Here is a 97,100-nt window from a genome sequence, read left to right on the forward strand (position 1 = left end):
CTGGGCGTCCTCAATACCTTGCATCCAACCAGTCTTAACGACCAGCCCGGCAAGTCCAGCAGGCGCGCCTTAAACCACCCAAATTGTTCAGCAGCGTCCTAGGTCGCCGGGACTAAGAACATCAACACCGTGAACCAAACCGCCATTCAGTCCAGGAACCGGGCCGCCAGATGGCTGACAGAGGTATTCCAACCACCGGTGGTAGTGACGCTTCAGCTGCTGGTCAGCCCTGTAGTCGAGGCCGGATTCCCAGGCACCATCGGCTATGGAGCCTTGGCTGCGCTGTTTGTGTGCGTACTGCCGCTCGTTGTGCTCCTGGGGCTCGTAAGGCTGGGCAAGGTCACGGACCACCATGTCAGCAACCGCAAACAGCGGGCACCCGTACTGCTCATGGCACTGGCGTCCGTGGCCGCCGGCCTGGTGGTGCTGCAGGCCGCCGGTGCGCCGCGAAGCGTGATGGTCATGGTGGTGGCCATCGTCGGCGGCATCGTTGTGCTGGCCGCCGTGAGCCCCTTCTGGAAGATCAGCGGCCACGCGGCGGCGGTGTCGTCGGCGGCAGTTATTTCCGTTCTGATGCTTGGTCCGGCCTGGCTGCCGTTACTCCTGCTTGTTCCCGCCGTCGGCTGGTCCCGGGTGGTGCTCCGCGCGCACACCCTGGCACAGGTGGTGGCCGGGTCGCTGTTCGGCGGTCTGGTGATGGCCGGCCTGTGGTGGCTTTTGCGCGGGTGGCTCCTCTAGCGGAAGCCTGGCGTCAGTAGCCGTAGGCGGAGTAGGCCGTCATCATCTCGACCATCTCGAGATTACCCGCCATGGCGTCAGCCAAGGCAGGCAATGTGGCGAACATCAGGCCGCCCAGAACCAGGGCAATGCCTGAGAGGGCAGCGAAGAATTTCCAGTCGCCGCGCAGCACGCTCTCCAGGGTCTCCGGCAGGAGCAGCCCCGGCGCGATGAGGTTGGGGGCGCTGTCCACGGAGCCGTCATCCAGCAGCGCAATGACGCGGCCGTTGCCGCGGTCCACCCGCATGGAGCAGATGTGGTTGCCGTGGCGGCCCAGGAGAATGTCGTGGCCTACAAGTTGGCGGCGCTGAAGAGTAAGCAAGGGCCCCGTTGGCAGTTAGTCGGCGTCGTAGGTGTTGGCGATATAGACGTCGCAGGTGGCGTTGTGAGCCACGCTGTTGGCCACGCTTCCCAGGACCCGGCCAATGCCGCGCATCCGCCGGTTGCCCACCACGATCATCTTGGCGCCCAGGCGCTCGGCTTCCTTGATGAGCGCTTCGGCAGGCTTGCCGCGGGCTGCCGAGTAGGTCACCTTGATGGAACCGGCCAGGGCCTCGGCCACTGTCTTGGCAACATGCTCGGCACCGTCGGCGTCGGAAACGATCCACTGGTCGCTGCCAGAGCCGAAGACCTCAGTGCGGTCGCTGTCGAAGGCTGAGACGACGTGCAGCGAGGCGCCCACGGCGGCGGCGAGATCCCGGGCCGATTCGGCGGCCTTCTTGGCGGTGCCGCTGCCGTCAACGCCAACAACAATAATTCCGCTCATGCTTTGGACTCCTCTTTCAGTTTCACTCTTGGCCACACTCAGTCCGGCCAACGTTACAGCGCTCCCAGGGCTTCGCGCAGTACCGGGGCCAAGCGGCGGACACCTTCCTTGATGGCGTCGGGCGGCACCGCGCTGAACGCCAGCCGCAGCTTATTGGACGGCGAATCGGACGGTGTGAAGGCAGCCCCGGGGATAAAGACCACGCCGGCGTCGATCGCCTTCTGCAGCAGGGGATAGGTATCCACGCCTGCCGGCAGCGTGACCCAGACGAAGAAGCCGCCTTCCGGGCTGGTCCAGCTGGTGCCGGCTGGCATGTGTTCGTCCAGGGCGGCCAGCATCGCCGTGCATCGTTCGGCGTAGAGTCCGCGGTAGGTCTCGATCTGGCCCTTCCAGTCATAGTCGCTGAGGTAGGCGGACACCAGCATCTGGTTCAGCGTCGGAGGGCACAGCGTGACAGATTCGGATGCCAGGTAGTAGCGCCGCTGGAGGTGCTCCGGGACCAATGCCCAGCCGATGCGGAGACCAGGGGCGAAGATCTTGGAGAACGATCCCATGTAGATGACATCGGCGGGGTTGGCCGCGCGGAGCGGTGCCAGATGTGTCCCGTTGTACCGGAGGAGCCCATACGGGTTGTCTTCCAGCACGAGAATATTCGCGTTCCGGCATATATCAACAACCCGCTGGCGGCGTTCCCCGGCCAGGGTGATTCCTGAGGGGTTGTTGAAGTTGGGGATGGTGTAGAGGAACTTAATGTTCTTTCCGGCTGTCTGGAGGGCGGCGATCCGGGCCTCCAACAGCTCAGGCACCAGGCCGTCGTCGTCCATTTCCACGGTGGCCACCTCCACCTGGTACGCCTCAAACGTATTGAGGGCACCCACGTAGGTGGGGTTCTCGACCAGCACCACGTCGCCCGGGTTGCAGAAGACCTTGGTGGCCACATCCTGGGCCGACTGGGAGCCTGCGGTGATCACCACATTCTCCGGGACCGCGTCCAGGATTCCTTCTGCCGCCATCACCTCGCAGATCTGGGTGCGCAGTTCTTCCGTGCCCTGCCCGCCGCCGTACTGTAGGGCCGTGAGCCCTTCGTTGGCGATGATGCTTGCCGCCGTGGCGGCCAGCCGCTCAAGCGGAAGGGATTGCAGGTACGGACTGCCCCCGGCAAGGGACACCAGTCCGGGGCGCATCGAAATGTCGAAAACGTCCCGCACTGCTGACTGCTTAATGTTGGCTGCGCGCTCCGAAAACAGCGCCTCATGGGGATGGGTGGCGCGGTGGGCGGACGTGGCCGCGCGCTCGATGGCATCAATGGCTTCGGCCGGTAACTGCACTGCGCCGGCATCAAGTGTTTCGTGGCTCACATCTTCAGGATACAGCCGGCAGTTGCCGATAAGGCAACATCTGTTGATCAGCTGCGCTACTGGAGGCGTAGTGCCTCGGCGAGCCTCACGCCGTTGACGTAGACCTCGGCGCGGATGGCGCCCACCGAGGCGACGGCGGTCTGCGTGAGTTGGGCCTCGATGCGCGGGATGTCGCACACCCCCGCCGGACGGATCGAGCCGGACAGGTAGACCGTTACGGCCGTGCCGTCGAAGGTGCCGGACAGGAACGTGAGGGTTGAGCCGGACAGGGAGTTGTACAGGCCGGGGGCGGGTTCTGCGGTGTTGTCCAGCAGGGCGCGCATGGCATTGGCCAACGGTTCCGTGGAGCCAGCCACGGTGCGGCGGACGCCGGCCAGGCTGTCGTTGCAGCCAAAGCGCACACCTCCCGCCCCGCCGTCGTCGAGCAGCACGTAGTAGGCGGTCACCGTCTGGGATCCGCCGGACTGGCCAGGGGCCGGCTGGGCCGGGGGCGGGGCCGAGGACTCGGGGGCCGGCGAGGGGCTTGCTCCCAAGGCAGTAGTTGTACCGGGTGCCGCGGCGGCTCCGGGCGCGGCAGTTCCGGACGCCGGAGCGCTGCCCGGGCCCTGTTCCAGTGTGCGGGGCGCCCCGCCGGACGCGTGGCCCGAGGGCTCGGAGGGCGAAGCGGCGGACGAGCCGGTGGTTTCGGCGGGTACGGCGGTGACCGGCGGGGGTGCCTGCGGCTGGGGAATCGGAACCAAGGGCGGCTGGACGCGGTCCGAGTGTTCAATGGTGGTTGCGCCGGGCGCGACGGTGCTCCCGGCAGACGGGTTGGAGGTGGGGGCGCAGCATCCCAGCCACAGCGGAAGCGTAAGTGCTGCCGCCGTCGCCATCAGCTTTCCGGCGCTCCGCCTGCCTGCCATGTCCGCACCGCGTTCCATCCCCGAATGCATTCCGTGCATTAAACGTTACGGCGGTCCCTCAGCCCTGAAAATGCCCGCGAGGTACCGGTTGGAACAAGACTTGGTCACACGTGCGGGCGTGAGCGCCACTCCGCTCACGGTGCGATAACAAATGCCCCGGCCACCTTGCGGTGCCCGGGGCATTTGGGTGCTTGGCGCTGCTGCGTGCGGCTGCCTTACGCTGCCGGCTGGGCGGCGGCGAGTGCGTCGAAGACGCCCTTGATCTGCTCCACTACCTCGGCATCGTCCTTCGGGTGCAGCTCGGCAAAGCGGACCATGGAGCCCGGGACGGCGAGCTTGACGTCCTCGAGCACCTGGGCGCCGGCAATGCCCACCGCCTTGCGGGCTTCGTCCTGTGCCCACACGCCACCGAACTGGCCAAATGCGGTACCGACGACGGCGGTGGGCTTGCCGGAGAGGGCGCCGGCACCGAAGGGGCGGGACAGCCAGTCGATGGCGTTCTTCAGCGATGCTGGCACGGTGCCGTTGTGCTCCGGGGTCACCAGGAGAATAGTGTCGGCGTCGTTGGCTGCTGCGCGGAGGGCGGCGGCAGCAGCGGGAACCTGGCCCTCGACGTCGATGTCCTCGTTGTAGAACGGGATGTTGCCCAGGCTTTCGTGGATGACCACGTCAACCTGGTCGGGGGCGTTCAGCTGGATGGCTTCGGCGAGCTTCTGGTTGGTGGATTCGGCGCGGAGGCTGCCAACAAGGGTGAGGACGGTGCTCTTCGACATACGGACTCCTGTAGTGGGGCCGCGGCTGGGCCGCTGGCCGGTGGAAGGTGGAGGCTTGGTGCCTTCATGGTCTAAACGGACCGTAGTCCGATTATTATTCCCGGGTCTAGGATATGGACTGTGAGCTTTATCCCGCTGCTGCCCGGTTCGCTCTCCGGCCCGCCCGCTGAGCGCAGTGATGCTGCCCGGAACCGTGAGCGGCTGTTGGGCGCGGCGCGGGAGCTGATTGCCGAATGTGGCCCGGACGCCCTGACCATGGACAGGCTGGCCGAGCGGGCCGGCGTGGGCAAGGGCACCGTCTTCCGCCGATTCGGCAGCCGCGCCGGGCTGATGATGACGCTGCTGAGCGATTCCGAGGCCGCCTTCCAGGCCCGCTTTATGTTCGGCCCGCCGCCCTTGGGGCCGGGCGCGCCGGGCCTGGAGCGGCTGATCGCCTTCGGTGCTGAGCGGATCGCGTATGTGATGGAGCATGGGGACCTGGCGAGGGCGGCCGAGGCTTCGGCCCGCAGCCGGTACGAGGTCCCGGCAGTTAAGCTGTGGCAGCGCCACATCGAGCTCCTCCTCCGGGAGGCTGGCATGGATGCGGATCCGCTGCTGATGGCCATGTCCCTGGCCGCAACACTGGATCCGGACCGGCTCCTGCACGCCGTCCGCGTCCACGGCCTGGCGCCCGAGCGGCTGACGGACTCCTGGCGGGAACTTGTTACGCGGGTGGTCCGCGGGCGGTAGAGTACGCCTGGATCCAGTGGCTCGTCCAGTCACATCAATTCCACTGAATTATTCATAACAATCTGATACGGAGCGCGCGGATTCCGCTCAGGTGCCCGCATTTCGGACGCTACTCTGTGGTAGTTTCCTCTGGAATGTGACCCGCAACATAGTCCACCCGGACTTGCTCTGCGCTGGTCGCGGGAGGCCGGCCACACGCTGGTGGGGACCCGGTGGCGGCGAGACCCGTTGCTGGCCGGGAAATCGGAAGGATCTGGAACGTGGATGTAGTGAAGGCAGGAACTCCGTTGCCGGCCCAGGGGCATCCCTTGGAGTGTTCGTCCGCGGTCCTGGTGGCAAAGATCCTGAAGTAGCTGCCACATGATCAGGTACCTCGCCAAGCGCGGCATCACCTACGTCTTTATGATTTTCCTGACCACGTCAGCCGGCTATTTCCTGGCGGTCAGCTCCCTCAAGCCAGCCCTCCTCGAGCAGGAGCGGATTCCCCGGCCCACACCCGAGCAGGTCGCCAACTCCATGCGCCTGAAAGGCCTGGACCCGGACCTCAGCCCGTGGGAGCGCTACGTTGAGTGGCTCACCGGGATCATGACCCGCTGGGACTGGGGCCGCAGCCCCAACGGCGCCTTTATCAACGCTGAATTCGGGGACCGCGTCTGGATCTCCACCCGGCTCTTCCTCGCATCCATCGTCCTGACGCTGGTCATCGGCGTCGCCCTCGGGGTCTACTCGGCGGCCCGGCAGTACAAGTTCCAGGACCGGGTGATCACCTCCTACAGCTACCTCGCGTACATCGTGCCTGCGCCCATTGCCTACTTCCTGGTGCAGCTCGGTGCCATCAACATCAACGAAACCGTCGGGGAGCGCATCTTCTTCGTGACGGGCATCTCCACGCCGGGCATGCAGCCTGGGTGGGCGCAGTTTGTGGACATGGTGGCCCACTATGCGGTTCCGACGATCGCCATCACGCTGGTCGGCTGGGGTTCGTACCAGATCGCGCAGCGCCAGTACCTGCTGGACAACGTCAATGCGGACTTCGTCCGGACGGCACGCGCCAAGGGGCTGACGCGGAACCAGGCCATCACCCGGCACGCCCTCCGGGTTTCCTTCATCCCGGTGGCCCAAAGCATCGCCTTCACTATCCCGGCCATCTTCGCCGGTGGCTTCTTCGCCGAGAAGATCTTCGCCTGGCCAGGAGTGGGGTCCTGGAGCATTGACGCCATCTCGCTGCAGGATGTGAATGCGGCCACGGCCACCCTCGCCTACGGCTCGGTCATCTTCGCCCTGGGCGCCATCCTCGCCGACTTCGCCACCACGCTTGTTGACCCGAGAGTGAGGGTGCAGTAGCCATGACCAACCTCAATGCCGTTGATCCGGCAGCAGTGGCGCAGGATGCGCATCTCGAAAATGCCGATGTGGTGATCGCCAAATCCACCATCATTTTCCGCCGCTTTATGCGGAACAAAACTGCCGTCGCCGGGCTGGCGGTTTTCCTGGGCCTGACCATCTTCTCCTTTGTCGGCGGGTTCTTCAGTCCTTGGGACAAGGAGACCATCGACCCCTTCAATATCGGCATGCCGCCTTCCGGCGACCACTTCCTGGGCACGTCGCAGGCCGGCATCGACCTCTACGCCATGACTGTCGAAGGCACCAGGATCTCCATCATGATCGGCCTGATTGTGGGCCTCGTATCCGTCCTGGTTGCCGCGGTCTATGGCTGCACCATGGCCTATTTCGGCGGCAAAGTGGACAAGGTGATGCTCTTCGTTCTGGAGGCCCTCATCATGATGCCCGCCCTGCTGGTGGTGGCAGTGGCCACCAGCGGCGGAGGGGACGGCCTGAAGAAGAACCTCCCCAGCTGGCTCCTGCTGATCATCGTGCTCCTGGTATTCAGCTGGATGGGGACCGCGCGGCTTATCCGCTCGATGTCCATGTCGCTGATGCAGCGGGACTTCGTCAAGGCGGCCCAGTACATGGGCGTGCCGCCCCGGCGCATCGTGTGGCGGCACCTGGTCCCCAACATCGGGTCGCTGCTGGTCCTGGACATCACCCGCGGCGTCACCGGGGCCATTCTCGCCGAAGTGGCGTTCTCCTTCATCGGCATCGGCATCAAGGTGCCGGATGTGAGCCTCGGCGTGCTGATTGGCGGCGCCACGTCCCAGGTCCAGACCTTCCCGTGGATGTTCTGGGTCCCGCTCACCGTGATGTTCCTGCTCACGGGATCCCTGGCCATGATGAACGATGGCCTGCGTGACGCCTTCGACCCGAGCTCCAGTTCGGTTGGCCGGGCCAAAAAGAACAGCACAGAGAAGATGAGCAAATGAGCACCTTCCTTGAGCCGGCGGACCCGGCCCCCACAGCGGCCGAGCGGCTCCACATCGCCGGTCTCCACTCGCCGTCGGACGCTGTCCTGTCCGTCCGGGACCTGAACGTCAGCTTCAACTCCGAAAACGGGGCTGTGCATGCCGTCCGGGGCGTCAACTTCGACCTCATGCCCGGCAAAACGCTGGGAATCGTGGGGGAGTCCGGGTCCGGCAAATCGGTAACATCGCTGGCCATCATGGGCCTGCTGCCCGCCACGGCCGAGATCTCCGGCTCGGTCAGGCTCAAGGGCAGGGAACTGCTGGGCCTCAGCGACAAGGCCATGTGCGCGTACCGCGGCAACGACATAGCCATGGTGTTCCAGGACCCGCTGTCCTCCCTCACGCCGGTGTACACCGTGGGGACCCAGATCACCGAGGCCCTCACCATCCACAACCCCGGCATGAGCAAGGCGGCGAAGGAAACCCGCGCCGTCGAACTCCTGGCAATGGTGGGCATTCCCAGCCCCAGGAACAGGCTCAGGGCTTTTCCGCACGAGTTCTCCGGCGGCATGCGCCAGCGCGTGATGATCGCCATCGCCATCGCCAACAACCCGCGCGTGCTGATCGCGGATGAGCCGACGACGGCCCTGGACGTCACCATCCAGGCCCAGGTGCTTGAGGTGCTGCATACGGCGCAGGAGGAAACGGGCGCCGCCGTCGTGATGATCACGCACGATCTGGGCGTGGTGGCGGGCATCGCCGACGACATCATGGTGATGTACGCCGGTAAGCCGGTGGAAACCGGCAGCGTGGATGACATCTACTACGATCCCCGGATGCCCTACACGATGGGCCTGCTCGGGGCGGTGCCACGCGTGGACGTCGCGGAGAAATCGTCGCTGGTCCCCATCGACGGCATCCCGCCGAACCTCCTGCACACCCCCACCGGCTGCTCCTTCGCACCGCGGTGCCCGCTGGTGACCGACGCCTGCCTGGACGGCGAGCCCGCTTTGAGCCCGGTTCCGGGAACTGGTTACCACCAGGCGGCCTGCATCAAATCCGCTTCCCTCGGCGGGGACGTGGATGTCCACGAGATCTTTTCCGCCCCGCCGGTCCCGGTCTCGCGCTTTGACCTCATCCCCCGCGGGGACCGCTCAACCGTGCTGGAACTCAAGGATGTCCGCAAACACTTTCCGCTGACCAAGGGTGCTCTGCTCAAGCGGCGCATCGGCACCGTGAAGGCCGTGGACGGCCTGAGCTTCGACATCCGCGAAGGCGAGTGCTTCTCCATCGTGGGCGAGTCCGGTTCGGGCAAAACCACCACCCTGCTGGAAATCATGGAGTTCCACAAGGACCAGGACGGCGAGGTGATCATCGGCGGCATCAGCAACAAGCAGGCCGCCGACGCCAAGACCAAAAGCGCCATGCGCCGGGAAATGCAGATGGTTTTCCAGGATCCCACCGGCGCCCTGGACCCCCGCTTCACCGTCTACGAGGTCCTGGCCGAGCCGCTCCAGAACGCCGGCATGGATAAGCGGGCCATCAAGAAACGCATCATGGAACTGATGAATCTGGTGGGCCTGCAGCCGGACCACGTCAACCGGTTCCCCAACCAGTTCTCCGGCGGCCAGCGGCAGCGCGTGGGCATCGCCCGGGCACTGGCCGTGAATCCCAAGCTGGTGGTCCTGGACGAGCCCGTGTCCGCGCTGGATGTCTCGGTCCAGGCCGGCGTCATCAACCTCCTGGACAAGCTCCGCGCGGAGCTGGGGCTCAGCTACCTCATGGTGGCCCACGATCTGTCCGTGGTCCGCCACATCTCCAACCGGGTGGCCGTGATGTACCTGGGGAAGATCGTGGAGATCGGGGAGGTGGACCGGGTTTTCGACAACCCCCGCCACCCGTACACGCGCGCCCTGCTGTCCGCGATCCCTGTCCCGGACCCGCAGTTCGAACGCACTCGGGAGCGGATCATCCTACAAGGGGACCTGCCGTCTCCGTTGGATGCCCCGAAAGGCTGCAACTTCGCCACCCGCTGCCCCGTCTTCGCGGCGCTTCCCGCTGCGAAACAGGAGCATTGCCTGACCCTGGAGCCCCCGCTCGAGGCCGTGCAGCCTTCCGCTGCCGTGGAGATTCTGGAGGCCGGCCCGGTGCCCACACCGGATCAGCAGTTCGCCTGCTTCTTCCCGGATGGTGAACTGGACGAGCACATGCTGGTGGTCCACGAAACGGCGGAACCCCATGCACCCTGATTTTTTCGACCCATCACAAGCACCACCCGCACCTATGAAGGGAAAACCATGAGGAATCTGACCAAGATCGGCGGCGCAGCGGCCATTGCCGCAGCCCTGACGCTGACGGCCTGCGGCGGTGGCGGAACACCCACCGGACCGGAAACCGCCAAGGGGCAGGGAACGGGCAGTGACCTGGCCAAGCTCATCAGCATCAACGAGAAGCCGGCCGCTGATCTTGAGCCCGGCGGCAAGGTCACCCTGCCGCTGGGCAGCATCGGGCCGGATTTCAACGGGTTCTCCAACAACGGCAACAGCTCCGACAACTCCGCGATGATGGCCCCGATCAACCCGGTGGCCGTGAACAGTGGCGGCATCGGCGGTTGCTGGAAGGTCGACTTCGTCGGCAAGGCAACGCCGAACAAGGACTTCTGCGAGTCGGTGGAGAGCAAGGTTGTGGACGGCAAGCAGACCGTCACCATCAAGGTCAACGACAAGGCCACGTACAACGACGGCACGCCGATCGACATCAAGGCCTTCCAGAACACCTGGAACATCCTGAAGAGCCCAGATGCCGGCTACGACATTGTGAGCTCGGGGGCCTATGAATTCGTTGAGTCCGTCGAGGCTGGCAGCAGCGACAAAGAAATCATCGTCAAGACCACCCAGCCGGTTTACCCCGTGGATTCGCTCTTCTTCGGCCTGATCCACCCGGCCGTGAACACGCCTGCGATCTTCAACGAAGGCTTCGTGGGCGAAATGCATCCGGAATGGATGGCTGGCCCCTTCAAGGTGGACCAGTACGACGCCGCAGCCAAGACCGTCACCATGGTTCCCAACGACAAGTGGTGGGGCACTAAGCCGGTTCTGGAAAGCGTGGTCTTCCGCCAGCTGGAAACCAGCGCACAGATCGCGGCTTTCAAGAATGGCGAGATCGATGCCATGTCCGCCAACACCATCGCCCTGTACAAGCAGCTTGAGGGCACCAAGGACTCCGAGGTCCGCCGTGGCCAGCGCCTCTTCGCCGGTGGCATGAACATCAACGCCCAGAAGATCACCGACGTCGCCGTCCGCGAGGCCATCTTCGCCGCTGTTGACCGCGAAGCCCTCCGCAAGGTCCGCTTCAATGGCCTGAACTGGGAAGAGCCCAGCTCCGGTTCCATGATGGTTCTGCCGTTCTCGGACTACTACCAGGACAACTACCCTGTGAAGGAAACCGGCGCGGACGTTGCCAAGAAGGTCCTGACCGACGCCGGCTACGCGCCCAACGCCGCCGGAATCATGGAGAAGGACGGCAAGCCCGCCGCCTTCAAGATCAGCAACTTCGGTGACGACCCCACCACCCTCGCCTTCACCCAGACCCTGCAGAAGCAGCTCCAGGCCGGCGGCATGGATGTTGGTATTGACCAGCGTGCCTCCGCCGACTTCGGCAAGGTCATCGGCGGCCGCGACTTCGACATGAGCGTCTCCGGCTACACCGTTGGCCCGGATGCCACCGACGCCGTCAAGCAGTACTACGACTCCAAGGTCAACGAAAACGGCCTGGGCGACGCCGAGCTGGACAAGAAGATCGCCGATCTCGCGTCCATCGAGGACAACGCCGAGCGCAACAAGGCAGCCATGGAAGTTGAAAAGGAGCACATGGCCAAGTACTTCTCCATGGGTGTTGTGATGAACGGCCCGCAGATCTCCTTCGTCCGCACCGGCCTGGCCAACTACGGCCCGTCCCTGTTCCAGAGCCTCTCCCAGGTTCCGGACTGGTCCACCCTGGGCTGGATCAAGAAGTAACATTTCCTGACTGAATCAGCGCTATACGGCGAAGGCCGGCACAGCCCGCGAACCGGGAAGTGCCGGCCTTCGTCGTTCCCGCCCCCCGGACGCTCTCTCACCTTTCGCAGGTTTTTCCGGATCGCTCTCTCACAAGTGCTGGCGGGGTAGCCTAGCCCTTATGACCGGGACTGAAGCTGAACGCACTATCCGCACCGCCGTCGTCGGCTATGGACTCTCAGGGAGCGTTTTCCACGCGCCGCTCATCGCGGCGGATCCCCGCTACTCGCTGGACGTCGTCGCCACGTCCGACGCCGGCCGGCAGGCTGCCGCGACGCAGCGGTGTCCCGGCGCCAAAACAGTGCCCGACGGCGATGCGGTCCTTGCGCTCGCCGGTGACCTTGACCTTGTGGTGCTGGGGACCCCGCCGGCCACTCACTTCCCGCTGGCGAAGGCCGCCCTGGAGGCCGGGCTCGACGTCGTCGTCGACAAGCCGTTCGCCGTCAGCAGTGCCGAGGGGCAGGAGCTGATCGCCCTCGCGCAGCGGCTGGGCCGGGTGCTCACGGTCTTCCAGAACCGGCGCTGGGACGGCGATTTCCTCACGGTCCGGAAATTGCTGGCCGGCGAAGCCTTGGGTGCCGTGACCCGCTTTGAGTCCAGCTTCGAGCGCTGGTCCCCGGACATCTCCAAGGCGTGGAAAGCCAGCGCCACGGCGGCGGACGGCGGCGGCGTGCTGTTCGACCTGGGCGCCCACCTTATCGACCAGGCGCTTTTGCTGTTCGGTCCAGCCGCCGTGGCCCACGCGGAACTGCAGGCGCGGCGTCCGCACGAGAAGGTGGACGATGACGTTTTCCTGGTGCTCAACCACGAGTCGGGGGTGACCAGCCACCTGAGCATGAACATGCTTTGCGCCCAGCAGGGCCCGCGCTTCCGCATTCTCGGATCCACTGGCGCGTTCACCAAGCACGGGATCGACCCGCAGGAACCGTACATCGTTGCCGGCGGCAGCCCGCTGGACACTGAATACGGCGTTGAGGCACCGGAATGGGCAGGAGCCCTGGGCCGCGACGGCCACCTCGATCCGCTGCCCACGGAACGAGGTGCCTACCCCGAGTTCTACCGGCTCCTGGCAGCCAAGATCGACGACGGCGGCACCTCCTCCAACCTGCCCCTCCCGGTAGACCCGGCAGACGCCGTCGAGGTGCTGAAGATTATCGAATCAGCCCGGGCTTACGGAACCGCCGGCTGTTGAAATTGCGTGAGGTGAGTCACTAAGGTCTCTGTTGCGGGTGATACCGAATTGTTGGGCAGGTGTAGCCCGGAAGGATCCGAGGCAAACAGCCGTCAGGGTCGTGATCGATTGACTCTTGCCAGCGGCACCTGCGATCGTGTGGTGCCCGCCGGCAGAATTGGAGCAACACCATGCAAAGGTTCACCAAGCTTGTGGCGCCAATCGGGGCACTAGCCCTCGCCATTGGCCTTTCGACCGCCGCGGCTCCTGCGGCGTTGTCGGCCAATGGGCAGTCTGTCCAAACCGTAATGCAGGCAAATGCCCAAGCCGGAAGCCAAACCTACATCGTCCTGTACAAAGCCAACGGCGTTTCCCGCGCTTCGCTTGCGGCAGTGCAGGGCGCCGGCGGCACGGTGGTGCAGGCTTATCCGCAGATCGGTGTGGCCATTGTAAAGTCGGACCGCGGCGGCTTTGATGCGGCCCTGCGCGCAGCAGATTCTTCCATTCAGGGGGCCGCTTCCACAGCAGGCTTCGCCGTGGCTGTCGAAGACGACAACTCCGGTGCGGCTGTGGCGGCCATAGCACCCGGCGCCCCGGCACCCGGCGATGACAACCTGGCCGCACTCCAGTGGGATATGGACCAGATCCAGGCCCCGGCCGCCCGGGCGATCAACGGCGGCAGCGCCTCGGTGGTGGTGGGCGACATCGACACCGGACTGGACCACACGCACCCCGACCTTGCCCCGAACGTTGATTTCTCCAGGAGCGTTTCCTGCGTTGGCGGCGTCCCCAACACGGACCCGGCGGCGTGGATGGACAACAACGGCCACGGCACCCACACGGCGGGAACCATCGCAGCCGCGAACAACGGCATCGGCATGGTGGGCGTTGCGCCGAACGTGAAGATTGCCGGGATCAAGGCCGGCGACGACGACGGATTCTTCTACCCCGAAGCCGTGGTCTGCGCCTTCATGTGGGCAGGATCGAACGGTATCCAGGTCACCAACAACAGCTACTTTGCCGATCCCTGGCTCTTCAACTGCAAGAATGACCCCACCCAGCGGGCCATCTGGGAAGCCGAGCGCCGGGCCATCAAGTTTGCCTAGCAAAACGGCACCACAGTTGTGGCCTCGGCAGGCAATCAGTCAGACGACCTGGCTCATCCCACCCAGGATGTCACCAGCCCGGATAACACCACCGCGGTCACGCGCGACATCACCAACGCCTGCGCCGTGGTTCCGGTGGAAGTTCCGGGCGTGATCGGCGTGAGCGCCAACGGCAACAAGCTGATCAAGTCGTTCTACTCCAGCTACGGTGTGGGCGCCGTCAGCGTGATGGCGCCTGGTGGAGACTCGATCCTGCAGCAGACGGCGGCCGCCACTAACGGCCGCGTGCTGTCCGCGTGGCCTTCCGCTGCCGCCGCATCCTGCCCCAAAGTGTTGACTGTGACGGACGGAGCCGCCCGCTACTGCTACCTGCAAGGCACATCGATGGCCGGACCTCACGTTGCCGGTGTCGCGGCGCTGGTGGTCAGCACCGGAGTCAGCAAACCGGGCACCGTGGCATCGCGGATCAACACCACCGCCGACAAGATGGACTGCCCCGCTGACATGAGTGTGTACGCCCCGTTCCCTGCAACGGACAACGGCGCACCCCAGGTGTGCCAGGGGGGTGCCGGCTACAACGGCTTCAACGGCCACGGCCAGGTGAACGCTCTCCGCGCGGTCGGCGGCTGACCCTGTCGAAGTCCGCCGGAATGGCAGTCATCCAACGCGTGCTGCTCCTTCGTCGCTTTGACGCACGCTTACTGGATGGCTGCCATTCCGACGATAAGTGCGCAGCGATTCCCGCGGTCGTTCTCGCACCATGGGGAGAGTTACGCGGAAACCAGCTCGTGCCAGTCCGCCACGAGGGGCAGGTTGTGCGCCTCGGAGACGGAGTGGTGTGCCACGTGGCCGGCGGCGATGTTGAGGCCGGCGGCGAGGGCCGGGTCGCGGTCGAAGGCGGCCTTGACGCCCAGGTTGGCCAGGGCCACGGCGTAGCGCAGGGTGACGTTGGTCAGCGCGTAGGTGGAAGTGTTCGGGACGGCGCCCGGCATGTTGGCAACGCAGTAGAAGATCGTGTTGTGGACCTTGTACGTCGGTTCCTGGTGTGTGGTGGGGTGCGTGTCCTCGAAGCAGCCACCCTGGTCCACCGCGATGTCCACGAGCACGGAGCCGGGCTTCATGCGGGACACGAGTTCGTTGCTGACCAGCTTGGGGGCCTTGGCGCCGGGGATCAGGACGGAGCCGATGACGAGGTCGGCGTCGACGACGGACTTCTCGATCTCGTAGGAGTTGGAGGCAACTGTCTTGAGTCGGCCCTGGTACTGGGCGTCGAGCTCGCGGAGGCGGTTGATGTTGATGTCCAGGATGGTGACGTCGGCGCCCAGGCCCAGGGCCATCGCGGCGGCATTGGTGCCGGCAACACCGGCACCCAGGACAACCACCTTGGCCGGGCGGACGCCCGGTACGCCGCCGAGCAACACGCCCTTGCCGCCGGCGGGTGCCATCAGGGAGGTGGCGCCGACTTGCACGGACAGTCGGCCGGCAACCTCGGACATGGGGGCCAGCAGCGGCAGCGTCCGGCCTTCCTGCACGGTCTCGTACGCGATGGCGGTGACGCCGGAGTTGATGAGCGCCTGCGTGAGTTCCGGCTCTGCGGCGAGGTGGAGGTACGTAAAGAGGATCATGCCCTTGCGGAAGCGGTGGTACTCGGCCTTGATGGGTTCCTTGACCTTCATGACCATGTCGGCCCGGCCCCAGACGTCGTCGGCCTCGGCAACGATTTCGGCGCCGGCGATCGCGTATTCCTCGTCCGTGATCCCTGAGCCCAAGCCTGCGCCGCGCTCCACCAGGACCGTGTGGCCGTGGGTGCGGAACTCGTGAACGCCAGCAGCGGTGATGGCGACGCGGAATTCGTTGTTCTTGATCTCTTTGGGGACACCGATGATCATTTGTGGCTCCATACTCTCAGGCCGCGTAGGCCCGAAATTGCGGGGAAGGTTGTGATTCCAGAATAAATCCGGCTGTGACCCAGCTGACAGGAAAGCGGGGTCCGGGGCACGCATACTCAGCGTCATTCCGGGAATTTTTGCTCTCGTGGGTCGACAAATGTTCAGCGTGAGGGCGTCAGGTGTCGCCTGCTGTTCGTTCGCCCGGATGCCTGCCGGAGCAGTAGGGTTACCCCATGCAGCAGGACGTGGAACAACTCGTGGAGCAGGTGGCGCAGAAGCTTGGCCGGGGACTGTCGCTGGAGGACCTGGACGGCCTGCTGCTGGCTTACAGCTCCAACCAGTCCCACGCGGACCGGGTCCGGGTGAACTTTTTGTTGAGCAAGCGGGTCCCGGCCGATGTCAGCGCCTGGCAGCTTTCCCATGGCATCGCCACGGCGGTCCGCCCGGTAGCGATTCCCGCCAACCAGGACCTGGGGATGCTGGGCCGGGTGTGTGTTCCGTTGATGGTGCGCGGTTTCCGCGTCGGCTACCTCTGGGTGCAGCAGGACTCGGCAGAGGAAAGTCCGACGGCGATCCTCTCCCAGTTGCCGGACGTGACCCCGGAGATCGAGCTGCTTTCCGGCCTGCTGCTGGACTCCAACACCGCCGAGTCCGAATTCCGGCGGGGCCGCGAACGCGAGTTCCTGGCCGCCTGTTCCGGCGAGGCCAACGCGGTGGCCGCCGTGGCGGGCCGGAAGGAAATCCAGGGCAAGGGGCCGTGGCAGATGGTCACCGTGCTCGACGCCGATGGCTGGGCCGGCGGCCCGGATCCCATTGCTTCCACGCTGATCCACCGCTCAGCCGCCCTGCAGGCCACGGTGGGGGTGGACGTGGCGCTGTTCAGCGCCGGCACGGAAACCCATTCGGTGGTGCTGTTCCGTGAGTCGGTGGGCCGGGCAAACCATGCCCAGGTGCTGGTCCACTACCAGCTGGAGCTGGCCAAACGTTCGGGCCGGCCCGTGCACCGCATCATCCTGGGCATCAGTGAGGGTTTTGCCAAGCCGCGCGAGCTTGCCGAGGCATACCGGCAGTCCAAGCAGGCGGCTCAGGCGGCGGCTGTGGACCCCCAGCTGGGCGAACTGGTGGACTGCCGCGCCACCGGTGTTTACCAGCTGCTGGCGTCGGCGGGCGGGGGAGCCGGCGCCTGGGCTGACTCCGGGTCCGTATATGTGCGGATGCTGGAGGACCACGACCGCAACGATGAGCTGCTCCCCGTACTGGAGCTCATCTACGATAACGACGGATCGGTCCAGGACGTGGCCACCAAACTCCACCTGCACCGCAGCAGCATCTACAACCGGCTGGGCCGCATCCGGCAGCTCCTGGGCGTGGACCCGCTGAAGGGGATGCCCCGGCTCGAACTTCATGCGGCACTGAAAATGCGGCGCTGGGCGGCCCGCCCGCGGATCTAGCTCGCGTGCCGGGATCCAACACCCGGGACTCAACACCCGGGACCCGCCCACCCTGCGCCAGCTTACGACGGGGCTAGGCCTGCTCTGGCTGCTCTGCCTGCTCTGGCCCGTCAAGCTTCTTCTGCCGGTCCAGCCAGGCCATGATGGCGGCCAGCCTGATCCGGCGGTGCGTGCCGCGGTATTCCACGGGGATCTCGCCGCGATCGGTCATGTTGCGCAGGTACGTGTGGGAAATCCCGGCGAGTTCGGCCGCCTGGGAGGTGGTGAGCACTTCCTCCACGCTGCTGACGGTCACCGCTTCGCCGCGGCCCAGCCGAGCGAGCAGGTCCACGACGGCGTCCCTCGCCTGGGGCGTCAGCCGGTGGACCGTGCCGTCCACGAACACCGTGATGTCGTTGCTGTCCCGGAGAGAACGTGCGAGGTTCAGGGCGTCGTCGGCGGGCAGGCCAGCCGTGACGCGTGGAGCTATCAGTGCCATGCCAGAAGCCTAACCCTGTACCTCCGGGCGGCGGCGGTAAGCTCGCGGGATGAAGCTCAGTGATGGCGAGGACATTGAATCCGGCGGGCTAGCGGGCAGGCTGTACCGCTCCGTGGCGCCAGCAGGCGATGTGCAGCGACCGACGTATGTCCTGCTCCACGGCATCGGCGTTTCCCACCGCTACTTCGCTCGGCTGCACCGGGAGCTGGCCCTCGCAGCCGACGTCTACTCCTTTGACCTCCCAGGGTTTGGCGACGCGCCCAAGCCCCGGCGCCAGGTGCCGGTGGGTGAGTATGTGGCTTTCGTGCGGGCAGCGCTTGCCGCCGCCGGCGTGACGTCCTGCGTGGTGATCGGGCATTCCATGGGAACCCAGCATGCCGTTGAACTCGCCCTGCAGGAGCCGGAGCTCGTGGACGCCGTGGTGCTGATGGGTCCCGTGGTGGACCCCCGCCGCAGGTCGGTTGCGCGGCAGGCGCTGGCGTTGACCCGCGACGCCATGTTCAGCGAGAGCCCGTCGGCGAATGCCATCGTCTTCGCGGACTATTTCCGGGCCGGCCCACGCTGGTACCTCACCGAGCTGCCGGTGATGATGCAGTATCCCCTTGAGGCCAGGATCCGCGGAATCAGCCAGCCGCTGCTGGTGTTGCGGGGCAGCAGGGACCCGGTGGCCGGGCCCGACTGGTGCCGTCGGCTGGCTTCCCAGGCCCCCCAGGGCAGCATGACGGAAATCTCCGGCCATGGCCACGTTTTCCAGCACACCGCCCCGGGACCAGCGGCCGCCGCGATCACCAGCTGGGCCCCTATTCGGCGTCGAGGTCCGTTTCCAGGAGCTTGACCAGCGAATCCAGTGCCGCGTCGGCGCCGTCACCTTCAGCCCGGAGCACCACAACATCGCCTTTGGCGGCGCCCAGGGTCATCAGCGACAGGATGCTCGAAGCGTCCAGCGCGTCGTCCTCCGGGTCGCCCTGCATGGCAATGGTGACCTCAACTCCCACGTCTCCGGCGGCTTCCGCAAACAGCGCGGCGGGGCGCGCGTGCAGGCCGGAGCGGCTGGCGATGGTGGCGATGCGTTCGGGCATTGTTCCTCCTGGTGGGTGCTTCTTTGTAGCTAGCGGCGGGCGGTTGGTACGAACCGGCCGGTCAGAGGCCGAGTTCTTCGAGGACTGGCAGTCTTTCCCGTACCCAGGCCTTGGCTTCGGTGGCGCTGGGCGCGGACAGCGCCAGCTTGGCCAGCTGCTGCGCCTCGGCCAGCGTAACGGTCTTCAGCACCGCGGCCACGGCGGCCAAGGACCGCGCGGTCATGGACAGCGTGGTGACGCCCAGCCCAGTAAGTACGACGGCGAGGGCCGGGTCAGCGGCCGCCTCACCGCAGACGCCCACGGGCTTGTTGTGGCCTTCCGCGCGGGAGCCTTCCACGGTCAATCCCACGAGGCGCAGCACGGCAGGCTGCCACGGGGTGTTGAGGTTGGCCAGCGGGCCCAGCTGGCGGTCGGCCGCCATGGCGTACTGCGTGAGGTCGTTGGTGCCCAGGCTCGCGAAACCCACCTCGCGCAGGATGGATTCGGCGGTCAGTGCTGCTGACGGCACCTCCACCATGACGCCCGGGTTGGTGATCCCGGCGGCGGTGCACATCGAGGCAAAATGGGCGGCTTCCTCCGCGGTGGAAATCATCGGGGCCATGACCCAGACGTCAGCCTCCGAGTCCTTCTCCGCGAGGGCGATCGCCTGCAGCTGGCGCTCCAGCACGCCCGGTGTGGTGAAGTCGGTACGGTAGCCGCGGACGCCGAGGGCCGGGTTGGGCTCGGTGGCGTCGGTGAGGAACGGCAGCGGCTTGTCGGCACCGGCATCGAGCGTGCGCAGGACCACTTTTTTGCCCGGAAAGGCGTCAAACACGCTCTTGTACGCGGCTGCCTGCTCTTCCACGGAGGGTTCGGTGTCGCGCTCCAGGAAGCAGAATTCCGTGCGGAACAGCCCGACGCCCTGCGCGTTGAGGCCGGCGGCGGCCACGGCATCCTTGCCGCCGCCCACGTTGGCGAGGAGCGGCACCAGGTGGCCATCCGCCGTCGCGCCGTTCCCTTCAAACACGGCCAGGAGGGATGCGTTGGTTGCCCAGGCCTCGGCGGCGGCGCGCTGGGCGTCATCCGGGTCCACGGTGATGGAGCCTGCGGCGCCGTCGACGAACACTTCGGTGCCGTCGGCCAGTTCGTCCACGCCTGCGGCCGCGACGACGGCGGGGAGGCCAAGGGAGCGGGCAATGATAGCGGTGTGGGACTGCGGTCCGCCGCCAGCTGTGACCAGGGCCAGCACCTTTTCAGGGTCCAGCGTGGCCGTGTCGGCCGGTGCCAGGTCCTCTGCCACGAGGATGAACGGCGTGCTGGCGGAGGGGATGCCCGGGGCGGGTACGCCCCGGAGTTCGGCCACGATCCGGGCGCGGACGTCAAGGACGTCAGTGGCGCGTTCGGCCATGTAGCCGCCCAGGTTGTGCAGCATTTCGGAGACCGAGGCGCCGGCTTCCCAGATGGCTCGCTGCGCCGAGGTGCCGCGGGCGATCAGCTTGGCGGCGTTCTTCAGGAGCATGGTGTCCTTGGCCATCAGCGCCGTGGCCTCCAGCACCGCCTTGCCGTCGCCGCTGGCCGTTTCCGCGCGGGCTTTCAGCTCGTCATGGACGGCGGTCGCTGCTGCCTTAAGCCCCGCCGTGGCTTCTTCGGCGGACGTACCGCCGGCCAGCTGCTCGCCTGCAGGGGGTTCGCTGATCGGTTTGGGCATCTGCCGGACGGTTCCGATGATGCGGCCGGGGCTGACGCCAACTCCTGGGAAGGTCTGCACTGAAGGTCCTCATTCTCTGCCGGTAGCCAGGCCCGCCTAGGTTTATCCCGGCGCCATGCCGGGGCCGCCGCGACCACTATGTGCGAGGGCGGAAACGTGCCTGAAAAAATTGTATGTGATTCAGTTCATATAGCAATGCTATAGGTGATAGGGTAGCGGCTATGAGTTTGGATGGCCAGCTTCCCCCCAAAATGCGTCTGTTGCGTGCAGCGGCCGAATTGCTGGCAAAGTCCGCTGGAGCATCCGTCTCCACCCGTCAGATCACGCAGCTGGCAGGGGTCACGGCGCCCACGCTGTACCACCACTTCGGTGACAAGGAAGGTCTCTTCGACGCCGTCGTCGCCGCAGGTTTTGAAGAGTATGTTGCGGGCGAGAGGGACTTCGCCCCGTCCGGAAATCCGCTGGAAGACATCCGGCGGATGTGGGATAACCACGTCCAGTTCGGGCTCAAGCAGCCGGAACTCTACCTGGTGATGTTCGGCAATATCCGCCCGGAAAGCCGCCCCGCCATCGTTGCCGATGCCGAGGCGCTCATGGAGGAGATGCTGAACAAGGCAGCGGCGGCGGGCCAGCTGAACGTCCAGCCGCGCGAAGCAGCCAGGTCCATCCTGGCAGCCAACGTGGGTGTGACCCTGATGCTGATTGCGGAACCCGCCGCCGAACGGAACCTTGAACTGTCCACCATGACCCGGGACGCCATGATTTTTGCGGTGTCTGCGGCACAGGCCGAAGGGGCCGCGCCGGAAGACTCCGGCAAGTCCTCGGTAGTGGTGGCAGCGATTGCCCTGAATGCCGCACTTCAGGCTTCGCACTCAGACCAGCTTTCAAGCTCGGAACTCAAACTGTTCCTCGAATGGCTTCACCGAATCTCCACCAGCACGTCGTCGTAAGTATCGGACCCATCCTGCGCTGCAGCAGGAATGACGGTTAGGAAAGCACATGGCAACAGAGACAGTTGCGAAACCCCGCACCAGCCTGCGGGTTCACGTCCAGAAGTTCGGGACGTTCCTGTCCGGCATGATCATGCCCAACATCGGCGCGTTCATTGCGTGGGGCCTCATCACGGCCCTCTTCATTGAGAAGGGCTGGCTCCCGGTCCCTGCCCTCGGCGGCTTCGGCACCAGCGCCGAGGGAGTGCCCAATGTGGGCCTCGTTGGCCCCATGATCACCTACCTGCTGCCGCTGCTGATCGCCTACACCGGCGGCCGGATGGTCTACGACGTCCGAGGCGGCGTGGTGGGAGCCATCGGCACCATGGGCGTCATTGTTGGCGCCGGCATCCCGATGTTCATCGGCGCCATGATCATGGGCCCGCTCGGCGGCTGGACCATGAAGAAGATCGACCTCCTGTGGGAGGGCAAGATCCGCCCCGGCTTCGAGATGCTGGTCAACAACTTCTCTGCCGGTATCTGGGGCGCGCTGCTGGCGATGCTGGGCTTCTACGGCATCTCGCCGCTGGTCCAGGCCTTCAGCACGGCCGCCGGCAACGTCGTGCAGTTCCTGGTCAACAACGGCCTGCTGCCGCTCACCAGCATTTTCATCGAGCCCGCCAAGGTGCTGTTCCTGAACAACGCCATCAACCATGGCGTGCTGACCCCGCTGGGCATCCAGCAGTCGCTGGAGCAGGGCAAGTCCATCCTGTTCCTGCTCGAGGCCAACCCCGGCCCCGGCATGGGCATCCTGCTGGCGTACATGTTCTTCGGGAAGGGCTTGGCCAAGGGTTCGGCCTCCGGCGCAGCGATCATCCACTTCTTCGGCGGCATCCACGAAATCTACTTCCCGTACGTCCTGATGCGCCCGCTGCTGATCCTGGCCGCGATCGCCGGCGGCATGACCGGTATCGCCACCCTGGCCATCACCGGCTCCGGCCTCGTTGCGCCGGCGGCGCCTGGTTCGATCATCGCCGTGCTCGCCCAGACCTCCCGTGACAGCTACGTCGGGGTGATCCTCGCGGTGGTGCTCGCCATGACGGTCTCCTTCCTGGTGGCCTCGGTGATCCTGAAGACCACCAAGCACAGCGACGAGGTGGTCCTCAGCGACGCCACGTCCAAGATGGAAGCGATGAAGGGCAAAAAGAGCTCCGTCTCCTCGGTGCTGACCGGCGCCGGTGCTGGGGTGGGCACGGCTGTCCTGGCCGGCCCCATCAAGAACATCGTGTTCGCGTGCGACGCCGGTATGGGCTCCAGTGCCATGGGCGCCTCGGTGCTGCGGAACAAGATCAAGGCTGCCGGGTTCCCGGACGTCAAGGTCACCAATGCGGCGATCGCCAACCTCAGTGACACCTACGACGTGGTGATCACGCACCAGGACCTGACCGAACGCGCCAAGCCCGTCACGTCCAGCGCCGCGCACTTCTCGGTGGATAACTTCATGAACAGCCCGCGGTACGACGAGATTGTGGAGCTGGTCAAGGAGCACAACACCGAAGGCGCAACGCCCGACGCCGGTGCTGCCGCCGGCCACGGCGCCCACGTCGCCGGTGCCCCGGTGGACGCGGCACCCGACAGCGGTGCAGCACCGGCCGCCGTCGTGCCTTCCGACATCCTCGTGGCCGACAGCGTCATCCTTAACGGCACAGCCACCACCCGTGACGCGGCCATCGACGAAGCGGGCCAGCTGCTCCTGGCCCGGGGCGCCGTGGACGAGGGCTACCTTGCGGCCATGCACGAGCGCGAGGAATCCGTGTCCACCTACATGGGCAGCTTCCTGGCCATCCCGCACGGCACCAACGCCGCCAAGGACCACATCCTGAAGTCCGCGGTGTCCGTGATCCGCTACCCGGACGGCATCGACTGGAACGGCAAGCAGGTCAAGTTCGTGGTGGGCGTGGCCGGCATCAACAACGAACACCTCCACATCCTGTCCTCCATCGCGAAGGTCTTCACCAACAAGGCCCAGGTGGCCCAGCTGGAAGCGGCCACGTCCGTTGAGGAAGTCCTGGAGCTGTTCGGAAAGGTGAACGCATAGTGAAGGCCGTACATTTCGGAGCCGGGAATATCGGCCGCGGCTTTGTGGGGCTGCTGCTGCACCAGGCCGGTTATGAGGTGGTGTTCGCGGATGTCGCGGACGCACTCATCGACCAGCTCGCGGCAGCAGTCAGCTACAACGTCCACGAGGTGGGGGAGAACCCCACCGTCCGGACGGTGGACAACTTCCGCGCGCTGAACTCCGGCACGCAGGAAGCGGCGCTGGTGCGGGAAATCGCGACGGCGGACATTGTCACCACCGCCGTGGGGCCGCACATCCTGAAGTTTGTGGCGCCCGCCATCACGAAGGGCATCGCGGCGCGGGCTGCCGGGCTGGCGCCGCTGCAGGTCATGGCCTGTGAGAACGCCATCAACGCCACGGACATCCTGCGGGCCGAAGTCGCCGCCCTCTGGGACGACGCCGCCGGCTCCCTGGACGACGCGGCGGTATTCGCGAACACCGCGGTGGACCGGATCGTGCCCAACCAGGCGCCGGGGCAGGGCCTGGACGTGACCGTTGAGACGTTCTACGAATGGGTCATCGACCGGACAGCGTTTGGCGATGCTGCGCCTGTCATCCCGGGCGCAACGTTTGTGGACGAGCTCTCGCCCTACATCGAGCGGAAGCTCTTCACCGTGAATACGGGGCACGCCTCCGCTGCGTACTTCGGCTTTGAGGCCGGGCTGGCAAAGATCTCCGAGGCCATGGCCGACCAGGACGTTGCGGAAGATGTGCGGGCCGTCCTGGAGGAAACCAAGCAACTCCTTGTGGCCAAGCACGGCTTCAACAACGACGAGCAGGAAGTCTACGTCCAGAAGATCCTGGTCCGTTTCTCCAACCCGCACCTGCCGGACACCGTGAACCGGGTGGGGCGTGCCCCCATGCGCAAGCTCAGCCGGCACGAACGGTTCATCGGCCCCGCGGCTGAACTCGCAGAACGCGGGATCGTGCCCGAGGCGCTTCTGGCTGCCATCGCCGCGGCCCTGCGATTCACCGACCCCGCCGACGCCGAGGCCACCGAACTCGCGCAAATCCTGGCTTCCTCATCGCCTGCCGACGCCACAGCCAGGATCACGGGGCTGGCACCGGAGCACCCCCTGTTCGCGGCGGTGTCCACGCTCGTGGAGGAACGCCAGGCGGAAGGGGTGAAGGCCCCGGCCTGACCCTCTCTCACTTCCTGCGGGTTTTTCCGGAACCCTCTCGCAGATCCTGCGGGTTTTTGGCCAACGCTCTCTCACCTGGATGAGAGAGCGTTGGCGTTTAAGGCACCGAAAGTGAGAGAGGGTCTCGGGGGGAGAGGTTCGCGAGCCTTGTGGAATGCTGGGGAGATGACCACGAACCCCGGCGCCCTGACCGCCTTGCTGACCGCCGACGTCGACGGCGGGACCTTCCGCCTCCGGCACGCCGTGTCCGCGGACCTGCCCGCCATCGTGGCACTGCTGGCCGACGATTCCCTCGGCGCCAGCCGAGAACTGGGCCACGACATGGCGCCTTACGAGCGGGCCTTCGAAGCGATCGACGCCGACGCGTGCCATTTGCTGGTGGTGGGCGAGCACGTGCCGGCTGGGGCAGCTGACGGCCGCGTCGTGGCCACCTTCCAGTTGAGCTTCCTGCCCGGCATCTCGCGGCAGGGCTCGTGGCGCTCGCAGCTTGAGGCGGTCCGCGTGGCGGGCAGCCTTCGGGGCCAGGGCCTGGGAAACCTGATGGTGGGGTGGGCGATCGAGGAATCCAGGCGCCGCGGCTGCACGCTGCTGCAGCTGACCACGCACAAGTCGCGGACGGCCGCCCACCGGTTCTACCAGCGGCTCGGCTTTGACGCCAGCCATGAGGGCATGAAGCTTACTCTCTGACCCGGCGTCAGGCCTTCTTGGAACCCTTGGGCACAAACAGCGTTTCGGCCTGCTCCAGGGACATGCCGTTGGTTTCCGGCACCTTGAACATCACAAAGAAGAACGACGCCGCGAACAGCGCGTACATGGCGTAGGTCAGCGGCAGGGAAGCGGCGGCCATCACCGGGAAGCTGAGCGTGATGGCAAAGTTGGCCACCCATTGCGCGGCGGCGGCCAGGCCCAGGGCGCGGGCACGGATCCGGGACGGGAAGATCTCACCAAGGAGGACCCAGACCAGCGGGCCCCAGGAGGCGCCGAAGCTGACCACAAAGATGTTGGCTGCCATGAGGGCCACCGGACCCCAGGCACCCGGCAGGGAGATCTCGGAGCCTGAACCGACCGCGGCCGAGAACGCCAAGGCCATGGTGCCCAGTGAGACCGCCATGCCGATGGACCCGGCCAGGAGAATGGGGCGGCGGCCGATCCGGTCCACCAGGGCGATGGCCACGAGTGTCACCAGGATGTTGGTGATGGAGGTTGCCACCGAGATGGTGAGCGAGTCCTTCTCCTGGAAACCGACGGCCTTCCACAGCGTGGTGGAGTAGTAGAAGATCACGTTGATGCCAACGAACTGCTGCAGGACGGAAAGGACGATGCCCACCCAGACCACTGCCTGCAGGCCGAAGGTCTTGCCGCGGAGCGAGCCTTTCTGGCCGGACAGCTTGTCCTCTTCGATGGCGTCCTGGATCTCGCGGATGTGCCGGTCCGTGTCCTCGGACGGGGCGATGGAGTCGAACACCTTGCGGGCTTCGTCTTCTTTGCCCTGGAACACCAGGAACCGCGGGGATTCCGGGAGGGTGTAGGCGATCCAGCCGTAGACCACGGCAGGAACCGCCGCGGCGAGGAACATCCAGCGCCAGGCTTCCAGGCCCAGCCAGAAGGCCTGGTCCGCGCCGCCGGCGGTGGTGGCGAAGAGCGCGTCGGACAGGAGTGCGGCGAAGATACCGGTGGTGATGGCCAGCTGCTGCAGCGACGCCAGCCGGCCACGGACCTGCCGCGGGGAAATCTCGGAAATATACGCGGGTGCGATCACCGAGGCCAGGCCGATGCCCAGGCCGCCCACCAGGCGCCAGAAGATCAGGTCCCAGACGCCGAACGCGAAGCCGGTTCCGATGGCGCTGACCAGGAACAGCAGCGCGCCGAGCTTCATAGCGGGGATGCGGCCGTACCGGTCGGCGACTTTGCCGGCGAGGAAGGCGCCTGCCGCGCAGCCCAGCAGGGCGATGGCCACGGCAAAGCCGGTGACGGCCTCGGAGAGCGCGAACTCGTCCTTGATGGCGTCCACTGCACCGTTCACCACGGAGGAGTCGAAGCCGAACAGGAATCCACCCACCGCGCCTGCGAGTGCCAGCCAGATCACCCGCTACGGGATCTTGGCGGTGGTCTGCTCCTTGGCGGTGGGCATGCTGCTCCCTGAGATTTGGGGGTGGGGTGGACGCGGTGCGGACGTCGTCGGCTGCGGGACCGGCTTATGGCCGGCGCACACGCGCTAAACAGTGTGGCACGTCACCGCCCGCCGTTCCACTTGCGACTTGTACCCTCCGAAACAGAAAGCCGACGACGGCGGGGTGTGCCGCCGTCGTCGTCTTCCACCTCCGTAAGGGGTCCGGTGCGCCCGCGCGTCACGCAGGGCACGCTTTTGGGCCGGTCGGCACGGAAAAGCCCGGGATTCCGCGGAACGACATCGGCAGCAGCCCAAAAGACTGCCTGCCGTGACAGGACTCCGCTCACCGCGCGGAACCCGGGGGAGCTAGTGGGCCGCCACCGCAGCTGTGTCTCCCCGCGGGGCGACCTTCGGATCCGTCAGCTTCTTGTTCGGCAGGGCGAAGCTGATCAGGAACGCGATCCCGGTGAGCACGGCGGCGGTGAGCATCACGGTGTCGATCGCGTAGGCGAAGCCCTCCGTGATGGGGCGGGTCAGCACGCTGTTGGCCGTATGGAGCCAGCTGGTGTCATTGAGCGATTCGTTCGATGCCCCGTTCTGGAAGAACTCGTACAGCTTGGCGTTGGCGGGGTCCGCGGCCACGGCCGGGTCGCGCAGCACGGCCTGGTAGTCGGCACTGGACATGGCTGACTTCATCGTGTCGGCGATCCGGCTCGCGGCCAGGCTGAACAGCATGGAGATGAACACGGCCGTGCCCACCGCGCCGCCCATGGACCGGAAGAACGCCGCGGAGGAGGTGCCTACACCCATGTCCTTCGGGGGCACGGAGACCTGCATGGCCAGCGTAAGCGGCTGCATGCAGAAACCGAGGCCCATGCCGAAGAACACGGCGATCACGCCGGGAACCCAGAGGCCCGTTTCCACGCCCAGGGACAGTCCCATAACCAGCGCGGCGACGGTGAGAATGCCAGTACCCACAATGGGGAAGATCCGGTACGTGCCCGACGCCGAAATGGTGCGGCCCGCGGTGATGGAACCGGTCAGGATGCCGAGGGTGAAGGTGATCATCATCAGGCCGGCTTCGGTGGGCGTGAGCCCCTTGACCAGCTGCAGGTACATGGGCAGCATGGCGATGGCGCCGAACATGCCGATGCCGATGATGAAGTTCAGCAGCGAGGACAGGCCAAAAGTGGCGTTCCGGAAGAGCCGAAGCGGGATCAGGGCGTAGTCCCCGGCGCGTTTTTCGGCCAGCAGGAACCAGAGGATGCCAACCGCGCCCAGGCCGTAGCAAAGGAAGGAGTTCAGCGACGCAAAGCCCCAGCTGCGGCCCTGTTCCGCCACCAGGAGCAGCGGGACGATGGCGAGAGTGATGGCGGCTGCGCCGAAGTAGTCGATCTTCTGCTTCACGTGCTTGGCCGGCAGGTGCAGGAACATAAACACCACGGCCAGGGCCGCCAGACCGATGGGCAGGTTGATGAAGAACACCCAGCGCCAGCCGTCAAAGCCCAGGATGTTGGCCGACCCTGCGAACGCGCCGCCCACCACGGGGCCGAGCACGGAGGAGATGCCGAACACCGACATAAAGTAGCCCTGGTACTTGGCCCGGTCCTTGAGGGACACGATGTCACCGATGATGGTCAGCGCGAGGGCCAGCAGGCCGCCGGCGCCCAGGCCCTGGACGCCGCGGGCGATGGCCAGCTCGGTCATGGAGTGCACTGAGCCGGCGTAGAGCGAGCCGACCAGGAAGATGACGATGGCGATCAGGTACAGCGGACGGCGGCCGAAAATATCGCTCAGCTTGCCGTACAGCGGCGTGCTGACCGTGGACGTGATGAGGTAGGCGGTGGTGGCCCACGCCTGGAGGGACAGCCCGTCCAGGTCGTTGGCGATGGTGTAGATGGAGGTGGACACGATGGTCTGGTCCAGGGATGCCAGGAACATCCCCAGCATGAGCCCCACCATCACGGTGACGATCTGACGCTGTGTCAGGGTTTCGCCGGCGGCACGCACAGCGGTTGTTTTGGACATGGCTTCTCCAGGAAAGAAAAAGGGATGACGCTCGATAGTTGCTTTCAGTAACTATGTTAGTTCGCGTTTCATTCCCGCTGCCGGAGATTTCTTCCGGAACCGCCGCTCCCGCCCGGGCCCCCGCCCGAACTGGAGGACCCAAATCAGCGCTCCACGAGGATGCCGTCCGGATCGCACCAGACGGTGACGCCGGGACGGAAGGTCACGCCGTCGAGCACTACATCCACGTCAACCTCACCGGCGCCGGCCTTGGCGCTCTTGCGCGGGTTGCTGCCCAGCGCCTTGACGCCCAGATCCAGTTGGGCGATCGCCTCGCGGTCGCGGATGGCGCCGTTAATTACGACGCCGGCCCAGCCGTTCGCCACGGCGCTCTCGGCGATCATGTCCCCCATCAGGGCCGTGCCCAGCGAACCGCCGCCGTCCACCACCAGCACGGCGCCATTGCCGGGGGTGGCCAGGGTGGACTTGACCAGGGCGTTGTCCTGGAAGCAGCGGATGGTCCGCACCGGGCCGCTGAAGTGTGAACGGCCGCCGAGGGACTGGAACTGGAGTGAAACGGACGCCAGGTCCTCGCCGCGCTCATCGTACAGATCGGCGGTGTTGACGGGGCTGTTGGTGTTGCCAGCAGATGCGGTCATTGGATCTCCAGGTGTTCAGTGTCGTGGGGGCTGCGCGCTGTCCATCGCCACACCAGGCAAGCGCCGTAAGGCAAGCGGGGCGATGCAGCCCACGATAGTCTGATTTTCAGAATCACCAACCGTTCCAGGGGGAAGCAGCATGAGCCTGTCCAACACACCCGCAGCACCGGATCCCAGCGCAGCGTCGGTTCCCGGGGCGGGATCGGAAAGCCCGACGGCGGCGCTCGCCGAGCCGACGCAGAAGGTCACCGCGCGCTGGGTGACCGGGCTGGTGCTGGTCAACGTCGGCATCAACGCCGCCTTCTTCGGCCCCATCAATGTGTTCATCGGCCAGCAGGCCATCAGCATTGACGCCCTCAACAAGGAAGCCATCCTGTCCCTGGTGACGGGCTGTGGCGCCGCCGTCTCGCTGGTGGCCAACCCGCTGTTTGGGGCCCTGTCCGACCGGACCGTCTCAGGCTTCGGCCGGCGTGCCCCGTGGGTCCTGGCCGGCGCCGTCCTGGCTACGGCTGCGTTGCTGGCGATGTCCGGAGCCACGGCGGTGGCCCTGATGGTCCTCTTCTGGTGCCTGGTCCAGCTCGGTGCCAACGCTGCCTACGCGGCCATCACCGCGGCCGTCCCGGACCGCGTGCCGGTCCTGCAGCGCGGCGGAGTAGGCGGGCTGGCAGCCATGGGCCAGACCCTGGGAATCCTGCTCGGCGCAGTTTTCGGCGCGGTGGTCTCGGGAAACTTCATGGTGGGGTACACGATGTGTGCGGCCGCCCTGCTGTTCTCCGTGCTGCCGTATCTCTTCCACCGGAATGATCCCCCGCTCCCGCGGGAGGCCCGGCCGCCGTTCACCTGGACCGGATTCCTGCGCGGTTTCTGGATCAGCCCGGCCCGCCACCCTGACTTTGGCTGGGCCTGGCTCACCCGCTTCCTGGTCAACGTGGGCAACCAGCTCACCATCGTTTACCTGCTCTTTTTCCTGCGGGACGTCATCAAGCATGAGGACCCGGCGCTGGGCGTCCTGATCCTCACGGGAATTTATGCGGTGATGGTCATGATCACCGCGGTGCTCGCCGGACCGTGGAGTGACCGGGTGGGCAAACGCAAGCCGTTTGTGATCGGCTCGTCCGCCACGATCGCCATCGCCGGACTGATCATGGCGTTCTTCCCGGTGTGGCCGGGGGCCTTGGCGGGGGCGGCGGTGCTCGGCATCGGATTCGGCGCCTACCTGGCGGTGGACTTCGCGCTGCTCACGCAAGTGCTCCCGAAGGCTGCCGACCGGGGCAAGGACATGGGGGTCATCAACGTGGCCAACTCGCTGCCGCAGGTGTTCGCCCCGCTGATCGCCTTCCTATCCCTGCAGTTCCTGGGAGGGTACGTCACGTTGTTCACCACGGCCGCCGTCATCGGCCTGCTGGGCGCTGTGTTCGTGGTCAAGATCAAGGGCGTGGACTGATTCCGGCTTTTGCCTGTGCCGCGTATAGTTGAGGCGGACTGCAGGCACACGGGATGGGGACTCTCCCTGCCGCTGCACCATAAGAACACAACCCCGGAATCCTGATGCCCGAGACCCTTTCAGCCCATCCGTCCATGGCCGCCCGGCCCTCCACGCCGCGTCAGCGGCTCCGCTACACGCGCGTCCTTGAGTCTGCCGCAGGGTTTGCCCGCAAAGGGCTGGAGTCCGTGGACCTCGCGGAAATTTCGGAAAAGTCCGGCGTGCCGTTGGGCACCGTCTACCGCTATTTCCCCACGGCCAACCACATGATGCTGTCCCTCTACCGCCAGCAGCTGGACGAGCTTCAGGGCAGGGCCCGCACGTCGGCGGCCAGCTTCGGTGGCCGCGCCCTCACCGGCGTGGTGATGGAGATCTTCCATATGCGGGTGATGCAGCCCGCCGTCGAGCAGTGCCTGAGCCGCTGCGTGTACCTCAAGGACAAGGACACCACGGCACTCCTGCATGAAATCGATGCCCTGAGCGAATCGGCTGTAGCCACCGCCTCCGACGACGCCGTAGCGGCCCGCGTGCTCCTGCTGACCGTCACTGGTCTGGTCCAGTCCGTCCGCAACCGCCGGCTTTCGCTCTTTGAGGCCGAAGAGGACCTCAAAAAGGCCTGCACCTTGCTTGCTCCGGTGGCTGCCGGGGCCCGTGAGGCCCACCGATCGGCGTAACTGGTCTAGACCAGTAAGCCAATAAATACGTCTTTATGCCGTGATGTGGCTCACAAATCGGCCTGATTAAACGATTTGGCACGGTCTCGGAGCGTCGAATGCACTTTCTGGCGCGTGGGCGCTGTTTATTATGGCAGGACCGGAGTGGCTGGCAACCCGCATCTGCAAGGGCTTCACCCCGGGCCCGCCACCTCTGGGCCCAAGAAGCAACGAATTCCACCTTGAGCCTCCCTGTGCTTGAGCCTTTCTGCGCCGTGCGCCCACGGCTAGCCCCAGGAGACAACGACGTGTCCATTGACGTAATCGCACCGACCGACAATTCAGCAGCCACTGCCCTGACCGAAGCCGAGATCTTCGACGCCCACCAGGGCGGGAAGCTCTCGGTGACAAGCACGGTCCCGCTGTCCAACAAGCGCGACCTGTCCATCGCCTACACCCCCGGTGTGGCCGAGGTCAGCCGCGCCATCCACAACAACCCGGAACTCGCCAAGACCCTCACCTGGGCGCAGCGCCTGGTGGTTGTGGTCAGCGACGGTACCGCAGTGCTGGGTCTGGGCAACATCGGCGCCGCCGCCTCACTGCCCGTGATGGAGGGCAAGTCCGCCCTGTTCAAGACCTTCGGCGAGCTGGATTCCATTCCCCTGGTCCTGAACACCACGGACGTTGACGAGATCGTGGAAACCCTGGTCCGCCTCCGCCCCAGCTTCGGCGCCGTCAACCTTGAGGACATCTCGGCCCCCCGTTGCTTCGAGCTGGAAGAGAAGCTGATCGAGGCGCTGGACTGCCCGGTCATGCATGATGACCAGCACGGCACCGCCGTGGTGGCCCTCGCCGCCCTGACGAACGCCGCCAAGGTCACCGGCCGCGAACTCGCAGAACTCCGCGTGGTGGTTTCCGGCGCCGGAGCTGCAGGCATCGCCGTCGCCGAAATCCTGCTCGCCGCCGGCATCACGGATGTTGTCCTGCTCGACTCCAAGGGTGTCATCAACCGCGAGCGGGCCGACATTGCCGCCGACCCGCAGAGCAAGAAGTCCCAGATGGCGCAGCGCAGCAACCCCCGCAGCGTCACGGGCGGCCCAGGCGAAGCGCTGCTTGGTGCTGACGTGTTCATCGGGGTTTCCTCCTCGAAGCTGGACGAGGCACACCTGAAGCTGATGAACGCCGACTCCATCGTGTTTGCCCTTTCCAACCCGGACCCCGAAGTCCTGCCCGAGGTGGCCGCCAAGTACGCCGCCGTGGTGGCCACCGGCCGCAGCGACTTCCCCAACCAGATCAACAACGTCCTGGCCTTCCCCGGAATCTTCCGCGGCGCGCTGGACGCCGGCGCCCGCCGGATCACGCCCGCCATGAAACTCGCCGCGGCCCGCGCCATTGCCGAACTCGCGGAAGCTGACCTTTCGGTGGACTACATCGTGCCCAGCCCGCTGGACCCGCGCGTTGCCCCGGCAGTGACGGCTGCAGTCGCCGCCGCCGTGGAAGCCGAGTAAACCTCCGCAGCCACACGCTGACACAACGCCCGACGGCGGTGCCTCCCCGCGCAGGGGACGCGCCGCCGTCGGGCGTTAAGCTGCCGGGCTCACCGCTGCGCCGCCCTAAACTGGGGCTCATGAACTCCGAAACCGTGGTGAGCATCCTGTGCGGCCTGGCGATCCTGGTGGGGGTGGCGGGCACCATCATCCCCATCCTGCCCGGCAGCTTCCTGATCGGGCTCAGCCTGCTGGCGTGGGCCATCTGGGGCGGTGCCGGGGCCACGGGCTGGGTGGTCTTCGCGGTGGGAATGGTGTTTGTGCTGGCCGGTATGGCTGCCAGCGCCGTGCTGACCGGACGGAAGCTCAGGGAGCACAGCATTCCCAACCGCAGTGTGGTGATCGGCCTGGCAGCGGGTGTGGCCGGCATGTTCGTCATCCCGGTGGTAGGGCTTTTTGTGGGTTTCGCCGTGGGACTGCTGCTCAGCGAGTTCCTCCGCACCCGGAACTTCGGCACCGCAACCACCACCAGCTGGGCCGCCCTGAAGGCCACCGGGCTGGGCATGCTGGCCGAGTTCGGGCTCGCGTGCCTGGCGGCCAGCACCTGGGTGATCGGGCTCTGGGTCGCGGCGGCCACGTAGGGCGTGCAAGCAGGTCCGCCACGTAGCATGGAGAGATGACCGCGGGGGATACCAGAGGACCGATCTACCGGGACACCCGTGACCTGACGCCGTTCGGGAACGCCCGCCTGCAGACCCCCGTCCGGGAACTCGCCGGCAGTGTGGGCGGGCTGATCCATGGTGTGCTGGGTGGCCGGGATGCCGCGCTGATTGCCGTGGACGGCGAGATCCCCAGGCTCAAGCGGATGCCGGGCAAGGCGCCCAAAGCAGTCCACGATGCCATCTTCACCAGCAGGGAACCGGAGCGGCTCATCGCCGTGGGGCGCGCATATCCGGGCTGGGCGGGGCTCTGCTCCGTCATGGCCGGGCTCCTGGCCTACCAGCACGGCGGCTACCTGCGCGCGTCCGAACTCCTCCAGCGCGGCCTGTCCATCAGGAACGACGACGACGCCAACCAGTATGCGGCCACCTATCTCACGCGCGTGGTCACCCGGGTGGAGGTTGCCGAGCGCATCGAAGTCCCGGTGCTGTTCAGCCAGGAATCGGTCTTCCTGGCCCTGTCGCACTCCCTGCGGGAGACGGGCCAGCTGGAAGCCGCGCTGCAGACGGTGGCCGGGCTGCCGCCGTCGTTGCCTTCAGCCTTGGCCCGCTGCGCACTGGCGTTCGCGCTGGGACGCGACAAGGAAGTGGTGATCTGGACCGAGGGGCTGCTGAACTCCGACGACCTCTCGGCGGCCCTGCTGCTGCTCCGCGGGCGCGCGCTCCGGCGGCTCGGCGCCCACGCAAAGGCGCACGAGGCCCTGAAGGAGGTGCTCCGCCGTCGGAAAACGGACGTGGTGCTCCGCAACGACGCCCTCACCGACCGTGCCCTGCTGGTGCTCGACAACGGCCGCAAATCCCTCAACCCGCGGGACTGGCTCCGCGGCCGGCCGGCGGAGCTGGAAACGTTCGAAGTCATCCGCAAGGACATCGACGAGCGCCGGCTGTGGGAGCAGGAGTGGGAAAACCTGGACGGGAAATAGGCTCCGGGTGATGGCGGCCTTAGGGACTTGCCTGGTGGCGTTGCCTTGTGGACTTGCCTTGTGGACCAGTCCGCCCCGGAGTACAACGGAGGAATGAGCGACGCAGTGCGGTCCTGGATGGAAAAGTACATCGCGGCGTGGACCTCCAACGACCCGGAGGACATCAGGGCGCTGTTCACCGAGGAAGCCGTCTACGCCACCCGGCCGCATGATGCCGACGCCTGGCGGGGCCGCGAGCAGATCGTGGACCGCTGGCTGGAGGCGGCGGACGGCCCCGGGAACTGGACCTTTGAGTGGACGCTGTTGGGGGCGGACAGCGGGCTGGGGACCGACGGCGGGCTGGCCTTTGTGCAGGGTTTCACGGACTACCTCGGCGATAATCCCAGCTACGACAACCTGTGGGTCATCCGCCTCGAACCGGACGGTCGGGCGTCGGAGTTCACGGAATGGTTTATGGAGCGCAAAGCCTAGGCTTGCTGCGTGAGCCTTGCAACCAGCGGAACCAGCTGCTCGGAGAGGAGCGCCACGCCGAGGGCAACCATGATGATGCCGCTGGCCAGGGTGACTGTCCGTGCGGCGCCGGGCCGTGACTGCAGGAGTTTGCGGGCCAGCAGCGCCACGCAGGTGTAGACGGCCCCGGCCAGCAGGACAAACGTCAGGCCCAGCAGGCCGGACTGGACGGGGACCGGGAGGGAAGCCTCCGGGCTGACGAACTGCGGCACCAGCGCCACATAGAACAGCAGCCCCTTGGGGTTGATGCCGCTGGTTCCCATGCCCTGAAGGAATGTGCGGAGCTGGTTGGCGGGCTTCCCGACGGCGTCTGCCGCACTGAAGGAGGCCCCGCGCCAGGAGCGGAGGGTGCTGATGCCCAGCCACAGCAGGTAGCCCGCGCCGGCCACGGTCAGCCAGCCCAGGACGCCGGGCAGGCCGGACAGCAGGGCCGCGAGGCCTGCCACCATCAGCAGTGTGTGCAGCAGGTAGCCGCCGCAGAGTCCGGCCACGGCCGGGACGAAGCTGCGCTGCCGCAGACCGGCCGTGATGGAGTACGCCCAGTCCACGCCGGGGGTGCAGGCGAGGGCGACAGCCACCAGCACAAAGGCGAAAAACAACTGGGGATTCATGGCGGGCTCCTGTCCGATGGGTATAGGACAAACCTTATGAAGTTTCGGGCCATAAGTGCTTACCCTTTTCGCCCAGGTTGAGTCCGAATTGGTAAGATATTTGCGTGATTGACCACATTGACAGAAACATTTTGCGCCACCTCAAAGAAGATGGCCGGATGACCGCCACGGCGCTGGCCGCGAAGGTCGGGCTCACGGTGGCGCCATGCCACCGGAGGCTCCGGGATCTGGAGGCATCGGGCGTGATCCGCGGCTACAAGGCGGACATCGATCCGGCCGCCGTCGGGCTGGGTTTCGAGGCCATTGTCTTTGTGACTTTGCGCCAGGTGGACCGCTCCACCATGGAGATCTTCGAGAACCGGGTGGCGGACAATCCCAACATCGTGGAGGCACAGCGGCTGTTCGGCTCCCCGGACTACCTGTTGAAGGTCATCGCCGAGGACCTGCCCGGCTACCAGCGCTTCTACGACGCCGAACTCACGTCACTGCCCGGGGTTGAGCGGCTGACGTCCACGCTGGTGATGAAGAACATCAAGTCCAATGCGGGCCCGCCGCTGTAGCGCTTGCGCCCTTGAGATGCGTCCGTCCTGCGTTGCCTCAGTCCGTGGGGCGGACGTGGACGATGATCACCTGGGTGTCCTTGCCGCCGTCGTACCGGAGGTCGTAGTTCACGTCCAGGCCTGTGGAGGTGCCGGAGGTGATGGAGAAATCGGTCTTTCGTTCCGGGTCCAGCTGGGCACCGGCGATCCAGCGTTCGGCGGAGTCGGCGTCGATCCCGTACCGCGCCACACCGTCCCGGATGAGCTCAAAATACTCGTCAGGAGAGCCAGCGGTGAGGAAGTAGGTGACCTCGCTGAAGTCCGGCCGCTTGTTCGTGGTGTTCAATCGGATGCGGTCCGTTTCCCCACTGATCTCGCCGCTCGGAGCAACGATGGTGAGCTTGATCTTTCCCGAGTCCCTGGTGTTGATGTTGGCCGTGCCGGCCCACTGCAGGTCCGGGTTGGAGAGGTACGCCTGGCCGTAGAAGTCGTAGACCTTCTTGATGGTCTCCCAGTTGTGTTCGGTGCCTTTGGAGGTGTCCCAGCTGGCGGGGTCGATGCCTATGTCCAGCATTGCCTGGTTGTTCCAGTAGTCGCTGAGGAAATCCGCGTCTTCCTCGGAGCTTTTGTCGATCAGCCCAGAATCGGCGGCAGCATCCATGGCGGCCTTTGCAGCCTCGGGGTTTTCAAGCGCCCAGTGCCTGAATTCCTCGCTGCCGAGGTACTCCTGGCGTTCTTCGGGGGTCATGCCGTTCGGCCGGTCCGTCAGGTCCTGTGCAACGCCGTTCCCGGAACCGCTGCCACTACTCCCGGAGCCACCGCCTGAGCCGGCCCCGTCGCTGGCCTTCTCCTGCTCGTCGGCGTTGGCGAGCACCGACTTGGAGGCCGACTCCAGCCCGGCCGTTGCGGACTTCAGCAGCTTCGAGTGCGATGGGGAGAGCTCCCCGTGCGGGGTCGAGTGCGGGCCCGGAGAGACGGAGCTCAGTCCTGCAACAGTCCGGTGGTCCGGTACGGGATGACTTCCCGCAGGAACATGCTGGTGGACGTCCGGACAATGCCGGGGCAGAGCCGGATCTCCTCGGACACGCGGTAGAGGTCGTCCGGGCTGGTGGCCACCACGCGGATCAGCAGGTCGGTGTCGCCGGCAGGGGCATGGCATTCGAGGACCTCGGGGATTTCTCGCAGGGCCGCGATGGCTTCGTTGAGGTGGCTCTGGTCCAGTTCGGCGCTGACGGCCGCGGCCACACCCCTGCCCAGGGCGGAGGGGAGCACCCGGCTGCTGTTGGGACGGAGAGCGCCCGACGCCGTCATCCGCTCCAGGCGCGACTGGACGGTCCCGCGCGCCAGGCCCAGCCGCTGGGCCAGCACCATGATGGGGGCGCGCGGGTCCTCGTCCAGGGCATTGATGATGCGCTTGTCCGTGGCGTCCAATTGCTGCAATCTGATCAGTTCCTGTCGGAGCTTGTGGTCCCTATTGGTCAGACTGACCAACGAAATGCTTGCTAGTTGTGCCAACTGTATGGCGTCTGCTCAAATTGTGGCAACAAGGGCTGAGGCTACCGCCGAATCCCGCAGGCTACAGGAACCCGGCACACCACCCGGCAACTGGACACCGCCTCCCGCAAGGAGGACGCCGCTGATTGACACTTGTTCACACCACGGTCATTCTGCACACACGGCAAGAGCCCCTGAGCCACCGACGTCGGATCCCCGAAGTCATCGGTAGCTGAGGGGCTCTTGTGCTGCCCCGGACTAGGGTTGGTCCATGACCCCTGCCGGCCGCTTTGCCCCCAGCCCTTCCGGTGAACTGCATGTAGGAAACCTCCGCACCGCGATGCTTGCCTGGCTGTTCGCCCGGTCCTCCGGCCGCGACTTCCTGCTGCGCGTCGAGGACCTTGACCGGGCGCGGGCCGGCGCGGAGGCGGAGCAGCTCCGCGATCTGGAGGCCGTGGGCCTGACGTGGGACGGCGCCGTCGTGCGCCAGACGGACCGCGGCGCCGTCTACGCCGAAGCTATCGGGCGGCTGGCTGCCGCAGGCCTTACCTACGAATGCTTCTGCACGCGCCGCGAAATCCAGGAGGCGCCGTCCGCGCCGCACGCGCCGCAGGGCGCCTATCCGGGCACGTGCCGGGACCTCGATCCTGCCGAGCTGGAGTTCAAACGCTCCACCCGGCCAGCTGCCATTCGGCTCCGCGCCGAGGTAGCGGAGTACACAGTGCGGGATGTGCTGCACGGTGATTTCATCGGCGTGGTGGACGATTTTGTCCTCCGCCGCAACGACGGCGTGACCGCCTACAACCTGGCCGTCGTGGTGGACGACGCCGCGCAGGGCATCGACCAGGTTGTGCGGGGCGATGACCTGCTGCCGTCCACGCCCAGGCAGGCATATCTTGCGTGGCTGTTGAATATTCCTGTCCCGGAATATACGCATGTGCCGATGGTGGTGAATTCCGACGGCGCCCGGCTGGCCAAGCGCGACGGCGCCGTGACGCTGGCCGATCTCGCCCGTACCGGCGTTTCCGCCGCTGACGTGCGGAACCTCATCCTGCAGTCCCTGGGGCTGCCGGCCGGGACGCTGGAAAACGCACTCCCGGAGTTCCGCCCGGCGGACCTCCCGCGGGAACCGTGGGTCTGGACCGGCCCCTAGGCAGCGCGCGAACGGAGGCTTGCGGCCCCGCCGACGTGAGGCCACTTGCTGCCCTACGCGTAGGCTGGAGCTATGTCGGCACCCGAATTCACTGAAGCACAAATCCCTCAACCGCGATTCACTGTCGAGACCGCGAAGGTCCTGGCCGAGGTGGCCCACAATCGGCAGAAGGACAAGCTCAAGCGGCCCTACCGTGACCATGTGATTGCGGTAGGTGATGCCCTGGCAGATTTCGACGACGATATCCGGATTGCCGGTTACCTTCATGACATTGCCGAGGACACTCCCATCACGCGGCAGGCACTGCTGGATATGGGCGTTTCCGAGCGGGCAGCGGACATCATTGAACGCGTCACCAACAGGCTGCACGACAATCCCGATGACTATCAGGCCGGGATGCATTTCATTGCCGAGGACCACGACGCGGCCCTCGTAAAGATCGCGGACAATGCCCACAATTCCCTGCCCGAACGCGTCAGGGCTCTGGCCGCGAAGTGGCCGGAGAAAGCGCCGGTCACCAAGTACCGGGATGCCCGTCCGGTGCTGTATGCCGCCGTCGACGTCGAGGAAGTCCGCAAGATCCTTGCACGGGTTAATCCCTGGCTGCTGAAGGAGTTGGACGACAGGCTCGACGACGAAGACGACACGGACTACGAGAACCTCTCCTACGAAGACGCTCCCGTCGCTGAGCCTGTCCAGGCCCCGGAAGCGGCGGACAGCCGGCCGGACGGAGCCTCTTAGGCTCCTGCTTTCATCTGCTCCAGGGCGGCGTTCATTCGTTCGGTTCCACGCTTCTCATCAATGACAATCGACACGCCCAGCGCCAGCACAACCACCAGCAGGCAGATCGGCACCGAAACCCCGGCGGTGGCAAGTCCCACGCTGCCCGCCAGCGCGGCCACGACGCCGGCCGCCACGGCAATGACGGTCCGGTCCACGCAGATCATGACGCTGAAGAGCCAGGTCAGGGAGACTTTGAACAGCGCCACGGGGACCGCGATGCTGGCCACGGCCACGGCGGCGCTGATGTGGGCCTCATGGTCGACATAGTAGGCCGCCACGTGCAACCCGGCGCCAGTTGCGGCGATGGCAGCGAAGATGGGCATGTGCGCGTAGCCGAAGAAGAATGACCGGTGGCGCTGGAGATGTAGGGCCGGGCCGGCGGGCAGGATGAAGTAGATCCACCACATGCTGAACGCGAGGGCCGTTCCGCCGAATCCCACCATCGCCGGGTCGACGCTCCAGCCATGGTGGGCCACAATGGCGCGTAGGGTTTCGATCGCCCCGATCAGTCATTCGCCAAGGGCGATGATGGCGAGTAGCCCGTAGCGCTCGGCTATGTGGTGCGCGTGCCACGGGGTCCGCATGCTGCGCTCCGCGGCGTAGGGTGTGGCCATTTCCAGGATGAACAGGGGCGCAGCCACGAGGAACGTGGTCAGGATGTCCGCCTCAATGATGAGCACCGCGATCCAGCCGAGCTGCACCACGCCAAGATACGTGGCGTACCGCTGGCAGGTCCGCCGGCGTGCCGGATCTTGCCGTGCCGCGCGCAGCCACTGGAAGACCAAGGCCAGGCGCATGATCACGTAGCCGCCCACCATCACGGCGTTGTCCACATGATCGCCCTCCACGAGCGAGTGGAACATCGTCTCAATGCCCATGGCCAGGATCAGCACCCCGAGAAGCTGGACCATGGTGACCAGCCGGAATACCCAGTCGTCGGTGTCGTAGGCGCTGGCGAACCACGTGAAATTGATCCATGCCCAGATCACGGCGAACATCGCGAAGGAGAATCCGAGCAGCCCGGCGCCGAAGTGGGCCTCCGCAATCTGGTGGCGAACCGGCTGCCGGCCACCCCGAAGGCGATGACAAAGGTCAGGTCGAAAAAGAGTTCCAGCGGGGTGGCGGCCCGGTGCTTCTCATGCGGATCCCGGCCGCCCATGCGGGCCATGGCATGCCGGAGGGGGTTTGCGGACACCGGTCAAAGATTACCGCCAGGGCCGTGGCCGGCTCCATACCGGAGAGGGTTCCGGTTCCTGGAGGGCTGACCCCAGCTGGGCCCACGCAGGCGAGCGATCTGCAGGGAGCAGACCTTCGGGCGGGGTGTCGTCAGATAGTGGAGAGTCAGGTTCTTGGTGGCCCAGCACTTCAAGGATCTCAGGTGGCCAGGTCGGTGGTTCCCAGTCGGGGTGTTCGCTCGCGTAGTGCCGTCCGGTGGGTGATGTCCAGCCGGGTGGTTCGTTCTTTGTGGCGGCGGTGGGTTTCCAGGCTGTGGTGTGTCTGAGTCTGTGGTGTTGTGGCAGGGTTGGCCGAGATTTGGGATGCCGGTGGTGCCGCCGTGGGCCCAGGCGAGGAGGTGGTCCGCTTCGGTGTCGAGGGAGTGGTTGCTGCAGCCTGGGAAGGGGCATTTTCCGTCGCGTAGTCGTAGCCATTGGCGTTGGGCTTTGGTGAGCCGGTAGCTGGTCCGGCCGATCTCGAGCGGTGCTCCGTCGCGGGGATCGATCAGGACGCGGTGGAAGGATTCGGCACCGTCGGCGATCAGGTGGCGGGCCATGGATGGCGGGGTCGGCCCGTATCCGTCGAGCATGGCCGATTCATCGGTGAGGCCGAGCAGCGCCATGACCGGGACCGTGATCAGCACCTGCGCCCGCGGTGAGGGAATACCGCCACCCACGCCGACGGATTCCCGGCCAGAGCTGAGATCGGTTCCGCCGGTGATGCCGCTTGATCCGCCGCTGATGCAGTCCGCGTTTACGCCGAGGAGCCAGGTGGCAACGGTGTCGGCGCGGAGCTGAGTGAGGGTCCGGTCCTCATGGGGGCCTTGGAGGGCGCGGGCGGCGGTGGTGGTACGGTCCCAGATCCCCGCGGACTGATCCGCGGGCAGGTAGGCGGAGAGCCAGGCCATACCGTCCCGGTCCGGGGCATACTCCACCCGTCGGTCCGCGGCACACCTGGTATGGCGCTTTTCGATGCTGACCGGGTGGTGCCGCTCCCGCCAGGTCCGGGCTTTGTGCCGGAACCGGCCGGGGATGAGCTCACCGGCGCGGCCACGTGCCGGATTCACGACGAAGGGGTCCAGGAAATGTGCCTCCAACGCCTGCGCCCCGGTGAGGTCAAGGTTGGTGGTTTCGTCGACCATGATCCGGGCGTGCTGCCACGAAATCGTCCCGGCCTGCAATGCCGCGAACGTCAGCGGCAAGGCCGTGGTCAGTACGTGGGATTCGGCGAGCAGGGCACCGGCACTGCGTTCACTCACCGTCAGGGCGCAAGCGACCTCAGCGACGACAGCCATCTCCTGACCTGTGTGGTCCTGCGGCGACTCGGCCGGACCCGCCAGGGCCTCGGCAGCGGCGCCGTAACCGGCAGCCAGCCAGGCCTTCAGGGCGGCACTTTTCGCGTCCAACCGCGAGATCTCGGCCAGCCCGTCCAGGAAACCACCCACCACCCGGCGCAACGGATCAGCCTCCCAGGGACCGGAGGCTTCGGCAGCTTCACTGATCACAACAGCCAGCCCTGCGAAAGACGTCGAAAGGGCCTCCGCCGTCGCCACAGCTGCTCTGCTACCCATACTCAAAGCATCCCAGCAGGGTCTGACAAAGACCGCGCGGGTGAGTCCCTATGTGGAAAACTCCGCTGACATCATGTCCAACTGGCCACTCAAAAAAACACCCAAAATCACAAAGTAAATGGCATTGGGTCTAGACCCGCCCCAGTGCGTCGATGTCCTCGAGGAACTGCTCGTGGACCTTCTGGCTCACGGTGGTCCGGGTATCGCCGATCGCGTCGAGGTAGTCCTCGGTGCAAGGCCCCTTCCGGACCGCCTCGCGGACTGAAACGCTGCCCGCGGAAGCCGCGCCGCCGTCGTCGTACACTGCCTTTTCCAGCGCGCGCTGGGAGGCGCTGCGGGCGGCGTACTCAATGTCCGCTGGGGAGAAGCCCTCGGTCCGTTCCACCAGGAGCTCCACATCCACATCGTCCACCACGGCGGCCGGGATGAAGCGCTGCCACATGGCTTCGCGGGCCTGGCGGTCCGGGAGGCCGATGGGGATGACGTAGTCGAACCGGCCGTGGCGCAGGAAGGCGGTGTCCAGCGCGCGGATGAAGTTCGTGGCGCAAACCAGCAGGCGGCCGGGCTGTTCGCGGAACGCCGGGATGATCTTCAGGAGCTCGTTGGTGACGCCCTGCAGGGGCGACGGCGGTTCACCCGAGCGCTGGGAGGCGATCTCTTCCACCTCGTCGATGAACACCACGCAGTGCTCCAGCTCCGCGATCTCGAGGAATGTTTCGCGCAGGGCGCCGGCGAGGCCCTTGGGATCTGAGGCCAGACGGGACGGGAAAACCTCCACGAACGGCCACTCGAGCCGGGACGCGATGGCCTTCGCAAACGTGGTCTTGCCGGTGCCGGGAGGACCGAACAGCACCACGGCACGCGGCGGCACCACACCGTATTCATCGGCGAGGTCGGCCTCCGCGAGGGGCAGGACCAGCCGGCGCTCCAGGAGTTCCTTTTCCTTGCGCATGCCGGCCACGTTCTCCCACAAGTCCCGGGCTAGGATCCGGCCGCCCAACTGGCCCAACGCGCCGAGCTCCTGACGCTGGACGGGGATGGTCCGCTCGAAATAACGCAGGTTCTTCTTGAGCGCGAAGCCGCGGCTGAGGAACGCCTCCACCCGGGTCTCCGCTTCCGGCATCAGCGCGGAGAGCTTGTTGAGCCCATGCGGGGCCATGCGGTTTTCGACGGCGGCGAGCAGTGACGTGCCGATCCCGCGCCCGCGATATTCAGGGAGAGTGGCCAGGAAGACGATCCAGCCCTGGTCATGCGCGGCGCGTCCGACGGCGGCGCCCACCACCTGATCGCCCTGCACCGCCACCACCGCGTGGTCTTTCTCGCAGGATGCCAGCACCTCGGAGAGGGCATAGACGGGCTCCACATCAGTGGCCTTGAGCGACTCCCAGAGGTGCAGGATCCCGTCCAGGTCTGCTGAATGGAAATCCCTGATGCGCCAGTTGGTCATGCCGTGTCTCCCGGGTGGTTCGTCATTGAACGGGTCATTGAGCTTCGTCGTCGAACTGCAAAAGGCGCTGTGAGGCGCTCTGCTGAGCATAGGCGATCAGCCCTCGGCGAAGGGTTGCGGGAGCGTTGCATTACAAAAAGTACGACGGCGGCACCTGGGTTCCGTGTCCACAGAACCCAGGTGCCGCCGTCGTACTCTGCTGCCTGATCAGACCTTGATCGGAACGGGGTGGACCTCGTCGGCGGGGTGGCCCGCGCGCTCGTGGATACGCCGTACAGCTTCCTCTGAGGGGGCCTCGGACAGGCAGTAAACCAAACCTGACTCGGGATCTGCCCAGGCAGATTTGAAGTCAACGCTCTCGTCGCTTTGAATGGCGAGATCGGCGTCGTGGGCTGCTTGCAAAGCTTCCTGGGTGATTCCGACCATGTTGCGATGAACGTCCATGAATTCCGGCATGATACTGATGCTCCTTAACTGGGTTCGACGTTGAAACAGCAGGATGCGGCCGACGTTAGACCTGCGCCTGTCAGGCGTCAAGAGGACTGCGGAAGTGACGACGGCGGCGGCACCCGGGTTCCGTGGAAACAGAACCCAGGTGCCGCCGTCGGACGTCACGGCCAGCTGGCCGGCAGGGCGTTACTTCTTGAAGGTCTCCGCGGGCGGGTTGGCGATGACGGGGGCGGTGCCGGTGAAGCCTTCGCGGGTTTCGGCGATCTCACGGATTCGTTGGCGGCAGGCGTACCAGCCGACGACCATGAGTGCGGAGGCGATGGCGGTGACGAGCATGGTGAGGGGTGAGTCGATGAAGACCATCACCAGGACGCTGACGAGGAAGAGCAGTGAGAGGTAGCCGGTGTACGGGGCGCCGAACATCCGGAAGGAGGGGCGTTTGAGCCAGCCTTTGTTCGCCCAGCGTTGGAGCTGGATCTGGCAGAGCACAATGGTTGCCCAGGTCATGACGATGCCCACGGACGCGACGTTCAGCACGATTTCGAAGGCCTGTGCGGGGACGAGGTAGTTCAGCGGGACGCCGAGGAGGGACACGCCGGCGGTGATGGCGATGCCGCCGTAGGGGACGCCGGCTTTGTTCATGCGGCCCGCGAATTTCGGGGCGGAGCCGTTCACGGACATGGACCGGAGTATGCGGCCGGTGGAGTATAGGCCGGCGTTGAGGGAGGAGAGCGCGGCGGTGAGGACCACCAGGTTCATGATGACGTCCACGCCCTGGATGCCGATGGAGCCGAAGAATGTCACGAACGGGCTGACGCCCTTTTCGTAGGAGGTGTAGGGCAGCAGGAGGGCGAGCAGGATGACGGAGCCGACGTAGAAGACCGCGATCCGGAAGACTACGGAGTTGATGGCCTTGGGCATGATCTTTTCCGGGTTTTCGGTTTCGCCGGCGGCGGTGCCGACGAGTTCAATGGAGGCGTAGGCGAACAGGACGCCTTGCATCAGGATGATCATGGGGAGCAGGCCGTTGGGGAAGATACCGCCGTTGTCCGAGAGGAGGCTGAGGCCCACCTGCTGGCCGTCCACGGGGGTGCCGAAGATGACGAAGTAGGTGCCCACCACGAGGAAGACCACCAGTGCGGCGACCTTGATCAGGGCGAACCAGAATTCCATCTCGCCGAACACCTTTACGGAGACGAGGTTCAGGCAGAGCACCACCAGCAGGGCGATGAGGGCCCAGGCCCACTGCGGTACTTCGGCCATCCAGGGGATGTAGTTGCCGAAGAAGTTCATGTAGAGTGCGGCGGCGGTGATGTCCACGATGGTGGTGGTGGCCCAGTTGATCCAGTAGAACCAGCCGGAGACGAACGCGGCTTTCTCGCCGAAGAATTCGCGGGCGTAGGAGACGAACGAGCCTGATGAGGGGCGGTGCAGGACCAGTTCGCCGAGGGCCCGCAGGATGAGGAACGCGAAGAAACCGCAGACGGCGTAGGCGATGACCAGCGAGGGGCCGGCGGCGTTGAGGCGGCCGCCGGCGCCGAGGAACAGGCCGGTGCCGATCGCGCCGCCGATGGCGATCATCTGGATCTGCCGCGGTTTGAGGTTCTTGTGGTAACCCTTGTCCTCCGCGTGCAGGGCCGATTCAGAGGCGTGCGCCTGGGGCGGCACCGTGTGGTCCGTGACGACCTGCTTTTGGGCAGTGTCCTGTTGGGGAGTTGTCATGCGGTGTCCTTTGGGGGTGGTTGGGCGGGCGGGTAGGGACTATTTGCTGAGATTCGCCAGGCGCTCAGGACTGAGGAGTTCCTGGAGCTGGGCGGCGGTTAGCAGGCCATGCTCGAGCACGAGTTCGGCCACACCCTTGCCGGTGGCGAGAGCCTCCTGGGCGATGGCGGTGGCGGTGGTGTAGCCGAGGTGGGGGTTGAGGGCTGTGACCAGGCCGATTGACTGTTCCACGGTGATGCGGAGGTGTTCGGTGTTGGCGGTGATGTCCCGGACGCAGCGTGCCGTGAGGGTGCGGCAGGCGGCTTCCAGGTGGGAGATGCTCTTGTGGAGGCTGTGGACGATGATGGGTTCGAAGGCGTTGAGTTGGAGCTGCCCGGCTTCGGCGGCCATGGTGATGGTGACGTCGTTGCCGATGACCTCGTAGGCCACCTGGCTGACCACTTCGGGGATTACCGGGTTGATCTTGCCGGGCATGATGGAGGAGCCGGACTGGACGGCCGGCAAATTGATCTCGCCGAAGCCGGCGCGCGGGCCGGAGGAGAGCAGGCGGAGGTCGTTGCAGATCTTGGAGAGTTTCACGGCCACGCGCTTGAGCACGCCGGAGAGGTGCACGAAGGCGCCCACGTCCTGGGTGGCTTCGATGAGGTCGACGGCGGTGACCAGGGGGAGGCCGGTGACCTCGGCCAGGTGCCGGCAGGCTGCCTCGGCATAGCCGGCGGGGGCGTTCAGGCCAGTGCCGATGGCGGTGGCGCCGAGGTTGATTTCGTGGATGAGCAGCTCCGCCTCGGCCAGGCGCAGCCGGTCCTCGCCGATGGTGATGGCGTAGGTGCCGAACTCCTGGCCCAGCGTCATGGGGACGGCGTCCTGCAGCTGGGTGCGGCCCATCTTCACCACGGTGCGGAATTCCAGTGCTTTGGCGGCGAAGGCCTCTTCGAGTTCGGCCAGTGCGTCCAGCAGTTCCCGGCCGGCGAAGATGGTGCCCAGTTTCACGGCGGTGGGGTAGACGTCGTTGGTGGACTGGCTGAGGTTGACGTGGTCGTTGGGGTGCAGGCGGGCGTATTCGCCTTTGGGGTGGCCGAGGATTTCGAGGGCGCGGTTGGCGATGACCTCGTTCGCGTTCATGTTCGACGACGTCCCGGCGCCGCCCTGGATCACGTCCACCACAAACTGGTCGCTGAGCTGGCCGTTCATCACGTCGGTGCACGCCTGCTCGATCGCCTGGCCGCGTTCGGCGTCCAGCAGTCCCAGTTCGCGGTTGGTGCGGGCGGCGGCAAGCTTCACGGCGGCCAGTCCCCGGACCAGGTGCATGTTGGAGGACAGCGGCTGCCCGGTGATGGGGAAGTTTTCCACGGCGCGGAGCGTGTGGACACCCCAGTAGGCTGCGGCGGGGAGGTCACGGTCGCCCAGCAGGTCATGCTCGGAGCGGGTTGCGGCCGAGGTGCCGGCCGCGTTGGTGCCGGCGGCTGACGTGGTGGCCTTGTTGGCAGTGGTCATGGGGGTCCTCACAGGGCTTCGTTGACGGGCGTGGACAGGAAATCGGTGGCCTGCAGCAGGCCGACCCGATGGCCGCCTCCCAGGACGGGCGCGGTGCCGATCCCTGCGAGCGGCGCGGTGTCCACGCCGAGCGCCTCCAGCATGCGGACGGTGACGGGCATCCTGGCGCGGTCGCCGCCGTCGGAGATCTTTACCGCGATGGCGCGGCCGTCCGGCAGGCCCACCAGCTGCACGCCTTCAAAGCCGTCCTTCGCCACTATGCCGGGGGACAGGCGCATCAGTTCGGTGACGTCCCGGCGCTCACCGGCCACCATGTCGGGGTGCTGCTGCATGGCCAGGCCGACGGCGGCTTCCGCGGTCAGTGGCGCGTGCCCGCCGCCGTCGGAGGTGCTGTTGGCGGTGTTGCCGGCGGCGCTGTTGCTGGCGGCGGCGATGCGCCCGAACGCGCGGGCCATGCCCCGGAGGGTCAGGGCGAAGAGCGGGGTGCCGCAGCCGTCCGTGCTGAGGGCCAGCGGCGCCTCGCCGGTCAGCTCGGCGACGGTGCTGGCGATCAGCTGCTGCAGCGGATGGGACGGGTCCAGGTAGCCCTTGACCGGCCAGCCGTTGATGACGCAGGTGGCGGCCATGGCGGCGTGCTTGCCGGAGCAGTTCTGCGTGAGCCGGGTGGCGTGCCCGCCGGAACGCAGCCATTCCTCGCGCTCGGTGGCGCCGTACGGGAGGTCGGTGCTGTTCTCCAGGTCGCTGGGGGCCAGGCCGTGGAGTTCAAGGATGCGCAGGGCCCCGTCGCGGTGCCTGGCGGCGCCGGAGTGGCTGGCCGCGGTCAGCGCCAGGAGGCCGGCCGGGAGGTCCAGGCCGGCACGGACCAGGGCCACGGCCTGCAGCGGCTTGAGCGAGGAGCGCGGGTAGAAGGGGGCCAGCGGATCGCCGGCCGCTGCCAGGGTGGAGCCGTCCGGCGCGGTGGCGATGACCGAGCCGTAGTGGATGCTCTCCACCAGGCGGTCGCGGGTGGCCACGGCCAGGGCGGCGTGCTGCGGGAGACCGCTGGATAACTGGCCGTCCATTGCGTCGAAGGGAGCCGGCAGGGCAGCGGGAATGGCAGGGGCTGGCATGGGGTCCTTGGGTGGCGGTTACTGGTTGAGGATGGAATCGAGCGCGACGCCCACGGCGTGCAGGTGCGCGGCCATGGCGGCGCTGGCTTCGTCCGCGGAGCCGGCCTCGATGGCGGCGAGGATCCGCTGGTGTTCCACGTCCGAGGCGTGCTGGCGGTCCGCTACCATGTTGAGCGTTTCGGACTGGTGCGCCAGGGCGCCCCGGATGTCCCCGACCACGCTGGCGAACACCCTGTTGCGGCTGGCGCGGGCGATGGCGGCGTGGAAGCTGGAGTCCAGGGAAACCCAGGATTCGGGGTCTGTTTCCGCGGTCATGGCGTCCACGATGTGCCGGAGCGTTTCCAGCTGTTCGTCGGTGCGGCGCTGGGCGGCGAGTCCGGCGGCGGGTACCTCGATGTGCGGCCGGGCTTCGGTGAGGTCCCGGGCGGAGTATTGGCCCAGCGTTAGGTCATTGGCCACCTTGTCGGCCACCACGAAGGTGCCCTTGCCGGTTTTGGTGACGGTGAGGCCCAGGGCGGTGCAGGAACGGAGGGCCTCGCGGATGACGGAGCGGCTGACCCCGTACTGCTGGGCGAGGGTGGCTTCGGAGCTGAGCTTGCCGCCCACGGCCGCCCTGCCGGACTCGATGTCGGCGCGGATGGCGTTGAACACCGCTTCGGCAGCGCTGAGCCGGGCCAAGGGCTGGGCTCGGAGGGACTGCTCGCCGGGGGATTCCGCAGGCTGTCCTGCTATCCGGCTGTCTGACAGGTTCATGCTTAAAATATGGCACGGGTCACACGGGCTGTCAATCGGGCACGGGACGGGGTTTCACGGCGCAGGCTGACTCCAGGATCAGGGGCCGCGGGAGCGACGTCGCTGTCCAGCCTCTAGGGCGCATCCGGGGCTGGCGGATAAGCTGTGTGTGGGGAGGCCCGTCCGGCCGACCGGGTGCGCGGCGGCGAAGGCCGTCGACGTTTGTTGGGGGCTGAAATGGAACAGGCAGTCAAGGGAAACGATCATGCGGATTTCTACCAGGAGCTGGTCTAGGCGGCGCCGGATGCACTGCTAAGGGTCGGTGCGGACGGTTCTATTGTCTTCGTCAATAACCAGACGGAACAGCTCTTTGGTTACCGGCGGGACGAGTTGCTGGACAGGCATTACGGGATGCTCCTGCCCCAGCAGTTCGAAGGCCAGTTTGCCGGCACCAGTGATGATTTCGCCTCCGGGCAGCGGATACTCCGGATGGGGACCGGCCTGGGCCTGTTCGGCGTGCACCGCGACGGGACCGAGTTCCCCATCGAAATCAGCGCCGCCGCTCTCGGGGACGGTCCGGGCGCGGACATCGTCGCCTCCGTCCGGGACGTGAGCGAACGCCGCCGCACCGACAGCGAGCTGCGGGATGCCCTTTCGCTGCTCGGCGCCACCCTGGAATCCACCGCCGACGGCATCCTGGTGGTGACTGCCGACGGGAGGATTGCCGGTTCCAATGAACGGTTCGCCGCGTTGTGGGGCATCCCGGCGGATCTGCTGGATTCCCATGACGACGGCAAACTGATCGGTTTCGTCCTGGACCAGCTCTCCGATCCGGGCAGCTTCATGCGCAAGGTCCAAGAGCTGTATGCCGATCCGGGAGCGGAGAGCCTGGATGTGCTGGAATTCCGTGATGGCCGGACGTTTGAGCGCTACTCCCGGCCCCAACGGGTGGGGGATGACATTGTCGGCCGGGTCTGGAGCTTCCGTGATATCACGGCCCGCCGGCGTGCACAGGACCGGGCCCGTGACGCCATCGCAGAGCTGGAGGGTCTCGGCGCGATCGTTAGTTCCTCTGTCGACGCGATCATCGGCATCACCCCGGAGGGTGTGATCACCAGCTGGAATCAGGGCGCCGAACGGCTGTACGGGTATGGTGCGGACGAGGTGGCAGGCCGGGACGTCCAGTTCCTGATTCCGGATCATCTCCGCCTGAGCGAGGAGGCGTTGCACGCTGATGTCCGGGAGCGCGGTGTAGCGCGGAGTTTCGAGGCGGAGCGCGTGCGCAAAGACGGGACGACGGTCCCCGTTTCCGTGACTATTTCACCCATCCGGGCCGAAGGCGGGGGCGTGCGCGGGATGGCGCAGATTGTCCGCGACGTCACCGGACAACGGCTCGCAGCGGCAGAGCTCCTGGCTGCGCGGGAGGCGGCGCTTGAATCGAGCCGGTTGAAGTCCGAATTCCTGGCGACGATGAGCCATGAGATCCGGACACCGATGAACGGCGTCATCGGCCTGACCGCTTTGTTGCTGGAGACCCCGCTGGATGAGACGCAGCGCCGGTATGCCGAAGGGGTGAGGGGCGCGGGCGAGGTGCTGCTGGCCCTGATCAACGACATCTTGGATCTGTCCAAGCTGGAGGCCGGGAAGGTCGATCTGGACATCGCAGCCTTTGATCCGCGGCTTCTGGTGGAGGAGGTGGCGGGCCTGGTGAGCGAGTCCGCCCGCGCCAAAGGACTGGAACTCATCGCCTACTGCCGCCCGGAGGTGCCGGCGCGGCTGTCCGGAGACGTCGGACGCATCCGGCAGGTCCTGCTCAATCTTGCCTCCAACGCCGTAAGGTTCACGCCGACCGGGGAAGTGTCCGTTCGCGTGCAGCCCGTTGACCTTCATCCCCGTGGGCCTGCGGTGCGGTTTGAAGTCCGTGACACCGGGATCGGAGTTGAGCCAGAAGATCATCTGCGCCTGTTCGAGTCCTTTTCCCAGGCCGATTCCTCCACCACGCGCCGGTACGGCGGGAGCGGTTTGGGGCTGGCGATCTCGCGGCGGCTGACCGAAATGATGGGCGGGGAAATCGGGCTGACCAGCGCTCCAGGTGAGGGCAGCACCTTCTGGATTGTGCTCCCGTTGCAGCCCGCGGTGGACGCCGGGGGCATCGACGAGGCGGCGGTCCGCTTCCCGGATCTGCTGACCGGAGTCAGGGTCCTGGTTGTGGATGACAACGCGACCAACAGGCTGGTGCTGGAGTCCCAGCTCAGGACGTGGAACATGGACCCGGACACCGTCGGCGATGCGCGCGCTGCCCTGGACCGGTGCCGGGATGCGGCCTTCGCCGGACGGCCCTTCGACGTCGTCGTACTGGATATGTGCATGCCGGAGATGGACGGGCTGGAGCTGGCGCGGGCCATCAGCGCCGACGGAGTTCTGGCTCCTACCTCCCTGATTATGCTGACGTCAACGCCGCAGATGGATCCGGCTGAGCTGGCAGCTGCGGGTGTCCGTGAATGGTTGATGAAACCGGTGCGCAGTTCTGAACTCTACGACCGTCTTCTGCGGCTGAGGGGAGGAACGCAGGTGGCCGAACGGCTTTCGGCCCGTGGTGTGCCGGAGAAGCAGAGCATCCCTTCCCGGGGACGCGTACTGGTAGTGGAGGACAACGAGGTGAACCAGCTCGTTGCCCGGGAGATGGTGAAAAGACTGGGCTACCTGGTTGACGTTGTGCCCGACGGGGCGGAAGCCGTCTCGGCCATTGCAGCCGTCTCCTACACGGCCGTGCTCATGGACTGCCACATGCCGGTGATGGACGGTTTTGAGGCCACCAGGACCATCCGCAAGGGCGAGGTGACGGGGCATCTGCCCATCATTGCTATGACTGCAGGCGCCCTGGACGAAGACCGTGAGCGGTGCCTCGCTGCCGGCATGGACGACTACCTCACCAAACCCGTCGACCCCGCCGCCCTGGAGGCGACCCTCGACCGCTGGGTTCCGCCGGCCCCGCGGCTGGCGGGGGAAGCGCCAGCGGTGGATCCGACGGCGCTAAACCAGGCACTTCCGCCGACACCGTAAAGTCCACGTCGTCGGTCAGGGGAAGGTTCCCTCGTGATTATAGGCACGGTACGTTCGTTCCGATTTTTCTCTATGCTGGAGCGAGTTGCCGGTCTAGAATCAGAACACAGCTAGAACGGCACGATCGTACCTATTGGAGATGCCCATGGCGAATGCATTCGGGGACCGGCTCGCAGGTGAAGTCCGGACGCGCCGGGCAGCTTTAGGCCTCACGCAGCAGGATCTCGCCTACATGGCCGGAGTCTCCGAGCGCTTTGTCCGCTTCGTCGAGCAGGGCAAGCCCAGCATCCAGCTGGACTCACTCACCGCCGTGCTGGAAACCCTGGGACTCGAACTCCGGCTAGCCGCCCGGGCCAGCCGCGCCGCCCGCGCCCTTGCCGGCCACGGCAAGGCTCAAGAAACAAACCCATGAAGCACCGCGTCGCCGACATCTACAAGGCCGGGGTGCTGGCTGCCCGGCTCGAACGGCACGACGGCGGCACCCGGTTCAGCTATCTGCCGGCGTACCTCGCGTCCGGGGGACCCGCCGTCGCCAGTTCCCTGCCGCTCACCGCCGAACCGGTGCTGTCCTCGGCGGGCGCAGCGCCGCCCTATTTCACCGGGCTGCTGCCGGAGGGCCGCCGGCTCAACGCCCTGCGGCGGTCCCTCAAGACCAGCGCGGACGATGACCTGTCGCTGCTCATCGCGGCCGGCGGCAACTCGGTGGGCGATGTGCAGATCGTGGGGCACGGAGAACCGCTGGACCTGGACGAGCACGCGGTGCAGCTGGACCCCAAGCTGCCGGTGGACTTCGACCACCTCCTGGGTGATCCGGACCTGATCGACCCCGTTGCGCTGGCGGGCGTGCAGGACAAACTCTCTGCCGGGATGATCTCACTGCCCGTGGCCAGCGCGGGCAAACGCTTCATCCTCAAACTCAACGCGCCCGAGTTCCCGCATGTGGTGGAAAACGAGCTGGTGATGTTCCGGTACGCGGCCAAGTTGCGGATTCCGCTGAGCCGGGTCCAGCTGATCCGGGACATCGCGGGCCGGCCGGGTCTATTGGTGGAACGCTTCGACCGGGTGCCCATCCCCGGCGGCGGGCCGGACGACGTCCGGCGGCTGGCGGTGGAGGACGGGGCCCAGGTCCTGAAGCTCTACCCGGCGGACAAGTACAACGTGCCTTATGGCCAGGTCTGCCATGCTCTGGCCGACTACTGCTCGGCGCCGCTCCCGGCCCTCCGGAACCTGGCGGTCCAGGGGGCGTTTGCCTGGCTGAGCGGCAACGGCGACCTGCACGCCAAGAACGTTTCCATGGTCCAGCAGCCGCATGGCGAGTGGACCATCGCCCCTGTCTACGACATTCCCTCCACCGTGGTCTACGGGGACAAGACCCTTGCGCTGACGCTGAACGGGAAGCGGAGCGGGATCTCGCGCCGGCACTTTCTTGGCTGGGCCAAGGACCTGGGACTGAGTGACCGCACGGCAGCCCAGGTGATGGAGCTCGCCCTGAAGGTGTCAGGTCCGCTGATCGCCGACCTGGAGGCAGGTACCGCGTTCGCCGGGCTCGGAGGTCCGGAGAAGAACGACGACGGCGGCTCGCCGTTCCCGGGCATGGTCACCAGGGCGTGGGTGAAGGAGCTGAAACACCGGCGGAGGCTGCTGGAAGGCTGAGGCACCCGCGGTGACTGCCGCCGTCGTGCGTTGGTTAGAGGTGCTGGATGCCTGCCCGCTGCATGGCGTCCTTGTAGACGTCCACGCTTTTGGCGAGGAGATCCTCCTGTTTTGCTTCGGAAACAGCAAAGGCCCGCCCGCCGAGCGCGCTGGCCTTGTAGATCTTGATGCCGCTGTTCTTCAGGGAAGAATGGTAGGTCTTCTCGAAGAGGGTGAGGAACGTGGAAGCGTCCGTGCCGTGGGCGATGACTGCGGAGACACGGCGGTTGATCTTCAGGAACTGCCGAAAGGGCCGCAGGCCGTCAGTCTTCTCCTGGACGTTCAGCGCCGACGGAAGCTCCGGATCCCGCACCCACGGGTACGCGTTCCACGGCATCACATAGCGCGGATCAAGCTCGGCAAGTTCGTAAATCTGGGTGGCGCGGCGGGCGGCTTCGTCGTCGTTGAAATGGGAGACGAAGCCGGATTCGGTGCCCTTGCCCGGACTGACGTGGAGGCTGACGATCCGGCATTCGTCCTCGTCGTGCACGGGGTCGATGTAGGGGACGACGGACCCTGGCTTCTTTTCCATCAGTTCATCGCAGAGCTGCGTTACCGCCGCGATGTTTGGTTCCTGTAGCAGGGCCTTTTTTTCGTCCCAGTCAATCGTCACGATCTCTCCCTCAGCAGCACGGCGTCCAGAAACAGGCGTCTTAACCCACTCTACGCTTTTGGGCGTATGGGTGCGCAGTGCAAGTTTGCTCCGGACCGGCGCCTGGCCGGGTAACGTCATGATGATGAACAGGAAAACGCTCAAGTCCGACGGCTTTGCCGGCTTCCGGAGCTTCGACAGCCTTGAGATCATCAGGGTTCCGCATGGCACCGGGGTGTTCGCCGTTCTTCGGCCGAATGAGTTCGAGCCGCACTTCCTGAAGATCAGCACCGCCGGGACCTTCAAGAAAAAGAATCCCACTCTGCCGGCGGACGCCATATGGGCGGAATGGGTGGACGGCGCCGACATTCTCTACCTTGGCAAAGCCGGGCCGGGAAGCAAGGGCAACCGCGGCCTTCGGAATCAGATCAAGGAGTTCCTGGATTTTGGGCGGGGCAGGCCGCCGGGGCATTGGGACGGCCGCCTCATCTGGCAGCTGATCCACACGGATGAACTCATCATGGCGTGGAAAGAGGTGCCCGCCGAAGAAGTAAACCAAGCCGAGGCCGCGTATCACGCAGCCTTTATTGCGGAGCATGGCCGGCTGCCGTTCGCGAATCTCGTGCAGGCCAAGGTGCGGAACTAAGCCAGGCCGCCGTCGTACGTGAAGCGGCCGGCCACCAGCGTTGCCGCAACCGGCATGGCGGCGAATTCCGGGTCCGGCGAGGCCAGCGGATCGGCGTCGAGCACCACCAGGTCCGCCGGGTCCCCGGCCCGGAGCCGGCTCCGGCCCCTAGCTGAAGCGGCAAGTGCCTGCCGTCGGCTGATGCATTCCTGGGGATGCCACGGCCCGCGGGTGTCCTGCCGGGACCGGGTGCTGGCCGCGGACATCGCAGCCCAAGGATCCAGCGGCGCAACCGGCGCGTCCGAACCCAGCGCCAACGTGGCTCCGGCGTTGAGCAGCGACCTCAGCGGAAACGCCCGCTGCGTGCGGCCGCCCCAGTTGGCCTCCGCGGCGTCGCGGTCATCCAGTGCATGCACCGGCTGCACGCTTGCCGTAACCCCCAGACGCCCAAAGCGGGCCAAATCCTCCGTCCGGACAAACTGCGCGTGTTCAATCCGGCCGCCGATCCCTGCTCGCTCGAAGGCATCCAGCGCCACCTGGTTGGCGCCATCCCCGATCGCATGGACCGCCGGGACAAAGCCGTACTCCCGCGCCCGGCTAAGCAGGGACAACAAGTCATCAACGTTGACAGTCAGCAGCCCGTAGCCGCCGTCGGGGTAGGGATCCACACAAAACGCCGTCCGGGTGTTCAGCGAACCGTCAACGAGCACCTTCAGCGGGCCGGTGCGCAGGAGCCCCTTGCCGCCGTCGAGCTCCAGGCCCGTGCGCATGCCGTCGTGGCGGGCCCGCTCCAGGTCCTCCGGGTAGACACCGGCGTCCACCCTCAGGCTGTTGAATCCACCGGCAAAGCGGCGCAGCCAGACGTCACGGTTCCAGGTCATTTCAAAATCAACGACGCCCACAATGCCCCGGGCGGATGCTGCTTCTGCGGCATCGCGGACCCAGCCGTCCACCACTGAGTCCGGAAGCTGGCCCAGCTCACGGGTCAGCGCAAAAGCAGGTTCCTCCCGCAGCAGGCCGCCGGCGTCAACCTCCACCCCAAACCGCCGGGCGGCAGCGCTGTTCAGCCAGACAGAATGCAGGTCGTGGCTGATCAGGGCGGTGGCCTGGCTGCCGGTGGCGGCGTCGAGCATTTCCAGGGTGGGGACGTCCGCCCACAGGGCGTCGCGGAAGCCCACCCCCACCGTGGTGACCGAAGGATCGGCGTCGCGAACAGAAAGTCCGACGTCGGCCGCCGCCTCTCGCGCGGATGCGGCGGCGGACAGGTCCAGCCTGCTTGAATGCAGCGCCCACTGGGTCATGTGGACGTGCTCGTCCCAGAGCCCCGGAATGACGTAGCGCCCGTCCAGGCTGACCACGCGGGCGTCGCCCGGGATCCCGGTGCCGGCACTGATCCGGGTCACCACGCCGTCAACGATGTAAAGGTCCGAGACTGTGTCCTCGCCGGGCTGTCGGACGGAGGTCAGGACGATGTTGTTCACAGTTTCAATTCTGATAGCTCAGTCGCGGAGCAGGACTCTGACCCGACGGGAACATTGATGAAGGGTTTCGCAGCAGTCTCCACGTACCGACGCTGCCGGCCTCGAGGGCCTAGGTTGCGGGGCCCTTGAGCCGTTCCATCTCGCGGCGGTCCTTCTTGGTGGGACGTCCCGCGCCACGGTCGCGCTGCGGGAGGCCCAGTGCCGGCGCCACCGGCCTTGGCGGCGTGTGGTCGGTGAAGCAGTGCGAAGCCACCTCTGCGCCGACGCGTTTGGCGATCAGGCGGCGGACTTCGAGGGTGCGTTCGAAGCCGGACATCCGCACGGTGACGGTGTCGCCCGTGACCAGAGTGGCCGAGGCTTTGGCCGGGCTTCCGTTCAGCCGCACGTGCCCGGCCCGGCACGACGCGGTGGCGGCAGAGCGTGTCTTGTAGGCGCGGATCGCCCACAGCCACGCATCAATGCGGACGCTGGCGGGGGAGGACGGAAGGATGGTCATGGCTGGCACCGAGTATACGGCGTCGGTCTCCTACGGTCCCTCCCGGAAAATACACAGCCGCGAGCGGCAGGCTGCCCGGGCTGTTCTAAGTCCGCTGCCCTACGCCACAAGGTTCGCGGCAGCGGTGTCCATGTGCTCGCGGATTGTGTTCCGGGCCAGCGAGGCGTCTCCTGTCTCGATGGCGGTGACGATGTCGTAGTGCCGGTCCACGCTCATGTTCTTCACACCCTTGTCCCGGCCCGCGAACATGATGGACATGCGGATGGACCCTTCCAGCGACTCCCAGGAATGCAGCAGGGTTTCGTTGCCGGTCAGGCGGCACAGGGTCCGATGGAATTCCAGATCCGATTCGATGCGTTCCTGCAGGCTGGCCTTCTCTGCGGCGGCCATGGCTTCGATGGCGGCCCGCAGCGAGGTGATGACGTGCTCCCGGTCCGGGAGTTCGCACAGGGTGCGGGCCGCCAGGGATTCAAGTGCTGCCCGGACGGAGTAGATGTCGCGGATTTCCTTCTCATCCAGGTGCCGGACGGAAAGCCGGCCCCGGGGCCCGGGGGAGAGGAGGCCTTCCTGTTCGAGTTGGCGCAGCGCTTCCCGCAACGTGCCGCGGCTGATCTGGAGCATTTCCGACAGCTCGGTTTCCACCAGATGCCGCCCCGGTTCCAGCTCGCCGCTGGTGATGGCGGCGCGCAGTGCCGAGAGGGCCTGCTCGCGAAGGCTCTTCTTTTGCAGTCCCAGCAGCGTTGCTCCGGCCATCATGGTACTTCCTCAATGTCAGTGGTCAACTGTTTACAGTCGATGTGTTAACTGTCGATGGTACGCCAGAAGCGCGGCGCCAGCTGGTGCGGCCCCGCGCTTCCGGCGAAACGCTTCTACTTCAGCTCGGCGAGCACTTTTGCCACGATCTTCTGGACCGTGAGTCCGTAGCGGTCGTGGAGCGTCGGGAGCGCGCCGGCGTCGAGGAACTGGTCCGGCAGCGCCAACGGCACCACGCGTTTGCCAAGTCCGGCGGTGACGATGGCGGACGCAACCGTTTCGAAGAGGCCTCCGATCACGCTGTGGTTTTCCAGCGTCACGGCGAGGCGGTCGGTGTTGATTTCGGCCAGGACGGTGGCGGCGTCGAACGGTTTGATGGTGGGTGTGTGGACGACGGCGACGTCCACGTTGTGTGCCGCGAGGGCTTTCGCTGCCTGCAGGGCGCGCATGGTCATCAGCCCGGAGGAGATGAAGACAACGTCGTTGCCGCCGCGCAAAACCTTGGCTTTGCCGAGCTCGAAGGTGTAGTCGTATTCGTCCAGGACCGTGGGCACGTTGCCGCGGAGCAGGCGCAGGTAGGTGGGTCCGTCGCTGGCGGCGAGTTGGGGGACGGCCTGTTCGATGTCGATCGAGTCGCAGGGGTCCACGATGGTTAGGTTGGGCATGCCGCGGAAGATGGCCATGTCCTCGGTGGCCTGATGGCTGGGTCCGTAGCCGGTGGTAAGGCCCGGGAGCCCGCCGACGATGTTGACATTCAGGTTGGGTTCGGCGCTGTCGAGGCAGAGGAAGTCGTAGGCGCGGCGTGCGGCGAACACGGAGTAGGTGGAGGCGAACGGGATGAGCCCGGTTTCGGCCATGCCTGCGGCGGCGCCGAAGAGGAGCTGTTCGGCCATGCCCATCTGGAAGAACCGTTCGGGGTACGCCTGGGCGAAGATGTGCATGTCGGTGTATTTGCCGAGGTCCGCCGTGAGGCCGACAATCTTGTCGTTCTCCTGCGCGGCTTTGACGAGCGCATGCCCGAACGGTGCGGAGGCAGTTTTCTGGCCGGGGTCGGCGAAGGACGCGATCATTGCCGACGTCTTCAATTTCGGTGCGGGTCCCGTGGAAACAGCTGCGGCGCTCATAGGGCGTCCTTTCCTTCGTAGCCGGCGGTCAGCTGTTCGCGGCACGTCTTCCATTCGTGTTCTTCGATGCGCATGAAGTGCGCCTTTTCGCGCTCCTCCAGCAGCGGGACGCCGCGGCCCACCTTCGTGTCGCAAAGGATCACGGAGGGACGTCCGACGGCGGCGGCCTGGGCGGCTGCGTTGTCGAACGCTGCGAGCAGCGCGGCGATGTTGTTGCCGTCGATGCGCTGGGTGTACCAGCCGAATGCTTCCCACTTCTCGGTGACGGGTTCGGTGCGGAGGACGTTGTCGGTTTTGCCGTCGGCCTGGAGGGCGTTGATGTCCACCATGGCGGTGAGGTTGCCGAGCTGGTGGTGGTGGGCGCCCATGGCCGCTTCCCAGGTGGAGCCTTCGTCGAGTTCGCCGTCGGAGAGGAAGTTATAGATCCTGGCCGAAGAGCCTTGGTAGCGCAGGCCCAGGGCCATGCCGACGGCGATGGGGAGGCCGTGGCCCAGGGATCCGCCGGAGATTTCCATGCCGGGGGTGTAGGTGGACATCCCGGACATCGGCAGGCGGGAATCGTCCGAGCCGTACGTTTCGAGTTCGGTCACGGGGATGGTGCCGGCTTCGGCGAGGGCCGCGTAGTGTCCGATTGCATAGTGCCCGGTGGAGAGCAGGAACCGGTCCCGGGCCTCCCATTCGGGGTCCTCGGCGCGGAAACGGAGCTGGTCGGAGTACACGGTGGCCAGCATGTCTGCCGCGCCGAGGGCCTGGCCCACGTAGCCTTGGCCCTGCACCTCGCCCATGTTCAAAGCGTGATGCCGGATCCGGTACGCCGCGGCGCCGACGCGCTCGAGGCGTTCCGCAGCCGTTTCCTGGATCATGCGTTCCTTCTGGGGGAGTTCGTGTGAGTGCAGTTCGTGAGTCACGGTCATCAGACGCTCACCGACTGGGGCGTGCTTTTGGTGGCCTCATCCGCGAGCTGCCGCTCGCGCTTGCCCCAGGTCTCCCGGGTGACCAAGGCGGCCCACAGGCCGATGGCCGCGTAGAAGCTGAAGAGGAGGGCGGGGCCCATCCAGCCCAGGGAAACGAACAGGAGTGTGGTGACGAAGGGGGTGAATCCAGAGACCATGGCGGAGATCTGGTAGGCCAGTGAGGCGCCGGAGGCGCGGGTCTTGGCCTGGAAGAGCTCGGGGAACCAGGCGCCCTGGGCGCCGGCGAGGGAGTTCTGGCAAACGGCGTAGGAGATGGCGACGGTGGCGATGATGGCGATGAACATTCCGGTGTTGACCAGGAGGAACATCGGGACGCCGAACAACAGTGCGAAGGCTGTGGACCAGATGTAGAGTGGCCGGCGGCCGATCCTGTCCGTAAGCCGTGCCCAGGCCATGGTGGCGAAGATGCCGATGAAGGAAGCGATGCAGAGGGCGACGAGAGTTTCGGTCTTGTCAGCGAGCTGCTGGGTGTGGAGGTAGGAAATCATGTAGGTGATGGAGACGGCGTAGCCGGCGGTCTCGGCGATGCGGAGGCCAATGCCCTTGACGATGCTGCGCCAGTCAGTCTTGATGACCTCGATGATCGGGGACTTCACGATCGCGCCACTGTCCTTGACCTCGTCAAAGACCGGAGATTCGGGGACCTTGGCGCGGATGATCAGGCCCACCACAACCAGGACGATGCTGGCCAGGAATGGAACACGCCAGGCGAGTTCGCCGCCGAGGTTCACGCTGACCAGGAACACGAGGTTGGCGAGCAGGAGGCCAACGGGGAAGCCAGCCTGCACGATGCCGGTGTACTTGCCCTTGGACTTCCAGGGCGCGTGCTCGTAGCTCATCAGGATGGCGCCGCCCCATTCGGCACCGAAAGCAAGGCCCTGGACGATGCGGACGAAGACCAGCAGCGCGGGAGCGAGTAAGCCCACCTGGCCGTAGGTGGGCAGGAGGCCGATGATGAACGTGGCCACACCCATCAGGATCAGGGAGGCCACCAGAACCGGCTTGCGGCCCACCTTGTCGCCGAGGTGCCCGCCGATGATGCCGCCGATGGGGCGGGCGGCGAAGCCGACGCCGAGGGTGGCGAAGGCTGCCAGCGTGCCCGTCACCGGATCGCCGGTGGGGAAGAACGCCGTGCCGAAGTACAGTGCAGCCGCGGTGCCGAAGCCGATGAAGTCATACGTCTCGATAACGGCGCCAACGCCGGACCCGATTGCGACGCGCTTTGCGTCCTTTGTGCCATGCACGTGGCCGCGCATTTTGAGAGCCTCATTGCTCATTGCTGAATCCCTTTCGAAGAGCGAGGAACGCTTCCGCACCGTCGCTGTCGACTGTTAACAAATGATATGCCAGTGTGACCCACATCATGCATCAATGTCAACAGTCAATGTTTGAGGTTGACTGTCAACAATGAAATCATCTACAGTGATTCACATCACCACCCACTCGTTCAGAGGATCAACGACGATGTTCAATTCCCGACTCGGCTGCTCTTCCATCAGCTTCAGGCACCAAGACCTGCCGGCCGCTCTGCGGACCATCAGCGGCCTGGGCTTCGACGAAATCGATCTCGGCGCCCTCCCGGGAGTATGCGACCACGTGCCGTACGACCTGGATGCAGCTGCCGTTACTGCGGTGACGGCGGAAGTTGCAGCCTCCGGCCTGCGCGTCCGTTCCGTCAACGGAGATATCGGCGATCTCAACGCAGTGCTCGACGACGGCCAGCAGGTTTCCCGCGAACGGCACCTCGAGGCGCTGCTCACGCTCGCCGCCAACACCGGGGCGAAGGCGCTGGTCCTTCCGTGCGGGGCGCTGAGCCACGAACCGGTTCGGAGCGTCGACGAGGACCTGGACCAAATTGCCGCCCACCTGGTCCATGCCGGACAGCGGGCGGCGGAGTTCGGTGTCGAGCTCTGGACCGAATCCCTGCACTTCCTGAGGTTCTGCTGGAACCTGGAACGCGCGGAACTGCTGGCCGGGCGGCTGGCGGATACCGGCGTCGGAATTGTTATGGACTTCAGCCATATTGTCGCCGCCGGCGAAGATCCGCTGGAGTACCTCTCCCGCCACGAGGGCCGGATCTCCCACGTCCACCTCCGCGATGCCGTGCCCGGCAACATCAACCTCAGCATCGGCAACGGCCAGGCAGACTTCGCCGCCGGGCTCAGCGGCCTCGCGGCGAGTGGCTACACCGGCCACTTCTCCCTCGAGCTCGAAACCAGCGACGTCACGCACGACGAACGCCCCGCGGCCGCCGCCAAGGCTGCCAGCTACATCACCGACCTCATCTGACACAACACACCATCCAAGGAGCATCATGACCACCACCATCCAGCGCACCGCCGTCCTCACCGGGGCAACCTCGGACCGCGGCATCGGCATCACCACCGCCCGCCGCTACGCCAGCCAGGGCTGGGCGGTGGTTATCCTGGACCTGGACGGCGAGAAGTCCGCAAAAGTCGCCGCAGACATCGGCAATGAGTTCAACGTGCCTGCCTTCGGCCACGAGATCGACGTCGCCAACGAAAGCTCCGTCAACACCGCCTACGCGGCGGTCAAGGCGGAGATCATTGCCGGCATCCTGCCCCCGGTCGGAGCCCTCGCCAACATCGCCGGCATCACCTCCCCGGTCCCGTTCCTGGAGACCACGCTGGAGCTCTGGCACAAGGTGATGGACGTCAACGCCACCGGCACCTACCTGGTGACCAAGGCGTTCCTGCCGGACATGATCGAGAACGGCTGGGGCAGGATCGTCAACATGTCCTCGGTCTCCGCCCAGCGCGGCGGCGGCGTGTTCGGCAAGGTCCCCTACTCCGCCGCGAAGGCCGCGATCCTGGGCCTGACCAAGGCGCTGGCCCGCGAAATTGGCGCCACCGGCGTCACCGTGAACGCCATCACGCCCGGCGCCGTGGATACCAACATCCGGGTGGGCAGCACCGACGAGCAGGAAGCCGCCATCAACGCCGGCATCCCCCTGGGGCGGAACGCCACGACCGAAGAGATCGCGGCCGTCATCACGTTCCTGTCCTCCGAGGAATCCGCGTACCTCACCGGAACCACCATCGACATCAACGGCGGAAGCCACATCCACTAACAGCGCTCCACCCAGAAGACTAAGTCCACGTCAGAGAGCCCACCATGACCAAGATTTTCAACAATCCCTCCGAATTCGCAGAAGAGGCCCTGGCCGGATTCTGCGACATCCATTCCGGGCTGGTGCGTCAGGTCCCCGGCGGCGCCGTGCGGCGCCACCGCCCCGCCAAGCCCAAAGTGGCGGTCCTCGCCGGCGGCGGTTCCGGACACTACCCGGCGTTCGCCGGGCTGATCGGCACCGGACTGGCCGACGGCGCCGTGGTGGGCAACATCTTCACGTCGCCTTCGGCGCAGCAGGCCTACGCCGTGGCCAAGTCCGCGGATTCGGGCGCCGGCGTCATCTTCACCTACGGCAACTACTCCGGGGACGTGATGAACTTCGGCATGGCCAGCGAACGCCTCGCCGCCGAAGGGATCCAGGTCGAGAACGTCCTGGTCACCGACGACATCGCCAGCGCACCGCCGTCGGAATCCGACAAACGCCGCGGCATCGCCGGTGACTTCACGGTCTTCAAGATCATGGGCGCTGCAGCTGAGGCGGGCGCTGACCTGGCCGACGTCGTCCGCCTGGGCCGGAAGGCCAACAGCCTGACGAGGACCATCGGCAGCGCTTTCCACGGCTGCACGTTTCCCGGCGCCGACGCCCCGCTGTTTACGCTCCCGGACAAGCAGATGGGCCTCGGCCTGGGAATCCACGGCGAACCCGGCCTGTTCGACACCGATTTGCCGTCCGCCAAGTGAACTCGGCCAGGAATTTGTGGCCCGGCTGCTGGCCGAAACCCCGCCCGGCGCCGGCGACCGGCTCGCGGTGATCCTCAATGGGCTGGGGTCCACCAAGCACGAGGAGCTCTTTGTCCTCTGGCTGACCGTGGCCCCGCTCCTGCGGGACGCCGGCTACACGCGGGTGAAGCCCGAGGTGGGCGAGCTCGTCACCAGCCTCGACATGTCCGGCGTCTCCCTCACCATCACCTGGCTGGATGCGGAGCTGGAACCGCTCTGGACGGCGCCCGCGGAAACCCCTGCGTACCGCCGAGGAACTACCGCCGTTCAGTCAGGGGACGCCTCCGGCGAGGAAACGTCCGACGCCGGGACGGCCGATGCGCCATTCGAGGCCGACGCCGACTCCCGCACCTACGCCGTCCAGTGCGTTGCGGCGCTCGAAGCCGCCCGCCAATCGCTGCATGCGGCCGAGTCGCGGCTGGGGGACCTCGATGCCGTGGCCGGCGACGGTGACCACGGCCGCGGAATGGTCCGCGGGAGCGACGCCGCCGCCACAGCAGGCGCCGCGGCCGGTACCCGAGGTGCCGGGGCGGGCTCGGTCCTGGTCGCCGCCGGTGACGCCTGGGCAGACAAGGCCGGCGGCACCTCCGGAGTTCTATGGGGTGCGGGGCTGCGGGCGTTGGGCGAATCCTTGGGGGACCACAGGGTCCCTGGCGCCGAGGAACTGGCGGCCGGAATGAGCGCCTTCGCTGCCAGAATCACTGACCTGGGGAAGGCCGGACCGGGCGACAAGACAATGGTGGATGCGCTCCTGCCGTTCACGGAAGCCTTCACCCGGCTGGTGCAGGAGGGTGCAGAACCGCGTCAGGCCTGGGCCTCCGCGGCCCTTGACGCTGTGGCGGCGGCCGAGGCCACGGCCGCACTCCGCCCACTGAAGGGACGGGCGCGGCCACTGGCGGAGAAGAGCCTGGGCACGCCGGACCCCGGAGCCACGTCCCTCGCCATGATTTTCACGGTCATGGGGCCCTTCCTGGCAGGTTCGGGCCAGCCCGGCTCCAGTCAATCACGTATCACATCCAACCAGACCGCAAGGGCACTTTCATGACCATGGACCCAGCAACCCCCACACCAGCAACCCCGGGACTGCGTCTGGTCCTGGGCGCCGATGAGGCCGGCGTCGACTACAAAAACCGCATCCTGGCCGACCTGCAGGACGACCCGAGGATCAGCGAAATCATCGACATCGGGGTCAACCGGAGCGACGCCCCGGCGGACTTCGTCAGGCCCTACCCGTACGTTGGTATTGCGGCGGGAGAGCTGATCCGCGACGGGCGTGCCGACCGTGCCATTCTGTTCTGCGGCACGGGAATCGGTGTGGCGATTGCCGCCAACAAGGTGGACGGAATCCGCGCCACGACGGCCCATGATTCGTTCTCCGTGGAGCGGTCCGTCCTGTCCAATGACTGCCAGGTCCTCGCCATGGGGCAGCGCGTTGTAGGAGTGGAACTGGCCAGCAGGCTGGCCCGCGAATGGATCGGCTACACGTTCGACCCCAGCTCGGCCTCGGCGGACAAGGTCCAGGTGCTCACGGACTTCGAGGGCTGCTCCTAGGCTTCCCGGGTGGCGGGGGACTTGGTCTGCGCCGGATCGCGTTCCGCGAGTGAGCCGATGGCGTCGTCGATCTTCTTCAGGACCTCAGGCTCCAGCGTCACACCCGCAGCGGCCACGGTGTCTGCGAGCTGCTCAGGGCGCGACGCCCCGACGATGGCGGAGGCAACGTTCGGGTTCTGCAGCACCCAGGCAACCGCGAGTTGGGGCATGGTGAGCCCGGCTTCCGCGGCGATCGGCTTGAGGTCCTGGACACCGGCGAGGACGTCGTCACGCATCCAGCGCTGGATCATCCTGGCGCCGCCCTTGTCATCCGTGGCGCGGCTGCCTTCGGGCGCAGGCTGGCCGGGCAGGTACTTTCCGCTCAGCACACCCTGCGCCATGGGGGACCAGACGATCTGGGACACGCCCAGCTCCTCCGACGCCGGCACAACCTCGGCCTCGATGACGCGCCACAGCATGGAGTACTGCGGCTGGTTGGAGATCAGCTGGAAACCCAGTTGCCTGGACAGGGCATGGCCCTCGCGGAGCTGCTCCGCGGTCCACTCGCTGACGCCGATGTACAGCGCCTTGCCTTGGCGGACAATGTCCGCGAACGCCTGCATGGTCTCTTCCAGCGGCGTTTCGAAGTCGTACCGGTGGGCCTGGTAGAGGTCCACGTAGTCCGTCTGGAGCCGGCTGAGCGAGCCGTTGATCGACTCCATGATGTGCTTGCGGGACAGGCCCAGATCGTTTTTGCCCTTGGGGCCGGTGGGGCCGAAGACCTTGGTGAAGATCTCCAGGGACTCCCGGCGTTCGCCCTTCAGTGCCTCGCCGAGGACTGTTTCCGCTGCTGTGTTGGCGTAGACGTCCGCCGTGTCAAAGGTGCTGATGCCGGCGTCGAGCGCGGCCCGCACGCACTGGGTGGCGACGTCGTTCTCCACCTGTGAGCCGTGCGTCAGCCAGTTGCCGAACGTGATTTCCGAGACTTTGAGGCCGCTGTTTCCGAGGTATCTGAATTCCATGGTTTCCACGCTAGCGGAGAAAGTTATTGAGGGAAAGGGCTTTCCGCAAACGCACGACGGCGTTGCGGCCGCCCCCCGCGATCAGCGGCGGCGGAGTTCCGCGTACTCCAGGGACGGCACTATCGCCCCGGCGTCGCGCTCCACGAAGTTGGTCCCAGGCGGCACCAGTTCGTCGATCGCGTCCAGCACGGACTCCCCCAGGAGGGTGTCCGCGGCCTTGAGATAGGCCTTGAGATGGTCCTCGGTGCGCGGGCCGATGATCACACTGCTGACGGCGGGGTGGTTCAGCGCGAACCCGATGGACAGTTCCACGAGCGAGATTTCCAGCTTGTCGGCCAGCCGGGCCAGCGCGTCCGCAGCCAGCAGCTTCCGCTCGCTGGACGGCCCGGAAATGTCGGAGCGTCCCGGAAGTGAGTGCACTCGGGTTGGCGGTTTCCCGGCATCGAGGACGAACTCGCCGGACAACCAGCCCCCGGCCAGCGGACCGTAGGCGAGTACACCCAGGCCGTACTGCTGCGCAACGGGCAGGACATCGCGTTCGTTGCCGCGGACCAGCATCGAATAGGGGACCTGGTTGGCTACGGGCGGGATCAGGTGGTTGGTGGTGGCCAGCCACTGGGCCTCCACGAGCTGCGCCGGGGTGAACACCGAGGTGCCGTAGTAGAGGATCTTTCCCTGCCGGATGAGGTCGTTCAGGGCGGTGATGGTCTCGAGCACGTCGGTGTTGTAGTCCGGCCGGTGCGCCTGGTACAGATCGATCCGGTCTGGATGATGCGGATGCTTTCATCCGCGCCGGTGGGGGCGCCGCCTGCCTGGAGGCCGCCGGCTGCGCCGCCCGACCCTTAGCCAAAGTTCATGGTGCCCAGTATGAGCGGGCTAATGGGCGTGCCGGACCGCCCGAACACGCGAAGTTCGCTGAGGCTCATCCCCGGCTCCTCACAATCGATTTCCCACGCGGATTGCTCTGGATCGTCACGACGCTACACAAATTCGGGGCCAGCCCGCAGGAAGATGCCACAGTGCTTCGCTTTTCGTAGCACGGGGTAACGCGGGCCGGGGCAGCGACGGTTTGTGACGGCCCGGGAGCTGCACGGTCCTCAGCTCCGGTCGGCAGGCAGCTTGGCCTTGAGGACGTTCGCGTGGCCGGACAACGACACCAGCGATCCGGTGTCCAGCAGGGACAGGGGCGCGGGGGTGGGCGGCTTCGTGAAGGAGCGGGCGGCTCCAAGGCCGACGCTCTCACGGCTGGGGTCGCGGTTGGAATTGTCCCGCGCAGGGTTGTCCTGGTGCAGCGCTGACTCCACTAACGGAGCCACCGCTTCCACCTTCGCCGCGGGAACGGAGGGACCGGGAAGATCGCGGACCGAGATCTTGATTTCGGGGGCGGCCGCCCGGGCGCGCGCCATGGCCCGGGCATCTGCTTCGGCCACCGCGGCAGCCCAGTCCTCGGCGAGCACCGGGGGTTCCTTGCGGGCCGCGGTGAGCAGCGGGTGATGCTCCACTGCATGGTGGAAGCGGGGCCGGAGTTCGGAGGGTTTCAGGAAGGTGCGGGCGTCTTGAAGGGCTTTGCGCCAGCTGCCCGGCGCGCTCACTGCGGCCACGGCGGCCGCGCTGTGGGCAAACATCGTGGACAGGGCTGCGCCGGTTGTCGTCCGTGGGGCGCCGGCCCGTGCCACCAATGCTGCCCGCAGCACCCCGGCGCGGGCCGGCTGGCCGGCAGACGGGGCGGCAGCGCCGTCGTCGTGCGTTCCGTCGGGGGCGCCCAACGGCGGCACGGACTCCCCGGTCAGGCGGACCAGGGGGAGGGTTTCGTGTTTGGGGAGCCGCCCAAAGAGGGCCATTACGGTCAGCACAAACAGCCGCCCGGCGCCGGCAAGCAGCAAGGTGATGACCACCAGCAGGAACAGGCCCAGGAACATCAGGAGCGCCAGGCCGAGCGTGCCGAAAAAAGTCAGGTTGAGAGCGATCGTCGTTGAATCTCCCACGTCATCTCTCCTCTCTGCCGGCGGCGGAGTCCGTCCCGGCACTCATCACCACGGGCAACAGCCCTCCTCCACCTTACGGACTATTTTTCGGTCCTGCCGCTCCCGGGCGGGGTTCGTCCGAGGTTGTTTCGAAGCTGTTACCGGATATGACAACACCGGCTGCGGCCTATAGTCGGAAGGGATCCACGAGGCCGCCGAAAGCGGTCCGGACAACCGCGACAGGAGCACCATGACCGAGAACCCGATCCACGCCGGCAACTGCGTTTGCCTGTCCGGCGAGGCCTACGCGGACTGCTGCGGACGGTTCCATAATGGCGGGGCCGAAGCCGCCACAGCGGAGCAGCTGATGCGCTCCCGCTACAGTGCGTTTGTCCTGCGGAACGCCGAATATCTCCGGAAAACCTGGTATCCGGACACCGCCCCTTCGGATCTGGAGCTGGATCCTGCCATGGAGTGGCGCCGCTTGGACATCCTGTCCACGAGCCGCGGCGGCCCGCTGGATACTGAGGGGACCGTGGAGTTCAAGGCCCACTTCCGGCACGACGGCGAACGCGGAGTCCACCACGAAACCAGCCGTTTTGTCCGCGAGAACCGCCGCTGGTACTACGTCGACGCCGTGATGCTCGCCTAGCCCCCGTTGTACGTTTCGTCCGGCGTGAAGCCTGCCCGGTCCACCTTGCGGTGGAAGTGCATGCCCGCCAGGCCGCCGAGCACGGCACCCACCAGCGCGACCAGGGCCACCACAACGGCGGCAATGATGCTGGTGAGCGTCAGTTCGCCTTCGTTGATGGGGATCCGGGGGAAGCTGTTCAGGTTGGCCAGGACGTTGAACTGCTGGCCGGCGATGATGCCCAGCAGAGCAATCACCACCGCGGCAATAAGCGCCCAGATCCACACCATAAAACCCTGCCGGGCGCCGTTGAACCGGGCCATCCGGCCGGCAACGTAGCCGCCGGAGTAGTAGGAGACGAACAGGACCACCAGCAGGACAATGATGCCCACCAGCCCGACGGCGCCGTTGGTCGTCACCTGGTTGACGGCCTCGTTCACGTCGGTGTTGTTCGCCAGGCCTACCGCGGTTCCGGCTGCGGCCACAAAGGCTGTGAGCAGGACGGCCATGCCGGTGGCAGCGAGCCAGCCGAAAAAGGCCGAGCCCACTTTGATGCCGCCGAACTGTTCCTTCTCCCTGGCTACGGCCGTCTGCTGGTCGGTCAGGCGCGGATCCGTCAGGCGTGGATCCAGCACCGAAGCGTCGGCCATCGGCGCTGGGGCTGCCCGGGCATATCCCGGCTCGGCATAGGACTCTGGCGTCTGTTCGAAGGCTCGCGTGGGCTCGCCACTGGCGAAGGATTGATCACGAGCAGTTTCATTCCGTAGATTCGCGTTCCGCGTCGTCGGCGGAAGCCTGTCCTCTGGGTCCGTTTGGTTGCTCATGGGTCAACTCAACCACTGGTGACCAGCGATAACAAGGATGCTTATGAGTTGCTAGCGGTACTTCCGGTGCAGGTTCTCCTTGGTGGACGCCCCCGGCGTGGCATCGGCGATCCACGGGCCGGTGCCCTCCGACGGATCCAGTACGCCCGCCTCAAGCCAGGTGTAATCCCCGGCCAGGACCTTGCGCGAAAGGATGTGGTCGACGTCGTCCGTGTTCCGCCACAGCTGGTCAAAGTACTCGTCAATGCGGACGCGGGCCTGCTCGCAATATGCCTCTGCAAGTTCGTAGGCACTGGCGGCACGTTCGGGCGTGGTGCGAAGGATCATCTCTGCCCGGGAACAGCAGGCGGCCATGGCGAACAGCTCGGCGCCGATATCCACCACCCGGCCCAGGAACGCCTGCTTGTACTCCAGCTTCGCCTGCCAGCGCCCCATGCCGTAGAACGTCTGGCGGGCCAGCCGGCGCGAGGACCGTTCCACAAAGCGCAGTTGCTTGGCCAGCCTGCCGAAGTCGCTGTAGGACCGGGGGTCCATTCCGGCGCCGGCCACCAGTTTGGGCAGCCAGCGGGCATAAAAACCTGAAGCCCCGACGGCAGCCCTCGCTTTGTCCTGGAGGCTCGCGTCCACGGACGCAAGGTCGCCCGCGGCGGCCAGGTGGGCGTCCACGGCTTCCCGGGCGATGAGGAGTTTCATGATCTCCGAGGAGCCCTCGAAGATCCGGTTGATCCGGAGGTCGCGCAGCTGCTGCTCGGCCGGAACCGCGCGTTCTCCCCGGGCTTCCAAGGACTCCGCCGTCTCGAAGCCACGGCCGCCGCGGATCTGGACCAGTTCGTCGGCGATCCGGTAGCTGATCTCGGAGGACCACAGCTTGGCCAGGGCAGCCTCGATCCGCACGTCCTTCTGCCCGGCGTCGGCGAGTTCCGCGGACAGTTCGAAGACGGCGTCCAGGGCGAAGGCCGACGCGGCGATAAAGGCGATCTTCTTGCCCACGGCCTCGTGCTTGCCCACCGGCTGACCCCACTGGGTGCGGGCGTTGGACCATTCCCGGGCGATCTTCAGGCTCCAGCGGCCGGACGCGACGCACAACGCCGGCAGGGAAAGCCGGCCCGTGTTCAGAGTGGTGAGGGCGATCTTCAGGCCCTGGCCCTCGCGGCCCAGCCTGTTTGCCGCAGGCACCCGCACCTGGTGGAAGCGGGTGACACCGTTTTCGATCCCACGCAGCCCCATAAACGTGTTGCGGTTCTCCACGGTGATGCCGGGGGAGTCCATTTCCACCACAAAGGCGCTGATGCCGCCCTTATGTTCGGTGCCGTCCTTATCGGTGTGGGCCGGCACCACGGCCATCACCACCACCAGCTCGGCGATCACACCGTTGGTGGTCCAGAGTTTCACGCCGTCCAGGACGTAACTCCCGCCGTCGTCCGTGGGAACGGCGGTGCTGCCCATCCGGGCGGGATCGCTGCCCACGTCCGGTTCCGTCAGGAGGAAAGCCGTGATGGCGCCGGCGGCGCAGCGCGGCAGGTACTCGCGTTTCTGGTCCGGCGTGCCAAAGACCTTCACGGGCTCGGGGACGCCGATGGACTGGTGCGCGGAGATCAGGGCGCCAATGCTCGGGTGGACACTGCCGAGCAGCGCCAGGGCCCGGCCGTAGTAGACCAGGGACAGGCCGAGCCCGCCGTACTCCTGCGGGATTTTCATGCCAAAGACGCCCAGGCCCGCCAGGCCCTGGAGGTACTCGTCCGGGATCCGGGCCTCGCGTTCGATCACGCGCCCGGACATGGTGCGGGCGTACGCGGTGAGGCGCTCCATGAAGGCCTCACCGCGTACCACGTCATCGGCGTTCGCTTTCGGCCAGGGGTGGATGAGGCTGAGGTCGAAATTCCCCAGGTAGAGTCCCTTGGCGAAGCTGGGCCGGTCCCAGTCGAGTTCGCGGGAGGCTTCAGCAAGTGCCCGGGCGTCCGCCGCGGTGGCTTCGGGCCCAATATTGGCCGCGGCGACGGGGACTTCGGCGTCCGGGGCATCCGTGGCAGGAACTTCGGTGGCAGGTGGGTTCGTGGCGGGACTGTCAGTGGCGAAGCTCATGGGGTATCTCCTCTGACCGGGATGGCCGGTTCAAGCCATGGATCCGCCGGGTTGGAGAACCCTTCAGCTGTCTCTCAACATTACCCGCGGGTAGCTTCCAGTGCTAGGGGATGGCTGGCCCTGGAAGTCCCCCGGGGATCCGGTGGAGGCGTGGTGGACCAGCCTGTCCCAGCCGCTGTTGATCCCGTGGACCACCGTCAGCAGCGTCGTGGAGGCGAGGAACCAGGCGAACTTGCCTACCCCAACCATGACCAGGGCCAGGAAGCCCGCTGTCAGGACGAAGGCCACCAGGACCAGGCCAAACACCAGGGTTCCGATGAACACCATGGTGGCCGTCTCCACTGCACTTAAGTCGAACTGCATTGTTCCCCCTGCTGCGCCGTTGCTTCGGTTGAGATCAGTAGCATGAGCGTAGGGGGTGCTGACGCGTCCCAGCCAGACCTGCCCCGCCGTCACGGCGGGTTGATGCGGGATCGCAATGCTACCGGGACGTAGGTCACGGAGCGGTCGCGGAAGTCACTGTCCGCGCTTGCCTTCAGTCGTCGTCGAACTCCGGGGCGGCCTGGTTCAGGACCGCGAAGTCGGCGCCGAGCCCCACCTCAACCTGGGAACCGTTGTCCAGCCTGACTTCAACCTCGTACGCGACGTTCCCGTCATTTTCCCGTTCCACCTCGATGACACTGCCCTGGCCCACCCTGGCCAATGCGGCGTTCGCGGCCTGGTCATGGTCCGCAGTGTTAAGTGGTGCCAGATTGGAATCGTCGTCCCGCTCAGGCCCCGGGACGGTGGACACCGGCACTGACCGGTCGACGTTGACCCCGATCTTGCTCAAGGGCTGATCTCCGCTGGTCCCGGTGCTCGCGGCGACCGCCACTGTCGCGCCACCCAGAATGACAGCCGCAGCCGCCAGGCCGGTGATCAGTGCAGCTTTTTCACGCATGACAAACTCCTCTCAGGTGATCTAAACAGTGTGCTCCCGCGGCCAGCAAGGTACAACGATTATTCGGTCGCGGGGCCTGCGTTAACCTTGTAGTTGGCAGCTTTCGCGATCCGCGCTGCCCAACCATCCCCCAGCAGCTGAAGGAGAGTGCGTGCCCCGCTCCGCCAGGTCATCCGCTGACGCGATCAGTGCCCGGCTCCGGGACCTCGAACTCCTCACAAAGGGACCCGCCTGGGCCCTGACGCGCTCGGCGCCCTGGGTGATCGCGGTGCTGCAGGCATCCTTTACCCGCACGCGTCCGCAGCTTCCGCTCGAGGAGTTCCACGCCGACGTCGACTCCTTCCTTGAACAGCTCCGGCGCCAGGAGCCCGGGCCGGGTGGTGCCGCCATCGGCACGTCGTCCGGCAGGAACTATGCGGACGAGTGGACACGCAAGCATTTCCTGACCCGCCGCAACCAGTCGGGGCAGATCGTTTACGAGGTGACCGAGCCGGCCGCCCGCGTGCTTGCCTTCCTGGACAGCCTTTCCAGCGAGCGTTCCACACTGAACGGTTCGCGGCTGGGTACCCTCCTCGGCGACGTGGAGAAGCTGGCCAATGAGACCAATCCGGACCAGAGTGCCCGGCTGGAATCCCTTGAGGACGAGATCGGGGAACGGCAGCAGCTGATCCAGGACATCAGCTCCGGCGACTTTGACGGCCTGCTGGACGACGACGAAGCGGTGGAAGCCGCCGGGAACATCCTGGACCTCGCCGCCAGCCTGCCCGCCGACTACAAAAAGATGCGCGACCGCATCGAGGAACTGGTGGGCGAGCTGCGCAACCAGATCATCGAGGAGTCGCTGAGCAAAGGCGCCACCATGGCGCAGGTGCTCGACGCGGACAAGCGGCTGCGGCAGAGCCCCGAAGGCAGGACCTTCCGCTCCTTCACCGCATTCCTGGAAGACCCGCAGCAGCAGCTCCGGTTCCGGTCGGCCATCGGTGAGGTCCTCAGCCGGCAGTTCGCCGACGACCTTTCCCCGGAGGACCGCGAGACGCTCAAGAACCTGGTGGCCGAGCTCCGCCACCAGCACAGCCAGATCCAGCGGATCTACGGCAAGCTCAGCGAAAGCCTGAACACCTACGTCCAGAGCGACGACTTCCGGCAGTCCGTCCGCCTCCGGAAGGTCCTGCGCGAAGCCGAGCAGGCCATCAGGACCCTGCCGTATGAACGCGAACGGCCTGGCCTGGTCCGCGGTCCGGAGCTGTTCAACGCCGGGTTCGAATCGCTGGCCATGGTCAAGCTCTACGACCCGGACGAGTTCGCCGTCCCGCCCAAGCTGGCCGACCCCATCGCCTTCAGCGACTCCGACCGCGTGCGCTCGCCGAGGACAGGCAAGGCCCGTCCCGAGGCCATCCGGGCCGCCGTGGCCGGCGCGTCCACCCTGGCCGAGGCCTGGGGACAGCTCCCGCCGGAGGAACAGCACATCAACTCCATCCGCGCACTCCTCTCGCACGCCCTCCAGGAAGGCGCGGCCTTTGACCGCGACGCCTGGGATGGCCTGGACTACGAACAGATCGACGGCACCACCCGCACGGCGTACCTGCCGGTGGTCACCCTCAAGAAGGATTGACGATGACTGAAGAAATTACGACGGCGGCACCCCCCGTTGAGGAGGCCGCACCGGCGGTTGAGCCCGAGATCCAGGGGATTTCGACAGGCTCAATCACCAGGGGCGCCGGAGTCACGCCCCGGGACACGTTTGTGGACGGCGCGGCACTGTTTCCCGGTGACATCGGCGTTCTCTCGATGAAGGTGCGCCAGGCGCTGGTCAAGCTGCTCAAGGGCCCGTACGTCGACGGCGGCCGCGACGAGAAACTGTGGACCACGCTGCTGGACAACCAGATCATCCTGCGCAGCCGCCTGTCCGAGCTGTTCCTGACCCTGCAGCTGGACCACGAGCGCAAGATCGCCGTCCTGCGCCCGGTGGATCCTGAGGCCATCGGGGGCAGCAGCCGGTCGAGCATCCTGCGCCAACAGCGTGCGCTGAGCCGGGTGGAGACCATCGTGCTGCTCCGCCTGCGGATGCTGCTGGACCGCCACGTCACGGCCCAGACCGATGCCACCATCACCCGCGAGGAAATCGCCGACCTTGTGGCCCACTACCAGCCCGCCGGCCAGCAGGACGCGCTGCGGGATTCGGACGTGGTCACCCGGGCCATCACCAAGCTCCTGGCCCGCCAGCTGCTCCTCACCACGGGCCTGGACGACGTCTACACCATCTCCAACGCCCTCCCGCTGGCTCTCCCCTTCGAAAACATCGGCGACATCCCAGCCCAAATCGAAGCCCTGGTAGCAGCAACCACAGACCCAACAGGCACAGAACCCCTGCTGGAGCTGGACGGCGACAGTGGTGCCGAGGATGACGACGCCGGCGGTGACGTACCAAACGACGACGGCGATGCCGCCCAGGGAGTGGCATCGGGCCTATCGGAGCCGCGCGCTGAGCTGATCGAAGATCAGCGGCGCGGCGAAGGGGCGGGGGCGGCATCGTCGTCGGCGTCCCCAGCCACGACAACGGAGGAAGCCAAGTGAGCATCGCAATCATGCTGCCCATGGGCGACCTCACGAACCCCGGCCAGATGCGCCTGGCGTTGGTGCAGGTGGTCAACTGGGGCACGTTCCATGGGGCGCACACGATGCACGTGGACCGGAACGGAACCCTGCTGACGGGCAACTCGGGCGTGGGCAAGTCCACCCTGTTTGACGCCATGCTGCGGGTGTTTGATGCCCGGCCGCGCTCCAACGAGGCCGCGGCCCAGCGTGCCGGCGGTGCTGTGGAGGACAAGAGGACCACCTTCACGTACATGCGCGGCAAGGTGGGCGACAAAGCGGTGGGCGAGGGCTCGGCCAGCGCGTTCCAGCGCCCCGGTGCCACCTGGTCCGCCGTCGCCCTGACGTTTGATAACGCCGCGGGCACCCGCATCACGGTGTCCGCACTGTTCGACCTGCCCAAAAACGGCACGGAGTCCAGCGTTGGGCGTTTCTACGTGATCGACAGCAAGCCGCTGGACCTGCCGGCCATCGAGGACATCGCCGACAAGCGCTTCACCAAGGCTGCGCTGGAGACGATCTTCCCGGACGCCCAGATCTTCGATGTCCACAAGGCCTTCGCGGAGCGTTTCCGCCGGCTCCTGGGCATCAGTTCGGACCAGGCTCTGCCCCTGCTGCGCGTGATCCAGGCCGGCAAGGGCCTGGGCGGCAGCGTCAATACCTTCTTCCGCGACCAGGTCCTGGACGCCCCCGCTACCCTCGCCGCTGCCGATGACGTGGTGGAGGAATTCAGCAACCTCATGTCGATCCGGCAGCGGCTGGAGGACGTGCGGCAGCAGCGGGACCAGCTGGCCCCCGTGCCCGGCCTGAACAATGAATACGCGCAGTCGCTCCTGGACGCAAACCGGCTCCGTGAGCTGTCCGGCGAGGAGTTCGACGCCTACAAGCAGCAGCTCGCCGTCACGGTGCATCAGAAGACACTGGCCCGGTTCAAGGAGCTGGCCCAGGCGAAAGCCAAGGAGCTGGGCGCGGAACGCTCGGTCCGCGACGGGCTGGCCAAGGAACTGCGCCAGCTGGAGACCGATTACAACAACCAGGGCGGCAACGCGATCTCCGCGATCGAGCAGTCGCTGGACAACGCCAAGGTGGGTCTGCGGCTGCGCGAGCAGGTGGAGGAAGCGGTCCGCAAGGCCCTGTCCGACGCCGGCCTGCAGCTGGAGTGGACCGCTGACGGTTGGGAACAGGCCCACGAGCAGGCTGCCGCCAGGTCGGCCGAACTCAAGGACGACTCCCAGGCCCTGCAGGAGCTCCGCTTCGAAGCCTTCGACGGCCACGCCACCAAAAAGCGTGAGCTGGCGGCAGCCCAGCAGGAGCTCGTGTCGCTGAAGACGCGCAAGTCCCTGCTGCCGCCGTCGAGCATTGAAAACCGTGCGGCCATCGCCGCGGCCACCGGGGTTCCTGAGGACCGGATGCCGTTCGGCGGCGAACTGATGGACCTCGCCGAAGGGGAGGAACACTGGCGGCCGGCCGCGGAGCGTGCCCTCCGGAACCTCGCCACCACGTTGCTGGTCCCCGGCGAACATTTCGCCGCGGTGACCCGCTACCTGAACGACAACAAAGTGCGTGGCGCCCTGCGCGCGGTGGACGTATCCAAGCCGATCGCGGGCGGCGCCCTCGCCGTGGAGGACGCGCGCGACGGCGATCTGCTCACCAAGCTGGACATCCTCGCCAGCGGCGCGGTGGTGGACGCCGGGGAATGGATCCGGGAGCGGATCGCCCTCGATTTCGCCTTCCCGTGCGTCGAGGACCCCAACGAGCTGGCCACCCTGGACAAGGGCCTGAGCCTGGGAGGTGTGGTCAAACGCAACCGGCACACGGTGGAGAAGGACGACCGTTTCACCAGCCGCCAGGACTACGTGCTCGGGTTCGACAACGCCGCCAAGCTGGAACTTGTGGCCGCCCAGGTGGAGGACCTGCAGCAGGAACTCGCCAAGGCCGCCGAGCTGGCGCAAAGCCGTGAAGAGTCGCACCAGGGCATGAGCCGGCAGCTCGATGCCCTCCGACGAATCGCGGAGGACCACCGGCCCTGGGAACAGGTGTCCGCTGCCGTCGCAGCCGATGAACTCACCCGGATTGAACAGCGGCTCAAGGATGCCCTCGCGGCCCAGGCCGACCTGGAACCGCTGCGGGCCAACATCGAAACGGCCCGGCAGAAACACCAGGCCAGCACCGAAGCCGCAGCAGTCCTGCAGAGCGAATACAAGGCCCTGGACCGGCAGCTGAGCGCTGCCGATTCGCTGCTGGAAGCCGCGCGTGCCCGCCTGGAGCAGGCGCCGCCGTCGGACGCCACCGTCAGTGCGCTGGAGCCGTACTTCACCGACTTCGGCGACGTCAGCGAGATGCATGAGCTGGACAACCTGGCCAACCGCGTCCGGACGGCGCTGCTCGGGGAGCTGCACGCCGCCGAGACGCGCGGTCAGGCAACCTCCGAGCGGCTGACCCGGATCTTCGAGGGCTTTGTGCGCGAGTGGGGCTCCGCGATCTCGGCGGACCACGGCACCTCAATCGGTGCGGCCGGGGAGTTCGAAGGCCGCTACCACGCCATCATCAGCGACGGCCTGCCCGCCCAGGAGTCCGAGTTCCGGCAGTTTTTCAACCAGCGCACGCATGAATCGTTCAGCACGCTGCTGCACCTGCTGGACGAGGAGCGGCGGTCCATTACCAGCCGCATCCTGCCGCTCAACGGCATCCTGTCCGAGGTCAACTTCCATGAGGGCAGCTTCCTGGAACTGGACATCAAGCAGACCCTGCCGGCCGCGGCCAAGCAGTTCAAGGACGCTATCCAGAACGCGCTGAAGGCCCGGCACACTCGGCCCGCCCGCGCCGGATCCGGCCCGGGTTCCGGCCCGGAAAGCGGGGGAGGCGACGACGCCGAGCTCACCGCTCGGTACAAGACCCTCGAAACGCTCGTAAAGCGGCTCGGCTCGCCCACCCCCGAGGACCGGCGGTGGCGCGCCGAAGTCCTGGATGTCCGCGGGCACCTGTTCATCCAGTGCAAGGAGCACCGGGAGGTGGCCGGGCCGGCCTCAGGCAGGAGGGGCGGCGGCAAGCGGACCGACGTTTACATGCATGCCGACACCGGCTCCATGTCCGGCGGCGAGCGGCAGCGCTTCACCGCGTTCATCATGGCCGCGGCGCTGAGCTACCAGCTGGGCATCGCCGAGCAGGGGTTCACCACTTACGGCACCGTGATGATGGACGAGGCGTTTGTGCTGGCATCGGAGGAGTTTGCCGGCGCCGGGATCAAGGCGCTGCACGAGTTCGGTTTCCAGCTGCTGCTGGCCGCTCCGGAGAACGTGATCGACCTGTCCCGGCACCTGGGCTCGGTGACGGAGATCCTGCGGGACAAGCGCACCAACCGCTCCGGCGTGCTTACCGCCCCGGTGATCCGGCCCAGGCCCGGCGCGGAAGGCCAGTGGCGGTCCGAGGCGAACCCCGTGGACATCGTGCTCCGCTGACCCGGACGCTCTCTCACTTGATACGGGTTTTTTACCAACGCTCTCTCACTTTCTTGAGGAAAGTGAGAGAGCGTTGGTGTTTTTTCTGGGTTAAGTGAGAGAGGGTTTTAGAGGGCAGCGGTGCAGGCGTCGATCTGGGCCTGGACGATTGCGCCGTAGTGTCCCACCAGCTCGTCAAAGTTCCAGCCGTCGAAGAGGCCCAGGGTGCGGACGGACTCGCCGAATCCGGTCATCAGGGCCACCACGGTGGAGGCGAACCGCCGCTCCGGTGTTGTGTCCCCGATCAGGCTCGCGATGGCGGCGAGGTATCTTTCGCGGACATCCGTTCGAGCTGCCTCGGGGTCGGGAGAGTCCAGCACGGCGAACGGGATGATGGCCCACGGCTCCTGCGTTCCGCGTTCCCGGCGCATCAACACACGGAACACCAGCGCCCTGCCCAGTTCCGACGTCGGGACCTCCAGTTCGGCGAGCTGCGATTCGTCGGGCCGGACGGCGGCATAGAGCTTTTCCTTGCAGACGAAGAGTTTCATGACCAGGGCCGCCGAAACGCCAGCGTCCGCGGCTATGTCCCGCACCGTGACGGCGCGGTATCCGCGTTCCCCGAAAAGCCGCCCGGCGGCGCTGACGATCGCGTCGTGGCTGCTCATGCGCCCACCGGCTCCATGGACTTTTCCTCCACACGCGGCGCGGCGAGATGAACGGTGACAGAGCGGTTGTCCACCGCGAGCTTCCGCGCCATGGCCTGGTGCGTCGCCGGATCAACCATGCTCACGACGTAGCGGCCGGCGAGGGGCAGCGGAAACGCATACGCGCCGTCGTCGTCCGAAAGGGTGGTGTGCACGTAACCCCCGCTTGCCTCAAGGAGCGTCACCACCGCGCCGGCCACAGCCGCGCTTCCGGCCGTGACCAGTCCGCTGATCTCCAGCCGGTCCCGAAGAAGGAAGTTCTGGTGCCGGGTGCGGCCGTCGAAGTCGAAGACCTCGGCCATCGGCGCCCAGCCGGCTGCATTGGTCACCATGAGGTACTTCCCGGCGCCGGGGAGGGCCACCGAATAGTTGCCTTCCGTATCGACCCGGCTCCAGTCCACCGGCTCGCCGGCGGTCTGAAGTACGGTCACGACGGCGGGAGTGACGGGGCGGTTGTCCGGTGCAAGGACGCGCCCCTGCACCACGATTTCGGCCGTATTGACGGAGGCGGCGGTGTCAGCTGCGGATGGCCGGCGGGCTGCCGTGGCCTTCGGGATGAAGACCGTGGCCACCACCGATGCTGCGGCTGCCAGCGCGGCCAGCCAGAACACGTCCTTGAAGGCATCGAAGGACGGACGCTGCACGGCCCCCACCGTCATGCTGACCGAGGTGAGGACCGCGGCAACCGCTGCGCTCGACGTCGAGGTGCCGATGGACCGGACCAGGCTGTTCAGCCCGTTGGCCGAGGCCGTCTCGGTGATCGGCACCACGCCCATGATCAGTGTGGGCATGGCCGCGTAGGCGATGGCGGTGCCCACGCTGACAACGGTTGAACCGATGATTACCCATGCGATGGAGTCGTAGAAGAAGACTCGGCTCACGTAGCCCACAATCATCACGACGGCGCCGGCGATCAGCGCAGACTTACCGCCGAAGACGCGGATGATACGTCCGGAAACAGGCGCGAAAATCACCATCGCGAGCCCGGAGGGGACCATACACAGCCCTGCGGTGATGACGTTCAGCCCGAATCCGTATCCCGTGGCGGTAGGCAGCTGGAGCTGCTGGGTGGTGAGGAGCATGTTGGCGAACATGGCGAAGCCGACGAGCAGCGAGGCCACGTTGGTCATGAGCACCGGCCTGCGGCCCGATGTCCGCAGGTCAACCATCGGCTGGCTGACTTTCAGCTCGTACGGGACCCAAGCAGCCAGGAGTATTGCGGCCGTGAGGAACAGCAGCAGCACCGGCTCCGAGCCCCAGCCCCAGGCGCCGCCTTTGGAGATCGCCAGCAGCAGGGCAGCCAGGGCTGCGGAGAGCACCAGCGCCCCCGCGTAGTCGAAGCGCCCGGGCGTGCGGACCTTGGATTCGGGAACCACCAGCGCCACGGCAACGAGCAGCAGTGCGCCGGCAGCGGCGGACACCCAGAAGATCGAGGCCCACCCCAGGCTCTCGTACAGCACTCCGGCGAGGGGCAGGCCCATGGCGCTGCCGATTCCCAGCGTGGCGCTCATCAAGGCAACGGCGGAGCCCATCTTCTCCTTGGGCAGCTCATCGCGCATGATGCTGATGCCCACCGGAATCAGGGCCGATGCGAACCCTTGGAGCGTCCTGCCGATGACCAGCCACAGGAAGGATCCGCCAACCGCGGCAATGACCGAGCCGGCCACCATGATTGCAAGGCAAACCACCATCATCTTGCGCTTGCCGTACATGTCCGCGCTGCGGGACACGATGGGTGTTGCCACGGCGCTGGCGAGCAGGGTGGCGGTCACCAGCCAGGAGGCGTCGTCGGCGGTGATATCCAGGATCCGGGGGAAATCCGGAAGGAGCGGCACTACGAGCGTTTGCATGAGGGCCACCACCGTGCCGCTGAGGGCAAGTACGGCGGTGATGGCGGACGGGGACGGGCCCCGGGTGTTGTTCAGGGCGTTGGAACGCGGCATCAGGTGCTTTCAAGTGTGGACTGGGATGGAGCGCGGCACGGTGAACGCGTGTTTACCCCTTGAGAGTGAACCACCGTTCACCCCTGCCGGCAATGACCTGGCGCTATACGTTGCGTCACATGATCAATTACGCAATACAAAGCTTTTCTAATTCAGAGCAGGCTAGGCTACCCTTACTTAGGTTCGCATCATTCACCTAAGGAGTTCCGTGACTTGCCCCCTCTTATCCGGCCCGAGCGCCACCCGCCGCACGCTGTTCAAGTCAGCCGGCAAGGCAACGGCCGTTCTGGCCGCCGCGGCACTCACACTGTCCGCCTGCTCCACCGGCCCCGCGTCCTCCACCTCGGACGCCAGCAGCTCCAGCTCCAGCTCCAGCAGCTCGCAGTTCCCGGTCACCATCAAGCACGCCTTCGGTGAAACCACCGTCAAGGAACAGCCCAAGCGCGTAGTCACCGTTTCCTGGGTCAACGACGACGTTGCCCTTGCCCTCGGCGTGGTCCCGGTGGGCGTCCCCAAGAACGAATGGGGCGGCAACGAGCAGGGCTCCACGCCGTGGAAGGACGCGGCGCTGAAGGAACTCGGCGCGGGCTTCGGTTCCGACAAGGCTCCGGTCCAGTTCTCCGAGGCTGATGGCATCAACTTCACCGAGATCGCCAAGCTCACCCCGGACGTCATCCTGGCCGCCTACTCCGGCCTTACCGAAGAGGACTACAAGAAGCTCAGCGAGATCGCCCCCGTGGTGGCGCACCCCGAGGTTGCCTACGGAACCTCATGGCAGGATTCAACCTCCATCATCGGCAAGGCCCTGGGCAAGGAGGCTGAAGCTACCAAGCTCATCGCCGACACTGAGGCCACCGTCAAGACGGAAGCTGCCAAGTACCCGCAGATCGCCGGCAAGAGCTTCGTCTACGGTTACACCGATCCCTCGGACCTCACTGCCACGGGCTTCTACACCGCCAATGACAACCGTCCGAAGTTCCTCTCAGCGATCGGGATGAAGCTGGCCCCGGTCGCCGAGAAGGCTTCAGCCGGCTCCAAGGACTTCTTCGTGCCGTGGGCCGCCGAGAAGGCCAACGAGCTTGAGGCCGATATCTTCCTGAGCTCGGTTGAGGATGCCGCGACCGCCGCGGCCGTCAAGAGCGACCCCTTGCTGGGCCAGATTCCGGCAGTCAAGAACGGCGCGTTCGTTGCCGACGCGGACAAGAGCCTGGTCCTGGCAATCTCGGCCTCCTCGCCGCTGAGCCTGCCGTGGGCGCTGGACACCTTCCTCCCGCAGCTCGCCACCGCCGCGGATGCAGTGAAGTAAGCACCGCTCCATGACGGAAAGTACGACGGCGGCACCCGCCGGACAGCGCGAACGGACAGTTGGGGCCCCGATCGGGTCGCAACGAGGGCCCCAAGTGTCCGTTCGCGCCGGTCGATTGGCTAGCGCCGGTGGATTGGCCCGCACCGGTGGGAAGGCCAGAACCAGGCAGGTTGCCTGGCTGCTGGCTACCGTCGTCGTACTTTCTTTGTTAGCCGCCGCTTCCCTGGCCATCGGCGCCCGGGGCCTTTCCCTGACCACCGTGTGGCAGGCCCTCACCCAGTTCGATCCCGCCAACGGCGACCACGCCGTGGTCCACGCGCGCATCCCCCGCACCGTCCTGGGCATCCTCGTTGGCGGCGCCCTGGGCCTCGCCGGCGCCGCCATGCAGGGCGTTGCCCGGAACCCGCTGGCAGACCCGGGCATCATGGGCGTCAACGCCGGAGCCGCGCTGGCCGTGGTCACCGGCATCTACCTTTTCGGCGTCACTTCCCTCAGCGGCTACATCTGGTTCGCCTTCATCGGCGCCGGAGCCGCCGCCGTCGTGGTTTACCTCATCGCGTCGATGGGCAGGGACGGTGCGACGCCGGTCAAGCTCGCCCTCGCCGGCGCCGCGCTCAGCGCCGGGCTCTATTCCCTGATGAGCGTCATTCTCGTCTCCAGCCAGGACACCCTGGACCGCTTCCGTTTCTGGCAGGTGGGCGGAATCTCCGGCCGCGACTGGGCAGTGGTGCTCCCGGGCCTCCCGTTCCTGGCCGTCGGGGCACTGATTGTTCTTGGCACCGGCCGCATCCTCAACAGCCTCGCGCTGGGTGATGACATTGCCCGCGGCCTGGGCCAGCGTGTGGGCCTGAGCCGGGGAGTCACCGCCCTGGGGATTGTGCTGCTGTGCGGCTCCGCGACGGCCTTGGCAGGGCCCATCGGCTTTGTTGGCCTGGTCATTCCGCACGCGGTCCGCTCACTCACCGGCCCCGACTACCGCTGGATCCTGCCGTTCTCCCTGGTCCTCGCGCCGGCACTTTTGCTCGGCGCGGACATTATCGGCCGCGTTGTGCTGCTTCCCGGCGAGGTCCCGGCCGGCATAATGACCGCACTCGTGGGTGCGCCCGTCTTCGTCTGGCTCATCCGCCGTGGCAAGGGGGCCGGCCTGTGACCACGCTCGAATCCCCCGCCGAGATGGCACTTGACAGCAATCGCACGCGCAAACATTGGCGTGAACTGCCATCTCGCGTGCTGACCCGGACCGCCGTTCTGGCCCTCGGCGTCGTGGTTATGTTCGCCATCTACGTGCTCCTGGGCAGCTACACCGTGACCATCCCGGACTTCTTCAAGATCCTCATCGGACTCCTGACCGGCGGCGAAAGAATCCCGGGCGCAAGCTTCATTGTTATGGAGAACAAGCTGCCCCGGGCCGTTATCGGCGTGATGATCGGCGCCGCGTTCGGCCTCTCCGGCGGCCTGTTCCAGACCATGCTTCGCAACCCGCTGGCCAGCCCCGACGTGATCGGCATCAGCTACGGAGCCAGCGCGGCCGCGGTCACCGCCATCGTGATCTTCGGCGCCACAGGTCCCGCCGTGTCCGCAGCGGCACTCGGCGGCGCGCTGGGCATCGCAGCGCTGATCTACGCCATTTCCCGCGGACCGTCACTGGGCTCAGGCGGCGGCAACCGGGGGAACGCCGCGGGCAACCGGCTGATTCTGGCCGGTGTGGGCATCGCCGCCGCCCTCCACGCGGTGGTCAACTTCATGATGACCCGCGCGGACATCCGCACGGCAGCCGACGCACTCGTCTGGCTTAACGGCTCCCTCAACTCCGCCAACTGGGACCGGGCGGGCATGCTCTCCTTGGCGCTGCTGGTCCTGGTCCCCGCCGTCATCGCCCTTGCCGGGCCGCTGCGCATCCTGGAACTCGGCGACGACGCCGCGGCCGGGCTGGGCATCCGCGTCGGGTTCACGCGCCTCGCCGTGGTGGTCACCGCCGTCGCACTGGCCGCAGTGGCGACGGCGGCTGCCGGGCCGGTCTCGTTCGTCGCCTTCCTGGCCGGTCCCATCGCCCGGCGCTTCACCCGTAAAGCCAGCCTCCCGGCGTCGGCCCTGGTGGGTGCGCTGATTGTCCTCACCGCCGACTACGTCGCGGCCAACCTCGCCCCCTTGCTGCTGGACGGCACCGTGCTGCCCGTCGGTGTTATCACCGGCGCGCTCGGTGCCCCGTTCCTGCTGTGGCTTCTGGTCACGGCTAACCGAAAGGATGCCTGACATGGCCGTTCTCAGCGCCCAGGACCTCACCCTCAAATACGACCAGCGCTGCGTGGTGGACGGCCTCACGGCGGAAATCCCCGAGGGCAAGGTGACTATGATTGTGGGCGCCAACGCCTGCGGCAAGTCCACGCTCCTCCGTGGCCTGTCCCGCCTCCTTAAGCCCGCCTCCGGCACGGTGACCCTGGACGGCAAGGACATCCACGCCCGCCCGGCCCGTGAATTGGCGCGCACCCTGGGGCTCCTCCCGCAGCACCCCACGGCGCCGGACGGCATCGCTGTCCGCGACCTCGTGGGCCGCGGCCGGTATCCGCACCAGGGCTTCTTCCGCAGCTGGAGCACCGAGGACGACGCCGCCGTGCAGCGCGCGCTCGAAGCGACGGAAACGCTGGAACTCGCTGAGCGGAACGTCGATGAACTGTCCGGCGGCCAGCGCCAGCGCGTCTGGATCGCCATGGCGCTCGCCCAGGAGACCGACGTGCTCCTGCTGGACGAACCCACCACATATCTGGACCTGGCGCACCAGGTGGAAGTCCTGGACCTGGTCACGGATCTGAACCGCAAGCGCGGCACCACCGTGGCCATCGTCCTGCACGACCTGAACCTGGCGGCACGCTACGCGGACCATGTCATCGCCATGAAGGGCGGCGAGATCGTGGCCCTGGGTGACCCCATAACTGTTGTCACCGAAAAGCTGGTCCGCGACGTTTTCGGCCTTGAGTCCCGGGTGATTCCCGATCCCGTCTCGGGCACACCCCTGATCATCCCCATCGGCCGCCACCACACCGCCGCAACCGAACTGGAGCTCGTTTCATGAAGACCCGCGACATCGCCGCCACCGAGCCCATGACCCTGGCTTTCGAGGTGACCGTTTCCTCGGTGCAGGAGCTGAGCCCCAACTTCCGCCGGATCACCTTCGGCGGCTACTCGCTGCGGGACTTCGGCGTTAACGGCGATACCCTTGACCTGCGGATCAAACTGATGATCCCTTCCCTGGCGTCCGACGGTACAAAGCTGCCGCTGCCGGTCTTCGAAATGGCGCAGGCCGGCTGGTACCAGGAATGGCTGGCCATGGACCCCGCAGTCCGCGGCTCGATGCGCACGTACACGGTCCGCCAGTCCCGGCTCGATGCCGTTTATCCCGAAATTGACGTTGACTTTGTGATGCACTTCGACGCCGACGGGCACGGCGGTCCCGCCGCGAACTGGGCCCAGAACGCCCAGCCGGGCGACGCCATCACTATAATCGGCCCCAACAGCCGAGCCGCCCAGTGCTACACCGCCGAGGTCTACGGTGGCATCGAGTGGCGGCCCGGAATGGCCCAGCGCGTCCTGCTCGCCGGCGACGAAACCGCCATCCCCGCTATCTCCGCCATCCTCGAAAGCCTGCCGTCCTACATGACCGGCCACGCCCTCCTGGAAGTACCGGAAGCCGGCGACTTCCTCGACCTCACGACGGACGCCGACATCGATATCACCTGGCTTGCCCGCGGCGCCGCCATTGGCCGCTCACGCCCGCACGGCGAGCTGCTGCAGCAGGCAGTGCGCACTGCAGTTCCCGTTCCCGGCTGGGTGGGAATCAAAGCGTCCGACGCCGGCGCGGGCCCGGAGCCCGAAGACGTCAATGTGGACGTGGACATCCTCTGGGAGACCCCCGCGCGGATGGAAACAGCCGAAATCGAGGCCACCAAGAACCCCGCCATGCCGGCCGGCGCCATGCCTTTCTACGCCTGGATCGCCGGTGAGGCTGCCGTCATCAAGGACATGCGGCGGTACCTTGTGCGGGACGTGGGGATCGACCGGAAGCAGGTTGCTTTCATGGGGTACTGGCGTCAGGGTAAGGCCGAGGTCTAAAGCCTTCCGTCGTATGCGGCGGTTGGGTGCGCCGCAACCGCCGCCTTGCCGTCGCTTAGCGGTTGGACCCGTCCCAAACTTCGCAAGCTCAGTTCGGGGCCCTCGGGTCCGCCCTTCCTCCCGACGCTGCGCTCGGCCGCGGGCGGCCTTGCTCCGCTCTGGTCGGCGATGCGCTCCTACGCAAGACAGGGGCTGCGGCTCGTTGGGCCTGTCACGTCCAAACGCTCTCTCACTTCCTGTGGGTTTTTTCCAAACGCTCTCTCACTTGTAGACGCGGACCCAATCGACCTGCATCTGCGAGGGCTTGGTGGCGGAGCCGTCCGGGAACCAATCCAGCTGCAATGTCTGCTTCATGGCGACAGAGGGCTGGTGCGCCGGGTTCGGGTCAGTGAAGGTCTTTACTCCGTCGACGTATCCGCTGATGCCGGCCGGGGTCCACTCCACCGCGTAGTTGTGCCACTGTGTGCTATCGACGGGCGTCGCCGTTGTGGTCTGGAAATCCGCTCCACCACAGGCGTAGTGCAGGAAGAACCTCATCACGGAGGTGACTGTGCTGCCCTCGGCATAATCGATCTCGGCACAGTTCGGGGCAGCGTTGTTGTTGAGGATAAGGACCGGGTGGTATTTCGGGTCCCGTGAATTGGTTTTCATGCGCGTTTCCCAGCGACCATACCTTTGTTCCGCGAACTTTGCCGACATGCCGCCCGTGGTGCCGGCTGCGTCTCCGTTAACGGTGGCCACGCCGTTGGCAACCGACCAAGCCTGGGGACTGCGCAGGCCTTTGCCGGCATGCCCAGCACTGTTATAGACACTCCATTTTGTCCGGTCCGGTGCGCCGGTGTTGGAGAATTCGTCGCCCGTCAGGACCGGGCCCCAACCGAAGGCGGCAGCTGCCTGCGCACCGTCACCCGTCGTGGCGAGAGCCTGGCCGGCTGCGGGCCCCGGCTGGGCCGGGGCCGGGGCAGCGGCCAGCGCGGGCGCCGGGGGGACGGCTGCCGCCGGGGTTTCCGCCGCCGAAGCGGGGGTCTGGCCACTGCTCGAAGCCGTGGGCGCCGGAGATGCTGCGGCAGTTGGGGCTGGAGTGGCAGGTGCGGACTCGCGGCCAGCCGAGGATGGGGCAGACGCCCCATTGGTCGTAGGGGCTAGGCCGCATCCTGTCAGGGACAAAGCACCCATGGTCGTTATGATGGCTATTTTCTTGAACAAGATACCTCCGGGCTAGGACTGGAAGAAAAGACTGATGCACTTGAGACGATGACGAGTGCGGAAAGCATCCTTGGGCCCCTTGGCAGGGCCGGAGCTAGCAGGCGCCGAAGGGGCGCATCGGGGGTCCAGTGATCGGGCGCCCGGGGCCCTGCATTGGGGCCAGCCGCCAACGTTACCTGATCGTGACCATCGGTCGCAATAATGTGACAAAGGCTGAGGAGCTGCCGATGATCAGAGGCGGCGGCTTGATGGAAACGCCTAGCACCCGGCACTGCAAACGCTCCCTTGCACTCTGCCCCTAGATCTCAACCCTTCTGCACATCCTGTTGCTGTCCGTTTACCTTGGTGTTTCTTTGGGCGGTTACTTTCAGTGGATGGGTTCTAATCCTTTACTCTCGGACCGTGAGGGCCGGCGGGTGTTTGTCGCTTTGGGGGACTCGTTTACAGAAGGTGTTGGGGACCGGGATGAGCGGCTGCCCAACGGGGTCCGGGGGTGGGCTGACCGGGTGGCCGAGAAGCTGGCCAAGGCTGAGCCGGGGTGGGAATATGCCAACCTGGCCATCAGGAGCAAGCGCCTGCGCCACGTCGTCACCGAGCAGCTGGAACCGGCGCTGGCCATGAGGCCCACGCTGATCACGCTGTACGCCGGCGGAAACGACATCCTGGACATCGGCACGGATATGGCTGTCCTGATGGACGAGTACGAGGACCTCGTGGCGCGACTCGCCGGGACCGGGGCCACGGTGGTCCTGTTCACCGGCTTCGACGTCAAAGTCTCGGCCGTTCTGGAGCTGCTGAAGAAGCGGAACACGGTCTACAACCAGCGCGTCCGGGAGATCTCTGCGAAATACGGGACAGTCCTGGTGGATTACTGGTGCCTGGACGCCTTCCATGACCGGCGGATGTGGGACTCGGACCGCCTCCACATGTCCAAGGCGGGCCACAAGTACCTCGCCGGGCAGGTGCTGGACCAGCTCGGGGTGCCCCACAAAATCCGGCTCAAGGACTGGGACCCGCCGGCGCGGCTCAGCCTCCGGGAGTGGGAACAGCGGCAGCGTCGTTGGGTTAACGACTGGGTGCTGCCGCTTTTTGGCCGCAAAATCAGGGGCGTCACCCTCGGGGATGCACTGGCGCCGCGCTGGCCGGAACCCGTCAAGGTGCCGCGGAAGCGCGGGCTGAAGAAGCTGATGGACCGGGACGCGGTACTCAAGAACAGCCCGAAAGTAAGTGGTTTGTAAACATCTGTTGACTTGTGTGCAACATCACAGATACTGTTGCGGCACTGACGACGACTCAACGCGTCAGTTCTAGTCCGCTCAGCGCTGCGTGGGCCGTTCGGGGCATGAACCGCCGCCGTCGGGATGCCAGCGTGAACGCGGAATCCCCAACCTGCCCCTTCGGCACACGGTGTCCTTTGCGTGCGCCGGGAGGGCCCCAGCCTTGAGAGGCACCACCGCGATGACTGACAGTTCCCTTCATTTTGACCGCAGGAAACTCCTGAAAGCAGCAGCGTTGACCCCATTCGCAGGCCTGGCACTGTCCGGCTGCGGGGCAAAGCCCGCCGATAGCGCGGCAGCCAACAAGACAGTCACGGTCACCTCCTACGGCGGCTCCTACAATGACCAGCTGACCCAGACGATTCTGGACCCCTTCTCCAAGCAGTCGGGGATCCAAACCACGCTGCTGGCCAACACCAGCCTGGCCTCCCTCAAGGCCCAGGTGCAGTCCGGGGACGTGCAGTGGGACCTCGTGGAAATCACCGCCCCGGAATACGAAACGGCCGTGGCAGAAGGCCTCGTGGAGCCGTTCGACTACAACATCATCAGCGACAAGGGCCTGCCCGGCTACGCCAAGGCGGAGTACGGCATCAAGTACCTGAGCTTCCTGTTCGTGATGGCATGGGACCAGAAGGCCATCCCCGATGCGCAGGCCCCCAAGGACTGGGCGCAGTTCTTCGACCAGGGCAAGTACGATACCAAGCGCTCGGTCTACAACCAGCTCTCGGACAGCTCCGTGCTGGAGGCCGCACTCCTGGCCGACGGCGTGCCGTTCGACCAGATATACCCGCTCGACGTCGACCGGGCCCTGCGCGTGCTGGGCCACCACCCCGGCAAGGACCGCCTGCTTTACCACGCGGCCAACCAGGAGCCCATCCAGCAGCTCACCTCGGGCGAGGTCTCGCTGTCCACGAGCTTCAACAACCGCATTAACGCGGCCCGCAACGACGGCGCCAAGCTGAACTTCAGCGCGGAGAACGCAGTGCTGGCCGGCGACTACTTCGTGGTGCCGAAGGGGGCCAAGAACAAGGAAGCCGCCTTCAAACTGATGAACTTCATGTCCAATGATGCCGAGGCCGGCGCCGCCTTCGATACGGTCACCAACCTGACCCTGGCCAACACTCCGGCGCTGTCCAAGCTGCCTAAGGAAGTCGCAGACACCCTGCCCACCAGTCCGCGCCTAGCCGACAAGATCCTGGTCCGTGACGACAAATGGTGGTCGGAGAACCTGAAGAAGACCGAGCAGCAGTTCAAGCTGTGGCAGGCCAGCTGACATGAGCAACGCAACCTTGCAACGCGCGCGTCCGGAGGGACGCGCCCCGGCACCGGAGCAGGAGAAACCCCGACGGCGGCGCACCACCTGGTGGCTGCTGCTGGCCCCGATCCTGGCCTTCGACGTCGTACTGTTCCTCAGCCCGCTGGGCAAACTGGTGGGCTCGAGCTTCACTGGCAACGCCTACCAGCGCGTCCTCGAAGACCCGCTGGTGGTCCGTTCCCTGATCAACACCCTGAGCATCAGCCTGGCATCCACCGTCGTCACCGTGGTCCTGGGCTACGTCATTGCCCTGGTGCTGTGGCGCTCCGGCACGGTGACCCGCGTGATCCTGTTCGCCGTGGTGCTGCTGCCCTTCTGGACCGGCATCCTGGTGAAGAACTTCGCGTGGGCCGTGCTCCTGCAGGACAACGGCATCGTGAACTCCTTCCTCCAGACGGTGGGCCTCACCGATGCTCCCATTGAGCTGCTGCACAACCGGCTGGCCGTGATTATCGGCATGGTTCACTGCCTGCTCCCGTATGCGGTGTTCCCGATTTTCTCCTCGCTGACTTCCATCGATGACCGGCTTGCCCTGGCGGCGCGATCGCTCGGGGCCAAGGAAGCCTCAATCTTCCGCCGGATCATCCTGCCGCTCAGCACGCCGGGCATCTCCGCGGCAGGCTTGCTCGTGTTCATCATCAGCACCGGCTTCTTCATCACCCCGGTGGTCATGGGCGGACCCGGCGACATGATGATCGCCAACCAGATCGACTACTACGCGCGCCAGCTCACCGACTTCTCCGGGGCCGCGGCCCTGGCCGTGATCCTGACAGTGCTGGTCAGCATCCTCGTTGCCATTTACCAGCGAGTGCTCAAGGCGGGAGGCCAACATGCAGACAACTAATCCCCGGCAGCGACTGCTGACGCTGCTTTCCATTCCGGTGTTCCTGTTCCTGGTGGTCCCGACGGCGATCGTGGTGCCTGTTGCCCTTAACGACAGCCGCTACATCACTTTCCCGCCCGAAGGGATCTCGTTCGCCGCCGTCGCCGGCTTCTTCGCTGACAAGGCTTGGACCTCGGCACTGACGGCCAGCCTCCAATCTGCAGCGATCGCCGTCGTGATCGGTGTGATTCTCGGCGCGACCGCGGCGATCGGCCTGCACGGACGCAAGTTCCCGGGCCAGCAGGCTGTCGTCGGGCTGATCCTGGCGCCGATGATCGTCCCCACCGTGGTGCTGGCGCTGGCGTTCTACCAGTTCTTCATCTCCCTCGGCGTGCTGGGCAGCATCCTCCCCATCGGCCTGGCGCATGCCGTCATCGCCACCCCGTACGTGTACCTGACCACGCGTGCCAGCCTTGCCGGACTGAACCCGGCGCTGGTCAATTCGGCGCAGAGCCTGGGCGCCGGATGGCTGTCCGTGTTCCGGCACGTCTACCTGCCGGTCATCCTGCCCGGGCTGGTTTCCGGGGCGCTGTTCGCCTTCTCGGTCTCCATCGACGAGACCGTCATGTCCCTGTTCATGCAGTCGCCCAGCGCCACCACCTTGCCCGTGAAGATGTTCACCGACATCCAGTTCAACCTGACCCCCAAGATCGCGGTGTCCTCGGCTCTGTTGGTCACCGTGGCCACCTTGGGGCTGTTGTTCCAGGTCATGTTCGTTCTCAAACGGCGTTCCACCGCCAGGATGCTGCCGCTGGCCGTGTCCGCACCAAACTAAGGAAGGCCCATGACTACTTCAGTGATTTCCGCAGCAGCAAGCACCAGGACGACGGCGTCCGCACAAGGTTCCATTGAACTCCGGCAGGTCCGCAAGACGTACGGCGACGTGGTTGCCGTCGACGAACTGGACCTGGTGGTGGAACCCGGCGAATTCGTCACCCTGCTGGGACCGAGCGGATCCGGCAAGACCACCACCATGATGATGGTGGCCGGCTTCGAGGAGCACACGTCCGGGAGCGTCCTGATCGACGGCAAGCCCGTGGATTCGCTCCCGCCCCGGGACCGGAACCTGGGCGTCGTGTTCCAGAACTACGCCCTCTTCCCGCACATGAGCGCCCGCGAAAACGTGGAGTTCGCGCTCCGGATGCGCAAGGTGCCTAAGGCCGAACGGCGTCAACGCGCCGATAGCGCGCTGGAACGCGTGGGCCTGGGCACGATGGGCGACCGCAAGCCCCGCCAGCTCTCCGGCGGGCAGCAGCAGCGCGTGGCCCTGGCCCGCGCGCTGGTGTTCAACCCGGCCGCGCTGCTCCTGGACGAGCCCATGGCCGCCCTCGACAAGCGGCTCCGCGAACACATGCAGGAAGAGATCAAGACGCTGCAGAAGAGCCTGGGCATCTCCGTCCTTTTCGTCACGCACGACCAGGACGAGGCGATGGCCATGTCCGACCGGATCGTGGTCATGAAGGACGGCAGGATCGTCCAGTCGGGCCCGCCCGAAGAGGTCTACAACCACCCGCTCACGGATTGGGTGGCCAGCTTCCTTGGCGACACCAACCTCATCCCGTGCACCGTCCTGGAACGCAAGGACGGCGAGGCGCTGGTTGACCTCGGCGGCCTGGGCCTGGGCCGTGTGCGCGACCGCGGCGTCGCCGGCGAGAACTACGCCGTGTCCATCCGTCCCGAACACCTCAAGTTCAGCTCCGAGGCAAGCGCGGACAACTGCGGCAAGGCGGCGCTGGTCTCCTCGACCAACCTGGGCGCCACGGTGCGCCACCGCCTCACGGCCGGCGGCCACGAGCTCCAGGTGCGCGAACTCAGTTCAGATGCGACGAATCGGCCCGCGCCAGGCGCGGAGCTGTTCGTGACCTGGGAGCCGGACAAGGCCCAGCTGCTGGTTCTGGAGCAGTAGGTGCTTCCGGGGAACTGCCGGGGATGCCGGGCATTTCCCCGGCAGCCTGCTGGCGCGGGGGCCAGGGGCCTAGGTGTCCAGCAGGTTTTCGTAACCCTCTGCCACGGTCGTGGCGGTGAATTCGATAACTTCGAACTCGGCCACTCCGTTGCTGTAGAAAGGATCCTTGGCCAACGCGGCATCCAGCGTGGTTCGGTCCGCCTTGGACAACAGCACACCGCCCACCGCCGGAACCAGGCGTCCGGACGCAAGGAACACGCCGTCGTCGAACGCCTGCTTAACCCACGCCATATGCGCAGGGCGGTGATAGTCCACGATGTCTTCGGGCACCTTGTAGGTCAGCGATACAACAAACATAAAGTCAGCCTACCCGGATGGGTCCACGGGAACTGGTGCGTCACTTGAACGCTCAACCACGCTCTGCTTCTAGAATGGACGCATGACCGAACCGCGCTGGCTCAACGCCGACGAACGCCGTGCCTGGCTGGCACTCCTGAGCATCAACACGCTGCTGCCGGCTGCCCTGGACAACCAGCTCCACACCGCCGGCAAGGTGTCACTGTTCGATTACAACGTCATGGCCATGCTGTCCGAAGCCGAGGGCCGCTTCCTGCCGATGAGCCAGCTGGCCGCCCGTACGAGTTCGTCGCTTTCCCGGCTCTCGCATGTGGTTGCCAAACTGGAGAAGCGCGGATGGCTGGAGCGGCGTCCGCACCCCCGCGATGCCCGGGTCACCACCGCACACCTGTCCGACGTCGGGATGGCCACTTTGGAGGCACTCGCACCGGGGCACGTGGAGGCGGTGCGCACTAAGTTCCTGGACGCCCTGACGGAACGCGACGTCAACGACCTCGCCCGCATCGGCGAAAAGATCGTGGCCCGGCTGGACGATGACCACTGGATCCTCCGCGAGACCGAAAGCCGGCCATAAGCCGTCGCCCTGATGGACACCGTCCGGACAGGCCCCGCCTTGGTTGCTCCCGGCAACAGATGAAAGACTGACGCCATGGACTTTTCGACCCGGCATGTAGCGCTCGGCGATTCCTTCACGGAAGGGGTCGGGGATGACGATCCCAGCCGCCCCAACGGCGTGCGGGGCTGGGCGGATCGCGTGGCGGAGCAGCTGGGCGCGGCGGATCCCGGCTTCGGCTACGCCAACCTGGCCATCCGCGGCAGGAAGCTCCGCCAGATCATGGCAGAACAGGTGGACGCCGCCGTCGAACTTAACCCCACCCTGGTGACCATTTACGCAGGTGCCAACGACATTCTGCGGCCCAAGATCGACATCGACGATCTGCTGGCGGAGTACGACGCCGGCATCCGCAAGCTGGCGGCCACGGGCGCCACAGTGGTGATGTTCACCGGCTTCGACGCGCGCGGTTCGAAGGTCTTCAGCACTATGCGTGGCCGCACCGCCATCTACAACGAACTGGTCCGCGGCATTGCCGGGGACCATGGAGCGTTGCTGGTGGATTACTGGCGCTTTAACGAGTACTACGACTGGGGCATGTGGGCCCAGGACCGGATGCACATGTCTGCCGCCGGGCACGCCAACATGGCCAAACGCGTCCTTACCGTCCTGGAGCACGACCACTCGATCGAGGTCCCGCCCATGACCCCGGTGCCCGAGCTGAACCGGGCCGAAGCTCTCCGCGCCAACGCCCGCTGGGTCCGCGAATTCGCCGGCCCCTGGGTGGTCCGCCGTGTTACCGGCAAGTCCTCGGGCGACGGACTGGCGCCCAAGTACGCCCAGCTCACGCGCCTCTGAAGCAGGCCCCCTTATACACCGTCCGAGCACGGATTGGTCTTTAATTGCGTGAACTCGTAGACTTGGTGAGCGCTAAGTGCGCGGAGCGTGCGCAATTGCTCCGGTGGCCCGGTAATTTTCTCCAGGGTAGCCGGTAGTTAGGGGCTCAAGTTGCGTGACTAACCGTTCACCCTGATCACTTTGGGTCGCACTTAGCCGCATGATCCTGCAGCAGATATGCGGATCATTACATTCAATTCTTGAGGAGAAGTCATGGCAGCACACTGCCAAGTGACCGGAGCCGAGCCGGGCTTTGGGCACAGCATTTCGCACTCGCACCGTCGCAACAAGCGTCGGTTCGATCCGAACATCCAGAAGAAGCGCTACTGGGTTCCGTCCCTGCGCCGTAACGTCACTCTGCAGCTTTCTGCAAAGGGCATCAAGACCATCGACGTGCGCGGCATCGACGTAGTCGTCGCCGCCATCCTTGCTCGGGGAGTGAAGCTCTAATGGCTAAGGACAAGGACGTACGTCCGATCATCAAGCTCAAGTCGACTGCGGGCACGGGTTACACCTACGTGACGCGGAAGAACCGTCGTAACGACCCGGACCGTATGGTTCTGAAGAAGTACGATCCCAAGATCCGTCAGCACGTCGAATTCCGAGAGGAGCGCTAAACACATGGCTAAGAAGTCAATGATCGCAAAGAACGAACAGCGTAAAGTCATCGTTGAGCGTTACGCTGCAAAGCGCCTCGAACTGAAGAAGGCTCTGGTTGACCCCAACTCGACCGACGAAGTTCGCGAAGCAGCACGCCTCGGCCTGCAGAAGCTTCCCCGCAACGCGTCGCCCGTCCGTCTGCGTAACCGCGACATCATCGACGGCCGTCCCCGCGGTACCTTCCAGAAGTTCGGTATCTCCCGTGTTCGCTTCCGCGACATGGCTCACCGCGGTGAGCTCCCGGGCATCACCAAGTCTTCCTGGTAATCCAGCACCGCTGATTCCAGCTGCTTGAGAAGGGCCGGCAACCGTTTGGTTGCCGGCCCTTCTGCGTTTTAGGCCTGCGGTGATCGAGCCCATCGGTGATCGAGCTTCCCGGCGAAGGGCTTGTCGAGATCCGTGAGAGGCGTCGGCCGTTGTGCCGCAGCACACAGAACTCACTTACGACGGCGGCGCCCGAATTTGGGTGCCGATACCGGCTTTGGGCCCGGAATGGCGGGGTTTCGACCTGTTGTGGGGGTGGATTTGCGGTGGGGGTTGGGTGGGTGTATTGTTTTCTAAGTCGCCGCGAGGGGAACAGCGAAGAGCTGGTTACCGCGGGCGGCCAAACCCCCTAATTCAAGACCAAATGTTGGTTGTTCTTTTGAGCGCCTTTGTTTGGTGGGGATGTGTTTTCTGCTGGTGCGGGTCCTGGAATATGGGTTTGCATC

At 66.1% G+C, this 97,100-nt stretch carries 86 protein-coding genes and 6 pseudogenes; 51 read left to right on the top strand and 41 right to left on the bottom strand.

Annotated features, from left to right (window positions below; all coding sequences use genetic code 11):
• The first annotated feature begins 129 nt into the window (after positions 1 to 129).
• A complete protein-coding gene (locus tag NG698_RS16545; protein WP_374210011.1) occupies positions 130 to 738 on the top strand; it encodes a phosphatidic acid phosphatase in 609 nt (202 codons plus the stop codon).
• Positions 739 to 751: 13 nt separating this feature from the next.
• Here the strand turns inward: NG698_RS16545 and NG698_RS16550 are convergent, their stop codons facing one another.
• The 5 genes from NG698_RS16550 to NG698_RS16570 form a co-directional block, all read right to left on the bottom strand.
• A complete protein-coding gene (locus NG698_RS16550) occupies positions 752 to 1,099 on the bottom strand; it encodes a hypothetical protein (RefSeq protein ID WP_252599640.1) in 348 nt (115 codons plus the stop codon).
• A 15-nt stretch (positions 1,100 to 1,114) separates the two neighbouring features.
• Positions 1,115 to 1,543 carry a universal stress protein gene (locus NG698_RS16555; protein ID WP_248763517.1) on the bottom strand — a complete coding sequence of 143 codons (429 nt, stop codon included), beginning with the start codon at positions 1,541 to 1,543 and terminating at the stop codon, positions 1,115 to 1,117.
• A 53-nt stretch (positions 1,544 to 1,596) separates the two neighbouring features.
• On the bottom strand, positions 1,597 to 2,901 hold the full coding sequence (locus NG698_RS16560) for an aminotransferase-like domain-containing protein (protein WP_252611081.1): 1,305 nt from the start codon (positions 2,899 to 2,901) through the stop codon (positions 1,597 to 1,599).
• Positions 2,902 to 2,957: 56 nt separating this feature from the next.
• Positions 2,958 to 3,833 (bottom strand): hypothetical protein, encoded by an 876-nt coding sequence (locus NG698_RS16565; RefSeq protein ID WP_252611083.1) that lies wholly within the window; start codon positions 3,831 to 3,833, stop codon positions 2,958 to 2,960.
• A gap of 185 nt (positions 3,834 to 4,018) precedes the next feature.
• Entirely contained in the window at positions 4,019 to 4,576 is a 558-nt protein-coding gene (locus NG698_RS16570) for an NAD(P)H-dependent oxidoreductase (RefSeq protein ID WP_252564526.1), read from the bottom strand.
• Positions 4,577 to 4,696: 120 nt separating this feature from the next.
• On the opposite strand from NG698_RS16570, the gene NG698_RS16575 reads away from it, so the two are divergent.
• The 7 genes and pseudogenes from NG698_RS16575 to NG698_RS16605 all read left to right on the top strand — a co-directional run bounded on the left by NG698_RS16575 (position 4,697) and on the right by NG698_RS16605 (position 14,567).
• The gene (locus NG698_RS16575; RefSeq protein ID WP_252599637.1) at positions 4,697 to 5,305 is read left to right on the top strand and encodes a TetR/AcrR family transcriptional regulator; all 609 of its coding nucleotides are present in this window, start codon (positions 4,697 to 4,699) and stop codon (positions 5,303 to 5,305) included.
• A gap of 360 nt (positions 5,306 to 5,665) precedes the next feature.
• Positions 5,666 to 6,649 (top strand): ABC transporter permease, encoded by a 984-nt coding sequence (locus tag NG698_RS16580; protein WP_252599636.1) that lies wholly within the window; start codon positions 5,666 to 5,668, stop codon positions 6,647 to 6,649.
• A 2-nt stretch (positions 6,650 to 6,651) separates the two neighbouring features.
• Entirely contained in the window at positions 6,652 to 7,626 is a 975-nt protein-coding gene (locus NG698_RS16585; protein ID WP_252599635.1) for an ABC transporter permease, read from the top strand.
• Positions 7,623 to 9,854: an ABC transporter ATP-binding protein gene (locus NG698_RS16590; RefSeq protein WP_252611085.1), complete on the top strand. Its 2,232-nt coding sequence runs from the start codon at positions 7,623 to 7,625 to the stop codon at positions 9,852 to 9,854. Before NG698_RS16585 ends, NG698_RS16590 begins: the two co-directional genes overlap by 4 nt.
• A gap of 48 nt (positions 9,855 to 9,902) precedes the next feature.
• The gene (locus tag NG698_RS16595; RefSeq protein ID WP_252599633.1) at positions 9,903 to 11,621 is read left to right on the top strand and encodes an ABC transporter family substrate-binding protein; all 1,719 of its coding nucleotides are present in this window, start codon (positions 9,903 to 9,905) and stop codon (positions 11,619 to 11,621) included.
• Positions 11,622 to 11,781: 160 nt separating this feature from the next.
• A complete protein-coding gene (locus NG698_RS16600; protein WP_252611087.1) occupies positions 11,782 to 12,852 on the top strand; it encodes a Gfo/Idh/MocA family protein in 1,071 nt (356 codons plus the stop codon).
• 614 nt (positions 12,853 to 13,466) lie between these two features.
• Positions 13,467 to 14,567, top strand: a pseudogene (locus NG698_RS16605) (S8 family peptidase).
• Between the two features lie 140 nt (positions 14,568 to 14,707).
• Here the strand turns inward: NG698_RS16605 and ald are convergent.
• Positions 14,708 to 15,826 carry an alanine dehydrogenase gene (gene ald, locus NG698_RS16610; RefSeq protein WP_252611089.1) on the bottom strand — a complete coding sequence of 373 codons (1,119 nt, stop codon included), beginning with the start codon at positions 15,824 to 15,826 and terminating at the stop codon, positions 14,708 to 14,710.
• 233 nt (positions 15,827 to 16,059) lie between these two features.
• On the opposite strand from ald, the gene NG698_RS16615 reads away from it, so the two are divergent.
• Complete coding sequence (locus NG698_RS16615; RefSeq protein WP_252599629.1) at positions 16,060 to 17,277, top strand: PucR family transcriptional regulator; 1,218 nt, start codon at positions 16,060 to 16,062, stop codon at positions 17,275 to 17,277.
• Between the two features lie 73 nt (positions 17,278 to 17,350).
• Here NG698_RS16615 and NG698_RS16620 read toward each other — a convergent pair whose 3' ends face one another.
• Entirely contained in the window at positions 17,351 to 17,755 is a 405-nt protein-coding gene (locus NG698_RS16620) for a helix-turn-helix domain-containing protein (protein ID WP_252611090.1), read from the bottom strand.
• Between the two features lie 49 nt (positions 17,756 to 17,804).
• On the opposite strand from NG698_RS16620, the gene NG698_RS16625 reads away from it, so the two are divergent.
• On the top strand, positions 17,805 to 18,590 hold the full coding sequence (locus NG698_RS16625; protein ID WP_252599627.1) for an alpha/beta fold hydrolase: 786 nt from the start codon (positions 17,805 to 17,807) through the stop codon (positions 18,588 to 18,590).
• Here the strand turns inward: NG698_RS16625 and NG698_RS16630 are convergent.
• Both NG698_RS16630 and ptsP read right to left on the bottom strand, forming a co-directional pair.
• Positions 18,556 to 18,834, bottom strand: a complete 279-nt coding sequence (locus NG698_RS16630) for an HPr family phosphocarrier protein (protein WP_056341927.1) — start codon at positions 18,832 to 18,834, stop codon at positions 18,556 to 18,558. The genes NG698_RS16625 and NG698_RS16630 overlap by 35 nt on opposite strands.
• A gap of 61 nt (positions 18,835 to 18,895) precedes the next feature.
• Positions 18,896 to 20,581, bottom strand: a complete 1,686-nt coding sequence (ptsP, locus tag NG698_RS16635) for a phosphoenolpyruvate--protein phosphotransferase (protein WP_252611093.1) — start codon at positions 20,579 to 20,581, stop codon at positions 18,896 to 18,898.
• Positions 20,582 to 20,742: 161 nt separating this feature from the next.
• Between ptsP and NG698_RS16640 the strand changes: the two genes are divergently transcribed.
• From NG698_RS16640 to NG698_RS16655, 4 genes are all read left to right on the top strand, one after another.
• Entirely contained in the window at positions 20,743 to 21,471 is a 729-nt protein-coding gene (locus NG698_RS16640) for a TetR/AcrR family transcriptional regulator (protein WP_252599625.1), read from the top strand.
• Between the two features lie 49 nt (positions 21,472 to 21,520).
• Positions 21,521 to 23,548 (top strand): PTS mannitol transporter subunit IICBA, encoded by a 2,028-nt coding sequence (locus NG698_RS16645; RefSeq protein ID WP_252611095.1) that lies wholly within the window; start codon positions 21,521 to 21,523, stop codon positions 23,546 to 23,548.
• A complete protein-coding gene (locus tag NG698_RS16650; RefSeq protein WP_252611097.1) occupies positions 23,548 to 24,711 on the top strand; it encodes a mannitol-1-phosphate 5-dehydrogenase in 1,164 nt (387 codons plus the stop codon). The genes NG698_RS16645 and NG698_RS16650 overlap by 1 nt, the downstream gene beginning before the upstream one ends.
• 165 nt (positions 24,712 to 24,876) lie before the next feature.
• On the top strand, positions 24,877 to 25,398 hold the full coding sequence (locus NG698_RS16655; protein WP_252599622.1) for a GNAT family N-acetyltransferase: 522 nt from the start codon (positions 24,877 to 24,879) through the stop codon (positions 25,396 to 25,398).
• 7 nt (positions 25,399 to 25,405) lie between these two features.
• On the opposite strand, the gene NG698_RS16660 is transcribed toward NG698_RS16655, so the two are convergent.
• The 3 genes from NG698_RS16660 to rraA all read right to left on the bottom strand — a co-directional run bounded on the left by NG698_RS16660 (position 25,406) and on the right by rraA (position 29,487).
• Positions 25,406 to 26,797 carry a sugar porter family MFS transporter gene (locus NG698_RS16660; RefSeq protein WP_252611099.1) on the bottom strand — a complete coding sequence of 464 codons (1,392 nt, stop codon included), beginning with the start codon at positions 26,795 to 26,797 and terminating at the stop codon, positions 25,406 to 25,408.
• A gap of 390 nt (positions 26,798 to 27,187) precedes the next feature.
• Positions 27,188 to 28,849: an MDR family MFS transporter gene (locus tag NG698_RS16665; protein ID WP_252611100.1), complete on the bottom strand. Its 1,662-nt coding sequence runs from the start codon at positions 28,847 to 28,849 to the stop codon at positions 27,188 to 27,190.
• A 143-nt stretch (positions 28,850 to 28,992) separates the two neighbouring features.
• Positions 28,993 to 29,487 carry a ribonuclease E activity regulator RraA gene (gene rraA / locus NG698_RS16670; protein ID WP_252599619.1) on the bottom strand — a complete coding sequence of 165 codons (495 nt, stop codon included), beginning with the start codon at positions 29,485 to 29,487 and terminating at the stop codon, positions 28,993 to 28,995.
• A gap of 139 nt (positions 29,488 to 29,626) precedes the next feature.
• Between rraA and NG698_RS16675 the strand changes: the two genes are divergently transcribed.
• The 6 genes from NG698_RS16675 (at position 29,627) to NG698_RS16700 (ending at position 35,223) form a co-directional block, all read left to right on the top strand.
• Complete coding sequence (locus NG698_RS16675; RefSeq protein WP_252599618.1) at positions 29,627 to 30,931, top strand: MFS transporter; 1,305 nt, start codon at positions 29,627 to 29,629, stop codon at positions 30,929 to 30,931.
• Between the two features lie 104 nt (positions 30,932 to 31,035).
• Positions 31,036 to 31,644: a TetR/AcrR family transcriptional regulator gene (locus NG698_RS16680; protein WP_252611102.1), complete on the top strand. Its 609-nt coding sequence runs from the start codon at positions 31,036 to 31,038 to the stop codon at positions 31,642 to 31,644.
• Between the two features lie 287 nt (positions 31,645 to 31,931).
• Positions 31,932 to 33,131, top strand: coding sequence for an NAD(P)-dependent malic enzyme (locus tag NG698_RS16685; RefSeq protein ID WP_252611104.1), 1,200 nt, complete (start codon positions 31,932 to 31,934; stop codon positions 33,129 to 33,131).
• 119 nt (positions 33,132 to 33,250) lie between these two features.
• Complete coding sequence (locus NG698_RS16690) at positions 33,251 to 33,751, top strand: DUF456 domain-containing protein (protein WP_252599615.1); 501 nt, start codon at positions 33,251 to 33,253, stop codon at positions 33,749 to 33,751.
• 35 nt (positions 33,752 to 33,786) lie between these two features.
• Positions 33,787 to 34,752 (top strand): hypothetical protein, encoded by a 966-nt coding sequence (locus NG698_RS16695; RefSeq protein WP_252599614.1) that lies wholly within the window; start codon positions 33,787 to 33,789, stop codon positions 34,750 to 34,752.
• A gap of 93 nt (positions 34,753 to 34,845) precedes the next feature.
• Positions 34,846 to 35,223, top strand: coding sequence for a YybH family protein (locus tag NG698_RS16700; RefSeq protein WP_252611106.1), 378 nt, complete (start codon positions 34,846 to 34,848; stop codon positions 35,221 to 35,223).
• Here the strand turns inward: NG698_RS16700 and NG698_RS16705 are convergent.
• Complete coding sequence (locus tag NG698_RS16705; RefSeq protein ID WP_252611108.1) at positions 35,220 to 35,873, bottom strand: LysE family translocator; 654 nt, start codon at positions 35,871 to 35,873, stop codon at positions 35,220 to 35,222. The two genes, NG698_RS16700 and NG698_RS16705, sit on opposite strands and share 4 nt — an antisense overlap.
• A gap of 104 nt (positions 35,874 to 35,977) precedes the next feature.
• On the opposite strand from NG698_RS16705, the gene NG698_RS16710 reads away from it, so the two are divergent.
• Complete coding sequence (locus NG698_RS16710; RefSeq protein ID WP_141138772.1) at positions 35,978 to 36,433, top strand: Lrp/AsnC family transcriptional regulator; 456 nt, start codon at positions 35,978 to 35,980, stop codon at positions 36,431 to 36,433.
• Between the two features lie 37 nt (positions 36,434 to 36,470).
• Here the strand turns inward: NG698_RS16710 and NG698_RS16715 are convergent, their stop codons facing one another.
• Entirely contained in the window at positions 36,471 to 37,286 is an 816-nt protein-coding gene (locus NG698_RS16715; protein WP_252611110.1) for a hypothetical protein, read from the bottom strand.
• A 107-nt stretch (positions 37,287 to 37,393) separates the two neighbouring features.
• Entirely contained in the window at positions 37,394 to 37,852 is a 459-nt protein-coding gene (locus NG698_RS16720) for an Lrp/AsnC family transcriptional regulator (RefSeq protein ID WP_252611111.1), read from the bottom strand.
• Positions 37,853 to 38,177: 325 nt separating this feature from the next.
• Here NG698_RS16720 and gluQRS point away from each other — a divergent pair, with 325 nt between their 5' ends.
• A complete protein-coding gene (gene gluQRS, locus NG698_RS16725) occupies positions 38,178 to 39,059 on the top strand; it encodes a tRNA glutamyl-Q(34) synthetase GluQRS (RefSeq protein WP_252611113.1) in 882 nt (293 codons plus the stop codon).
• 72 nt (positions 39,060 to 39,131) lie between these two features.
• Positions 39,132 to 39,800, top strand: coding sequence for a phosphohydrolase (locus NG698_RS16730; RefSeq protein WP_252599607.1), 669 nt, complete (start codon positions 39,132 to 39,134; stop codon positions 39,798 to 39,800).
• On the opposite strand, the pseudogene NG698_RS16735 reads toward NG698_RS16730, so the two are convergent.
• From NG698_RS16735 to NG698_RS16770, 8 genes and pseudogenes are all read right to left on the bottom strand, one after another.
• Positions 39,797 to 41,037 (bottom strand): annotated as a pseudogene (locus NG698_RS16735) (low temperature requirement protein A). The gene NG698_RS16730 and the pseudogene NG698_RS16735 overlap by 4 nt on opposite strands.
• A gap of 10 nt (positions 41,038 to 41,047) precedes the next feature.
• Positions 41,048 to 42,627, bottom strand: a pseudogene (locus NG698_RS16740) (HNH endonuclease signature motif containing protein).
• A 130-nt stretch (positions 42,628 to 42,757) separates the two neighbouring features.
• The gene (locus tag NG698_RS16745; protein ID WP_252611115.1) at positions 42,758 to 44,074 is read right to left on the bottom strand and encodes an ATP-binding protein; all 1,317 of its coding nucleotides are present in this window, start codon (positions 44,072 to 44,074) and stop codon (positions 42,758 to 42,760) included.
• Between the two features lie 207 nt (positions 44,075 to 44,281).
• Entirely contained in the window at positions 44,282 to 44,530 is a 249-nt protein-coding gene (locus NG698_RS16750; RefSeq protein ID WP_252564463.1) for an SCO4226 family nickel-binding protein, read from the bottom strand.
• Between the two features lie 180 nt (positions 44,531 to 44,710).
• Positions 44,711 to 46,246: an amino acid permease gene (locus NG698_RS16755; protein WP_252611118.1), complete on the bottom strand. Its 1,536-nt coding sequence runs from the start codon at positions 46,244 to 46,246 to the stop codon at positions 44,711 to 44,713.
• A 39-nt stretch (positions 46,247 to 46,285) separates the two neighbouring features.
• Positions 46,286 to 47,740 carry an aspartate ammonia-lyase gene (locus tag NG698_RS16760; protein ID WP_252611120.1) on the bottom strand — a complete coding sequence of 485 codons (1,455 nt, stop codon included), beginning with the start codon at positions 47,738 to 47,740 and terminating at the stop codon, positions 46,286 to 46,288.
• Positions 47,741 to 47,748: 8 nt separating this feature from the next.
• Complete coding sequence (locus tag NG698_RS16765) at positions 47,749 to 48,849, bottom strand: asparaginase (protein WP_374209952.1); 1,101 nt, start codon at positions 48,847 to 48,849, stop codon at positions 47,749 to 47,751.
• A gap of 18 nt (positions 48,850 to 48,867) precedes the next feature.
• Entirely contained in the window at positions 48,868 to 49,602 is a 735-nt protein-coding gene (locus NG698_RS16770) for a FadR/GntR family transcriptional regulator (RefSeq protein WP_252599602.1), read from the bottom strand.
• Positions 49,603 to 49,887: 285 nt separating this feature from the next.
• Here NG698_RS16770 and NG698_RS21980 point away from each other — a divergent pair.
• The 4 genes and pseudogenes from NG698_RS21980 to NG698_RS16785 all read left to right on the top strand — a co-directional run.
• A pseudogene (locus NG698_RS21980) lies at positions 49,888 to 50,211 on the top strand (PAS domain S-box protein); the annotation flags it as partial.
• Between the two features lie 213 nt (positions 50,212 to 50,424).
• A complete protein-coding gene (locus tag NG698_RS16775) occupies positions 50,425 to 52,644 on the top strand; it encodes a PAS domain-containing hybrid sensor histidine kinase/response regulator (RefSeq protein ID WP_374210101.1) in 2,220 nt (739 codons plus the stop codon).
• A 145-nt stretch (positions 52,645 to 52,789) separates the two neighbouring features.
• Positions 52,790 to 53,056 carry a helix-turn-helix transcriptional regulator gene (locus NG698_RS16780; protein WP_252611129.1) on the top strand — a complete coding sequence of 89 codons (267 nt, stop codon included), beginning with the start codon at positions 52,790 to 52,792 and terminating at the stop codon, positions 53,054 to 53,056.
• Positions 53,053 to 54,297: a type II toxin-antitoxin system HipA family toxin gene (locus NG698_RS16785; RefSeq protein WP_252611131.1), complete on the top strand. Its 1,245-nt coding sequence runs from the start codon at positions 53,053 to 53,055 to the stop codon at positions 54,295 to 54,297. Before NG698_RS16780 ends, NG698_RS16785 begins: the two co-directional genes overlap by 4 nt.
• Before the next feature lie 34 nt (positions 54,298 to 54,331).
• Here NG698_RS16785 and NG698_RS16790 read toward each other — a convergent pair whose 3' ends face one another.
• Positions 54,332 to 54,949 carry a uracil-DNA glycosylase family protein gene (locus tag NG698_RS16790; protein ID WP_056342023.1) on the bottom strand — a complete coding sequence of 206 codons (618 nt, stop codon included), beginning with the start codon at positions 54,947 to 54,949 and terminating at the stop codon, positions 54,332 to 54,334.
• Positions 54,950 to 55,067: 118 nt separating this feature from the next.
• On the opposite strand from NG698_RS16790, the gene NG698_RS16795 reads away from it, so the two are divergent.
• A complete protein-coding gene (locus NG698_RS16795; RefSeq protein ID WP_252611133.1) occupies positions 55,068 to 55,574 on the top strand; it encodes a hypothetical protein in 507 nt (168 codons plus the stop codon).
• On the opposite strand, the gene NG698_RS16800 is transcribed toward NG698_RS16795, so the two are convergent.
• The 6 genes from NG698_RS16800 to NG698_RS16825 form a co-directional block, all read right to left on the bottom strand.
• Positions 55,571 to 57,034 (bottom strand): amidohydrolase, encoded by a 1,464-nt coding sequence (locus tag NG698_RS16800; protein ID WP_252611135.1) that lies wholly within the window; start codon positions 57,032 to 57,034, stop codon positions 55,571 to 55,573. The genes NG698_RS16795 and NG698_RS16800 overlap by 4 nt on opposite strands.
• Before the next feature lie 109 nt (positions 57,035 to 57,143).
• On the bottom strand, positions 57,144 to 57,530 hold the full coding sequence (locus NG698_RS16805) for an RNA-binding S4 domain-containing protein (protein ID WP_056342031.1): 387 nt from the start codon (positions 57,528 to 57,530) through the stop codon (positions 57,144 to 57,146).
• 99 nt (positions 57,531 to 57,629) lie between these two features.
• Positions 57,630 to 58,283 carry a GntR family transcriptional regulator gene (locus NG698_RS16810; RefSeq protein WP_252599698.1) on the bottom strand — a complete coding sequence of 218 codons (654 nt, stop codon included), beginning with the start codon at positions 58,281 to 58,283 and terminating at the stop codon, positions 57,630 to 57,632.
• A 116-nt stretch (positions 58,284 to 58,399) separates the two neighbouring features.
• Positions 58,400 to 59,407: a transketolase family protein gene (locus tag NG698_RS16815; RefSeq protein WP_252611137.1), complete on the bottom strand. Its 1,008-nt coding sequence runs from the start codon at positions 59,405 to 59,407 to the stop codon at positions 58,400 to 58,402.
• Positions 59,404 to 60,270, bottom strand: coding sequence for a transketolase (locus NG698_RS16820; RefSeq protein WP_252611163.1), 867 nt, complete (start codon positions 60,268 to 60,270; stop codon positions 59,404 to 59,406). Before NG698_RS16820 ends, NG698_RS16815 begins: the two co-directional genes overlap by 4 nt.
• 50 nt (positions 60,271 to 60,320) lie before the next feature.
• Positions 60,321 to 61,658 (bottom strand): MFS transporter, encoded by a 1,338-nt coding sequence (locus tag NG698_RS16825; RefSeq protein WP_252611139.1) that lies wholly within the window; start codon positions 61,656 to 61,658, stop codon positions 60,321 to 60,323.
• Between the two features lie 187 nt (positions 61,659 to 61,845).
• Between NG698_RS16825 and NG698_RS16830 the strand changes: the two genes are divergently transcribed.
• From NG698_RS16830 to NG698_RS16845, 4 genes and pseudogenes are all read left to right on the top strand, one after another.
• Positions 61,846 to 62,670, top strand: coding sequence for a sugar phosphate isomerase/epimerase family protein (locus NG698_RS16830; protein WP_252611141.1), 825 nt, complete (start codon positions 61,846 to 61,848; stop codon positions 62,668 to 62,670).
• A gap of 25 nt (positions 62,671 to 62,695) precedes the next feature.
• The gene (locus NG698_RS16835; protein ID WP_252611143.1) at positions 62,696 to 63,472 is read left to right on the top strand and encodes an SDR family NAD(P)-dependent oxidoreductase; all 777 of its coding nucleotides are present in this window, start codon (positions 62,696 to 62,698) and stop codon (positions 63,470 to 63,472) included.
• Positions 63,473 to 63,516: 44 nt separating this feature from the next.
• Positions 63,517 to 65,296 (top strand): annotated as a pseudogene (locus NG698_RS16840) (dihydroxyacetone kinase family protein).
• Complete coding sequence (locus tag NG698_RS16845) at positions 65,293 to 65,802, top strand: RpiB/LacA/LacB family sugar-phosphate isomerase (RefSeq protein WP_305887093.1); 510 nt, start codon at positions 65,293 to 65,295, stop codon at positions 65,800 to 65,802. The pseudogene NG698_RS16840 and the gene NG698_RS16845 overlap by 4 nt, the downstream one beginning before the upstream one ends.
• Here the strand turns inward: NG698_RS16845 and NG698_RS16850 are convergent.
• The 3 genes and pseudogenes from NG698_RS16850 to NG698_RS16860 all read right to left on the bottom strand — a co-directional run bounded on the left by NG698_RS16850 (position 65,799) and on the right by NG698_RS16860 (position 68,788).
• On the bottom strand, positions 65,799 to 66,803 hold the full coding sequence (locus tag NG698_RS16850; protein WP_252599592.1) for an aldo/keto reductase family protein: 1,005 nt from the start codon (positions 66,801 to 66,803) through the stop codon (positions 65,799 to 65,801). The genes NG698_RS16845 and NG698_RS16850 overlap by 4 nt on opposite strands.
• A gap of 81 nt (positions 66,804 to 66,884) precedes the next feature.
• Positions 66,885 to 67,729, bottom strand: a pseudogene (locus NG698_RS16855) (aldo/keto reductase).
• Between the two features lie 171 nt (positions 67,730 to 67,900).
• Complete coding sequence (locus NG698_RS16860; RefSeq protein WP_252611145.1) at positions 67,901 to 68,788, bottom strand: hypothetical protein; 888 nt, start codon at positions 68,786 to 68,788, stop codon at positions 67,901 to 67,903.
• Positions 68,789 to 69,017: 229 nt separating this feature from the next.
• Between NG698_RS16860 and NG698_RS16865 the strand changes: the two genes are divergently transcribed.
• Positions 69,018 to 69,419, top strand: coding sequence for a YchJ family protein (locus tag NG698_RS16865; RefSeq protein WP_252611147.1), 402 nt, complete (start codon positions 69,018 to 69,020; stop codon positions 69,417 to 69,419).
• Here the strand turns inward: NG698_RS16865 and NG698_RS16870 are convergent.
• The 4 genes from NG698_RS16870 to NG698_RS16885 form a co-directional block, all read right to left on the bottom strand.
• Entirely contained in the window at positions 69,416 to 70,222 is an 807-nt protein-coding gene (locus tag NG698_RS16870) for a M48 family metalloprotease (RefSeq protein ID WP_252611148.1), read from the bottom strand. The genes NG698_RS16865 and NG698_RS16870 overlap by 4 nt on opposite strands.
• A 51-nt stretch (positions 70,223 to 70,273) precedes the next feature.
• Complete coding sequence (locus NG698_RS16875; RefSeq protein ID WP_252599587.1) at positions 70,274 to 72,304, bottom strand: acyl-CoA dehydrogenase family protein; 2,031 nt, start codon at positions 72,302 to 72,304, stop codon at positions 70,274 to 70,276.
• A gap of 63 nt (positions 72,305 to 72,367) precedes the next feature.
• Complete coding sequence (locus tag NG698_RS16880; RefSeq protein WP_252599586.1) at positions 72,368 to 72,667, bottom strand: hypothetical protein; 300 nt, start codon at positions 72,665 to 72,667, stop codon at positions 72,368 to 72,370.
• 172 nt (positions 72,668 to 72,839) lie between these two features.
• Complete coding sequence (locus NG698_RS16885) at positions 72,840 to 73,244, bottom strand: PepSY domain-containing protein (protein WP_252599585.1); 405 nt, start codon at positions 73,242 to 73,244, stop codon at positions 72,840 to 72,842.
• Positions 73,245 to 73,395: 151 nt separating this feature from the next.
• On the opposite strand from NG698_RS16885, the gene NG698_RS16890 reads away from it, so the two are divergent.
• Genes NG698_RS16890 through NG698_RS16900 form a run of 3 tightly spaced genes read left to right on the top strand, consistent with a single transcriptional unit; the run spans position 73,396 to position 79,294 of the window.
• The gene (locus tag NG698_RS16890; RefSeq protein WP_252611150.1) at positions 73,396 to 74,856 is read left to right on the top strand and encodes a DUF3375 family protein; all 1,461 of its coding nucleotides are present in this window, start codon (positions 73,396 to 73,398) and stop codon (positions 74,854 to 74,856) included.
• A gap of 2 nt (positions 74,857 to 74,858) precedes the next feature.
• A complete protein-coding gene (locus tag NG698_RS16895) occupies positions 74,859 to 75,818 on the top strand; it encodes a DUF4194 domain-containing protein (protein WP_252611152.1) in 960 nt (319 codons plus the stop codon).
• Positions 75,815 to 79,294, top strand: coding sequence for an ATP-binding protein (locus tag NG698_RS16900; RefSeq protein ID WP_252611154.1), 3,480 nt, complete (start codon positions 75,815 to 75,817; stop codon positions 79,292 to 79,294). The genes NG698_RS16895 and NG698_RS16900 overlap by 4 nt, the downstream gene beginning before the upstream one ends.
• A 107-nt stretch (positions 79,295 to 79,401) precedes the next feature.
• On the opposite strand, the gene NG698_RS16905 is transcribed toward NG698_RS16900, so the two are convergent.
• Complete coding sequence (locus NG698_RS16905; RefSeq protein WP_252599581.1) at positions 79,402 to 79,941, bottom strand: TetR/AcrR family transcriptional regulator; 540 nt, start codon at positions 79,939 to 79,941, stop codon at positions 79,402 to 79,404.
• Positions 79,938 to 81,923: an MFS transporter gene (locus tag NG698_RS16910; protein ID WP_252599580.1), complete on the bottom strand. Its 1,986-nt coding sequence runs from the start codon at positions 81,921 to 81,923 to the stop codon at positions 79,938 to 79,940. Before NG698_RS16910 ends, NG698_RS16905 begins: the two co-directional genes overlap by 4 nt.
• Positions 81,924 to 82,131: 208 nt before the next feature.
• On the opposite strand from NG698_RS16910, the gene NG698_RS16915 reads away from it, so the two are divergent.
• From NG698_RS16915 to NG698_RS16935, 5 genes are read left to right on the top strand one after another with little or no spacing between them, the layout of a single operon-like run.
• Positions 82,132 to 83,229 (top strand): iron-siderophore ABC transporter substrate-binding protein, encoded by a 1,098-nt coding sequence (locus tag NG698_RS16915; RefSeq protein WP_252599579.1) that lies wholly within the window; start codon positions 82,132 to 82,134, stop codon positions 83,227 to 83,229.
• 10 nt (positions 83,230 to 83,239) lie between these two features.
• On the top strand, positions 83,240 to 84,379 hold the full coding sequence (locus tag NG698_RS16920) for a FecCD family ABC transporter permease (RefSeq protein WP_252599578.1): 1,140 nt from the start codon (positions 83,240 to 83,242) through the stop codon (positions 84,377 to 84,379).
• Between the two features lie 23 nt (positions 84,380 to 84,402).
• Complete coding sequence (locus NG698_RS16925) at positions 84,403 to 85,482, top strand: FecCD family ABC transporter permease (RefSeq protein ID WP_256471195.1); 1,080 nt, start codon at positions 84,403 to 84,405, stop codon at positions 85,480 to 85,482.
• 1 nt (position 85,483) lies between these two features.
• Positions 85,484 to 86,299: an ABC transporter ATP-binding protein gene (locus NG698_RS16930; RefSeq protein WP_104063674.1), complete on the top strand. Its 816-nt coding sequence runs from the start codon at positions 85,484 to 85,486 to the stop codon at positions 86,297 to 86,299.
• Positions 86,296 to 87,336, top strand: coding sequence for a siderophore-interacting protein (locus NG698_RS16935; RefSeq protein ID WP_252599576.1), 1,041 nt, complete (start codon positions 86,296 to 86,298; stop codon positions 87,334 to 87,336). Before NG698_RS16930 ends, NG698_RS16935 begins: the two co-directional genes overlap by 4 nt.
• A gap of 261 nt (positions 87,337 to 87,597) precedes the next feature.
• Here the strand turns inward: NG698_RS16935 and NG698_RS21815 are convergent, their stop codons facing one another.
• The gene (locus tag NG698_RS21815; protein ID WP_308293048.1) at positions 87,598 to 88,512 is read right to left on the bottom strand and encodes a glycoside hydrolase family 16 protein; all 915 of its coding nucleotides are present in this window, start codon (positions 88,510 to 88,512) and stop codon (positions 87,598 to 87,600) included.
• 404 nt (positions 88,513 to 88,916) lie between these two features.
• Here NG698_RS21815 and NG698_RS16945 point away from each other — a divergent pair, with 404 nt between their 5' ends.
• The 5 genes from NG698_RS16945 to NG698_RS16965 all read left to right on the top strand — a co-directional run bounded on the left by NG698_RS16945 (position 88,917) and on the right by NG698_RS16965 (position 93,923).
• Entirely contained in the window at positions 88,917 to 89,780 is an 864-nt protein-coding gene (locus NG698_RS16945) for an SGNH/GDSL hydrolase family protein (RefSeq protein WP_252599575.1), read from the top strand.
• 220 nt (positions 89,781 to 90,000) lie between these two features.
• Positions 90,001 to 91,092: an extracellular solute-binding protein gene (locus NG698_RS16950; protein WP_252599574.1), complete on the top strand. Its 1,092-nt coding sequence runs from the start codon at positions 90,001 to 90,003 to the stop codon at positions 91,090 to 91,092.
• 1 nt (position 91,093) lies between these two features.
• The gene (locus NG698_RS16955; protein ID WP_252599573.1) at positions 91,094 to 91,978 is read left to right on the top strand and encodes an ABC transporter permease; all 885 of its coding nucleotides are present in this window, start codon (positions 91,094 to 91,096) and stop codon (positions 91,976 to 91,978) included.
• Complete coding sequence (locus tag NG698_RS16960) at positions 91,965 to 92,792, top strand: ABC transporter permease (protein WP_056342111.1); 828 nt, start codon at positions 91,965 to 91,967, stop codon at positions 92,790 to 92,792. Before NG698_RS16955 ends, NG698_RS16960 begins: the two co-directional genes overlap by 14 nt.
• Before the next feature lie 9 nt (positions 92,793 to 92,801).
• Positions 92,802 to 93,923, top strand: a complete 1,122-nt coding sequence (locus NG698_RS16965) for an ABC transporter ATP-binding protein (RefSeq protein WP_252599572.1) — start codon at positions 92,802 to 92,804, stop codon at positions 93,921 to 93,923.
• A gap of 69 nt (positions 93,924 to 93,992) precedes the next feature.
• Here the strand turns inward: NG698_RS16965 and NG698_RS16970 are convergent, their stop codons facing one another.
• Positions 93,993 to 94,280 carry a YciI family protein gene (locus NG698_RS16970; RefSeq protein WP_252599571.1) on the bottom strand — a complete coding sequence of 96 codons (288 nt, stop codon included), beginning with the start codon at positions 94,278 to 94,280 and terminating at the stop codon, positions 93,993 to 93,995.
• A gap of 82 nt (positions 94,281 to 94,362) precedes the next feature.
• Between NG698_RS16970 and NG698_RS16975 the strand changes: the two genes are divergently transcribed.
• From NG698_RS16975 to rpsN, 5 genes are all read left to right on the top strand, one after another.
• Positions 94,363 to 94,854: a MarR family winged helix-turn-helix transcriptional regulator gene (locus NG698_RS16975; protein WP_056342119.1), complete on the top strand. Its 492-nt coding sequence runs from the start codon at positions 94,363 to 94,365 to the stop codon at positions 94,852 to 94,854.
• A gap of 75 nt (positions 94,855 to 94,929) precedes the next feature.
• Positions 94,930 to 95,691, top strand: coding sequence for an SGNH/GDSL hydrolase family protein (locus NG698_RS16980; protein ID WP_252611158.1), 762 nt, complete (start codon positions 94,930 to 94,932; stop codon positions 95,689 to 95,691).
• Between the two features lie 252 nt (positions 95,692 to 95,943).
• Positions 95,944 to 96,180: a 50S ribosomal protein L28 gene (rpmB, locus tag NG698_RS16985; RefSeq protein WP_056342125.1), complete on the top strand. Its 237-nt coding sequence runs from the start codon at positions 95,944 to 95,946 to the stop codon at positions 96,178 to 96,180.
• Positions 96,180 to 96,347 carry a 50S ribosomal protein L33 gene (rpmG, locus tag NG698_RS16990; protein WP_013602737.1) on the top strand — a complete coding sequence of 56 codons (168 nt, stop codon included), beginning with the start codon at positions 96,180 to 96,182 and terminating at the stop codon, positions 96,345 to 96,347. The genes rpmB and rpmG overlap by 1 nt, the downstream gene beginning before the upstream one ends.
• 4 nt (positions 96,348 to 96,351) lie before the next feature.
• A complete protein-coding gene (gene rpsN / locus NG698_RS16995) occupies positions 96,352 to 96,657 on the top strand; it encodes a 30S ribosomal protein S14 (RefSeq protein WP_026266887.1) in 306 nt (101 codons plus the stop codon).
• The last annotated feature ends 443 nt before the right edge of the window (positions 96,658 to 97,100 follow it).

The sequence above is a fragment of the Pseudarthrobacter raffinosi genome, assembly GCF_023913735.1.
GTDB classification, from domain to species: domain Bacteria; phylum Actinomycetota; class Actinomycetes; order Actinomycetales; family Micrococcaceae; genus Arthrobacter; species Arthrobacter raffinosi.

Excerpts from the sequence above, each read along its gene's own strand:
- NG698_RS16695 (WP_252599614.1), top strand. The coding sequence starts at position 33,787 with ATGACCGCGGGGGATACCAGAGGACCGATCTACCGGGACACCCGTGAC.
- NG698_RS16730 (WP_252599607.1), top strand. The coding sequence starts at position 39,132 with ATGTCGGCACCCGAATTCACTGAAGCACAAATCCCTCAACCGCGATTC.
- NG698_RS16780 (WP_252611129.1), top strand. The coding sequence starts at position 52,790 with ATGGCGAATGCATTCGGGGACCGGCTCGCAGGTGAAGTCCGGACGCGC.
- rraA (WP_252599619.1), bottom strand. The coding sequence starts at position 29,487 with ATGACCGCATCTGCTGGCAACACCAACAGCCCCGTCAACACCGCCGAT.
- NG698_RS16585 (WP_252599635.1), top strand. The coding sequence starts at position 6,652 with ATGACCAACCTCAATGCCGTTGATCCGGCAGCAGTGGCGCAGGATGCG.
- NG698_RS16640 (WP_252599625.1), top strand. The coding sequence starts at position 20,743 with ATGAGTTTGGATGGCCAGCTTCCCCCCAAAATGCGTCTGTTGCGTGCA.
- NG698_RS16655 (WP_252599622.1), top strand. The coding sequence starts at position 24,877 with ATGACCACGAACCCCGGCGCCCTGACCGCCTTGCTGACCGCCGACGTC.
- NG698_RS16750 (WP_252564463.1), bottom strand. The coding sequence starts at position 44,530 with ATGCCGGAATTCATGGACGTTCATCGCAACATGGTCGGAATCACCCAG.
- NG698_RS16630 (WP_056341927.1), bottom strand. The coding sequence starts at position 18,834 with ATGCCCGAACGCATCGCCACCATCGCCAGCCGCTCCGGCCTGCACGCG.
- NG698_RS16565 (WP_252611083.1), bottom strand. The coding sequence starts at position 3,833 with ATGCATTCGGGGATGGAACGCGGTGCGGACATGGCAGGCAGGCGGAGC.
- NG698_RS16820 (WP_252611163.1), bottom strand. The coding sequence starts at position 60,270 with ATGATCCAGGAAACGGCTGCGGAACGCCTCGAGCGCGTCGGCGCCGCG.
- NG698_RS16795 (WP_252611133.1), top strand. The coding sequence starts at position 55,068 with ATGATGATGAACAGGAAAACGCTCAAGTCCGACGGCTTTGCCGGCTTC.
- NG698_RS16935 (WP_252599576.1), top strand. The coding sequence starts at position 86,296 with ATGAAGACCCGCGACATCGCCGCCACCGAGCCCATGACCCTGGCTTTC.
- NG698_RS16745 (WP_252611115.1), bottom strand. The coding sequence starts at position 44,074 with ATGACCAACTGGCGCATCAGGGATTTCCATTCAGCAGACCTGGACGGG.
- NG698_RS16765 (WP_374209952.1), bottom strand. The coding sequence starts at position 48,849 with ATGCCAGCCCCTGCCATTCCCGCTGCCCTGCCGGCTCCCTTCGACGCA.
- NG698_RS16665 (WP_252611100.1), bottom strand. The coding sequence starts at position 28,849 with ATGTCCAAAACAACCGCTGTGCGTGCCGCCGGCGAAACCCTGACACAG.
- NG698_RS16785 (WP_252611131.1), top strand. The coding sequence starts at position 53,053 with ATGAAGCACCGCGTCGCCGACATCTACAAGGCCGGGGTGCTGGCTGCC.
- NG698_RS16870 (WP_252611148.1), bottom strand. The coding sequence starts at position 70,222 with ATGAGCAACCAAACGGACCCAGAGGACAGGCTTCCGCCGACGACGCGG.
- NG698_RS16955 (WP_252599573.1), top strand. The coding sequence starts at position 91,094 with ATGAGCAACGCAACCTTGCAACGCGCGCGTCCGGAGGGACGCGCCCCG.
- NG698_RS16880 (WP_252599586.1), bottom strand. The coding sequence starts at position 72,667 with ATGCAGTTCGACTTAAGTGCAGTGGAGACGGCCACCATGGTGTTCATC.
- NG698_RS16615 (WP_252599629.1), top strand. The coding sequence starts at position 16,060 with ATGCAGCAGGACGTGGAACAACTCGTGGAGCAGGTGGCGCAGAAGCTT.
- NG698_RS16980 (WP_252611158.1), top strand. The coding sequence starts at position 94,930 with ATGGACTTTTCGACCCGGCATGTAGCGCTCGGCGATTCCTTCACGGAA.
- NG698_RS21815 (WP_308293048.1), bottom strand. The coding sequence starts at position 88,512 with ATGGGTGCTTTGTCCCTGACAGGATGCGGCCTAGCCCCTACGACCAAT.
- NG698_RS16590 (WP_252611085.1), top strand. The coding sequence starts at position 7,623 with ATGAGCACCTTCCTTGAGCCGGCGGACCCGGCCCCCACAGCGGCCGAG.
- NG698_RS16895 (WP_252611152.1), top strand. The coding sequence starts at position 74,859 with ATGACTGAAGAAATTACGACGGCGGCACCCCCCGTTGAGGAGGCCGCA.
- NG698_RS16905 (WP_252599581.1), bottom strand. The coding sequence starts at position 79,941 with ATGAGCAGCCACGACGCGATCGTCAGCGCCGCCGGGCGGCTTTTCGGG.
- gluQRS (WP_252611113.1), top strand. The coding sequence starts at position 38,178 with ATGACCCCTGCCGGCCGCTTTGCCCCCAGCCCTTCCGGTGAACTGCAT.
- NG698_RS16875 (WP_252599587.1), bottom strand. The coding sequence starts at position 72,304 with ATGAGCTTCGCCACTGACAGTCCCGCCACGAACCCACCTGCCACCGAA.
- NG698_RS16805 (WP_056342031.1), bottom strand. The coding sequence starts at position 57,530 with ATGACCATCCTTCCGTCCTCCCCCGCCAGCGTCCGCATTGATGCGTGG.
- NG698_RS16555 (WP_248763517.1), bottom strand. The coding sequence starts at position 1,543 with ATGAGCGGAATTATTGTTGTTGGCGTTGACGGCAGCGGCACCGCCAAG.
- NG698_RS16700 (WP_252611106.1), top strand. The coding sequence starts at position 34,846 with ATGAGCGACGCAGTGCGGTCCTGGATGGAAAAGTACATCGCGGCGTGG.
- NG698_RS16910 (WP_252599580.1), bottom strand. The coding sequence starts at position 81,923 with ATGCCGCGTTCCAACGCCCTGAACAACACCCGGGGCCCGTCCCCGTCC.
- NG698_RS16830 (WP_252611141.1), top strand. The coding sequence starts at position 61,846 with ATGTTCAATTCCCGACTCGGCTGCTCTTCCATCAGCTTCAGGCACCAA.
- NG698_RS16625 (WP_252599627.1), top strand. The coding sequence starts at position 17,805 with ATGAAGCTCAGTGATGGCGAGGACATTGAATCCGGCGGGCTAGCGGGC.
- NG698_RS16965 (WP_252599572.1), top strand. The coding sequence starts at position 92,802 with ATGACTACTTCAGTGATTTCCGCAGCAGCAAGCACCAGGACGACGGCG.
- NG698_RS16775 (WP_374210101.1), top strand. The coding sequence starts at position 50,425 with ATGCGCAAGGTCCAAGAGCTGTATGCCGATCCGGGAGCGGAGAGCCTG.
- NG698_RS16850 (WP_252599592.1), bottom strand. The coding sequence starts at position 66,803 with ATGGAATTCAGATACCTCGGAAACAGCGGCCTCAAAGTCTCGGAAATC.
- NG698_RS16770 (WP_252599602.1), bottom strand. The coding sequence starts at position 49,602 with ATGAACCTGTCAGACAGCCGGATAGCAGGACAGCCTGCGGAATCCCCC.
- NG698_RS16865 (WP_252611147.1), top strand. The coding sequence starts at position 69,018 with ATGACCGAGAACCCGATCCACGCCGGCAACTGCGTTTGCCTGTCCGGC.
- NG698_RS16620 (WP_252611090.1), bottom strand. The coding sequence starts at position 17,755 with ATGGCACTGATAGCTCCACGCGTCACGGCTGGCCTGCCCGCCGACGAC.
- NG698_RS16600 (WP_252611087.1), top strand. The coding sequence starts at position 11,782 with ATGACCGGGACTGAAGCTGAACGCACTATCCGCACCGCCGTCGTCGGC.
- NG698_RS16595 (WP_252599633.1), top strand. The coding sequence starts at position 9,903 with ATGAGGAATCTGACCAAGATCGGCGGCGCAGCGGCCATTGCCGCAGCC.
- rpmB (WP_056342125.1), top strand. The coding sequence starts at position 95,944 with ATGGCAGCACACTGCCAAGTGACCGGAGCCGAGCCGGGCTTTGGGCAC.
- NG698_RS16920 (WP_252599578.1), top strand. The coding sequence starts at position 83,240 with ATGACGGAAAGTACGACGGCGGCACCCGCCGGACAGCGCGAACGGACA.
- NG698_RS16930 (WP_104063674.1), top strand. The coding sequence starts at position 85,484 with ATGGCCGTTCTCAGCGCCCAGGACCTCACCCTCAAATACGACCAGCGC.
- NG698_RS16755 (WP_252611118.1), bottom strand. The coding sequence starts at position 46,246 with ATGACAACTCCCCAACAGGACACTGCCCAAAAGCAGGTCGTCACGGAC.
- NG698_RS16810 (WP_252599698.1), bottom strand. The coding sequence starts at position 58,283 with ATGGCCGGAGCAACGCTGCTGGGACTGCAAAAGAAGAGCCTTCGCGAG.
- ald (WP_252611089.1), bottom strand. The coding sequence starts at position 15,826 with ATGATCATCGGTGTCCCCAAAGAGATCAAGAACAACGAATTCCGCGTC.
- NG698_RS16680 (WP_252611102.1), top strand. The coding sequence starts at position 31,036 with ATGCCCGAGACCCTTTCAGCCCATCCGTCCATGGCCGCCCGGCCCTCC.
- NG698_RS16925 (WP_256471195.1), top strand. The coding sequence starts at position 84,403 with ATGGCACTTGACAGCAATCGCACGCGCAAACATTGGCGTGAACTGCCA.
- NG698_RS16970 (WP_252599571.1), bottom strand. The coding sequence starts at position 94,280 with ATGTTTGTTGTATCGCTGACCTACAAGGTGCCCGAAGACATCGTGGAC.
- NG698_RS16975 (WP_056342119.1), top strand. The coding sequence starts at position 94,363 with ATGACCGAACCGCGCTGGCTCAACGCCGACGAACGCCGTGCCTGGCTG.
- NG698_RS16845 (WP_305887093.1), top strand. The coding sequence starts at position 65,293 with ATGACCATGGACCCAGCAACCCCCACACCAGCAACCCCGGGACTGCGT.
- NG698_RS16690 (WP_252599615.1), top strand. The coding sequence starts at position 33,251 with ATGAACTCCGAAACCGTGGTGAGCATCCTGTGCGGCCTGGCGATCCTG.
- NG698_RS16705 (WP_252611108.1), bottom strand. The coding sequence starts at position 35,873 with ATGAATCCCCAGTTGTTTTTCGCCTTTGTGCTGGTGGCTGTCGCCCTC.
- NG698_RS16950 (WP_252599574.1), top strand. The coding sequence starts at position 90,001 with ATGACTGACAGTTCCCTTCATTTTGACCGCAGGAAACTCCTGAAAGCA.
- NG698_RS16885 (WP_252599585.1), bottom strand. The coding sequence starts at position 73,244 with ATGCGTGAAAAAGCTGCACTGATCACCGGCCTGGCGGCTGCGGCTGTC.
- NG698_RS16675 (WP_252599618.1), top strand. The coding sequence starts at position 29,627 with ATGAGCCTGTCCAACACACCCGCAGCACCGGATCCCAGCGCAGCGTCG.
- NG698_RS16580 (WP_252599636.1), top strand. The coding sequence starts at position 5,666 with ATGATCAGGTACCTCGCCAAGCGCGGCATCACCTACGTCTTTATGATT.
- NG698_RS16645 (WP_252611095.1), top strand. The coding sequence starts at position 21,521 with ATGGCAACAGAGACAGTTGCGAAACCCCGCACCAGCCTGCGGGTTCAC.
- rpsN (WP_026266887.1), top strand. The coding sequence starts at position 96,352 with ATGGCTAAGAAGTCAATGATCGCAAAGAACGAACAGCGTAAAGTCATC.
- NG698_RS16945 (WP_252599575.1), top strand. The coding sequence starts at position 88,917 with ATGGGTTCTAATCCTTTACTCTCGGACCGTGAGGGCCGGCGGGTGTTT.
- NG698_RS16760 (WP_252611120.1), bottom strand. The coding sequence starts at position 47,740 with ATGACCACTGCCAACAAGGCCACCACGTCAGCCGCCGGCACCAACGCG.
- NG698_RS16835 (WP_252611143.1), top strand. The coding sequence starts at position 62,696 with ATGACCACCACCATCCAGCGCACCGCCGTCCTCACCGGGGCAACCTCG.
- NG698_RS16570 (WP_252564526.1), bottom strand. The coding sequence starts at position 4,576 with ATGTCGAAGAGCACCGTCCTCACCCTTGTTGGCAGCCTCCGCGCCGAA.
- NG698_RS16960 (WP_056342111.1), top strand. The coding sequence starts at position 91,965 with ATGCAGACAACTAATCCCCGGCAGCGACTGCTGACGCTGCTTTCCATT.
- NG698_RS16815 (WP_252611137.1), bottom strand. The coding sequence starts at position 59,407 with ATGAGCGCCGCAGCTGTTTCCACGGGACCCGCACCGAAATTGAAGACG.
- NG698_RS16825 (WP_252611139.1), bottom strand. The coding sequence starts at position 61,658 with ATGAGCAATGAGGCTCTCAAAATGCGCGGCCACGTGCATGGCACAAAG.
- rpmG (WP_013602737.1), top strand. The coding sequence starts at position 96,180 with ATGGCTAAGGACAAGGACGTACGTCCGATCATCAAGCTCAAGTCGACT.